Origin of the sequence: Streptomyces sp. NPDC001890, assembly GCF_042891445.1 — a bacterium.
Classification (GTDB): domain Bacteria; phylum Actinomycetota; class Actinomycetes; order Streptomycetales; family Streptomycetaceae; genus Streptomyces.
This window is the reverse complement of the sequence record NZ_JBIATE010000001.1, coordinates 57,672-169,155: the sequence shown is the minus strand read 5'-3', so window position 1 is coordinate 169,155 and position 111,484 is coordinate 57,672. Positions and strand designations below refer to the sequence as shown.

Annotated in this window: 104 protein-coding genes, 2 tRNA genes and 1 riboswitch (2 of these 107 only partly in view); of the genes, 49 read left to right on the top strand and 57 right to left on the bottom strand. The window is 69.5% G+C overall.

Going from position 1 to position 111,484, the window contains the following annotated elements:
* The 3 genes in view from ACFYY1_RS00745 to ACFYY1_RS00735 are tightly spaced (at most 55 nt apart) and all read right to left on the bottom strand, a layout consistent with a single transcriptional unit that may run on beyond the window.
* Nucleotides 1-760, bottom strand: the 5' portion of a protein-coding gene (locus ACFYY1_RS00745) for a sodium:solute symporter (protein WP_388578978.1). The gene continues 776 nt to the left of window position 1, outside the view; the window shows 760 of its 1,536 coding nt (coding positions 1-760); it begins with the start codon at nt 758-760; its stop codon lies off the left edge, out of view.
* Nucleotides 757-915 (bottom strand): DUF3311 domain-containing protein, encoded by a 159-nt coding sequence (locus tag ACFYY1_RS00740; protein WP_124723383.1) that lies wholly within the window; start codon nt 913-915, stop codon nt 757-759. The genes ACFYY1_RS00745 and ACFYY1_RS00740 overlap by 4 nt, the downstream gene beginning before the upstream one ends.
* Before the next feature lie 55 nt (nt 916-970).
* On the bottom strand, nt 971-1,768 hold the full coding sequence (locus ACFYY1_RS00735; protein WP_388578975.1) for a class E sortase: 798 nt from the start codon (nt 1,766-1,768) through the stop codon (nt 971-973).
* A gap of 86 nt (nt 1,769-1,854) precedes the next feature.
* Here ACFYY1_RS00735 and ACFYY1_RS00730 point away from each other — a divergent pair, with 86 nt between their 5' ends.
* A complete protein-coding gene (locus tag ACFYY1_RS00730; protein ID WP_388578972.1) occupies nt 1,855-2,862 on the top strand; it encodes an SEC-C metal-binding domain-containing protein in 1,008 nt (335 codons plus the stop codon).
* A 94-nt stretch (nt 2,863-2,956) separates the two neighbouring features.
* Here the strand turns inward: ACFYY1_RS00730 and ACFYY1_RS00725 are convergent, their stop codons facing one another.
* A complete protein-coding gene (locus tag ACFYY1_RS00725; RefSeq protein WP_388578969.1) occupies nt 2,957-3,334 on the bottom strand; it encodes a hypothetical protein in 378 nt (125 codons plus the stop codon).
* A gap of 11 nt (nt 3,335-3,345) precedes the next feature.
* Complete coding sequence (locus tag ACFYY1_RS00720; RefSeq protein WP_388578966.1) at nt 3,346-6,732, bottom strand: hypothetical protein; 3,387 nt, start codon at nt 6,730-6,732, stop codon at nt 3,346-3,348.
* Nucleotides 6,733-7,143: 411 nt separating this feature from the next.
* On the opposite strand from ACFYY1_RS00720, the gene ACFYY1_RS00715 reads away from it, so the two are divergent.
* The 6 genes from ACFYY1_RS00715 to ACFYY1_RS00690 all read left to right on the top strand — a co-directional run bounded on the left by ACFYY1_RS00715 (nt 7,144) and on the right by ACFYY1_RS00690 (nt 15,001).
* Nucleotides 7,144-7,638, top strand: coding sequence for a GNAT family N-acetyltransferase (locus ACFYY1_RS00715; RefSeq protein WP_388578963.1), 495 nt, complete (start codon nt 7,144-7,146; stop codon nt 7,636-7,638).
* Between the two features lie 154 nt (nt 7,639-7,792).
* The gene (locus tag ACFYY1_RS00710; protein WP_388578960.1) at nt 7,793-9,322 is read left to right on the top strand and encodes an ATP-binding protein; all 1,530 of its coding nucleotides are present in this window, start codon (nt 7,793-7,795) and stop codon (nt 9,320-9,322) included.
* Nucleotides 9,323-9,378: 56 nt separating this feature from the next.
* Nucleotides 9,379-12,288: a Z1 domain-containing protein gene (locus tag ACFYY1_RS00705; RefSeq protein ID WP_388578958.1), complete on the top strand. Its 2,910-nt coding sequence runs from the start codon at nt 9,379-9,381 to the stop codon at nt 12,286-12,288.
* A 14-nt stretch (nt 12,289-12,302) separates the two neighbouring features.
* Complete coding sequence (locus ACFYY1_RS00700; protein ID WP_388578955.1) at nt 12,303-12,755, top strand: very short patch repair endonuclease; 453 nt, start codon at nt 12,303-12,305, stop codon at nt 12,753-12,755.
* Entirely contained in the window at nt 12,752-13,708 is a 957-nt protein-coding gene (locus tag ACFYY1_RS00695) for a DNA cytosine methyltransferase (protein ID WP_388578952.1), read from the top strand. Before ACFYY1_RS00700 ends, ACFYY1_RS00695 begins: the two co-directional genes overlap by 4 nt.
* A 66-nt stretch (nt 13,709-13,774) precedes the next feature.
* Nucleotides 13,775-15,001, top strand: a complete 1,227-nt coding sequence (locus ACFYY1_RS00690; protein ID WP_388578950.1) for a DNA cytosine methyltransferase — start codon at nt 13,775-13,777, stop codon at nt 14,999-15,001.
* A 27-nt stretch (nt 15,002-15,028) separates the two neighbouring features.
* Here ACFYY1_RS00690 and ACFYY1_RS00685 read toward each other — a convergent pair whose 3' ends face one another.
* Genes ACFYY1_RS00685 through ACFYY1_RS00675 form a run of 3 tightly spaced genes read right to left on the bottom strand, consistent with a single transcriptional unit; the run spans nt 15,029 to nt 19,013 of the window.
* The gene (locus ACFYY1_RS00685) at nt 15,029-15,925 is read right to left on the bottom strand and encodes a DUF6339 family protein (protein ID WP_388578948.1); all 897 of its coding nucleotides are present in this window, start codon (nt 15,923-15,925) and stop codon (nt 15,029-15,031) included.
* Nucleotides 15,922-16,914 carry a hypothetical protein gene (locus ACFYY1_RS00680; protein ID WP_388578945.1) on the bottom strand — a complete coding sequence of 331 codons (993 nt, stop codon included), beginning with the start codon at nt 16,912-16,914 and terminating at the stop codon, nt 15,922-15,924. Before ACFYY1_RS00680 ends, ACFYY1_RS00685 begins: the two co-directional genes overlap by 4 nt.
* Nucleotides 16,911-19,013: a helix-turn-helix domain-containing protein gene (locus tag ACFYY1_RS00675; RefSeq protein ID WP_388581397.1), complete on the bottom strand. Its 2,103-nt coding sequence runs from the start codon at nt 19,011-19,013 to the stop codon at nt 16,911-16,913. The genes ACFYY1_RS00680 and ACFYY1_RS00675 overlap by 4 nt, the downstream gene beginning before the upstream one ends.
* A 612-nt stretch (nt 19,014-19,625) precedes the next feature.
* Between ACFYY1_RS00675 and ACFYY1_RS00670 the strand changes: the two genes are divergently transcribed.
* The 5 genes from ACFYY1_RS00670 (at nt 19,626) to drmB (ending at nt 31,839) form a co-directional block, all read left to right on the top strand.
* The gene (locus ACFYY1_RS00670; protein ID WP_388578942.1) at nt 19,626-19,976 is read left to right on the top strand and encodes a hypothetical protein; all 351 of its coding nucleotides are present in this window, start codon (nt 19,626-19,628) and stop codon (nt 19,974-19,976) included.
* Between the two features lie 112 nt (nt 19,977-20,088).
* Nucleotides 20,089-24,861, top strand: coding sequence for a DEAD/DEAH box helicase (locus ACFYY1_RS00665; RefSeq protein WP_388578939.1), 4,773 nt, complete (start codon nt 20,089-20,091; stop codon nt 24,859-24,861).
* Nucleotides 24,858-26,771, top strand: a complete 1,914-nt coding sequence (locus ACFYY1_RS00660; protein ID WP_388578937.1) for a UvrD-helicase domain-containing protein — start codon at nt 24,858-24,860, stop codon at nt 26,769-26,771. The genes ACFYY1_RS00665 and ACFYY1_RS00660 overlap by 4 nt, the downstream gene beginning before the upstream one ends.
* Nucleotides 26,768-30,004, top strand: coding sequence for a helicase-related protein (locus ACFYY1_RS00655; RefSeq protein ID WP_388578934.1), 3,237 nt, complete (start codon nt 26,768-26,770; stop codon nt 30,002-30,004). The genes ACFYY1_RS00660 and ACFYY1_RS00655 overlap by 4 nt, the downstream gene beginning before the upstream one ends.
* Complete coding sequence (gene drmB, locus ACFYY1_RS00650; RefSeq protein ID WP_388578932.1) at nt 30,001-31,839, top strand: DrmB family protein; 1,839 nt, start codon at nt 30,001-30,003, stop codon at nt 31,837-31,839. Before ACFYY1_RS00655 ends, drmB begins: the two co-directional genes overlap by 4 nt.
* 8 nt (nt 31,840-31,847) lie before the next feature.
* On the opposite strand, the gene ACFYY1_RS00645 is transcribed toward drmB, so the two are convergent.
* Entirely contained in the window at nt 31,848-32,507 is a 660-nt protein-coding gene (locus ACFYY1_RS00645; RefSeq protein ID WP_388578929.1) for an ATP-binding protein, read from the bottom strand.
* Nucleotides 32,508-32,710: 203 nt separating this feature from the next.
* On the opposite strand from ACFYY1_RS00645, the gene ACFYY1_RS00640 reads away from it, so the two are divergent.
* Complete coding sequence (locus ACFYY1_RS00640; RefSeq protein WP_388578927.1) at nt 32,711-33,559, top strand: helix-turn-helix domain-containing protein; 849 nt, start codon at nt 32,711-32,713, stop codon at nt 33,557-33,559.
* Nucleotides 33,556-33,738, top strand: a complete 183-nt coding sequence (locus ACFYY1_RS00635; RefSeq protein WP_388578924.1) for a DUF397 domain-containing protein — start codon at nt 33,556-33,558, stop codon at nt 33,736-33,738. The genes ACFYY1_RS00640 and ACFYY1_RS00635 overlap by 4 nt, the downstream gene beginning before the upstream one ends.
* 361 nt (nt 33,739-34,099) lie before the next feature.
* On the opposite strand, the gene ACFYY1_RS00630 is transcribed toward ACFYY1_RS00635, so the two are convergent.
* The 3 genes from ACFYY1_RS00630 to ACFYY1_RS00620 form a co-directional block, all read right to left on the bottom strand.
* Nucleotides 34,100-34,615, bottom strand: coding sequence for a hypothetical protein (locus ACFYY1_RS00630; RefSeq protein ID WP_388578922.1), 516 nt, complete (start codon nt 34,613-34,615; stop codon nt 34,100-34,102).
* A gap of 107 nt (nt 34,616-34,722) precedes the next feature.
* Nucleotides 34,723-35,757, bottom strand: a complete 1,035-nt coding sequence (locus tag ACFYY1_RS00625; RefSeq protein WP_388578919.1) for a helix-turn-helix domain-containing protein — start codon at nt 35,755-35,757, stop codon at nt 34,723-34,725.
* 255 nt (nt 35,758-36,012) lie between these two features.
* Nucleotides 36,013-36,771, bottom strand: coding sequence for an LPXTG cell wall anchor domain-containing protein (locus ACFYY1_RS00620; RefSeq protein WP_388578916.1), 759 nt, complete (start codon nt 36,769-36,771; stop codon nt 36,013-36,015).
* A gap of 242 nt (nt 36,772-37,013) precedes the next feature.
* On the opposite strand from ACFYY1_RS00620, the gene ACFYY1_RS00615 reads away from it, so the two are divergent.
* The 6 genes from ACFYY1_RS00615 (at nt 37,014) to ACFYY1_RS00590 (ending at nt 43,308) form a co-directional block, all read left to right on the top strand.
* A complete protein-coding gene (locus tag ACFYY1_RS00615) occupies nt 37,014-37,325 on the top strand; it encodes an ArsR/SmtB family transcription factor (RefSeq protein WP_388578913.1) in 312 nt (103 codons plus the stop codon).
* A gap of 208 nt (nt 37,326-37,533) precedes the next feature.
* A complete protein-coding gene (locus tag ACFYY1_RS00610) occupies nt 37,534-39,087 on the top strand; it encodes a DUF4157 domain-containing protein (RefSeq protein WP_388578912.1) in 1,554 nt (517 codons plus the stop codon).
* Nucleotides 39,088-39,294: 207 nt separating this feature from the next.
* Nucleotides 39,295-40,590 (top strand): MFS transporter, encoded by a 1,296-nt coding sequence (locus tag ACFYY1_RS00605; protein WP_388578909.1) that lies wholly within the window; start codon nt 39,295-39,297, stop codon nt 40,588-40,590.
* Nucleotides 40,591-40,691: 101 nt separating this feature from the next.
* Entirely contained in the window at nt 40,692-41,474 is a 783-nt protein-coding gene (locus tag ACFYY1_RS00600; RefSeq protein WP_388578907.1) for a peptidoglycan DD-metalloendopeptidase family protein, read from the top strand.
* Nucleotides 41,475-41,750: 276 nt separating this feature from the next.
* The gene (locus ACFYY1_RS00595) at nt 41,751-42,671 is read left to right on the top strand and encodes a hypothetical protein (protein WP_388578904.1); all 921 of its coding nucleotides are present in this window, start codon (nt 41,751-41,753) and stop codon (nt 42,669-42,671) included.
* Nucleotides 42,672-42,828: 157 nt separating this feature from the next.
* Entirely contained in the window at nt 42,829-43,308 is a 480-nt protein-coding gene (locus ACFYY1_RS00590; RefSeq protein WP_388578901.1) for a GNAT family N-acetyltransferase, read from the top strand.
* 97 nt (nt 43,309-43,405) lie between these two features.
* On the opposite strand, the gene cpt is transcribed toward ACFYY1_RS00590, so the two are convergent.
* Complete coding sequence (gene cpt / locus ACFYY1_RS00585; RefSeq protein ID WP_388578898.1) at nt 43,406-43,939, bottom strand: chloramphenicol phosphotransferase CPT; 534 nt, start codon at nt 43,937-43,939, stop codon at nt 43,406-43,408.
* Nucleotides 43,940-44,227: 288 nt separating this feature from the next.
* On the opposite strand from cpt, the gene ACFYY1_RS00580 reads away from it, so the two are divergent.
* Both ACFYY1_RS00580 and ACFYY1_RS00575 read left to right on the top strand, forming a co-directional pair.
* Complete coding sequence (locus ACFYY1_RS00580; RefSeq protein ID WP_388578896.1) at nt 44,228-44,575, top strand: hypothetical protein; 348 nt, start codon at nt 44,228-44,230, stop codon at nt 44,573-44,575.
* Nucleotides 44,576-44,712: 137 nt separating this feature from the next.
* Nucleotides 44,713-45,267: an NADPH-dependent FMN reductase gene (locus tag ACFYY1_RS00575; RefSeq protein WP_388578894.1), complete on the top strand. Its 555-nt coding sequence runs from the start codon at nt 44,713-44,715 to the stop codon at nt 45,265-45,267.
* Nucleotides 45,268-45,329: 62 nt separating this feature from the next.
* On the opposite strand, the gene ACFYY1_RS00570 is transcribed toward ACFYY1_RS00575, so the two are convergent.
* Complete coding sequence (locus ACFYY1_RS00570) at nt 45,330-46,169, bottom strand: alpha/beta fold hydrolase (RefSeq protein WP_388578892.1); 840 nt, start codon at nt 46,167-46,169, stop codon at nt 45,330-45,332.
* A 190-nt stretch (nt 46,170-46,359) separates the two neighbouring features.
* Between ACFYY1_RS00570 and ACFYY1_RS00565 the strand changes: the two genes are divergently transcribed.
* Nucleotides 46,360-46,926 carry a MepB family protein gene (locus tag ACFYY1_RS00565; protein ID WP_388578889.1) on the top strand — a complete coding sequence of 189 codons (567 nt, stop codon included), beginning with the start codon at nt 46,360-46,362 and terminating at the stop codon, nt 46,924-46,926.
* A gap of 13 nt (nt 46,927-46,939) precedes the next feature.
* On the opposite strand, the gene ACFYY1_RS00560 is transcribed toward ACFYY1_RS00565, so the two are convergent.
* The 3 genes from ACFYY1_RS00560 to ACFYY1_RS00550 form a co-directional block, all read right to left on the bottom strand.
* Nucleotides 46,940-47,578, bottom strand: coding sequence for a hypothetical protein (locus tag ACFYY1_RS00560; protein WP_388578886.1), 639 nt, complete (start codon nt 47,576-47,578; stop codon nt 46,940-46,942).
* Between the two features lie 74 nt (nt 47,579-47,652).
* The gene (locus ACFYY1_RS00555) at nt 47,653-48,264 is read right to left on the bottom strand and encodes a TetR family transcriptional regulator (RefSeq protein WP_388578883.1); all 612 of its coding nucleotides are present in this window, start codon (nt 48,262-48,264) and stop codon (nt 47,653-47,655) included.
* Complete coding sequence (locus ACFYY1_RS00550; protein WP_388578880.1) at nt 48,261-49,763, bottom strand: MFS transporter; 1,503 nt, start codon at nt 49,761-49,763, stop codon at nt 48,261-48,263. The genes ACFYY1_RS00555 and ACFYY1_RS00550 overlap by 4 nt, the downstream gene beginning before the upstream one ends.
* Nucleotides 49,764-50,005: 242 nt before the next feature.
* Here ACFYY1_RS00550 and ACFYY1_RS00545 point away from each other — a divergent pair, with 242 nt between their 5' ends.
* Entirely contained in the window at nt 50,006-50,308 is a 303-nt protein-coding gene (locus tag ACFYY1_RS00545) for a hypothetical protein (protein WP_266732658.1), read from the top strand.
* 58 nt (nt 50,309-50,366) lie between these two features.
* Here the strand turns inward: ACFYY1_RS00545 and ACFYY1_RS00540 are convergent, their stop codons facing one another.
* Entirely contained in the window at nt 50,367-51,749 is a 1,383-nt protein-coding gene (locus ACFYY1_RS00540) for a DUF445 domain-containing protein (protein WP_388578878.1), read from the bottom strand.
* Between the two features lie 146 nt (nt 51,750-51,895).
* On the opposite strand from ACFYY1_RS00540, the gene ACFYY1_RS00535 reads away from it, so the two are divergent.
* Complete coding sequence (locus ACFYY1_RS00535) at nt 51,896-53,158, top strand: GDSL-type esterase/lipase family protein (protein ID WP_388578876.1); 1,263 nt, start codon at nt 51,896-51,898, stop codon at nt 53,156-53,158.
* Nucleotides 53,159-53,281: 123 nt separating this feature from the next.
* Here the strand turns inward: ACFYY1_RS00535 and ACFYY1_RS00530 are convergent, their stop codons facing one another.
* Complete coding sequence (locus ACFYY1_RS00530) at nt 53,282-53,887, bottom strand: CGNR zinc finger domain-containing protein (RefSeq protein WP_388578873.1); 606 nt, start codon at nt 53,885-53,887, stop codon at nt 53,282-53,284.
* 160 nt (nt 53,888-54,047) lie between these two features.
* On the opposite strand from ACFYY1_RS00530, the gene ACFYY1_RS00525 reads away from it, so the two are divergent.
* Nucleotides 54,048-54,935 (top strand): DMT family transporter, encoded by an 888-nt coding sequence (locus ACFYY1_RS00525; protein WP_388578870.1) that lies wholly within the window; start codon nt 54,048-54,050, stop codon nt 54,933-54,935.
* A gap of 32 nt (nt 54,936-54,967) precedes the next feature.
* Nucleotides 54,968-55,174: a hypothetical protein gene (locus ACFYY1_RS00520; RefSeq protein WP_388578868.1), complete on the top strand. Its 207-nt coding sequence runs from the start codon at nt 54,968-54,970 to the stop codon at nt 55,172-55,174.
* Nucleotides 55,175-55,445: 271 nt separating this feature from the next.
* Here ACFYY1_RS00520 and ACFYY1_RS00515 read toward each other — a convergent pair whose 3' ends face one another.
* From ACFYY1_RS00515 to ACFYY1_RS00500, 4 genes are all read right to left on the bottom strand, one after another.
* Nucleotides 55,446-56,165 (bottom strand): DUF1707 domain-containing protein, encoded by a 720-nt coding sequence (locus ACFYY1_RS00515; protein WP_388578865.1) that lies wholly within the window; start codon nt 56,163-56,165, stop codon nt 55,446-55,448.
* A 61-nt stretch (nt 56,166-56,226) separates the two neighbouring features.
* Nucleotides 56,227-57,213: an ATP-binding cassette domain-containing protein gene (locus tag ACFYY1_RS00510; RefSeq protein WP_388578862.1), complete on the bottom strand. Its 987-nt coding sequence runs from the start codon at nt 57,211-57,213 to the stop codon at nt 56,227-56,229.
* 32 nt (nt 57,214-57,245) lie between these two features.
* Nucleotides 57,246-58,151, bottom strand: coding sequence for an ABC transporter permease (locus tag ACFYY1_RS00505; protein WP_388578859.1), 906 nt, complete (start codon nt 58,149-58,151; stop codon nt 57,246-57,248).
* The gene (locus ACFYY1_RS00500; protein WP_388578856.1) at nt 58,144-58,944 is read right to left on the bottom strand and encodes an ABC transporter permease; all 801 of its coding nucleotides are present in this window, start codon (nt 58,942-58,944) and stop codon (nt 58,144-58,146) included. The genes ACFYY1_RS00505 and ACFYY1_RS00500 overlap by 8 nt, the downstream gene beginning before the upstream one ends.
* Nucleotides 58,945-59,135: 191 nt before the next feature.
* On the opposite strand from ACFYY1_RS00500, the gene ACFYY1_RS00495 reads away from it, so the two are divergent.
* A complete protein-coding gene (locus ACFYY1_RS00495) occupies nt 59,136-61,559 on the top strand; it encodes a transglycosylase domain-containing protein (RefSeq protein ID WP_388578853.1) in 2,424 nt (807 codons plus the stop codon).
* On the opposite strand, the gene ACFYY1_RS00490 is transcribed toward ACFYY1_RS00495, so the two are convergent.
* The 3 genes from ACFYY1_RS00490 to ACFYY1_RS00480 all read right to left on the bottom strand — a co-directional run bounded on the left by ACFYY1_RS00490 (nt 61,553) and on the right by ACFYY1_RS00480 (nt 62,757).
* Nucleotides 61,553-61,873 carry a multidrug efflux SMR transporter gene (locus ACFYY1_RS00490; protein WP_326765800.1) on the bottom strand — a complete coding sequence of 107 codons (321 nt, stop codon included), beginning with the start codon at nt 61,871-61,873 and terminating at the stop codon, nt 61,553-61,555. The two genes, ACFYY1_RS00495 and ACFYY1_RS00490, sit on opposite strands and share 7 nt — an antisense overlap.
* 39 nt (nt 61,874-61,912) lie before the next feature.
* Nucleotides 61,913-61,978, bottom strand: a riboswitch (guanidine-III (ykkC-III) riboswitch).
* Nucleotides 61,979-62,037: 59 nt separating this feature from the next.
* Complete coding sequence (locus tag ACFYY1_RS00485) at nt 62,038-62,376, bottom strand: co-chaperone GroES (protein WP_030923137.1); 339 nt, start codon at nt 62,374-62,376, stop codon at nt 62,038-62,040.
* Between the two features lie 60 nt (nt 62,377-62,436).
* Nucleotides 62,437-62,757: a DUF3618 domain-containing protein gene (locus ACFYY1_RS00480; protein ID WP_388578849.1), complete on the bottom strand. Its 321-nt coding sequence runs from the start codon at nt 62,755-62,757 to the stop codon at nt 62,437-62,439.
* 140 nt (nt 62,758-62,897) lie between these two features.
* Between ACFYY1_RS00480 and bcp the strand changes: the two genes are divergently transcribed.
* Together bcp and ACFYY1_RS00470 are read left to right on the top strand one after the other, a co-directional pair.
* On the top strand, nt 62,898-63,365 hold the full coding sequence (bcp, locus tag ACFYY1_RS00475; protein WP_388578846.1) for a thioredoxin-dependent thiol peroxidase: 468 nt from the start codon (nt 62,898-62,900) through the stop codon (nt 63,363-63,365).
* A gap of 51 nt (nt 63,366-63,416) precedes the next feature.
* Nucleotides 63,417-63,500, top strand: a tRNA-Leu gene (locus tag ACFYY1_RS00470).
* Between the two features lie 54 nt (nt 63,501-63,554).
* Here ACFYY1_RS00470 and rdgB read toward each other — a convergent pair.
* The 4 genes from rdgB to ACFYY1_RS00450 form a co-directional block, all read right to left on the bottom strand.
* Complete coding sequence (gene rdgB / locus ACFYY1_RS00465; RefSeq protein ID WP_388578843.1) at nt 63,555-64,163, bottom strand: RdgB/HAM1 family non-canonical purine NTP pyrophosphatase; 609 nt, start codon at nt 64,161-64,163, stop codon at nt 63,555-63,557.
* A gap of 32 nt (nt 64,164-64,195) precedes the next feature.
* A complete protein-coding gene (locus tag ACFYY1_RS00460) occupies nt 64,196-64,588 on the bottom strand; it encodes a hypothetical protein (RefSeq protein WP_351257226.1) in 393 nt (130 codons plus the stop codon).
* 102 nt (nt 64,589-64,690) lie between these two features.
* Nucleotides 64,691-65,428 carry a ribonuclease PH gene (gene rph / locus ACFYY1_RS00455; protein ID WP_388578840.1) on the bottom strand — a complete coding sequence of 246 codons (738 nt, stop codon included), beginning with the start codon at nt 65,426-65,428 and terminating at the stop codon, nt 64,691-64,693.
* A 165-nt stretch (nt 65,429-65,593) separates the two neighbouring features.
* Entirely contained in the window at nt 65,594-65,827 is a 234-nt protein-coding gene (locus tag ACFYY1_RS00450) for a glucose PTS transporter subunit EIIB (protein WP_014156020.1), read from the bottom strand.
* 222 nt (nt 65,828-66,049) lie between these two features.
* On the opposite strand from ACFYY1_RS00450, the gene ACFYY1_RS00445 reads away from it, so the two are divergent.
* Both ACFYY1_RS00445 and ACFYY1_RS00440 read left to right on the top strand, forming a co-directional pair.
* A complete protein-coding gene (locus tag ACFYY1_RS00445) occupies nt 66,050-67,360 on the top strand; it encodes a PTS transporter subunit EIIC (protein WP_388578837.1) in 1,311 nt (436 codons plus the stop codon).
* A gap of 269 nt (nt 67,361-67,629) precedes the next feature.
* Nucleotides 67,630-68,895: a PTS transporter subunit EIIC gene (locus ACFYY1_RS00440; RefSeq protein WP_388578835.1), complete on the top strand. Its 1,266-nt coding sequence runs from the start codon at nt 67,630-67,632 to the stop codon at nt 68,893-68,895.
* 110 nt (nt 68,896-69,005) lie between these two features.
* Here the strand turns inward: ACFYY1_RS00440 and ACFYY1_RS00435 are convergent, their stop codons facing one another.
* Nucleotides 69,006-69,758, bottom strand: a complete 753-nt coding sequence (locus tag ACFYY1_RS00435; protein ID WP_388578831.1) for an MBL fold metallo-hydrolase — start codon at nt 69,756-69,758, stop codon at nt 69,006-69,008.
* A gap of 177 nt (nt 69,759-69,935) precedes the next feature.
* Here ACFYY1_RS00435 and ACFYY1_RS00430 point away from each other — a divergent pair, with 177 nt between their 5' ends.
* Entirely contained in the window at nt 69,936-70,448 is a 513-nt protein-coding gene (locus ACFYY1_RS00430; RefSeq protein WP_388578829.1) for a type II toxin-antitoxin system PemK/MazF family toxin, read from the top strand.
* Nucleotides 70,449-70,503: 55 nt separating this feature from the next.
* Here ACFYY1_RS00430 and ACFYY1_RS00425 read toward each other — a convergent pair whose 3' ends face one another.
* The 7 genes from ACFYY1_RS00425 to clpS all read right to left on the bottom strand — a co-directional run bounded on the left by ACFYY1_RS00425 (nt 70,504) and on the right by clpS (nt 75,486).
* Nucleotides 70,504-71,454, bottom strand: coding sequence for a PLP-dependent cysteine synthase family protein (locus ACFYY1_RS00425; protein ID WP_388578826.1), 951 nt, complete (start codon nt 71,452-71,454; stop codon nt 70,504-70,506).
* On the bottom strand, nt 71,454-71,732 hold the full coding sequence (locus ACFYY1_RS00420) for a MoaD/ThiS family protein (protein WP_266732627.1): 279 nt from the start codon (nt 71,730-71,732) through the stop codon (nt 71,454-71,456). The genes ACFYY1_RS00425 and ACFYY1_RS00420 overlap by 1 nt, the downstream gene beginning before the upstream one ends.
* A 105-nt stretch (nt 71,733-71,837) precedes the next feature.
* Nucleotides 71,838-71,963, bottom strand: coding sequence for a putative leader peptide (locus ACFYY1_RS00415; protein WP_388578825.1), 126 nt, complete (start codon nt 71,961-71,963; stop codon nt 71,838-71,840).
* Nucleotides 71,964-72,116: 153 nt separating this feature from the next.
* On the bottom strand, nt 72,117-72,548 hold the full coding sequence (locus ACFYY1_RS00410) for a Mov34/MPN/PAD-1 family protein (RefSeq protein ID WP_388578823.1): 432 nt from the start codon (nt 72,546-72,548) through the stop codon (nt 72,117-72,119).
* A 95-nt stretch (nt 72,549-72,643) separates the two neighbouring features.
* On the bottom strand, nt 72,644-74,083 hold the full coding sequence (locus tag ACFYY1_RS00405) for an amino acid permease (protein ID WP_388578820.1): 1,440 nt from the start codon (nt 74,081-74,083) through the stop codon (nt 72,644-72,646).
* 438 nt (nt 74,084-74,521) lie between these two features.
* Entirely contained in the window at nt 74,522-75,106 is a 585-nt protein-coding gene (locus ACFYY1_RS00400) for a DUF2017 domain-containing protein (protein WP_388578818.1), read from the bottom strand.
* A 65-nt stretch (nt 75,107-75,171) separates the two neighbouring features.
* Nucleotides 75,172-75,486 carry an ATP-dependent Clp protease adapter ClpS gene (clpS, locus tag ACFYY1_RS00395; protein WP_266732620.1) on the bottom strand — a complete coding sequence of 105 codons (315 nt, stop codon included), beginning with the start codon at nt 75,484-75,486 and terminating at the stop codon, nt 75,172-75,174.
* Between the two features lie 78 nt (nt 75,487-75,564).
* On the opposite strand from clpS, the gene ACFYY1_RS00390 reads away from it, so the two are divergent.
* Together ACFYY1_RS00390 and ACFYY1_RS00385 are read left to right on the top strand one after the other, a co-directional pair.
* Entirely contained in the window at nt 75,565-76,893 is a 1,329-nt protein-coding gene (locus ACFYY1_RS00390) for a nicotinate phosphoribosyltransferase (RefSeq protein WP_388578815.1), read from the top strand.
* 168 nt (nt 76,894-77,061) lie between these two features.
* The gene (locus ACFYY1_RS00385) at nt 77,062-77,646 is read left to right on the top strand and encodes a nicotinamidase (protein WP_351257199.1); all 585 of its coding nucleotides are present in this window, start codon (nt 77,062-77,064) and stop codon (nt 77,644-77,646) included.
* A 66-nt stretch (nt 77,647-77,712) separates the two neighbouring features.
* On the opposite strand, the gene ACFYY1_RS00380 is transcribed toward ACFYY1_RS00385, so the two are convergent.
* Complete coding sequence (locus tag ACFYY1_RS00380; protein WP_358942977.1) at nt 77,713-78,048, bottom strand: hypothetical protein; 336 nt, start codon at nt 78,046-78,048, stop codon at nt 77,713-77,715.
* A gap of 124 nt (nt 78,049-78,172) precedes the next feature.
* The gene (locus ACFYY1_RS00375) at nt 78,173-80,572 is read right to left on the bottom strand and encodes an immune inhibitor A domain-containing protein (protein ID WP_388578812.1); all 2,400 of its coding nucleotides are present in this window, start codon (nt 80,570-80,572) and stop codon (nt 78,173-78,175) included.
* Between the two features lie 371 nt (nt 80,573-80,943).
* On the opposite strand from ACFYY1_RS00375, the gene ACFYY1_RS00370 reads away from it, so the two are divergent.
* The gene (locus tag ACFYY1_RS00370) at nt 80,944-81,324 is read left to right on the top strand and encodes a hypothetical protein (protein WP_388578810.1); all 381 of its coding nucleotides are present in this window, start codon (nt 80,944-80,946) and stop codon (nt 81,322-81,324) included.
* 85 nt (nt 81,325-81,409) lie between these two features.
* On the opposite strand, the gene ACFYY1_RS00365 is transcribed toward ACFYY1_RS00370, so the two are convergent.
* The gene (locus ACFYY1_RS00365) at nt 81,410-82,078 is read right to left on the bottom strand and encodes an RDD family protein (RefSeq protein WP_388578807.1); all 669 of its coding nucleotides are present in this window, start codon (nt 82,076-82,078) and stop codon (nt 81,410-81,412) included.
* A gap of 110 nt (nt 82,079-82,188) precedes the next feature.
* Nucleotides 82,189-83,751: an RDD family protein gene (locus ACFYY1_RS00360; RefSeq protein ID WP_388578804.1), complete on the bottom strand. Its 1,563-nt coding sequence runs from the start codon at nt 83,749-83,751 to the stop codon at nt 82,189-82,191.
* Between the two features lie 212 nt (nt 83,752-83,963).
* Between ACFYY1_RS00360 and ACFYY1_RS00355 the strand changes: the two genes are divergently transcribed.
* Nucleotides 83,964-84,440 carry an SsgA family sporulation/cell division regulator gene (locus tag ACFYY1_RS00355; protein WP_356087072.1) on the top strand — a complete coding sequence of 159 codons (477 nt, stop codon included), beginning with the start codon at nt 83,964-83,966 and terminating at the stop codon, nt 84,438-84,440.
* Between the two features lie 67 nt (nt 84,441-84,507).
* Here ACFYY1_RS00355 and ACFYY1_RS00350 read toward each other — a convergent pair whose 3' ends face one another.
* On the bottom strand, nt 84,508-85,875 hold the full coding sequence (locus ACFYY1_RS00350) for an FAD-binding oxidoreductase (RefSeq protein ID WP_388578801.1): 1,368 nt from the start codon (nt 85,873-85,875) through the stop codon (nt 84,508-84,510).
* A gap of 97 nt (nt 85,876-85,972) precedes the next feature.
* On the opposite strand from ACFYY1_RS00350, the gene ACFYY1_RS00345 reads away from it, so the two are divergent.
* On the top strand, nt 85,973-87,649 hold the full coding sequence (locus ACFYY1_RS00345) for a tetratricopeptide repeat protein (protein WP_388578799.1): 1,677 nt from the start codon (nt 85,973-85,975) through the stop codon (nt 87,647-87,649).
* Between the two features lie 36 nt (nt 87,650-87,685).
* Here ACFYY1_RS00345 and hppD read toward each other — a convergent pair whose 3' ends face one another.
* Nucleotides 87,686-88,831, bottom strand: a complete 1,146-nt coding sequence (hppD, locus tag ACFYY1_RS00340) for a 4-hydroxyphenylpyruvate dioxygenase (RefSeq protein ID WP_388578796.1) — start codon at nt 88,829-88,831, stop codon at nt 87,686-87,688.
* A gap of 133 nt (nt 88,832-88,964) precedes the next feature.
* Here hppD and ACFYY1_RS00335 point away from each other — a divergent pair, with 133 nt between their 5' ends.
* The 8 genes from ACFYY1_RS00335 (at nt 88,965) to ACFYY1_RS00300 (ending at nt 95,627) form a co-directional block, all read left to right on the top strand.
* Nucleotides 88,965-89,438: an Lrp/AsnC family transcriptional regulator gene (locus ACFYY1_RS00335; RefSeq protein WP_358942993.1), complete on the top strand. Its 474-nt coding sequence runs from the start codon at nt 88,965-88,967 to the stop codon at nt 89,436-89,438.
* 15 nt (nt 89,439-89,453) lie between these two features.
* Nucleotides 89,454-90,101: an ABC transporter permease gene (locus ACFYY1_RS00330; protein WP_388578794.1), complete on the top strand. Its 648-nt coding sequence runs from the start codon at nt 89,454-89,456 to the stop codon at nt 90,099-90,101.
* The gene (locus ACFYY1_RS00325) at nt 90,094-91,365 is read left to right on the top strand and encodes an ABC transporter ATP-binding protein (protein WP_388578791.1); all 1,272 of its coding nucleotides are present in this window, start codon (nt 90,094-90,096) and stop codon (nt 91,363-91,365) included. Before ACFYY1_RS00330 ends, ACFYY1_RS00325 begins: the two co-directional genes overlap by 8 nt.
* A complete protein-coding gene (locus ACFYY1_RS00320; protein WP_388578788.1) occupies nt 91,362-92,258 on the top strand; it encodes an ABC transporter permease in 897 nt (298 codons plus the stop codon). The genes ACFYY1_RS00325 and ACFYY1_RS00320 overlap by 4 nt, the downstream gene beginning before the upstream one ends.
* Nucleotides 92,258-93,238 (top strand): glycine betaine ABC transporter substrate-binding protein, encoded by a 981-nt coding sequence (locus ACFYY1_RS00315; protein WP_388578785.1) that lies wholly within the window; start codon nt 92,258-92,260, stop codon nt 93,236-93,238. The genes ACFYY1_RS00320 and ACFYY1_RS00315 overlap by 1 nt, the downstream gene beginning before the upstream one ends.
* 119 nt (nt 93,239-93,357) lie before the next feature.
* A complete protein-coding gene (locus ACFYY1_RS00310; RefSeq protein ID WP_388578783.1) occupies nt 93,358-94,002 on the top strand; it encodes a winged helix-turn-helix domain-containing protein in 645 nt (214 codons plus the stop codon).
* Between the two features lie 30 nt (nt 94,003-94,032).
* Nucleotides 94,033-94,233, top strand: a complete 201-nt coding sequence (locus tag ACFYY1_RS00305; RefSeq protein ID WP_388578781.1) for a hypothetical protein — start codon at nt 94,033-94,035, stop codon at nt 94,231-94,233.
* Nucleotides 94,230-95,627 carry an MFS transporter gene (locus ACFYY1_RS00300; protein ID WP_388578778.1) on the top strand — a complete coding sequence of 466 codons (1,398 nt, stop codon included), beginning with the start codon at nt 94,230-94,232 and terminating at the stop codon, nt 95,625-95,627. The genes ACFYY1_RS00305 and ACFYY1_RS00300 overlap by 4 nt, the downstream gene beginning before the upstream one ends.
* Here the strand turns inward: ACFYY1_RS00300 and ACFYY1_RS00295 are convergent.
* From ACFYY1_RS00295 to ACFYY1_RS00275, 5 genes are all read right to left on the bottom strand, one after another.
* A complete protein-coding gene (locus ACFYY1_RS00295; protein ID WP_388578776.1) occupies nt 95,557-96,345 on the bottom strand; it encodes a S16 family serine protease in 789 nt (262 codons plus the stop codon). The two genes, ACFYY1_RS00300 and ACFYY1_RS00295, sit on opposite strands and share 71 nt — an antisense overlap.
* Nucleotides 96,346-96,450: 105 nt before the next feature.
* Nucleotides 96,451-96,639, bottom strand: coding sequence for a superinfection immunity protein (locus ACFYY1_RS00290; protein ID WP_388578773.1), 189 nt, complete (start codon nt 96,637-96,639; stop codon nt 96,451-96,453).
* 166 nt (nt 96,640-96,805) lie between these two features.
* The gene (locus tag ACFYY1_RS00285; protein ID WP_124723277.1) at nt 96,806-97,447 is read right to left on the bottom strand and encodes an IclR family transcriptional regulator; all 642 of its coding nucleotides are present in this window, start codon (nt 97,445-97,447) and stop codon (nt 96,806-96,808) included.
* 335 nt (nt 97,448-97,782) lie between these two features.
* Nucleotides 97,783-99,738 carry a hypothetical protein gene (locus tag ACFYY1_RS00280; RefSeq protein ID WP_388578769.1) on the bottom strand — a complete coding sequence of 652 codons (1,956 nt, stop codon included), beginning with the start codon at nt 99,736-99,738 and terminating at the stop codon, nt 97,783-97,785.
* A 274-nt stretch (nt 99,739-100,012) separates the two neighbouring features.
* Nucleotides 100,013-101,641, bottom strand: a complete 1,629-nt coding sequence (locus ACFYY1_RS00275; RefSeq protein WP_388578766.1) for a hypothetical protein — start codon at nt 101,639-101,641, stop codon at nt 100,013-100,015.
* A 284-nt stretch (nt 101,642-101,925) separates the two neighbouring features.
* Between ACFYY1_RS00275 and ACFYY1_RS00270 the strand changes: the two genes are divergently transcribed.
* Nucleotides 101,926-102,456, top strand: a complete 531-nt coding sequence (locus ACFYY1_RS00270) for a hypothetical protein (RefSeq protein WP_388578763.1) — start codon at nt 101,926-101,928, stop codon at nt 102,454-102,456.
* 168 nt (nt 102,457-102,624) lie between these two features.
* Here ACFYY1_RS00270 and ACFYY1_RS00265 read toward each other — a convergent pair whose 3' ends face one another.
* From ACFYY1_RS00265 to ACFYY1_RS00250, 4 genes are all read right to left on the bottom strand, one after another.
* The gene (locus ACFYY1_RS00265; protein ID WP_388578760.1) at nt 102,625-104,406 is read right to left on the bottom strand and encodes a DEAD/DEAH box helicase; all 1,782 of its coding nucleotides are present in this window, start codon (nt 104,404-104,406) and stop codon (nt 102,625-102,627) included.
* A 150-nt stretch (nt 104,407-104,556) separates the two neighbouring features.
* Nucleotides 104,557-104,946 carry a type II toxin-antitoxin system death-on-curing family toxin gene (locus ACFYY1_RS00260; protein WP_388578757.1) on the bottom strand — a complete coding sequence of 130 codons (390 nt, stop codon included), beginning with the start codon at nt 104,944-104,946 and terminating at the stop codon, nt 104,557-104,559.
* A complete protein-coding gene (locus ACFYY1_RS00255) occupies nt 104,943-105,143 on the bottom strand; it encodes a ribbon-helix-helix protein, CopG family (RefSeq protein WP_026290595.1) in 201 nt (66 codons plus the stop codon). The genes ACFYY1_RS00260 and ACFYY1_RS00255 overlap by 4 nt, the downstream gene beginning before the upstream one ends.
* A gap of 40 nt (nt 105,144-105,183) precedes the next feature.
* The gene (locus ACFYY1_RS00250; protein WP_388578753.1) at nt 105,184-106,674 is read right to left on the bottom strand and encodes an MFS transporter; all 1,491 of its coding nucleotides are present in this window, start codon (nt 106,672-106,674) and stop codon (nt 105,184-105,186) included.
* Nucleotides 106,675-106,859: 185 nt separating this feature from the next.
* On the opposite strand from ACFYY1_RS00250, the gene ACFYY1_RS00245 reads away from it, so the two are divergent.
* Nucleotides 106,860-106,934 (top strand) — tRNA-Cys (locus tag ACFYY1_RS00245).
* 284 nt (nt 106,935-107,218) lie between these two features.
* Here ACFYY1_RS00245 and ACFYY1_RS00240 read toward each other — a convergent pair.
* The gene (locus ACFYY1_RS00240) at nt 107,219-107,734 is read right to left on the bottom strand and encodes a DUF1269 domain-containing protein (RefSeq protein ID WP_388578751.1); all 516 of its coding nucleotides are present in this window, start codon (nt 107,732-107,734) and stop codon (nt 107,219-107,221) included.
* A gap of 283 nt (nt 107,735-108,017) precedes the next feature.
* Between ACFYY1_RS00240 and ACFYY1_RS00235 the strand changes: the two genes are divergently transcribed.
* A complete protein-coding gene (locus ACFYY1_RS00235; RefSeq protein WP_388578748.1) occupies nt 108,018-108,533 on the top strand; it encodes a hypothetical protein in 516 nt (171 codons plus the stop codon).
* An 83-nt stretch (nt 108,534-108,616) separates the two neighbouring features.
* On the opposite strand, the gene ACFYY1_RS00230 is transcribed toward ACFYY1_RS00235, so the two are convergent.
* The 3 genes from ACFYY1_RS00230 to ACFYY1_RS00220 form a co-directional block, all read right to left on the bottom strand.
* Nucleotides 108,617-109,213, bottom strand: coding sequence for an AAA family ATPase (locus ACFYY1_RS00230; protein WP_388581395.1), 597 nt, complete (start codon nt 109,211-109,213; stop codon nt 108,617-108,619).
* A gap of 167 nt (nt 109,214-109,380) precedes the next feature.
* Nucleotides 109,381-110,046 carry a hypothetical protein gene (locus ACFYY1_RS00225; protein WP_388578745.1) on the bottom strand — a complete coding sequence of 222 codons (666 nt, stop codon included), beginning with the start codon at nt 110,044-110,046 and terminating at the stop codon, nt 109,381-109,383.
* A gap of 36 nt (nt 110,047-110,082) precedes the next feature.
* Nucleotides 110,083-111,484, bottom strand: partial view of a hypothetical protein gene (locus ACFYY1_RS00220; RefSeq protein WP_388578742.1) — the 3' portion only. It continues 935 nt past the right edge of the window; the window shows 1,402 of its 2,337 coding nt (coding positions 936-2,337); its start codon lies beyond the right edge, outside the window; it ends in the stop codon at nt 110,083-110,085.

Sequence of the window (111,484 nt, the reverse complement as noted above, 5' to 3'; positions counted from 1 at the left end):
TGAGGAACGAGGTCGTGATGAACCAGGCCTGCCCGAGCCCGCTGTCCCCGTGCCCGGGGAAGGTCAGCCACTCGCTCTTCTCGGTGACGAGCCGGTCGAGGAAGGGCCCGTACCCGTCGAAGTAGTGGATCGGTACGTAGATGGCGAGGAAGCCGAGCGTGGCGATCACGAGGACGTCCTTGAGCACGGACACCCAGGCGCTGCCGCGCAGCCCGCTCACCACGACGAAGCCGGTGGTGACGGCGAAGGCGATGAAGTAGGCCTGGTTCAGGCTGATGGCACCGTAGGAGATGGTCGAGACGACCACGCCCATGCCGGTGATCTGGAGCTGGATGTACGGCAGCAGGAACACGGTCGCGAGAACGGCGACGAGCGCTCCGAGCCAGGGCCGGCCGAAGCGGTGCGCCACCATGTCGGTGATCCCGACGAGCCCGTGCTTGCGCGCGTACGCCCAGAGCATCGGCCCGACGACGTAGCCGATGGCGTACCCGCAGGACATGTACGCCACCACGTAGAGCACCGGGGCCCCGTAGTTGTAGCCCCAGCCCGCGGCGCCCAGGTAGCTGAAGCTGGTGTAGCCCTCGCCGGCCATCAGCACCCAGATGAAGACGGTCCCGAGGCTGCGCCCGCCCACGGACCACTCGGCGAGCCCGCCGCCCTCGCCGTTCCCCTTCCGCCGCCCGCGCGTGGCGAGCAGTCCGAGGGCGACGGTGGCGACCATGAAGACCGTGAAGACGGAGGTCGCGACGGTGGCGTTCACCGGCGGTCCCCCCGCCGGGTCAGCCATACGGCGACGGGGGTCAGCAGGGTCGCCCCGAGCAGCCACACGAAGAGGAACGGCAGCCCGAGAATCACCGGGTGGACCCGGTTCACGAGCGGCAGCACCCCCAGGTAGAGCACGTAGGGGACCAGCAACCACAACAACTGCGGACGTCGTCTGAGCACGTGAGGGAACCTTAGTGCGACGCCGCTACCGCGACCGGACATCCACGAGTTTTCCCCATACGACAAGCCGGTACCGGGAGGTGAATTCGGGCGTGCAGGTAGTGAGCGTCACATAGGAACCGGCCTCGGTGTACCCGGTGTACGGCTTCACGTTGCTGCGCGGGATCGTGGCGATGACGCCGCCGTCGCGTGGGCTCGTCCGCGCGAGCGTCCGGTCGACGGTGTACGTGTACACGGCGTCCCGGGTCTCGACGGCGATCCGGTCCCCGCGCCGCAGCCGGTTGATGTACCTGAAGGGTTCGCCGTGCGTGTTGCGGTGCCCGGCGAGCGCGAAGTTCCCGGGCCGGCCGGGCTGCGCGGTGCGCGGGTAGTGCCCGACGTACCCCTTGTCGAGGACGCCGCTCTTGCTGATGCCCTGGGCGACGGGCGCGACGAGCCCGATCCGGGGGATGCGGATGACGGCGTACGCCTGGTCCCACCGGGGCGCGGAACGGGCGGCACGCCCCCCGCCCGACGCCCCACCGGACCCATCGGACCCACCGGGCCCGCCCGATTCCCCGGCCCCTCCCCCGCTCCCGGAATCCCCGTCGGGCACCGCCCCGGCTTCCCCGCGCTCCTCCCCCCACTCCCGCTCAAGGGCCCGCACCTGGTGTTCGGCCCCGGAGCGGGCCTGCCGGTTGGTCCACCACAGCTGATGAACAACGAGCAACAACAGGACGACGCCGAGGGTCACCACCAGCTCGGCACCCGTCCAGAGCCCGCGCGCGGCGACCCTGCGCCCTCGCGAGTTGCGCTGCACCACCACCGGTATCCGCTGCCGCACGGCCGCACGATAGGCCCCCGGCCCGTAACTCACCAGCCCTGGAACAACTCTCCGCCCCGGAGCCGTACAGCAGTACGGTGTGGTTCATGCGCCCCGACACGCCTGCCGACCACACCACCGAAGCCGAGCGCCTGCTGCGCGCCGCGGCGCGGTACCCCGAGGACCGTGAGCCGCTGCTCCTCCAGGCCGCGGCCCATCTGGAACTCGCCGGCGACCGCGCCCGCGCCACCACCCTCTACGACGAACTTCTCGGCTCCCCCGACCTCGATCTCGACCACCCGCACCTGGTCAAGGCCCTCAATGCGGCCAACCTGTGGGAGTACGGCCACGAGGCGGAGGCCCGCGCGATCATCGAAGGCATCCGCGCCGCGGGCCCGCTCGACCCGGGCCCCTGGGAGATCGCGGCCGAGACCCTCGAAGCCCACGACGAACTCGAAGCGGCCCACGACTACTTCTCGACCGCGCTGACGCTGCTCCTGACGCCGGGCGAGGAAGTCCCGTACGCCGTCCAGTCGCTGATTTTCGGCCGCCACCGGGTACGCAGGCTGATGGGCGTCGACCACGACGCCTGGGACGAGCTGGCCGACACCCTGCACACCGTCGACGTCCCGCTGGACGAGCTCCACGACCCGAAGCGCCTGTGGTCGCTGGGCTCCTCGGACCCGGGCGAGCTCCAGGCCGAGATCACCCGCCTCCGCGCCGAGTTGGGCACGTACCGCACCGCGCTGTCCCGCCCGTTCCCGGTCGCGGTGCTGCACTGGCCGGCCGCCGAACTCACCGAACTCCTCGCCGCCTACCCGGACCTGCGCGAGGAGTACCCCTCCCACCCCGAGCACCTGGCCCGCCTGGAGTCCGCCCTCCGCGACCTCCACCAGGCCGGTACCCCGAACCTGGGCATCGTGACCGGCACGGTCCCGTCGTACGAGGCCTTCGCCGCCTCGGAGGCCGCGTCCCCGTCCACCCCGGGCCTCCTCCCCCAGTACGCCACCACCCTCGCCGCCCGCGGCCGCGCCATCCCCTGGCCCCCGGCCCGCAGCGCGGCCTGCTGGTGCGGCTCGGGGCGGGCGTACCGGGAGTGCCACGGGGCGGACTGAACGTCGGCGGTGCGGGGCTCGTTCCGGTCAGGACGCGGGCCCCGTACCGCGACAGAACCGCGTCCGCGGCCCGGGAAGACCCCGGCGCGGAGCCTCACACGGGTCCCGTGCGCACCTCATCGAGCGCGCTGCGCAGTTCAACGGCCCGCTCGGCCAGCCAGTCAAGGTAGGGCTCCGGTGTCTCCTCCGCCGGGCTGCCGAACCAGAGGTCGGCGGAGTGCTCCAGTGTGCGGGCGGCCCAATCGGGTCGGTCGGCCACGACTCTCTCCACGCAGTCGACGACATCGGAAGCCCACCAACCGGCGTTTCTGACCCGGATCTTGAAGACCTCCAGCGCTTCGTCGTCGGGTGTCGTGCGCCAGAGGTCGTCGCAGAGCTCCGCGAAGAAGAGCGCGGGATTCTGCTCACGCCACTCATGGTCCTGCTCGATCTCGTGGAGAATGCGCCAGCCCAGTTCATTGTTTTCGGTCATCGGTCCCCTGCTCAGATCGTCGGCCAAGCGCTGTGGACGAACCACCCCTGAGGTGCCGACTTGTCGAGCAGGATGCGGACTTCGGTGCCGCCCGGAGATCCTCTGTCGGCGAGGGGCGGAGATATGGACGCATTGGCGTCCTGGGGATGGAGTTTTCGATTGGTTGAACCTCCCAGCCACGTGGGAAGCTGACTCGCGGTAGCCGCGTGACTGTCCATGCGCAGAAAACAGACTCCGGAACCTACGGCAGGGACAGTGGTCTGAATTTTACCCTTTTTGAGAATTTCGACCCTGAACGCCGTCCAGTCCTGCATGATGTCCGAAACTGCGTTCTGTATGCAGGTGCTCGCATCACCGGTTCCGGCGAACGCCCCCGCCATCCCGCCGCACTTGGGAATGTTGGTGGCTGCGCGGTATGCGACCCAGTCCTCGCTGACGGTGGAACCGAGTACCGCAGGAGCCACGGCTTTCAAGTCCCGCGACTGGCCCAGAACATGCCGCCCCGCAATGTGGCCGCTCTGGTGACCTGCGGCGTCCTCTCCGGAGGCGCCCCTGGTCCGCCGCGGGTCCTTCTTGGCGAGATGGCCGACGAGATCCTTGTCCGCCGCGCCGCCTATGCGCCGAGCCAGCTCCGCTCTGGCCGCATCACGATTCGCGCGGCCTTCCGCCCCCTTCTGCCCCTTGAGCCGAATCCCCTTCTGCGCGTGTTCCCACAGCTCGACATCCGAGTACACACCGGGGTCATAGACCGGCTCGGGCGGGAGCGTGTGCGTATTGGTCTTGATGGCCTGCACGTGGACGTGCACGCCGTCGGCATTCGTGGATTCTTTGATCAGCCGGAGCGGAACTCCGTGGCTTCCCGATATGGGTGCGAGGCGGGCCGGAACGGATTCGAGGGGCGGCTTCGACGAAAGGAGGCGGTCAGCGGCCGCTATGGCCTGCCGTTTCTTGCCGTCTTCCGACTTCCCGGAATCCCCCTCACCCACCTTGTTCTTATTATTCGACTTTCCGGGGAATTTGCTCTGGAGCTTACGCCACAGCGCCTTGCCCTTCTTGGTGATGAAGTTGACGATTTTGTCGATGGCGCGGTTGACGGGTCGGGCGACGGCGTGGAAGACGGATTTGACCTTGTTGGCGAGGCTGCCGATGCCGAGGAGTGAGGCGAGGAAGCCGATCAGGAGCGGGACGCTGGTGGCGAGGGCGGCCTCGACCATCTTGGGGACGCCTGCGGAGCCGCCGTTGGCGATGGCGATGACGGCGTCGAGGACGGCGTTGACGAATTCCACGATCTGGGCGCCCTGGTTCACGATGAACGTGACGATGTCGATGATTCCCTTGACCGCGCGGACGAAGGCGGAGGCGGGGTTGAGGAGGGAGATGATCCAGGTGATCCCGGCGATGATGACGGTGGGGATCAGGTAGCTGGTGAGTTTTTCGAGGATGGTGGCCTTGAGGTCGCCGGCTTCCTCGGTGATTTCGTTGATGGCGCCCGCGGGGCCTTCCGTCGCGAGTTTCTTCGCGACGGGGACGGAGGACTCGACGACGGTCATCGCTTCGTCGGGGATGCCCTTGCGGGTGATGCGGGCGCGGATGTTGTCCCAGGTCAGGCCGAGGAGAGAGGCGATGAGCTGGATGATGCCCTTGAGGTCGAACTTCTGCGGGAGTTCGAGACCTGCCTTGACCGCGGTGCCCAGCAGCCAGGACACGACGCCGGTCTTGAGATGGGTGGCGATATTGGTGACGAAGAGCTGAAGCCCGGCACCGACCGCCTTGACGAGGTTGCCGAGGAACCCGATGGGGTCCTTGATGATCTTCATGATGGCGGAGGCGGCCTTGGCCAGGATGCCGAGCAGAAGGTTCTTCAGCTCGTTGATCGTCTTGATGACGCCGACGATCGCGTCCTTCGCCTTGTCGATCAGCCCCTTGTTGGCTTCCTGGAGCTTCTTGATCTCCTCGTCGACCTTGTTCAGCGCGGCGGTGTACTTCTGCGCGAGGTCCTGGACGAGTTGCTCGGACTTCTCGTTGACCGTGGCTTCGAGATCGTCGAACTTCCCCGCGAAGTCGTTCGCCGCGTCCTCACCGAACTGCTTCAGGTCTGCGGGGAGCTTGTCGACCTCGGCCTTCAGCTCCGCCCGCCCCTTCGCGATACGGGCCTTCGCCCTGCCGAGCTCCGCGCCGATGATGTCGGCCACCGACGAGATGACCGTCTGCATCTGCGTGACGTAGAGCTTGCGGGCCTCCTGATAGAGGTTGTTGGCCTCCTTGGGCAGGCCCGCGAACTTGTCCTTGACCCACCGGGCCTTGCCCGTCCACCCCGAATACCGCTTGTCCTTGTACGCCTTCATCCGGCGCTTGTGGTCGGCGGTGAACGCGTCCCGGGCCGCCTTCTCGCCCGAGGTGAACTTGTCGTCGACCTTCTTGTCGAGGCCGGACAGGGTCTCCTCGACGTCCTTCTTCGTCCCGTCGTAGACCTTCTGGAGCTTCGCCGTGACCTCGGCGCGCTTCTTCTCGTCCTTCGACTTCGTCTCGCCCTTGCCACCGTCGACCTGCTTGCCCGCGGAGGCACGGGTCGCGGTCAACGCGTTCATGGCCTGCGCCCCGGAGGCCGCCGCCCCGGCCTTCGCGGTACTCAGCTGCTGGGCCTCGGCCGCCTTGCCCTTGGCCGGAGCCTTCGCGGAGTCGGTCTCGGCGGTCTTCTTGGCCGAGAGCGCCTGATCGAACTCGGGCTCGTTGCCCTTGGCGAGCTGATCCTCCGTGACCTCCGCGTCCACCATCGCCTGGTCGTTGGCGGCCGGCCCCTCGGAGAAGTCCGTCACGGACGCGGGCTGCTGGGCGGGCACAGCATCGGCTGCGGACGGAGCGCCGGGGTTGCCCGGCGCCTGGTCCGGGGTCATCGGGGTGACGGGCTTGTCCTTCGCCGCGGACGTGTCCGGCGGGGCCTTCGTCGCGGTGTCGATGTCCTTGGCCGAGGACTCCTTCCCGTCCTTGACCTTCCCGTCGACCTCGCCCTTGATCTTGTCCGCCTTGCCGGACTTGGAGAACTTGTCGGCGTCGTCGAGGTTCTTCGGCGCCTGCGCGTCGATCGCCTTGTTCACCGCGTCGACGAACGCCTTCTTGTCGAACTCCCCGGGCTTCGCCGCGTTCATCTTCTCGGCGTTCGCCGCCTTGCCCTGGGCCTCCTTGTCGTCCGGCGGCGCGACAGCCGCGTCCTGCGCGGACTTCGACTCCGTAGCAGCCGGCACATGGTGGGCCAGGCGGGCCTTCTTCGCCGTCACGTCCGCCTTGACCTTGCGGAAGCCGGGAGCCTGCGCCGGTGCCGGCTTCACCGGAGCCGTGTACCGCTGCGCGACCAGCCGGGAGACAGCCGCATTGCCCGCCGCCCGTTGCAGGCGCTGCACGCTACGGGGGTCGGGAGCAGGACGGTCGGCCGGTGGACGGTGGGGTGGGGGTGCTTGCGAACGTGACACTTCGGGCTTGAGTGTCACGTTCTCGCGATGAGGGGTACCCCTGCGGCCGGACTCGGAGGCGGGGCCCTTCCCCGGAACCGCCTTCATCCGCCCTCCCGGCCCGTCGCTACCGCGTACCCCACCGTTTCGGCCAACACACCAAGGAGAAACATACGAAGACCGGAAGGCCCTACGGAAGCCCAACTCCATTACGAACAACCGGACTTGCCCAAAGAGGCACCGTCACTGCGCGAACGGGAAAACGGAAGCACACACCCCCGAGGGCCACGCGGCCACCACTCCTCCCGGAGCCCCGCCGACAAAAAAATCCACCCCACGGCCCGGAATCCATAGGGTTGCCCCATGCCCGAACTCCAGCGCCTCCGCCCCGACCACGCACCCGCCCTGCTCGCCTTCGAGCAGGAGAACCGCACGTACTTCGCCGCATCCGTACCGGACCGGGGCGACGCCTACTTCACCGACTTCGCCGCCGTCCTGACCGCCCGGCTCACCGAGCAGGCAGCCGGAATCTGCCACTTCCACCTGCTGGTCGCCCCGGAAGGCGAGGTGCTGGGCCGCTTCAACCTGGTCGACGTCACGGACGGCTCCGCCGAGCTGGGCTTCCGCATGGCCGAGAAGGCCACCCGCCGAGGCCTGGCCACGGCCACCGTCCTCCACCTCTGCACCCGGGCGGCCACGGAGTACGGTCTGACCACCCTCCACGCATCGGCCACCCTCGACAACACGGCCTCCCGCACGGTCCTGACCCGCACGGGCTTCGTCCCCACGGGCGAGAAGGTCCAGTTGAGCGGGAAGCCGGGACTCCGTTACGTACGCAGCACGGCTCCCCGGGCCTGACACGGAGCGACGACCCCGCCGGCCACCGGCAGCGCTTTTGTCAATCGGATTCCCCTGTGTCCCACCTTTGCAATATCATCACATCCCAACTACCCATCTCAGGGCCGCACCTCCCCACGCAGGTTCTCAGCCCTGCGTGCGCGAGGAAGTGTTCATGCCGCCCTACCAGCCTTCGGCCGACTGGCAGTTCGAGATCCCGACCTCAGGCAGCAAGCGGCTTCCGCCCGCCGCCCGCTATGTCGAATCGCTGACGCACCAGGGCTACGGCTTCGAGGCGGCCATCGCGGACCTCGTCGACAACTCCATCGACGCCGGCGCCCGCAACGTCGTCGTCAGCTTCCTCCGTGACGAGGACGGGCTCGCCGGCCTCCTCGTCATCGACGACGGATGCGGCATGAACGACGAGTCCCTGGACACGGCCATGACGGTCGGCGGCCGCGAGGGGTACTCCGACACGGCCCTCGGCCACTTCGGCGCGGGCCTCAAGGCCGCCTCGCTCTCCCACGCCGACTCCCTCACCGTCATCAGCCGGACCAAGCGCAGCCCGTCGACCGGCCGCCGCTGGCTGACCGCACGCGCCCAGGCCGACTTCACGTGCGACATCGTCGACCCGGGCTACTGCCAGGACCTGGTCGACCGTTACGACGGTCTGATCCAGTGGCACGGCACGATCGTCCGCTGGGACCGGGTCCGCGCCTTCGACACCATCACCACCGGTCAGGCCGACCGTTTCCTCAACGACGCGATCGAAAAGCTGGAGACCCATCTCGGGCTCCATCTCCACCGTTTCCTCGCCCGCGACGACTTCAACATCGACATCGTCGTCGAGGACGTACGGACCAAGGAGGAGCTGGACCACCGGGGCGTCGAGCCCATCGACCCCTTCGGCTACCGCGTGCCCGGCCGGGCCGGCTACCCCCGTACGTACACCGCGCCGGTCGAGGGCGTCGGCCAAGTGGCGCTGACCGCCCACATCTGGCCGCCGAAGTCACCGCTCGTCAGTTTCCGGGGCATCGGTCCGCTCGCCGAGCGCCAGGGCTTCTACATCTACCGCAACGACCGCCTCGTCCAGGCGGGCGGCTGGAACAGCACGCGCAGCGCGGAGGGCCACCTCGCCCTCGCCCGGATCGCCGTCGACCTGCCGAACGAGCCGAACGACGTCTTCAGCCTCACGGTGAAGAAGGACGGCGTGACCGTCACCCCGGCCTTCGCACGCGGACTGGAACAGGCCACGGACGAGGCCGGGCACACCTTCGCTACGTACCTCCAGGAGGCGGAGACCACCTACCGGGAGGCCGCCCGGCGCGCCACCGAGCCGCAGCGCAAGGCCGTCCTCCCGGCCGGCAAGGGCATCGACCCCAAGCTCAGGCGCACGCTGCGCGACGAGCTGCCGGAGCTCGACGGCGAGGACCCGATCACCTTCCGCTGGGACGCCCTGCCGTCGGACGTGTTCTTCGAACTCGACCGTGAGGAACGGGAGGTGAAGCTGAACAAGGAGTACCGGCAGGTCTTCAACGGCGGCCGCCGAGGCGGGCTGAACGACGCGCCGGTGGTGAAGAGCATGCTCTACCTCATGGTCAACGAGATCTTCCAGAAGGAACGGGTCAGGGCCGTCCACACCGACAACGTCGCGCTGTGGAACAGCGTCCTGGTGACGGCGGCACGCTGCGAGCTCGCACGCTGACCACCGCCCTTCGCCCTCCACCTCCGCCCACCCTCCCGAGGAAGCCCGTTCCCGCCATGACCGACCACCTGTTCAACCTGCACGGCGACGTCCTGGCCGCGATGCGGCGCGGTCCCAAGCACTTCACCAAGCTGGCCTTCGTCCTCTCCGAGGCCGACGAACCCGCCGACACCGAGCTGAGCCACTTCCGGGACCGGATCGCCGCCGCCGGTCCGGGCGACGAGCTCAGCGCGCTCTGGCACCGCACCCTGACCGCCTGGGACCTGGCGGAGCAGGCCGACTGGTCCACCGCCCCGGCCCGCACGGACGCCCGCCGCACGGACGCGTACGACCGCCTCGGCTTCGGCGCCGATCTGCGCCGGGCGCTCGACCGGGCGGTCCCGGTCTTCAAGGAGCCGGGCCCCACCGTCATCAGCAAGGAGTTCACCTCCTGGTACTCCCGCGACTCCGCGGCCGCCCGCTCCTTCTACTGGAACTCCTACGAACAGCTCCTGCGCCGCAAGGGCTGGTCGGACGCCGCGGTGGCCGGCCTGGACGAGGCCAGCCACGCCGTGGTGGAACGCCTCTCCGACCCCACCCGCACCGAGGCGTACGGCGCCCGCGGCCTGGTCGTGGGCTACGTCCAGTCCGGCAAGACCGCCAACTTCACCGGTGTCACGGCGAAGGCCATCGACGCGGGCTACCGCCTGGTCATCGTCCTCGGCGGCACCCTGAACCTGCTCCGCGACCAGACCCAGCGCCGCCTGGACATGGAGCTGATCGGCCAGGAGAACATCCTGCGCGGAGCCGACCCCTCGGACCCGGACGCACTGGTCGGCATCGACTACCAGGACGACGAGGACTGGCCGGCGAAGTTCGTCAGCCACGGTCACCGCCCGTTCAACATCGAGCGCCTCACCACCCGGGACGACGACTACCGCAGCCTCCGGCAGGGCATCGGAGCCCTGGAGATCGAGAAGCGCGAGAAGCACCTGCCGCTGTACGTCCCCGACAACCTGCACCGCGCGGCCGCCCGCGTCATGGTCGTCAAGAAGAACAAGTCCGTCCTGACGAACCTGGTGAAGGACCTCAGGAAGATCGGCCCGATCCTCCGCGAGATCCCGACCCTGATCATCGACGACGAGTCCGACCAGGCTTCCGTGAACACCTCCGACCCGAAGAAATGGGAATCGGGCCAGACACGGCGCACGGCCATCAACGGCCTGATCTCCGAGCTCCTGGGCCTGCTCCCGCGCGCACAGTACGTCGGCTACACCGCCACCCCGTTCGCGAACGTCTTCATCGACCCGAGCGACGGCGAGGACATCTTCCCGCGCGACTTCCTCATCTCCCTGCCGCGCCCCGTCGGTTACATGGGCGTGCAGGACTTCCACGACCTGGACGGCGAGGGGGCGGCCGAGGAGACCCACGTACGCGGCATCCACGACGACACGGGCGACCGTCTCCAGGAGGCGATGGACGCGTTCGTCCTCACCGGCGCCCTGAAGCTCTACCGCGCCGACCGCGGAGTGGCCGAGGGCCCGTTCCGCCACCACACGATGCTGGTGCACGAGTCGGTGAAGATGGACGACCACGCGGACCTGGCGCTGCGCATCAACACCCAGTGGCACCAGGCGGGTTACACCTCCCACGAGGGCCATGCCCGGCTGGAGAAGCTGCTCGTCGACGACTTCGCCCACCACGCGGACGACGGCCTCCCGACCCCGTCCGCCTACGCGGACCTGCGCCCGTACGTCTCCCGCGCCCGCCAGCTCATCAACGCGGGCGGCAACCCGGTCGTGGTCGTCAACGGCGACACGGACCGCTACTTCTCCCAGATCGACCTGGACTTCGACCGGACCCCGAACGTGTGGAAGATCCTGGTCGGCGGCACGAAACTCTCCCGCGGCTTCACGGTCGAGGGCCTCACCGTCACGTACTACCGCCGCACCACCCGCCAGGCCGACACCCTGATGCAGATGGGCCGCTGGTTCGGCTTCCGCCCCGGCTACCGCGACCTGGTCCGCCTCTACATAGGCCGCGAGGAACCCCTGACCAAGACGCAGACGGTCGATCTGTACGAGGCCTTCGAGGCGATCTGCCGCGACGAGGAGACCTTCCGCTCCCAGCTCTCCCGCTACGCGGAGCTGGTCGACGGCAAACCCCAGGTGACCCCCGCCCAGATCCCGCCCCTGGTCTCCCAGCACCTGCCGTGGATCAGGCCGAGCGGCCGCAACAAGATGTTCAACGCCGAACTGGTCGAGATCCGGTCACCGGGCCAGTGGGTCGAGCCGACCGCGTACCCGACGGACGGGGCGGACCTGCGGCACAACGCGGAGGTGTGGCTGCCCGTCCTGGGCTCGTTGGGGCCCGCCCCCGTCACGTTGACGTGCTCCTCCCCCGACCAGGGGCGCAGCGACAGCTACGAGGCCCTGCTCGGCACCGTCGATCACGACATGCTGTTGAAGATCCTGTGCGACCTCCGCTGGTCCGCGCCCACGCAGTTCTCGCCCCATCTGGAGTCCCTGATCACAGCCGGGGAGTCCGGCGCGGGCATCGACGACTGGTTGGTGATCGCCCCGCAGCAGACCTCGGCCCGCCGTACGGAAGCGACGATCCTCGGTTCCCGTCCGCTGTCCCTCGCGCACCGCACCCGCCGCCGCGGCGACCTCTTCGGCGCGATCAGCGAGCCGAAGCACCGCGGGGTCGCCCTCCGGGTGGCGGGCGCCATCGAGGACTCGGGAGACCCGCTCGTCGAGTCCCTCGTCCGTGAACGTCGCGGCGTACTGGTCCTGTATCCCGTGGTCGAGAGCGAGCCGCGGCCGGCCGCCGACGGCTCGGTCGACCCCCGGCACCTGGTGATGGCCTTCTCCCTGGTCGCCCCGAAGTCGTCGGCCGGCGGCGGGAGGAGCCTGGTGCGCTTCCGCACCATCGATTCGGGCCGGAGGGATTTCGCGATCATCGACCGGACGGCCGACGGGGCGTAGGAGACTGGGCAGTGATGAGTACTGCGAAGCCTTCATCCCCCGAGGTCTCCGCCCGAATGAGCCGGCAGCCGAGCCGCGACACCAAACCGGAGGTCGCGGTGCGGAAGTTGCTGCATGCCTCCGGCTACCGCTACCGGGTCAACGAACGGGTGCCGGGGATGTCCCGGCGGACCATCGACATCGCCTTCACCCGGGCGAAGGTGGCGGTGCTGATAGACGGGTGCTTCTGGCACGGGTGCCCTGTTCACGCCACGCAACCGAAGTCGAACGCCGAGTGGTGGCGTGCGAAGCTCGAACGGAACATGGCGCGGGACCGGGAGACGAGCGAGCATCTGGCCGGGGAGGGGTGGACGGTGCTGCGGTTCTGGGAGCACGAGGCCCCGGGCGGGGTGGCCGAGCAGGTGGCGGAGGTCGTCGACCGGGAGCGTTCCGCGAGGCCGGCACGACAAAAGGGTGGGGATCTGTGAGCGACCTGCGGTTCGTCGACGTGTGCGCGGGAGCGGGCGGGCTGGCGTTGGGCCTGGAGCAAGCGGGCTACAGCCCGGTTCTGCTGCTGGACGCCAAGGCGGTGGCGTGCGAGACGCTGCGCATGAACCGTCCCGGGTGGAACGTCCTGGAGATGGATCTCTTGGACTTCGTCCCCGACGAGTACCCGGAGACCTACGATGTCGACCTGCTGTCGGCGGGTCTGCCCAGGGTGAGGTCCAGCGCGACCGCCGCCCGGCCCGAGACCGAGGAGGAACAACGCCTCCTGGAGGCAGCGGTCCTCCTTGCCCACTCCGTCCAGCCGCGTGGTCTGCTCATCGAGAACGTGCCTGGGCTGGTGGATGCCCCGGAGTTCGAGCCGCTGCGCGACTTCATCCGCAAGGAGCTGGAACACCTCGGCTACCGATTGCACTGGTTCGTGCTGAACGCTGCCGACTTCGGCGTGCCGCAGGATCGTAAGCAGGGCGTGCTCGTGGCGCTCAAGGAGCGGTACTCCGACGCGTTCCGCCCACCTCGCCGGACGGTCGCGAAGTACGTTTCGGTGGGCAGGGCGCTGCGCGATTCCATGGCGGCCCGCGGGTGGCGCGATGCCGATACCTGGGCGGCGCAGGCGAACGGCGTGGCACCGACCTTGGTGGGCGGCTCCGACAACCGAGGGGGTGCCGACCTGGGCCCGACGGGAACGAAGAAGGCCTGGGCCCGCATGGGGGTCAACGGCGGCGCCTTGGCCGATGAGGTTCCGGGCCCCGAGTTCGACGGCCGCCCGGACATGATCAAGCTCACCGACGCGCAGGCCGCTCTGCTGCAGGGCTTTCCCGCCACGTGGCGATTCGCGGGCAGAAAGACAGCCCGGTACCGCCAGATCGGCCACGCTTCACCGCCGCCGGTCGGAAGAGCACTGGGCAGCGCCATCGCGGAGGCAGTGCGTGCCTGAACGCACGCGGAGGGTTGTCGCCCCGGAGGGAAGTCGATCTTGAATGGCCGGCTACACTTCAACCCCATGACCCATGCACCTCGCCAGCTGCTTCCACGTGCGCGTTTCCGCGTCGTGGACTTGTTCGCAGGCCCTGGTGGCCTCGATATCGCGGCCACGATCATGGGCGTGGAGAGCATCGGAGTCGAGTGGGACGACGCGACCCGTGCGACGCGCGACGCGGCCGGCCTCCTCACCACTGTGGAGAAGGACGTCGCCGAGCTGAGCGCGTGCGATCCGCAGGTGAAGGACGCGAATGTCCTCACCGGCGGCCCCCCCTGCCAGTCCTTCTCGGTGGCCGGGAACCGGGAGGGCCACAAGGCCCTGGACGACGTGAAGCGCCTGGCCACGGCTTTGGTCGGCCACAAGGATTTCGCTTCCTTCGAGGCCGCTTGGAAGGCGGTCAAGGGCGAGACCGACGGCATGTCCGACAAGCGCACGGGGCTCGTCCTCCAACCACTGCGCTGGATCATGGAGGCCAAGCTCAGGCGCAGAAGGCCCTACGACGTGGTCGTACTCGAACAGGTACCCACCGTGCTGCCGGTCTGGAAGCACTACGCCGAGCTGCTCCGACGAACGGGATACGCCGCCGACGCCCACGTTCTGCATTCCGAGGACTTCGGCGTACCGCAGGCGCGCCGGCGTGCTGTGCTGATCGCGCAGTACGACCCGGAGAACGTTCACCGAAAGGTCCGGTTCCCGGAAGCGACGCACCAGCGGTACAAGAAGGGTGCCGTGCGGCAGGCGCCGACGCGCGACCACCAGGACGGCTCGCTGTTCCCGGCCCCGCACGACGGCGAAACGGTCGAGCCCTGGGTCTCCATGGGGGACGCTCTGCGCGCGACACGCCCCGCCGACTTCGTCATGGTCTCCAACTACGGCTCCGGCGGAGATCCCAAGAAGCGGGGACGACGCACTTCCGACGACCCCGCACCGACGATCACGGGCAAGGTCCGGCGCAACCGCCTCTTCCTCCTGAAGGAAGGCGAATCAGGCGCGAAGGAGGACGGCGAGGAGCTGGAACGGCTGACGTTCGAAGAGGCCGGACTCCTCCAGTCGTTCCCCGCCGCGTATCCCTGGCAGTCCACCGACGTGGCCCAGCAGATCGGCAACGCCATTCCGCCACGCCTCTCCCTGCACATCCTGAGCAGCGCTCTTCTGCGTGAGCCCCCGAGGGAGGAGTGGTTCGGCTGGCTCAAGGACTGGAAGCCGGTGCTGCCCTCCGCGCAGGAGGGCATCGCCGAAGGCCCCTGAGGTACGGGGCCTTCGGATCGAGCTCCATCAGTCCCCGTCGCCGTCGTCGGCCGCCTCCCTGCCGCGCACGGGAGCGCCGGCGAAGAGGTTCGCGAAATGGTCGACGAGCGTGGCGACGGAATTCTCCGGAACCCGCTCCTCGTCCGGTCCCTCCGGAAGCGCCCTGCGCGGTACGGCCGGCGCCCATTCCGCGGCGGCGATCCATTCCTGCGACGGTCGGCCGTCCCGATCGGTGTCCGGGGCCAGGACGTCGTACATGAGAGTGGCCGCGGAGGCGTTGACGGCTCGTGCGAGCGCGTTGATCTCCCGGCCGGTGCTCACGGTGCCGCGATCGATCAGGCGCACCAGCGCCTGCGCCGTGGGCCGATGGTCGATCACATCGAGCCGCAACGCCGTGTTGAGCATGTCCTGGTGGGTGCAGACGGTCACCACCGGCCCGTAGTCGGCCCCGTTCCGGAACAGCTCGGCCGCCCACCAGAGCCGGGCGAACGCCTGGGTGTAGGCCGCGCCGCGGAATCGCGAGGCAGCGACCTTCGGGGCTTCGCCGTCCTTCTTGGGTTCCGACATATGACGCCAGACGACGTAGTCGGGCGCCACGCCCAGGGCCAGGTAGTTCCACAGCCTGCGGTCGGCGGCCTCGCGGCGGCTGAGCCTCAAGGTCGCGTGGAGTCGAGGCGCCAGCCAGGCATCGGCCGCGGTCGGCCTGCCGTCCCTGAACTCGTGCAGAGCGTCGTCGACGAGATCACGGACCGGCATCAACGCCCCCCGCGCCTCCTCCCCGGGCAGCGGCTCGACGATCTTGTCGAGCCCGATCGCCGGAACGTCCTCCTTACCGGTGAGCAGCCCTTCGGTGAGGTACTGCGCGGCGTTGAGGTCCGCGAGCAGGGCCAGGCGTTCGGGCAGGTGGATCGGCCTGTCGGTCATGCGTCGGTCCCCCGGTGGAGTCGGTCCAGGCCACGGATCGTGGCGGTGAGGGCCTTGGGTACGTCGGCCCTGCGAGTCGCGGCGTAGTGGATCCGGGGCTGTAGATCTGTCCACCCCGATGTCCCGGTCCTTCGCCGGTGGACCTCGCGCAGGGCCTCCTCCAGCGAGCGGCCGGGAACGACGTCGGGGAGCATCTCGCGAAGGACCTCGCCCCGCCAGTCGTGCGGGAAGAGGGGCGTACCGTCGTCCTCGATCTCCAGGTCCCCGATGGCGGTGTGGAACACGGCGGTCCACACGTCCGTGCACATCTGGGCGATCAGCAGATCGCGGACCAGGTTGTCGACCGGTGCGCCGTTGCCACCGACGAGGTCGGTGATGCCCTCGAAATCGGTGTTCACGTGCACGGCCGGCAGATCGCCCGAAGTGTCGACGATCCAGGGCACGTCCCTGAAGGGGCGCAGCCACTCCGGCCCCTCCCGGAAACCGACTTCGGCGACGTCGAGCTCCCGCTCGCGCAGGGGTGCATCGGCCTTCAGGTCGATGATCCAGTCCTTCTCGGAGGCGGCGATCACACGTCCCGGCACTCCGTCCACCGTGGCGACCACATGGACCGACATCGTGGCCCGGTCGAGATGGTCCACGCGCCACAGGTCGAGGCGACCGGTCCACTCACGGCCGCCTTCCGCCCCGGGCTCCAGGCAGACGGTGGTCCTGGTGTTGGTGGCTCCTTCGGCAAGGACGGCGACGACCGCGATGTCGGACCAGGGGCCGTCGGGATCGGTGGCCCTGCCCGGGACGGTGGCAGACAGCGTCAGGCGGACGCTCTCCCAGTCGTCCCGCCCCGCCGCTCCGGGAGCGACCACCTGCTCGACGGCGGAGAACGTGCTGGTGTCGAGCGGTTCCCGGATCTCGCCCGGTCCCCTCAGCTCGACGGCATTGACCCGGAGCGAGACGACTCCGGGAAGTCGCTTGTACGGATAGACCCTCACGCCTGGCCCCCCTTGTCGGTACGGAGTTCCACGACGAGGCCGCTGTACACGGCCCGCACCGGATGGGTGGACACGTCGGTGATTCCACGGAAGGTCGCGCTGCGCGCGCCGGGCACGAAGTGGATCGCGCCGTCGACCACTTCGCAGTTGTGCACGGCGACGAGCTCGGACCACGCCAGAACCGGCCGGGGACCGGAACGCACGTCCAGCTTGGCCACCGGCACGGGGCGCCAGGAATCGCCACCGGCGGGAATCCTCACCTCGGCCGTGACGCACCATGCGCCGCTGTCGTCGATCCGGGCGTCGAGCTCCTCCAGTGTCGGCGGCCCCGCCACTGTCGTGGGTCGAGCCGATTTCCGCCCTCCCACCGACAGGCTCTTGCGCAGCCGCTCCGAGCCTCCGTCGCGCTTCTTCTTGGGCAGAGCGACCAGGTCGCGCACAGCTTTGTTGGTCTGGTTGGTGAGTGCGGCGATCCGTCGGTAGGCGGACGGCGAGTACAGCATCCGCAGTTCTTCCGTCTGCCCCCACTTGTCGTGCTCGGGCGGCTCGGAGGCCCGGAGGAATGCCTCGGCCTCGCCGGCGAAGGGAGCTTCGTCGCCGGCCGCCTTGCCCGCGAGCAGCACGGCCTGGAAGGGGTTGGTGCCGACAGGCAGTCCGGGCACCCAACCGGTCTTGACCGTCATGCGGTTGCCCCGCATCGTCGTCACCCTGTTCGGCTTCCCGTCGGGATCCTCGGCCTCCGTGACCAGCAGGACCGCCTGGTGCTCACCGCCGTTTCCGCGTCCGGCGCGTCCGGGCACCACGAGCGGCACGGTCGCCATGGCCACCTGCCCGGATTCGGTCAGTCGCTCCACCGTCGTACCGTCCAGGAATGCCTGCAGCGCACGTGTGCGCGAGGGTTGGGTGACCCGCGGGTCGACCCTTGTCTCCGGAAAGATCTCCGTTCCGTTGCGGAGCGTCCGCACGGAGGCCTCCAGCAGAGGCCTCTGCGTTCCCCCGCCGGTCATGGCCGCCCAGAAGTTGCGTCCGAGGGCCTCCAGGAGGCGGTGGTGCATGCGATGGACGCTGTCGTCGTCCTCGACGTCGTCGTTGCGGTCGGTACCCTCGACGAGGCTCGCCACGTCGTGGGCGCCGACGACCAGGAACGACGTGCCCGGCTCGGCGCTCTCGCGCGCGAGGTGGAGACGCTCGACACTTTCCTCGTCGGCCCACCACGAGCGGGTGACGTTGGCGTCCTTCGCGTCCGGGTCGGGCCGACCGAACCAGGCGGGGCCGGCCCAGGGTTGTCCGTCCACTTCCCGCCAGGGCAGATCCAGTCGGCCGATGAGGCGCCTTTCGGTGCGTCCCTCGTGCGGTTCGGACAGGGTGGAGTTCATGAGTACGAGGCCGAGCCGGCTCGTCGCCCAGAGCGTCGCCTTGCCGAGCCCGTACGAACCACCGGCTCCGCTCACCGACTTGTGGCTGTCGAGCTGACGGCGGACGACCGCGGCGAACCGACCGTCCTCGTAGTCGTCACCGGTCAGCCCGGAGGCGTTGTAGTCGTCGACACGGAGGAGGACCAGTCGGTCGCGCTCGTACATGTCGCGCAACCCGGCGGCGATCACCCGTCCGACCTTCTGGTCCTGGGCCGCCGCCGCCTCGTAGTGCGGGAGGAGATCGTCCCAGCGGATCTCGTCGCGGAAGCGGGCCAGTGCCTCACCCGTCAGTTCGTGCAGCGTGTAGCGCACACGGACCGGTTGGTTGAGGTCGAGACGCTCGTCGAGGCTGTTCTGCGTCGCCTCGCGCGCCAGCACCTCGACGTCGGCCTCGAAGGCGAAGGCCGCCGCGTTGCCGAAGTCGCGGCCCCCATCCGCGTATCCGGGACGGTGGGACCAGGAGACCGGGAGGCCGGCCAAGGTGTCGGCGGTACGGGTGTGGATGGTTCCCAGGTCGGTTTCGAGAGCCTCCGCGATCTTCGCGATGGTCTCCTCGCGAGGGGTCGCACGCCCGGTGATCCAGGCCGAGACCGCAGCTCGCGTCAGCCCGACCCGCTGGGCCAGCTCGGCCTGACTCATGTGCGACTGCTTCAGCTGCCGTGCGAGCCAGGGACCGAAATCCATGCCGCTGTCCAACGTCACCACTCCTCGGCTGCCACGCTGCTCATGGGGCCCACGGTACACGCCCATTTGACGAGCCCGACCGGACGACAATTCTGATTGACATCACGCCTGGAGCCTCGGAACGGTTCCTGCCACGTCATCAAAAAGATGCCGCATAGCACCCGGAATTCGAATCACATCCGAGAATGCGCCACTTTCCCAGATTCCCCCCGATAGCCCGAATTGCCCACCTCGCGAGGCCCGTAGACCTCCGGCGAAACGTTCTTGCGGCGCTCACGAATGGTCGTGTACGGTCAAGGCGGGTAAAGCCTGGCCACTCGGAATCGGCATCGATTTCGAGTGGCCTATTCGACATGCCCGGACGTCGGAACCAGAATTTTACCCGGCACGCAGCATCGAAAAATATTCCACCGAGCCCTTGCGGAAACGGCGGGAATGGGATTCGATCTACCCACATCCAGAATTCGCCACCACCACCCCCGGAAACTTCATTCATTTCGCGGAATTCACACCCTCCACCCGTGTGTATTCAGCCATTCTGCACGTGCGCCATCTTCCGAAACCGCCCGAGCCGACAACGCGCAAATGCTTGCGAGAAGCAGGGGTACTGCCATGCCCGAATCCCCCGAGTCCGGGGACGATTTCGACATCGTCGACCAATACGACTCCATCGAGGACCCCTGGCTGCGGTCCGAGTTCCTGGATGCCATCGGCACGACTCTCCCCCGCATCGATGCCCTCCGACGCAGGCGGGACGCCGAGCGCGGGGCCGCGAAGTCCACCCCGCCACAGGACGAGCCCACCGCCTCCGCGCGGGCCGGTGAAGCGCGCCGCCGCAGCCCCCGCACGCGTCGTCGCACCCGGGCCGTCGTGACCCGCCCGCCGAACAGGGGCCAGGGACGTCGCCGGTACCCGCGTACGCGTCCTCGGGTCGTTCTCGTCGTCATCCTCGAACTGGACTGACCCGACACGTCGTCAGGTTCCACGTCTATCGTTCACTTGTCGGCCGGCCGCACCCCGCAGCGGCCGGCCCCGGCTCTCCGCGCTCAGTTCACGGCAATGGAATGGGATCACTTTGAACCACCCCGATGCGACGGGCAGTTCGGGCACCTCGCCCGTCATCCGCAAGATCGTCGAACAGTCGACGCGCGTGCTGGAGACATACCGCGTGGACCCGGGGCTGATCCTGGAGCATGCCAACGGTGAGCGGCGGATCACCCAAGGCGGGTACGGGGACCGCCAGTTGTTCGAGTTGGTGCAGAATGCCGCCGACGAGATCGCCGAATCCCCCGGCGGGAGGGTTCATGTCGTCCTCACGAGAACCCATCTCTACTGTGCCAACGAGGGAACGGCCGTCACGCCCGAGGGCGCGGAGACCATTCTCCGGATGAGTGTGTCGAAAAAACGTGGGGGGCAGATCGGGCGCTTCGGGGTCGGCGTGAAATCGATCCTGGCCGTGACGGACACCCCTCAGTTCTTCAGCACGTCCGGCTCGTTCGGATTCGACCGGGCGTGGTCGTACGAGGAGATCCGGAAGGCGCGCGGGACCGCGCCGGACGAGGTGTTCGAGGCACCCGTGCTGCGCATGGCCCGTCCGCTGGACGCCGCGAAGGAGCGCATGGAGGATTCCGTCCTCGACGCGTTGCTCGACTGGGCGACCACCGTCGTCCGGCTGCCCCTGCTGCCGGGGGCTGCGGAGCGGCTCGGTCACGACATGCACACCTCCGCGGACAGGGGCGAGGCCGGCCAGGAGTTCCCCGCACGGTTCCAGCTCTTCTCCCACCACGTCGGGACGGTGATCCTGGAGGACACCCGCGCCATGCCGCCGGTCCGCCGTGAGATCACGGTCGACCACGAGGGCTCCCGCCACACCATCAACGAGACGCGAACGGGCAAGCCGGAATCGCGCTCGACCTGGAAGGTCTTCACACACGCCCACAGCCCCACCGAGAAGGCCCGCGCGAGCGCCGGCGAGATGCACGACCGCGGGACGATCGACATCTCCTGGGCCGTTCCGGACTACACGGGCGACACCGTGCTCATCGCCCCCAAGGGCCGCGGCGAGTTCTGGTCGTTCTTCCCGACGAAGTACCCCATGACGTTGAGCGGTGCCCTCAACGGCGCGTGGAAGACGAACGAGGATCGACAGAACCTCCTGGACTCCAGTCCTTTCAACCAGGAGATCATCCAGGTTGCGGCACGGCTGGTGGTCGAGTCGTTGCCGCAGCTGGCCCCGACCCAGGACCCCGGCGCGTACCTTCCCCTGCTTCCCGGCCGGACCAGGGAATCGGAGACCCTGAACTGGGCCGACAGGTATCTGACCGAACAGATCTGGAAGTTGGCGGCACAGCTTCCGTCGCTCCCGGATCAGGACGGCGTCCTGCGGATCCCCCGGGATCTGAGGATCCACCCCGCTCCCCTGCGCAACAAGCTGCCGCTCAAACTCGAATGGCTCCGCATGTGGAACGCCTGTCCGGGGCGGCCCTCCAACTGGCTTCATCCCTCGGTGGAGGCCGCCGAGTTCCGCGCGGGCAAGGTCGGGCACATCCTCGAAGAGACCAAGCAGGGGCGTGCGACGGTACGGGAATGGCTGGAGGCACTCGTGTCGTCCGGCACGGCCGAGGCATCCGCCGTCGCGATCCGGATCCTCGCCGCGATGGTCCGGGAAGCATCCCCCTTCGCCGCCGAGGCCCGCTCGGCACGCATCGTGCTGACCGAGGAGAGCGGGTTCGTGCCCGCGGTCGTCGGCAAGGTCTTCCGTCGCACGGTTCAGGACGGCCTGCGGGACGGGACGACCTACGTCGACCGGAGACTGTCCGAGGACCAGTCCCTGATCGGCGATCTCACCGAGATCGGCATCCAGGAGGCGGACTCCCGAGGCCGCTTCATCGGCGTGCTGGAGCAGGGTTTCGGCGGCTACGGCCCGCAGGACTGGACCCGCTTCTGGGAACTGTTCCACAGCGCGGGTGGCAGCCACGTCAGCGGAGAGATCCGTGCCCGTGTCCCCGATCCCCTGACGACGCTGTTCGTGCGCACCGTGGACGGTCGCTTCCACCGCATGGAGGACTGCCTGTTGCCGGGACCGGTCGTTCCCGGCGACGGCTCCCGCGACGGTTCGGTCGCCGTGGACCTGGAGTTCCACTCCGACGACAAGATGGTCTTCCACGACTTCGGCCTGCGCCCGGTACCGACCTCCGGGCACCGCCCCTCGACGGAGCAATGGTTCGACGAATACCGCACGGCCATTTTCGACAGCTACTGCAAGACGCTGAGCAGCAGCGCGGGCCGCCCCTCCATCCAGCGGCTCAAGCTGGACGGCTCCCCCGTCGGCGGGCCGCTCCACCTCCTGGAGCTGCTGTCCGACGAGGGAAGGGCCGCCTTCGTCAAGGCGTTGCCGGACGCGAGCGTCATCGACGCCTGGACCATGCAGTTCGGCGCCCAGGTCTCCACGCGCAAGGCGATCTACTCGCCCCTGCGCTGGATGCTCGTGCGCCATGGCAGGGTTCCCACCTCGCAGGGCGTCGTCCCGCTCTCCAGCGCGGTGGGTCCACAGCTCCACGCCTACGCCGATGTCCTTCCCGTGGCCGACATCAGTGCGGAGAAGGCGCGCAAGCTGCATCTGCCGGTCCTGGTGGACGACGTCCCCAGGAACCAGTGGGACCGGCTTCTCGAACAGCTCGGGAGCAGCGACGACGACACCTTCGTCGGACGCACCTACGTGATGCTGACCCGCCTGGAGGTGGACTTCCCGGAGGGTGAGCTCACCCGTTGCAGGGTGGGGTCCGAATGGTCCGGCCGTGAGGACCACGAGATCGCGGTGGCCGCCACCGACGCGGAGTACCGGGCGCTTCGCGCCGAACAGCTTCCGGCACTGTTCGCGGGCAACGCGGAGGATGCCGCGCTGCTGGTCAAGACGTGGGGGATGCTCCGCTACACCGATGTCATCAGCAAGGAGAACCGGCACGTGGGGATCGGTGAACCCACGTCCCTGCACGACGAGTTCCCGACGCTGCGCCGGCGCAAGGGCAATTCGATCAACAACTACAGACTGCTGCGCTGCTCGGAACTGGAGGAGCTGACCCGCACACCGCAGGGAACCCGGGCCACTCCGCTCACCAGCGCGCTCCAGGGCACCACCGTCCTCGTCCTCGAACCCGAGAGCCGGCTCGCCGCGCTGATGGCCGTCGACAAGGAGCTGCGTTGGGGGCTGGGGGAGTCCGGGTGCAAGGCCGTCCTCGATGCCCAGGAACGCGAGGAGGCGGACCAGCAGTTGCAGGCCTCCCTGCGCCGGGTCCGGGATGCGCAGAGCGTCGAGGAGAAGCTTGAGCTCCTCATCGGTGCGACCGCGCTTCGTGAGGGACTGCCCCCAGGGCTGTTGGAGAGCGAACGTGCCGAGCTCGGCGGCGTCGAACCGTCCGCCCGCCGCATCGCCCGCATGGCGTACAACGCGCACGGCGACGGCGTCCTGCAGACGCATGCCAAGGATCTCCTGGCGGCGTTCCCCGGCCAGGCGCCGTCGAGTTTCACCGGCTCCTCGCCCGCGGTGAAGTTCGTCTCCGAGTTCGGCTTCCCCGACTCCTTCGCGGGTGCCAGGGCTCCCTCGCTCCCGCCGAGGGTCGAGGTCGCCGGCCCGACGGAGTTCCCCCGCCTGCACGACTACCAGGAACGCCTCGCGACGAAGGTCTTCGCGATGCTCGACCGATTCACACCGCAGCGCGGGATGCTCTCGTTGCCCACCGGCGCGGGCAAGACCCGGGTCGCCGCGGAAGCCGTCATTCGCTGGATCAAGCAGGTCGGCGAGTTGGCCGGTCCCATCCTCTGGATCGCCCAGACCGAGGAACTGTGCGAGCAGGCGGTCCAGAGCTGGAGCTTCGTCTGGTCGAAGGTGGGCGCCGAGTCTCCCCTGACGATCAGCAGACTCTGGACGACCAACGAGGCCGGGCCGGTGCGCGACCGCCCCCACCTCGTGGTCGCGACCGACGCGAAACTGCGCGTCTGTCTGGGGACGGAAGGGTACGCCTGGCTCAGGTCGGCCTGCCTCGTCATCGTGGACGAGGCGCACGTCGCCATCTCTCCCCAGTACACGGAGCTCCTGGCCCACCTGGGTCTGACCGCCCGCGAGACCCAGCGCCACCTCCTCGGACTCACCGCCACCCCCTTCCGCAACACCAACGACGAGGAGACCAGGCGCCTGGTCCAGCGCTTCGGTGCCCAGCGGCTCGACGACGGGGTCTTCCCGTCGGGGGACGCGTACGCCGAACTCCAGGATCTCGGCATGCTGGCTCGGGTGACCCACAGGGAACTGCTGGGCGGAACCATCGAGTTGACCAGCGCGGAGAAGGAGCGGGCCGATCAGATGAGCCTGCTGTCGAAGGCCGCCGAGCAGCGGCTGGCCGACGACCAGGACCGGAACAACCGCATCCTGGAGGAGATCGGCAACATGCCGGCCGACTGGCCCGTGCTGGTCTTCGCCACGTCCGTCGCCCACGCCAAGTTCCTGGCCGCCAAGCTCAAGGACCTGAACATCACGGCCGCTTCGGTGGATTCGGCCACGTCCACCGCGGAGCGCAGGAAGAGCATCGACGACTTCCGCCGGGGCCGGGTCCGGGTGCTCACGAACTACGGCGTCCTGACCCAGGGGTTCGACGCCCCGGCCACCCGGGCGGTCGTCATCACGCGTCCCACCTACAGTCCGAACGTCTACCAGCAGATGATCGGTCGCGGACTGCGCGGCCCCGGCAACGGAGGCAAGGAGACCTGCCTGATCCTCAATGTCCGGGACAACATCACCAACTACGACAAGGCGCTCGCCTTCACGCAGTTCGAGCACCTGTGGAGGGCGAAGTGAGCGACGCCTACCTCGACAGCCCGCCCCTCACGGCAGAGCAGCAGGCGGTGGTCGACCAGCCCTGGGACACCCGGCTGCTGGTCACCGCGGGCGCGGGTGCGGGCAAGACGCACACGCTCGTCCGTCGCCTCGATGCCCTCATGGGCGACGAGCAGGCGGCCCTCGAAGCCGGCGAGATACTGGTCCTCAGTTTCTCCCGGGCCGCGGTCCGTGAGTTGCGCGAGCGGATCGCGCTGCACGCGCGGCGGGCCCGTCGGGTCAGGGTCCAGACCTTCGACTCCTGGGCGTACTCCGTGCTGCGGAGCGAGCAGCCGGACCGGGACTGGAGCGGACTCCGGTTCGACGAGCGGATCAGGGAGACCACGGAAGCCATCCTTCGTGGGGCGGTCGAGGCCGGTGAGCAGGGCGCTCCCGCGCATGTGGTGATCGACGAGGTCCAGGACCTGGTGGGCGACCGCAGGGACATGGTGGAGACGCTGATCGATCGGTTCCAGGACAGCTGTGGCTTCACGGTGGTGGGCGACGGGGCGCAGGCGATCTTCGGGTTCCAGGTGTCGGACGAGGACGCCCGTGCCGCGGAGACGAACTACTTCTTCGACTGGTTGCGCGCGTCCTTCGTGGACGACCTGGTCGAGTTGCATCTCTCCACCAACTTCCGGGCCCGGACCGACGAAGCGCGTACAGCCCTGCCTCTCGGCGGGACGCTGCAGCGGCTGCCGTCCGAGTCCGCGGAGTCGGACGCGGCCGGAGAGGAATTCCACCGCAAGTTGGTCGACCTCCTGCGCTCGTGCCCGGATTTCGGCGCTCCGGAGGACCCCTTCACGATCAGCTCGCTGCGGGAGTATCCCGGTACGTGCGCGATCCTGTGCAGGGACAATCGGCAGGCGTTGGTGCTTTCGGACGCGCTGTTCTCCCTGGGGGCGGAACACCGGATGCAGCGGGCCCTCCAGGACCGCCCCGTTCCCGCGTGGGTCGCCTCCGTGCTGCGCGGGACGGGTTCCACCACCCTGACCGAGGAGCGTTTCCAGGCGCTTCTCTCCGAATGCCCGACACCGCCGGTCGGCGATCGCGCACGGATCTGGCGATCTCTGCGCGGTGCCGCACGCGGGCCACGTGGGTTCCTCGATGTCTCGGCCGTGCGCCGACTGGTGGCCGAGGGACGTTTCCCGGACGATCTCGCCGCCGTCGAACCCGCCGATCTGGTGGTCTCGACGGTGCACCGGGCCAAGGGACTCGAATTCGACCGCGTGATCGTGGTCGAGCCCGCGTCGATGGCCGAGCTGCGCAAGCAGCACAGCCACGTGGATCCGGCGGCCGAGGCCAGGGCACTCTATGTCGCGATGACCCGCTCCCGGGACGACCTGTTCCGGATCTCCGCACCGGACACGGCGCTCATCCGCAAGGACCGTTCGACCGACCGCTGGTACCTGGGGGGCTGGAAGTCCTACATCCGCGACGGCATCGCCGCCACGGGGCGCGATGTGTGCCGCGAGCACCCGCCGGGCACGGACGGGTTCTCGGACGATGCCGGAGCGGTCCAGGACTATCTGGCCTCGTCGGTCTCCCCCGGCGACGAGCTGGTTCTCCGGGCCCAGCACGAGCTGCCCGTCGCCGCCGACCAGAGCCCCCCGTACACGGTCCTCCACGAGGATCGGCCGATCGCGGTGGTGTCGGAGCAGTTCCGCAAGGACCTGTACGCGTCCTTGAAGATCAACAAGACATGGGACATCAACTGGCCCGTTTCGATCACCGGTTTCAGGGTGGACTGCCTGGAGAGCGTGGCCGGCAGCACGGCGTCGGGCGCGCGCGCCGGACTCGGTGATCACGGAATCTGGACGGTGCCGCGCCTGTCGGGACTCGGGCGCCACAGGCGAGTCAGGAAGAACTCCCAGGAGGACCACGACCGATGAAGGACGACAACGTGCATGCCGCTCACTACGCGGTGCGCGAGGGGCTCGTCGCACAGCTCCGGAAGGATCTGCTGGGTCCTGGGGCCCCCGACGAGATCCTGACGCAGGATCCACCGATCACGACCTACCCGATCGGGGTGCTGTTCCCGCGCCCCGCGGACGAAGACGCCTCGCACGCGCTCCGCGACGACGCCTCCGAGAACGACGGCTCCGACGTCAGCCCCCTCGTCCGAGGTGGCAGGGACGTGGAGGAGGCCGTCCCCGACACCGGTGCCCCGCTCGCCGGTGACCGGCGCCCCTCGTCCATGGGACTGACCTTCGCCGTCGATCCCGCCGTCTCGTCGAGCATCGTCGTGCGCACGGAGGCCGCGGTCTACGACCCGGTCGATCCGCAGGGCCGTACGATCACCGCCAAGCGGGCCGAGGCGCGCAGCACTTCCGAGCAGAACGAGCACTGGCGGCGTCGCGTGCTGGATCTCCGCCCGGTCACGATCGATGTCACAGATCCGCGCACGCACCGGCCCGATCCACTCGACACGGACGGGGGCGGGGACGTGAACATCGAGGTCCTCGTGCGCCCCGCGTCCGCGTCGACCGGGACCGTCACGGTCACCGTCACACTCATCAATTCCAAGAAGGTCGGCGAGCGGGAACTCCAGGACGCCTTCTGTCTCTACCAGCCGCGTCTCACCGTGACCACTCCTTCGGGTGCGGCCGCGTTCGTGGAACGTCCCGCGGACCGACGGGCGAACGACCCGGAAGTGGCGGCGAGCAGGCTCCTCCACCGGCACGCGCCCACTTTCGCCATGGGGCACGGGTGCGCGGCCGACTGGGACTGGACGCCGCCCCCCGTGGGGGCGCCCAACACGGAACGGGCCGAGACGTCCTGCGTATGGACCGAATTCGTCCCGGCCCGCGAAGTGCTGCTGACCGACTCCAACCCGGACATCGACGACTCCGCGCTCACGATGCACGGTCTGGCGACGCTGCCGGAGACCGAGGTGCTCGCCGCGCTGAACGGCCTGATGTCCGGCTACGCCGAGTGGATCGACCGCAAGGAGGCGGAGGCTGACGCCTTCGCCGGCACGGCTCACGAGCCGCCGGCGCGTGAGCAGATCGAGCAGTGCCGCACGGCTCTCGGTCGGATGCGCCACGGCATCAGGGTCCTCGGCACCCAGCCGGACGCGATGAGGGCGTTCAGACTCGCCAACCGCGCGATGGCCCAGCAGCGCTCCCGCAGCGAGTGGGTGCGGAACGGACGGGACGGCACCCCCGACGAGACCCTGGGCCGCTGGCGCCCCTTCCAGGTCTCCTTCATGCTGCTGTGCCTGGAAGGGATCGTCGACCCCGACCACGAGGACCGGGAGATCGCCGACCTGCTCTGGTTCCCCACCGGTGGCGGCAAGACCGAGGCGTACCTGGGGTTGATCGCCTTCACCACGTTCCTGCGCCGCATTCGGCTCGGTGAACGCGGCGCGGGCGTCACGGTGCTCATGCGCTACACCCTGCGTCTGCTGACCCTTCAGCAGTTCGAGCGGGCCGCCGCACTGATCTGCGCGATGGAACGCGTTCGCCTGGGCGACGAGCGGACCCTGGGGAGCGAGCCCATCTCCATCGGCATGTGGGTCGGCCAGTCCGCCACGCCCAACAAGCTGTCGGTGGCCGAGGAGAGCCTGAACGAGCTCCGCAAGGGCAAGCAGCTCCAGGAGAAGAACCCGGTCCAGCTCCACGCCTGCCCCTGGTGCGGCACCCGTCTCGACGCCTTCCAGTACGAGGTCGACGAGGAGGCCCGGCGGATGCACGTCCGCTGCCCCGACACCTGGTGCGACTTCCACGCGGGCCTGCCCGTCCACCTGGTCGACGAGGCCGTCTACGACGCCCGTCCGACACTGGTGATCGCCACCGTCGACAAGTTCGCCGCGATGCCGTGGCGCGAGCAGACGGCTGCCCTCTTCAACCGTGACCGCAACGACGGAACACCGCCGCCCGAGCTGATCGTCCAGGACGAGTTGCACCTCATCTCTGGCCCCCTCGGCACCCTCACCGGGCTGTACGAGACCGCCGTGGACCTGCTCGCGGACAGCCCCAAGGTGATCGCGTCGACCGCGACGATCCGCCGGGCCTCGCGGCAGGGGAAGGCACTCTTCGACCGCGACGTCTCGCAGTTCCCGCCGGCCGGCCTGGATGCCCGGGACTCCTGGTTCGCCGTGGAGACACCTCGGGAGCGGAAGGCGAGTCGGCAGTACGTCGGTCTGCTCACGCCCAGCACCAGTCAGTCGTCGTTGCTCATCCGTACCTACGCGACACTTCTCCATCAGGCGGCGCGCGCCGACACCACCGAAGAGGTGCGCGACGCCTACTGGACCCTTGTCGGGTACTTCAACAGCCTCCGACTGCTCGCCGCGGCGGAGTTGCAGGTCCACGACGACGTCGACGCCTATCTGGCGTACCTCGCGGAGCGGGACGGCGGCGAACAGCGGAAGATCCTGGAACAGACCGAGCTGACGAGCCGGGCCAACTCCAGCGAGGTGCCCACGCGCCTCAAGCAGATCGAGCAGCGGCTGCCGCACCCCGATGTCGTGGACGTCCTGCTGGCGACCAACATGATCTCCGTGGGTGTGGACGTCGACCGGCTCGGGCTGATGACCGTCATGGGTCAGCCCCAGACCACGGCGGAGTACATCCAGGCGACCAGCCGAGTGGGTCGGCGCCACCCCGGCCTGGTGGCGGTCATGCTCAACTCCGCCCGTTCCCGGGACCGTTCGCACTACGAGAGCTTCCAGCACTTCCACTCCGCCCTGTACCGCGAGGTGGAATCGACGAGTGTGACGCCGTTCTCCTCCCGCTCCCGTGAGCGCGGGTTGCACGCTGTGGTGGTCGCGCTGGCCCGGATCCTGATCCCGGCGGCACGCCCGAATGACGGCGCCGGACGGATCGACGAGTTCCGGGACGACCTGGAGCACATCGTCAGGACAGCACTGCTGGCCAGGGTGGACGAGGTCGACAAGGACGAGTACCGGGCCACGGCCGATGCCTTCGACGAGTTCGTCGACTGGTGGGCGGACGAGGCGGCGGCCCATGGCGGACTCACCTACGAACCGAAACGCGGCAGGAGGACGCCGTCCCTGCTCCGCTCGTTCGACGACGAGAAGAACGAGGAAGCCTGGCCCACCCTGTGGAGCCTGCGGGACGTCGACGCCGAGTCCGCCCTTTTCATGGAGGCAACCCGATGACCCCTCCCCCTGCCCGACGCCGTCGCGGCGGAGCACCCGAGCGCAGCTACCCCCGGCGGGGCTCCGTGCGCCGCGCCCAGATGATCACGACGTACGGTGTCGGCTCGTTGGTCGCGGTGGACAACGAGTCGTTCATGGTGAGCGGAATCGACTCGTGGAACGTCAGCGAGGCACCGACCATCCACGAGCATCGGCTCGCCCGTGTGCTCGGGGTGAAATCCTTCCGGCTCCCGCCCGCGTCCGACGACACCAGCAAGGACGGCGTCCGGGTCCGAAGGTTTCCGCTGTGGCACTCCTGCCCCAACTGCAACGCGCTGCAGCATGTCCGCGGATTCAACTCCCCTCCGGGAAAGAACGAGTGCGGGAACTGTGACGAGGAACTGGTCCCTTCGCGCTTCGTCATGGCATGCGCCCAGGGCCACATCGACGACTTCCCGTACTGGAAGTGGGCCCATCGCAGCAATCGGCAGGAGGGCGACTCGGGGTTCTGCGGCGGCGAGATGCGGTTGCGCACCAGCGGGAAGACCGCGTCCCTCCGCTCCGTCCTGATCTCCTGCACCTGCGGAATTCCCGAGGTCTCGATGGAGGGGGCGTTGCGCCGCCAGGCGCTGTCCGGGCTGAAGGTGTTCTGCAGCGGCCGACGGCCGTGGCTGAAGGACGCCCCGACGGAGCACTGTTCGGAGACTCCTCGCGGGCTCCAGCGTGGTTCGTCCGTGGCCTGGCAGCCCATCGTGAAGACCGCGTTGTCGATTCCGCCGTGGAGCGACGGCCTGGCCGCCCGTCTCGAACCGTACTGGCAGGACCTCCGCGAACTGGGGTCGGACCCCGCCGCGATCAAGATCTATCTCAAGGCATTGACCATGAAGGAGACGTACGAGTTCTCGGTCGACAAGGTCCTCGCCCTCCTCGAAGCCGAGAATCACGAGGACGTGGCACCCGAGCAGGAGCAGGGCGCGGACCACGCCTATGTGGCGCTTCGGAAGCAGGAGTACGAGCGGCTGAGCGAGGGGAAGCCCGAGAGCGGTTCGGACCACGAGGAACAGTTCATCTGTGAGCCTCCGCGCTCCTCCACGTCCCTCCTCGCCCCGTACGGTGTGACGGGCCCGATGCTGGTCAAGCGACTGCGCGAGGTTCGGGCCCTCAAGTCGTTCTCCCGGGTGGACACCCCCGACACGCATGTCGACGTGCACGAAGCGCCTCTGTCGCTGACCCCTGTGGACTGGCTGCCCGCCATGGAGGTCCAGGGCGAGGGCGTCTTCCTGCGACTCGACGAAGAGCGGCTCGACTCCTGGGCGCGGAGTGCGGCGGTCGCCGCGCGGGTCGAACGGATCAGGAACAACCACCTGCGCATGTTGCGGGAGCGCGCGCAGGACGCACAGCTGATCCCCGACTCGCCCGCGAGTCCCCGCATGGTGCTTCTGCACACCCTGTCCCACGCGCTGATCAACGAATGGAGCCTGGACGGCGGATATCCGGCCGCGTCCCTGAGGGAGCGGCTGTACACGGACGACACCATGGCGGGCATGCTCATCTGTACGGCGACCAGCGACTCCGCCGGCAGTCTCGGCGGCCTGGTCGCCCAGGGAGAGCCCGACCGCCTGGAGCCCGCGTTGCACTCGGCGCTGCGCAGGTCCCAGTGGTGTTCGGCCGACCCGCTCTGCGTCGAATCCCATGCGAGCGGGGTCGGCGGCATCAACCTCGCCGCCTGTCACGCATGCGTGCTGTTGCCCGAGACCAGTTGCGAACACAACAACGGACTGCTCGACCGCGCGTTGCTGATAGGGACCCCGGAGAATCCGTCGATCGGTTTCTTCCACGAGGCACTGCAACTCTGACCTCGCGGTCATCCGGCCGCTCCGAGTTCGGCCTCGAAGTGCGTCTGAGCGCGGTCCAGTGCCTCGTCGGGATCGTGGCCGTGCGCGCGCAGCCAGTGGAGGAGGTCGGCGATCAGACCGATCGCCGCCTCCTCGTGGACTGCGACGCCCACTCGCCCCGCCCCAGGATGCTCGCCCTCGCGGCCGCCCGCGTAGAGCGTCAGGCACGCCTCGCTCTTGGCGACCCTCGGATCATCGATGTGGCCGGCGGGCGAGATCAGGGGCGTGGCCAGGTCGCACCAGACGAGCTTGGACTCCGCGCCGGGAATCACGCCCCACCGTTCCGACACGGCATCCAGCATCGCCAGGCCACGCCCCGACTCGTCGTCCGGACCGGCGGACAGAAGAGCGGGAAGGGCGCGGGTTCCGGGATCGCGGAGCGCCACCCGCAGACGCGTGCCGTTCATCCCGACCACGAGCGTGCTCGGCGTCCCCGCACCGACATGCCTGATCACATTCGCCGCCAGCTCGCTCACACAGATCTCGGCGGCGTCGGCCACATCCGACAGACCCCACAGCCGCAGGTGCAACCGCACGGCGCGCCTCAGGGCGGCAACCTCCTCGGGCTCCGCCAGAAAGGGCAGCTCCCAGGACTTCCGCGTCATGCAGCCGTCGTTTCCGTTCGCCATGAGCACACACCTCTCACCACTCCGGAGCCATCGCACACCTCACCTTCCGTGAGGCGCCGTGACCCACAGTTGCGCAGAGTCAGAGAATGCCGACCTCACATCCCGATATGCAATGTGCACTGCGGGATTCCCTCCTTAGGGTGATTGGCGATCGCTGCCACTTCCGGTGGGATGTAACTCCCGCTACTGGAAGGGGTATCGAAGTGGCCGGTTCACCCACTGCTCGTCGTCGACGTCTGGCGATCGAGCTGAAGAAGCTGCGCGAGGAGAGTGGCCTGACCTGCAACCAGGTCGGCATGGAACTCGACTGGAGCGGCTCCAAGGTCAACAGGTTGGAGACGGGCCAAGGGCGCGTTCAACCCTCGGACGTGGATGCTCTCTGTCGCTTCTACGGAACGGGCGACGCGCTGCGCGAGCTACTGAAGTCCCTGGCCAAGGAATCGAAGACCAAGGGCTGGTGGCACGCCCACGGCGACGCGGTTCCGTCGTGGTTCTCGGTGTATGTGGGCCTGGAGCAGGCCGCCTCCGATCTCCGCAGCTACCAGGGGGAGTTCGTCCCCGGCCTGCTCCAGACCGCGGAGTACGCAACCGAGCTGAGCCGCGCCTCGGCCGACCTGTCGGACGACGAGATCCAGCGCCTGGTCGACGTACGCATGCGTCGGCAGCAGCTTCTGACCACCGAACCCCCTCCGGACCTCTGGGCAGTGATCCACGAGAGCGCCCTCAGACATGTCGTGGGAGATCGATCCGTCATGGCTGGGCAGCTCGGACGGATCCTGGAGATCGCGAGGCTCAGGAACGTGACCGTGCAGGTCCTGCCGTACGACGCCGGGGCCTATCCCGTCACCGGCCCGTTCACAGTCCTCGGCTTTCCGGAACAGGAAGATCCGGACGTCGTGTACCGGGAAGGCCTGACCGACTCGGTCTACCTCGAAGGCGCCGTGGATGTCAGCCTGTACGTGAAGGCGTTCGACCATCTCAGGGCACTGGCCCTCAGCCCCGAGCGTTCGAGCTCGCTGATTCGCAGAACACTGAAGGAGCACTCTCCGTGAACCAACCTGCCATCACCCCGAAGTGGCGGAAGAGCAGTTACAGCAACGGCACGGGCGGTGAGTGTGTCGAGACCGCCGACCTGCAATCGACGGTCAGCGTAAGGGATTCCAAGCAGCCCCACAGGCCCCACATATCCGTACGTCACAGCACATGGACGCGGTTCGTCGCTTCTCTGTGAATTCCGCCTCGGAGCGCCGGAGAACGTTGTCCGGAGACGAGTTGCCAACGTCGCGAGCGTGCGCGTGACTTGAATCCGCTCAGGCGGGCCTGCAGTTGCTCGTACACCTCAGGATAGTCGGTGGTGACGACGCACAGCCGCAGGTCTTCGAGGGATGCGGTCTGCCGGCCATTCTCCAACTCGCCGACCTCGAACTGCGCCCACCCCGGGCACTCAGTCAGTTCTGCACCGGTGAGCCGCCCGAGCCTGTTGGTAGTCCGTACTCACCGTTCAGCGCGTGCCTTTGGTCGAGCCGGTTGGCACCGGGCGTGAACATTTCGTGCGGGACTGCATGCTGCCCGCTGCGTTGCCGCCGAACGGTTCATTGCTCGTCGTCGATGCCTTGGACATCGGCGGGCTGTGTTCCGTTGAAGGTCACGAGGATTCCGTGGGGGTCTGCCAGTCGGAGCCGGCTCTCGGTGAAGCGGATTGCCCAGGTCTGGTCGGGCCACACCGTTGCTTCGGGAGCTCCCAGTGGCAGCTCTGGGAGGTCCAGCCAGCTCAGTTCCTCTGTTGTGAGTTCGAAGTGTCGTTCCCGGAAACGGGTGCGGCAGTACTCCAGGGCCTGGTTGACGAAGACGTCGAAGCGGCTCACGACGTCGCGAGCGAGTTGGAGGGTGGCCTCGTCCGGCGGGGCGGCCGGCTCGATCAGCAGGCTTGTCGCGACTGGGGCCGCGCCTGCCGGATCCAGCAAGTAGCCGGTCCAGCAGGCCAGCGACGGAGGGCTCTCCACTCGGCTCAGTGCGAGCCCTGCGACATGCAGGACTGCGGGTAGCTCCGCGTCGGCACCGGACTCTTCAACGTCCGAGCCGCTCGATGGTGCGCCGTAGTCGGACATGTGCTCAGCATAGGCCGAGCCCGGTCATGGCTATGGCTCGCAGCTGAGGCGCTGGTGATCCGCGTGGGCGCTCCTGCCCCTGCCCGTCCGGGGAGGCACACCAGGCATCAGGCTTCGCCCGGCAGGGCCGTCGGTGTTGCGTTGATGCGTGCGAAGCGTTCTCGCCATGGGAGATGGTCGGGCTCCGGTGAGGGGGCTTCGGAGTACATGGCGTTCGCTGCGGCCAGGCGGCACGGGGTGCATTCCGTCTCGTCCAGCAGGGGGCGGAAGGTGTGTTTCTCGCCCGGGGCCTGGCATTCGATGAGCTCGCGGGGGCGGGCGGGTTCGTAGGACTGGATGGGTGTGCGGGGCTCGGGGAGTTTTTGGGCGAGGCGGTAGCGGAGGAAGCCGACTGCCGAGCGCACGCCTTCTGCCGGGCGTTCGGCGAGCAGGGCGTGGCGCAGGTCGGATTCGCTCAGGCCGCGCTCCAGCCACTTGACCGCCTCGACGGCCAGCTTCGCGGCCTCGCGTACGCCCAGGTGCAGTTCGCGGCGGGAGTGGCGCAGGGAGAGCAGGACCCGTTCGGCGCGAGCTAGTTGGGCTGCTTCGGTCGTGGAGGCCGGGCGCTTCGGGTCGGAGAGTGTGGAGGGCGCGGAGAGCGCGGGGGCTTCGGAGGGCTTGGGGAGTTCGGAGGGCTTGGAGGGTGGGTGGGGAGTGGTTTTATCACTGTGGTCTTCTACCGGTTCATAGCCACCGGCCGTCCGGGGAGCCGGTGCACCGACCGCCGGAGAGTGCGTACTCGGTGGCCGGGGGGCGGGTAGCGGGAGTGGTGGGGTGCCGTTGCGTAAGCGGACCGCCTGGTCGGGCGCCAGGGGGTTGTTCGCCACCAGTTGCTCGGTGATCCAGCGGCCGCCGTCGCTCTGGCTGCGCCACTCGTGTACGTAGCCGTTCTCGACCAGCTGCTGCTTCGCCTTCTGGTACGCGCGGCCCTTGATGCCCATCTTCTGGGCCAGTTCGCTCAAGGGCCTGAAGGTGGTGTTGTCGGGGAGGCTCTGCACGTACAGGAGCAGGAGCTTCGCGTCGCTGTTCAGGCGCGGGTGGCGGATGACATCGTTCGATGCCTTCGTATAGCGCGCGGACGGCGCGATAGCATGACGCAGCATTTCCGGTGGCCTTTCTGGAGTCCACTGGTGGTGTAGGCCCTCGGGAATGGTGTTGGCGCACCGCCGGGGGCCGCTCCGTGTGCGGGTGAGCACACGGAGTGTGATGACTTCGTCACCGTACAGCACTTTCTTCATCTCCCGCCACGGGTACGGGACTTCGCTCCGGCCCATGTCATGGAGCTCCTCGCACGTGCCGCTGCCCCCGCACTCGTCGCGGAGTGCGGGGGCAGCGGGGTGGGCGGGCAGCGGTGTGGATCAGTGCTGCTGCTGGGCCTTACGGCGGCGGATCGCCAGGAAGGCGCCTGCCGCTACGAGTGCGGCGGCGGCTGCGGACAGCAGGCCGACCGGTGCTCCCGTGCCGGTCTCGGCGAGGTTGCCTTCGTCGTGCGCGGACGGCGACGACGACGCGGCAGTCGGGGCAGCCGAAGCCGGCGGGGTGGAGCCGGTGCCCGCGGGGGTGGACGAGGTGGGTGCCTCGGTCGGCTGTGCCGAGCCGGACGGGGAAGAGGGCGAGGAGGACGGCTTGGCGGGGGTCGACTCGGAGGCGGAGGGCGTCGGCTTGCCGCCGCCCGGCTTGCCGCCACCGGGCTCCTCGCCGCCGGGCTTCTCGCCGCAGTCGGTCCAGAAGACCTTGTGCTTGGCCCGGCCGTGTTCGCCGTCGAAGTTCCAGAACAGCTTGTAGTGGCCGTCGGGCAGGGACTGGTCCGGCGTACGGCCATGGCCCTCGGCGTCGAGCGTCAGCGAACCGGACTTCACGGTTTCGCCCTTGACGTGGGCGGTCGGGGCCCACGCCTCGATGCGCCAGTCGACCTTCTGGCTGCTGTCGAAGCCGAAGGCGTCGAGGTAGAAGGTGCACACGTGCGGCTCGTTCTTGCGGAGCTCTTCGCCGGTCTTGGCATCGTGAATCTTCACGGTGCCGTTGTCTCCGGGAGCAGTGGCATGGGCGGCAGGGGCGAGCAGTATCGCCGCTGCGACGGCAGCTGTGAGCGTGCCTGCGGAAGCAAGTGTGCGCATAGTTATCCAACGGTGAGAGATGGGCTTCCGTGGGGGGCGCTTCAGCCTCCTGCGACCTCATGAGTCCGTCAAGGCACATCGATACACCTATGTCGGCTAACGCATCATTCGCCCCACTGTTCTCACATAACGATTGAGGAGGGAGGGGTCGAGACATCCAGTCGGCTGTGTGATTTGACTTGGCTCTATGTATCTAGAAAGCTAGATGCATATCGTGGACAGGGCCGTGGAGAGGTGGAGTGATGGAACCGTTGGCCGTGCACAAAGCGCTCGCCAATCCCGCGCGCCTGCAGTTCATGGAGTGGCTGAGGGAGCCGGAGAAGTACTTCGACGAGGACTCCTACCGGCAGCAGGGGCTCGGCTTCCACATCGGGGTGTGCGTCGGTGACATCCAGAAACGGGCCGGGCTGGCGCAGTCGGTGGTCTCCGGGTACCTCCAGACCCTGAAGGACGCGGGGCTGCTCGTCTCGGAGCGCATCGGCAAGTGGACGTACTACCGGCGCAACGAACCGGTGATCGCCGAGTTCGCCGCGTACGTGCGCGACGAGTTGTAGGTTGCCCGACCCGCCGCGCGTGCAGCGAGAGGGCACGAAGAGTGCCCCGGGGTCTTCCCTCCCGGGTCTCTCGCCGTGACCGGGCGGGCTGACATTCTGGGCGGGGCGGTGTTGTGTCGTGTTCGTGCCATGTCTCTGCTTCTGCCTCCGTTCCTGCTTCCGCCCCTGCCCGTAACGCTGTCGACGAGTACCGCCGGAAGGAGCAAGCTTGCGAGCCCGTGTCTCGGCCTCGGACCTTGAGCGCCGGAAGAGCCAGAAGAGCGAGAGCCGGAAGTCCGAGGCGGCGGAGTCGGCGCATGTCGACGGTGCGGGAGTTCCTGCGCTGTCGCCGCTGCAGCGAACCGTCGGCAACGCGGTCGTCCTGCGCATGCTTCAGGAGGAGAAGGAACAGGGGCAGGGTGGCGAGGCGTCCGTTCAGCGTTCCTCGGTCCACGACGTCCTGCGGAGGCCCGGCAGGCCCCTGGACGGGCCGGTGCGGCGGGAGATGGAGAGCCGGCTCGGCGCCGACTTCGGCGACGTACGTGTGCACACCGACAGCGCCGCCCGCTCATCCGCCGCGGAGGTGGGCGCCCACGCGTACACCTCCGGCAGTCACATCGTGCTCGGGGACGGCGGCGGCGACCGGCACACCCTGGCCCATGAGCTGACGCACGTGATTCAGCAGCGCCAGGGGCCGGTCGCGGGTACCGACAACGGGGCCGGGCTCCGGATCTCCGACCCCGGTGACCGCTTCGAACGCGAGGCCGAGGCCAACGCCACCCGCGCACTCGCGGGGCCGGTGCCGTCCGTCGAGCACGCTTCGGAACAGCCGGCGGGCAGGGCGCACGTCGGCGGTGAAACCGAGTTGCAGCGTCGCATCGTGAAGATCAAGAAGGGCACCCCGGGCACAGCCGAAACGGCCCTGTTCGAGGGCTTCTTCCAGGCCGTCGACAGGGCGGTGGAGTGGGCCTACAACTACGTGACCACCGCCCCGCAACTGGGCCCGCTCAGTGACTACGACGGCTACACGAAGCGTTGGGTCGAGGTCTGGCAGGACTTCCATGCCAACGGCCGGAGTGGCGGCATCTCCAAGGAGTTCGGTTACGCGATCGAATCCGTCGCCCAGGCCCGCCTGGAAGGCGCCGGACGGCCCACGCTCCCCGCGGGGACGTACTTCGCCACGCAGGTGACGTTCGGCTCCACCCGGCCGGACTACGTTCTGTACTCGCAGGGGAATCCCATCGGGGCCGTGGACATCACCGCCACCGCCAGCGAGGGCCACGTCCTGAACAAAACCAGCTGGGACGCCCTGTTCCCGCAGTTCGGCGAGTCCGTCTACCTGTCGCTCGACCCCACCGTCATCGCCGGGATGAAACTGGCCAACGCCAATGCCGCGCCCCTCACACAGCAGCAGGCCGACCAGCTGAAGCAGCAGGCCGCGGCGAACCGCGCCATGTGGGAGGGGAACTGGCAGCAGATGGGCGTCTCCTTCAAGGAGGACATGCAGCGCGCGGGCATCGTGAACGCCGCGGGCCGGGTGAAGGGCGGCGGCGATGCGGTCGTCCGCGAGGAGCAGCGTCGCAACGCCGTCTTCGCCTGGATGAGGGAGAAGCTGGGCGTCGACGCCGCCACCGCGCAGAGCAATGCCACGGTCATGCTGCTCAAGTTCAACCCGAGTTGGCCCGACTCGTTCTCCTGCAACTACTCCACGGGAAGCGTGTCCCGCGGCGAGGCTTTCCTGACCTCGGTGTTCCCTAAGTGGCAACAAAGCCAAGGGAATTGACAGCGCACCGACCGACCACCCACTGATCAGGGCCTCCGCCTCGGCCCCTGTGTCGCGTCAGGCGTTCATCGATATATGACGCTCGGCCGAGGGGCGGCCCGGCCGGGCATCCCATCCCTGCGATGCAATCCATCCCTGCGATGCGATATGTCCCCATGATGCAATGCATCTACTTTTCTAGATTCATGAAAGGTTCGGATCCTTCCGATGAGAAAGACCTCCCTCACCGTCCTCGTACTCGCCCTCGGCGTGTTCGGGATCATCACCACCGAGATGGGCATAGTCGGTGTGCTCCCCCAGGTGTCGGCCGAACTCGGCGTCACACCATCTACCGCCGGGTGGCTCGTCGGGGTGTTCGCCCTGGTCATCGCGGTGTCCGGGCCGTTCACCACGCTGCTCGCCTCCGGCATCGACCGCAAGAAGGTGCTCGCCGCCGCGATCGCGGTGTTCGCCGTCTCCAACGCCGTCTACGCGCTCACCACTCAGTACGAGGTGATGCTCGCCTTCCGCATCGTCCCCGCCCTGTTCCATCCCGTGTTCTTCGCGGTCGCGCTCGCCACCGCCGCCCGGCTGGTACCGGCGAAGGACGCGACCCGGGCCACGACGACCGTGTTCGCCGGTGTCACCGTCGGCTTCGCGTTCGGCGTGCCGTTGACTTCGTACCTCGCCGAGCACCTGTCCCTGGCGTCGGCCTTCTGGTTCGGGGCGCTCGTCAACCTGATCGCCTTCCTGGGCATCCTGCGGTTCGTTCCGCCGATGCCGGTCGGGCGAGGACAACGCGTCTCCTACGGCGCCCAGCTGAGCGTCCTCAAGCGGCCCCGGATGTGGCTGACCATCGCGTCGGTCGTCCTCGTCTTCGCGGCGATGTTCTCGGTGTACGGCTACTTCGCCGAGTACCTGGGTCAGGTCACGCACATGGACGGTACGTGGGTCAGCGCCATGCTGATGGCGTTCGGCATCGTGATGATCCTCGGGAACTTCGCCTTCGGCAGCCTGCTGCGTCGCGGTCTCGTCCGCACCGTCGTCGCGTACCCGGTGCTGTGCCTGCTGGTCTACGTCCTCCTGTACGCCGCCGGGCCGCTGTTCGCCGCGATGGTTCCGGCGGTCCTGATCTGGGGTGCGGTGCATTCGGGCGGGCTCATCGTGAGCCAGAGCTGGCTCGGGCGCGACGCGAGCGATGCGCCCGAGTTCGGCAACAGCCTCTTCATCTCGTTCTCCAACCTCGGCATCACCGTCGGGACCGCGGTCGGCGGCTGGGTGCTGGCCGAGCACGGGGCGCGGCAACTCCCCTGGGCGGGGGCCGGGTTCGCGATCGCCGCGCTGGTCGTCATGGCCTTGCGACTGAGGCTGGGGCGGGGTCGGGAGCGGGGCGCGGCGAAGAGCGGCGGGTGGCCGAGGCCGGCCCGTCGGAGCTCGCGAGCGCCGGGGAGGGGCCGGCCTGAGCGGATCGGCCGGCGAGGGCCGTCAGCCGTCAGTCACCAGCCGCCAGCCGTTAGCCGATAGCCGTTAGCTGACAGCTGACAGCTGTCACAGCATTGCCGAACATGCCGCGAGCATGACAAGCTCCCGTTCCGCCCTCTCCCCCCACACACACGGAGGCGACGATGCGTCGAAGCATCCGGGCCGGACTTGCCCTCCTCTTCGCGGGACTCGCGGTCATGGTTCCCGCGGCGTCGGCACATGCCGATGCCGTGGTGACGGTGAGCGTTCCCAGCGGACTTCCGCTCCAGATACGATCCGCACCCAGCCTGGGCGCACAGGTGCTCGGCAGTCTCGCCAACGGCAGCAGAGTGACCATTCGCTGCTACGGCCGGGGCGACACCGTGGACGGCATCGGCGGTGCCACCAACATCTGGAACAAGCTCCCCAGCGGCGGCTGGGTCAGCGACGGCTTCCTGGAGACCGGGTCGAACGCTCCGGTGGTGCCCCCCTGCTCCGGCGGAGCCCCGTTCAAGCTGCCGTTCCGGGCCGGCAGCGCGTACACCGTGACCCAGACCCCGGGTGAGGGCTACTCGCACAACGACGACTACAACCGCCACGCGGTCGACTTCGCCACACCCACCGGTACGCCGATCGTCGCCTCGGCGGGCGGCACCATCCACTTCGAGGGCTGGAACGGCGCAGGGGGCATCATGGCCCTGGTCAACCACGGCAACAACCGGTGCACCCAGTACGCCCACCTGAGTTCGACGATCATCGACGTCGGGGACTCGGTGGCCCAGGGACAACAGATCGGCACCTCCGGTGCCACCGGCAACGTGACCGGGCCTCATCTGCACTGGAACGTCGTGAACTGCGACAGTCAGCTCAGCCGGGAGATCCCCAACACCGTGGAGACCGGAACCAGTTATCCCACCGGCTCCCGACCGGTGAGCCGGAACGGCTGACCGGACCACCCCACGCACACCACACGTCGTCCCCCGAACTCCCCCTGGGAGTCGGGGGACGAAAGTGCTTCCGGGCCCGGCGGTGGGTGCCGCCAAACGAGTGCCTCCTACGCCATCTCCTGGGCGCCGGGCCAGGACTTTCGGGAGACTGACGGCCAGTGCGGTGGTGCTCCTCGAACAGTTCGTATCGAGAGGCGATTTCCGGCCACAACACAACACCCCTTACCCTGCGATACATCGGTCACCAACGGTCGGCCGGGACAGAAGGGCGACACCATGACCTCCGAGGCCAGCACACTGGTCACCATCGATGCCACAACTACCCTGCTGGAGGCGGAACTTCCGCGTCTGGAGCAGCACCAGCAGAGTCTGGAGAAGGAACTCGCGACCGTCACCGAACGCCTGGAGTCGGTGCGTACCGCGCTGACCGCGCTGCGCGCCCTGTCGGGCACCCCCGTCACCGCCCCCGCGCCCACCGCGGGCGCCGACGCGGCCGAGGACATCAAGGCCGCTGACAGCGCGACCGCCGAAGCCGCAGAGGCCGCCGACACCGGTGCCGACGCCGGGACCGCGAGCATTCCCGCTGCCCGGATTCCGCAGCAGGCGCAGGATTCCGTGGACTCCGTCGTCCAGGCGGAAGCCCCGCAGGAGCAGGCGGCGGCCACCCCCGCGCGCCGCACCGCCCGCAAGGCGCCCGCCGCGCCCAAGGGCCGCAAGCAGGCCGCCGCCAAGCCGAGGGCTCAGCGCGGCCAGGCCAAGAAGGCCGCCGCCAAGCCGGTCGAGGAGGTCAAGGACGCCAAGGGCGGCAAGACCGCCGAGGACACGGAGACCGCCGCGCCCGCCAAGGCGACCAAGGCCACCAGGTCGGTCAAGAGCACCAAGTCCGCCGCGCCGGCCAAGGAAGCGAAGGCGACCAAGGCCGCCAAGCCCGCGAAGGCCCGCGCGCCGAAGAAGGCCGCGAGCGCCGCGACCTCCGCACCGGCCGCCGACGACAGCGGCAGCCTGACCGAGCTGACCATGAAGGTGCTCGCCGAGTCCGGCGACACCCCCGTCCGCGCCCGTGACGTGACGAAGGCCCTGGGGCGTGAGCTCACCCCCAACGGCATCAACACCGTTCGCAGCACCCTGGACCGGCTCGTCGCCACCTCCCGGGCCCACCGCGCCGGCCGGGGCCTCTACCAGGCCCCCGCGAACTGACCCTGACCCCAGGGGAGTTCACTGGATGCCCGGTACCGCCACCTCGGCGGTACCGGGCATCCCGGCGTTGTGAACCGCGAGGCGGCGGGAACGCGGCGAAGGCATCGGGGCGGTTATTCGTTCGATGCGGCCGGGCGTCGGCCCATAGGTTTCCCGCATGTCTTCATCACTGCGGCTGGAAAAGGTCACGGCGGACAACGTCGAGGCCGCCTGCCAACTGAAAGTACGGCCGGACCAGGACGGACTCGTGAAGCCGGTCGCCTGGTCGCTGGCTCAGGCCTACGCGACCCCCGACATCGCCTGGCCCCGGTTGATCTTCGACGGCGAGCAGCTCGTCGGCTTCGTCATGGCCTTCTTCGACGTCCGGTTCTACCCGGACGATCCGAACGACACCAGGCTGCGCTCCGGACTCTGGCGGCTGAACATCGCCGCCGACCACCAGGGCCGGGGGTACGGGCGTTTCGCCGTGGAAGCGGTGTGCGAGGAGATCCGGCGGCGCGGGCAGACACGAGCGACCGCGACCTGGGTTCCCGGTGAGCACGGCCCCGAGCAGTTCTACTTCGGGCTCGGGTTCCGGCTGACCGGGGAGAAGGCCGAGGACGAGGTCGTCGGTGAGCTGGAGCTCGGCGACGCGTAGGGCCCGCCGCGCGGCGGCGCCCATCGGGACGGGCGGCGCCGCGAGGTGTGCGGTGCTGTGGCCGGAAACGATCAGTGGGGCGGTGGGGCGAGGCCCGTCACTTGGTGTGAGCTGCGATGATCCGCGCGCACTCCATCGCCCCGCTCCTCGTCGTGTCCACCTCCAGGTCGTAGGTCACGCCCCGGTGGACCACGTCCGCCTGCAAGGCCGCCATGCCGGGTGTGCGGTCGCCCCGCGCGGCCTCACGGGCAGTGGCGACAGCGCTGTCGCACCGGACTCCGACCCAGAGCACCCGGAGTCCACCGAGCGCCTTCTGCCACTGCTGCTGGGATGCCGGGCCTCCGAGGAACACCTCGTCCACGATGATCCCGGCGCCGGACCGGGCCATCGCGGCGATCCCCTCGATCCAGCTCGCCTCCAGCGCGCGGAACTCGGGGCCCACGACCACCTCGCCGTCCGGAGCGAAGTCGATGCCCGCGTCCGACTCGCTCATGGACGCGGGCATCGCCTCGATCAGTGTGTCGACCCCGAAGGTCAGCCACGGGTCCGGCAACACCGTCTGAAGGCACCTCGCAATGCTGGACTTCCCCGAGCTGGAGCCACCGTTGAGCACGATCATCTGTGTCTTCACCGGACCACACTATGACCTGGCAGCGATACGGATTGAGGCCTCGCCACCGAACGGGCTGCTCCGGTCCGGACCGGAGCAGCCCGACGACCGACGGCCGACAACCGACGATGGTCGGCGCAGTGGTCAACACGGTGGGGCGGGCTCATGACCCGCATGGCCGTCGGCAGAACCGATTCAGCAGCTCACGTCCGGGTGACAGAACCTCTCGCTCGACCGTAATCGCAGGTCAGCGGCACAGACTTGGGCCGTCTTCGGCCACTTCTGATCACCGCACAAGGAGCTCCCCCCATGCGTCTTCGTTCCACTGTCGCTGCCGCCTTCGGCGCGCTCGCGCTCATCGTCGCCGTGCCGGCCTCGGCCGACGCTGCCACCGGAGACTTCTCGTACACGTACACCGGTCTCGACGGCTCGGCGCAGATCGGCTTCCTCCTCGACCCGCCGAGCCGGATGTGCATCACGCTTCCCGAGGTCGCCGACCCCAACTCGTCGAACCCCGCCCACACTCCGTGGAACTTCACCGACTCCAGCGCGACGGTCTTCAGCGGTCCCAACTGTGAGGGCGACTACTTCACCCTCCGGCCCAACGGCGGCCACGCCAGCAGCCGGCTGAAGCTCCGCTCGGTCGTCTTCAGCTGATCCCACCGCACCGCGAGCCGCGCCACCCGACCCCCACCCCGGTACGAGCCGCCCCGCGCCCGTGCCGGGGTGGTGTCGTGCACGGGGGCGGGGGCAGGAGCGGGAATGAGAGCCGGGCCCCCGTGAGTTGAGCGAGCATGCCCACTCCACCTGTCATCCTCCTGCTGTCCGGAAGCCTGCGCAGCGGTTCGTCCAACGAGACCGTGCTGCGCACCGCGCAGGCCGTAGCGCCTGCGGGAGTACGGACCCTTCTCTACGGCGGCCTCGCGGCGCTCCCGCACTTCAACCCCGACGACGACGTGGATCCGCTGCCGGCTCCGGTGACGGAGCTGCGCGCGGCGATCGACGACGCGGACGCCGTGCTGGTCTGTACGCCGGAGTACGCGGGAACCCTGCCGGGTACGTTCAAGAACCTGCTGGACTGGACGGTCGGCGGCACCGAGATCTGCGACAAGCCGACCGCCTGGGTCAACGCCGCGGCGCCCGGGCGCGGCCAGGGCGCGGAAGCCACACTGCGTACGGTGCTGGGCTACACCGGTGCGGACATCGTGGAGCCGGCCTGCGTACGGATCTCCGTGGACCGCGACGCGGTCGGACCGGACGGGGTCATCACCGATCCGGGCGCCCGTGAGCAGCTGGGGCAGGTGCTCCGGCTGCTGACGGGGCGGGCCGCGGAGGTCGAACGGGGATAGGCGAGGCGGTCCCGTCCCCCGGTCCCGTCCCCCGGTCCCGTCCCCCGGTCCCCGCCCGTTTGTCAGCTCGTCAGGGTCTTGCGCAGTGCCTCGGCGAAGCCCGTCGGGTCGCCCAGGAAGCCGGCGTGGTCGCCGGGGAACTCGACCGGCCGGGTGCCGAGCAGTTCCGCCAGCACCATGGACGTCCGGTACGTGATCAGCCCCTGCGAGGCCGCGCCGACCCCGACGAGGACCCGGGTCGGTGCGGCCGTCAGCGCGGCGACGTCGGGTACGTAGCGGGCGGTGCCCCGCAGGTCGTGGCCGAAGAAGCGGGCGCCGTTGGCGAGGTCCTGCGCCGTGGGCTCACCGAACGGCCCGGCGGGGGCGCTCTCGCCGCCCTCGGCGCACCCCGCTCCTTCCCCGTCCTCGTCGGCGAATCCGGCGCCGGACATGAACTTCGTCCAGGCCGCGTCCTGGCCCTCCTTGTGGAAGGTCTCGATGATGTCCTCGGTCATCGCGCGAAGTTCGGCCGCGTCGGGAAGGATCTCCATGACGGGCGGCTCGTGCGCGACCAGCGTCCGTACCCGGTCGGGGTGCCGGGCGACGAGTGCCAGCCCGGTCACCGCCCCGCCGCTGCTCCCGAACACATCGGCCGAATCGGCCCCGAGCGCGTCCAGGATCGCCGCCACGTCGTCCGCCCGCCGGTCGGGGAGGGTGTCCTCGTCGGGGTCGTCGAGAGTGCTGCCGGAGATGCCCCTCGGGTCGTGCGTGACGACGGTGTGGTCGCTCGCGAGCGCGTCGGCCAGCGGTGCGAAGGCCTCGGCCTCCATGGGTGATCCCATGACCAGTAGGAGCGGTCCCGTGCCGCGCACCTCGTAGTGCAGGTGCGCGCCGGGTACTCGGAGGGTGTGGGTGGCGGTCATGCCGGTGGTCCTTCCTCGATCGGTGCCCCGCGGTCGCGGTGCCGTTGTGGTGACAGAGGTAGGACCCCGGCCGCTGCGGAAACTCATCGCGGGCCGCCGGCCTGTCCGAGCGGGCGCCCGACCGCCCGTGGCACGGCGGTGGGACAGTCACTGACAGAGCGGTGGGACAGTCACTGACAGAATGGGGTGAATGGCAACACTCCCTGCTCCCCCGCCCGACGCCCGACCGCCCGAGCCCTGGCCGGACGGTGCGTCCCTGCACGCCGAGCTCCTCGCGGCGAAGGCACTCGTCTACGACCCGAGCGGGCTCGTGTGCACGAGGCCGGTGCCCGAGGCGGAGAGCGCCGAGTACGGGGCGCACGAGTTCACCGTGGACGGCTCCGCCGTCCGGTTCCGGGTGGCCCGGACCACCCCGACCAAGGCCGGCCAGTTCGTCACGGTGTGGCAGCGGTCCGCGCACGGTGGGCCGATCCGGCCCTACGACTCCGGGGACCCCGTCGACCTCTTCGTCATCAGCACCCGCGACACCGGTGGCTTCGGACACTTCGTGTTCCCGCGAGCCGTGCTCCGGGAGCGGGACATCGTGTCGTCGGACGGGGTCGGCGGGAAGCGCGCGTTCCGCGTCTACCCGCCGTGGGTGACGACGACCAGTCGCCAGGCCGGCCGTACGCAGAAGTGGCAGGCGGAGTACTTCCTGCCGGTGCCGGACGGCGGGGCCGCCGACCCGGACCGGTGCCGGGCGCTCTACCGGCCGTGACCGTGGACGCCGGTCAGCGGTAGTCCTCCGGGTGGCCCTGCATCCAGGTGTTGACGCGGTCGCGGGTGCCGATCAGTTCGGAACGGTGCTTCTCCAGGTTGTCCGTGGAGGTGTCGCCGTTCAATGCCTTGCGCAGGGCGGCGATCTTGGCGATCGGCTCCTTGAAGTGGCCGGGGCCCTGGGCGTCCGCCTTCATGGCCTTGTCCAGGCGGACCAGTTCGTCGTGGACCCGGCCCAGGAAGTAGGCGCAGTTCGACGATCCCGGTGTGCAGTTGTCTTTCAGCGTGGCCTGGAGGCCCGCGAAGGCGTCACGTACGGCCTCCGGCCTGTTGCGCGCCTCCTCGGCCGCTTCGGCCGCCTCCGCGTTCTCCTTCGCCTCGTCCTCGGCTTCCTTCGCCGCCGCGGCGTCGTCGGCGGCCTTGGACGCGGCTGCGGCGTTCACGGACGGCGCCACATAGGGAACGTCGCCGCCCGGCCCCTGCGAGGTCTCGGCGCCCGAGCAGCCCACCAGGAACGCTCCGAGAACCAACGCCGTGACCACGGCCGTTGCCGCGCCGCGCGCATCGGTACGGATGGATCCGGTGGAACCGGCGGAACGGCTGGAACCGGTGGAGCGGATGGAGCGGATGGAGCGGATGGAACGGACAGACATGAGGCCCCCCTCGTGCGGTGGCCCAGACCATACCTCCCCGCCCGGTTCCACGGCTGGTCCCGCCGAACTGCGGATCAACGGCCGTCGATCAAGGACTGCAGCGCGGGGGCGTACAGGTCCGCGATGTGTTCGGCGGTGGCGTCCGCGCCGGCGCCTTCGCGGTGGAGGCTGAGGGTGGCACCGAGGCCGAGGAGGTGGCCGGCGATCAGTTCGGCGCGCAGGGCGCGTTCGCGGCCGGGCAGGCGGGCGGTCAGGGCGTCGGTGACCTGTTCGTGGAAGCGGTCGCGGAGCAGGGAGCGTTCGTCGCGGTTGCCGAGCGAGAAGACGACGCGCAGCAGTGGGTCGGACTGCAGTTCGCGGCGGCGGTTCACCAGCGTCACGACCATGTGGCGGCCCAGGGCGGCGAGCGGCGCGTCGAAGAGTTCGGCGGCGGCGGGGCCGAAGTCGGCGACGGTGTTGAAGAGCTCTTCCTTGCGGCCGAAGTGCTTGACCACCAGGGACGGGCTCACGCCGGCATCGGCCGCGATCCCCCTGATGGTGACCTCGGCGTACGGGCGCTGCGTGAACGCCCGGCGGGCGGCGCGCAGGATCGCGTCCCGGCCGCTGCCCGGGTCGGCGGCGGGCCGGGCGGAAGAAGGAGCCGAAGACGGGGTCGGGGCCGGTGCGGTGGCCTGGCCGCTGGTCATGCGCCCTCCTGGATCGGCGTCGTCCGCGTACCGCCCTTCCGGTCGGCGGGGACGTCACGGTGCTCTTCGACCGTACCCGTCGCGGGTGTCCGGCCGCCCGGCAGGCACAGGGTGACCAGCAGCGCCGCCAGCGCCGCGCCCGCCGCGATCAGGAAGACCAGCTGGTACGCGTGGAGCGTCGGGGCCGTTCTGCCGCCCACCCGGAACGTGATGTTGGCCAGGACCGCCGCCACCGTCGCGCTGCAGAACGCCTGCCCGATCGACCGCATCAGTGTGTTGAGGCCGTTGGCCGCACCGGTCTCGCTCACCGGGACGCCCCGCATGACCAGCGCGGGAAGTGCCGAGTACGCGATGGCCGTGCCGGAGGCGACGACCGTCGCACCGGCGATGATCAGCCAGAGGTCGTGGCTGGTGAAGTACCGCACCACGTAACCGGTGCCGATCACCCCGGCCGCCAGCGCCAGGCTGACCTTCGGGCCGTACTTCGCCGAGATCCGCGCCGAGACCGGTGAGAGCGCCACCATCATCACGCCGCCCGGCAGCAGGCAGAGGCCACTGACGACGAGCGAGGCGCCCAGCCCGTACCCCGTCTCCTTCGGTTCCTGCACCATCTGCGCGGTGACCAGGGAGTTCGCGTAGAAGGCGAAGCCGATCAGCAGGGCCGCGACGTTGGTGAGCAGGACCGCCGGGCGGGCCGAGACCCGCAGGTCGACCATGGGCGACGCCACCCGGAGCTCGTACGCGCCCCAGATCAGCGCCACGACGACGGCCGCCACCAGCAGGCCGACCGTCCGGGCCGAGGTCCAGCCCCAGCCGGCGCCCTGGGTGACCGCGAGCAGCAGGCAGACCAGGGCCCCGGACAGCCCCAGCGCGCCGAGGGCGTCGAAGCGGCCACGGGTACGGAGCGGGGATTCCGGTACGCACCACAGCACCAGCGCGATGTCGATGACGCCGATCGCACCCGAGACCCAGAACATCGTGTGCCAGTCGAAGTTCTCGACGACGAGGGCGGCGACCGGCAGCCCGATCGCCGCGCCGATGCCGAGCGTCGAGCTCATCAGCGCCACGGCGGACAGCACCCGCTCGGGCGGGAGTTCGTCGCGCAGGATGCTCATGCCCAGCGGCAGGACGGCGAGCGCCGCACCCTGCAGGGCGCGGCCGGTGATCAGTACCCCGATGTGGGAACTGACCGCGCACAGGACCGAGCCCACCACCAGCACCAGGAGCGAGGCGACGAGCACCCGCCGCTTGCCGTACATGTCACCGACCCGGCCCAGGACCGGCGTGAAGACGGCGCCGGTGAGCAGGGTGACGGTGACCAGCCAGCTCGCGGCGGCCGGGGTCGCGCCGGTGAGGGCCGGGATGTGCGGGAGGAGCGGGACGACGATCGTCTGCATCACCGCGACCACGACACCGCAGAACGCCAGCACGGCGACGGCGAAGCGGGGGTGCGGCGCCTCATCGGTGGCGGCGGTCGGGGCGGGTATGTCCGCGGGCATGGCTCTCCGTACGTTGCTCGGCGGCGAGGGCGTCGTGCGGGGCCCGGGAGTGCGAGGGCGCATGTGCGCGACGTGGGGGTGTACACACGTTCACCCCCAGGGTAAACGCTTGTGCACCCCCTCGGCGACCGGAAACCCGGGCGCCGCGTCGGTCTCGAAGAGGTGTCGCGTTAGCCTCGGAGAACCGGGCCACACCCTCCCGGGGCCCGGATCACACGGATGAGAAGGCGAAGGTGGCAGCGATGGCGAAGGTTCCGGCAGCGGCGGTGGCGGCGAGCGGGCTGGTCGGCGGGTACGCCGTCGCGCGGTGGACCAGGAAGCGGCCGCTGGGCGGGGTCGCCCTCGCCGCCGCGGGCACGGTCGCCGCGTACGAGTGGAACCGGCAGGCCGGACCGCGCGCGGCCGCCGGGCTGACCGCGGCGTACGTCGCCGCGTTCGCCGGCTCGCACCCGCTGGCCAAGAAGGTCGGCGCCTGGCCGGCCGTCTTCGCCGTGGCGGGCAGCATGGCCGCCGCGTCGTGGGCGGTCACCCGCCGGGCCGCCTGAAGCACGCATGAGGGCGGGGGCTCCGAAGAGCCCCCGCCCTGCTGCTGTCCGGGCTCCGCTACGCGCCCAGCGCCCACGACACCGTGTAGATCAGCAGGCCTGCCAGCGCACCCACCACCGTGCCGTTGATCCGGATGAACTGGAGGTCGCGGCCGATGTGCGCCTCGATCTTCTTCGACGTCTGGTCCGCGTCCCAGCTCGCGACCGTGTCACTGATCAGCGAGGTGATCTCCGCGCGGTAGGTCGTGACGACATAGACCGCCGCGTCCTCCAGCCAGCCGTCCAGCTTCGCCTGCAGCCGGCCGTCCGTCGCCAGCCGCGCCCCCAGCGACATCAGTGAGGCCCGCGCCCGCAGCCGCAGCTCGCTCTGCTCGTCCTCCGCCGCCGCGATGATCATCGTGCGCACCGACGACCAGGCCGAGGCGATGACGTCCTGGACCTCACCGCGCCCCAGGATCTCCGACTTCAGCCGCTCCACCCGGGCCCGGGTGTCCGAGTCCGTCTGGAGGTCCGCCGCGAAGTCCGTCAGGAACGTGTCGATCGAGGCACGCGCCGGGTGCCCCGGCATGTCCCGCATCTCCGTGACGAACCGCAGCAGCTCCTTGTAGACCCGCTCCCCGACCCGCTTGTCGACGAACCGCGGCGTCCACCCCGGGGCCCCGCCCTGCACCGCGTCCATCACCGAGTCGCCGTGCAGCACCAGCCAGTCGTGGGCGCGTACGCAGATCAGGTCCACCACCCTGCGGTGGCCGCCGTCGGCGACGATCTTGTCCAGCATCTTGCCGAGGCCGGGACCGATCTCCGCCGCGTCGGCCCGCCGGGTGATCGCCTCCCCCACCACGGCCTGCACATCCGAATCCCGCAGCACCTTCAGCGCCCCGCGCAACGCGGTCGACAGCTCGGCGGTGACCCGGTCCGCATGATCCGGCTCGGCCAGCCACGCACCGACCCGGCGGCCGACACCGAGCGCGTGGATCCGGCCCCGCACGACATCGCCGGAGAGAAAATTCTCGCCGACGAAGGAACCCAGGGACGCCCCGAGCTGGTCCTTCTTGGTGGGGATAATGGCGGTGTGCGGGATCGGCAGGCCGAGCGGACGCTTGAACAGCGCCGTGACGGCGAACCAGTCGGCCAGCGCACCGACCATCCCCGCCTCGGCGGCCGCGGCGACGAAGCCCGGCCAACCGCCCACACCTGCGTTCTTCGCCCAGGTGGCCAGTACGTACACGAGCGCGACCAGCAGAAGGAGGCCCGTGGCCGTGGTCTTCATCCGGCGCACCCCGCGCCGCTTCTCCTCGTCGGCCGCCGTGTACGCGAACGAGGCGAGCGGGGCCGGACGGCCACCGGCCCCCGGGCGGGCCGCACCCGCCGCCCGTCCCCCGACACGCTCCTGCTGCCGCGCAGCCTCTTCCCCGGCTCCGGTCCGGTCGATCCGTTCCATCCGCTCCACCCGTCCGCGTACGCCTCGCCCCCGGTGTCCCGTACGCATTGTCCCTACCTGACCTACTCCCGGGCCGCACGTCGAGTTCCCGACGCCCTGCCCCATCATGGGACCAGTCCAATTGATCATGAGGAGACACACCGCCCATGCCCAGGCGCCAGGGGTACGCCCTGCTCATCGCCCTCGTGGCGGGCACCGCCGCGCTCGCCGCCGCCGTGGCGTTCACCGGCTCCCTGCTGTTCTCCGGCACCAGCACCGGCACCGGCACCCGGCCGAAGGAGGGGGCCGTACCCGACCCGCGGTCCGTGGCCCGTACGCCCGCCGCACCCGCGCACTCCACCGGCCTCTGGGCCGCCACCTGGACCGCGGCCCCCGTCACCGGGGTGCCCGACTCCTACAACAGCAGCGCCCTCAACCGCCGCACCGTCCGTAACGTCGTGCACACCAGCATCGGCGGCGACGCGGCCCGCATCACCCTCTCCAACGCCTTCGGCACCCGTCCGCTGGTGATGGACCGCGTCACCGTGAACACCCGCCCGGTGACCTTCGCCGGCGCCTCCACCGTGACCGTGGCGGCCGGCGGGCAGATCGTCAGCGACCCCGTCACCGTCCCGGTCCCCGCCGACTCCGATCTCGTCGTCACCCTGCGCACGCCCACCGCCCAGGGTCCCGTCACCGTCCACGAGCGCGGCCACCAGACCTCGTACGTGGACACCGCCTGGGGCACCCGGCGGACCGACGGCTGGCGCTACCTCACCGCCGTCGAAGTGCACACCCGGACCGCCGCCGGAACGATCGCCGTGATCGGCGACTCCCTCACCGCGGGCACCGGCTCCTCCCTCGACACGAACAGCCGCTGGCCCGACGTGCTCGCCGACCGGCTCGGCGGCCGGTACGGGGTGGCCAACGCGGGCATCGCGGGCAACCGCGTCCTGCGCGACGGACGCGGCGTACGGGCGAGCGCCCGCTTCGACCGCGACGTACTGGACGTCGCCGGAGTGAAGACCGTCGTCATCGCACTCGGCATCAACGATGTGCAGCAGTCCCCGCAGGAGACCGACCCGCAGCGCATCGCGGACGGCCTGCGCTCCCTGACCCTGCGCGCCCACGCCCGCGGACTCCGGGTCGTCGGGGCGACACTGATGCCGTACGAGGGGTACGCCACCTGGACGCCCAGGAGCAACGACGTACGGGAGCGGGTCAACGCGCTGATCCGGGCGGGCGGGATCTTCGACTCCGTCATCGACTTCGACGCGGCGGCCCGTGACCCCTACCGCCCGACGCGGCTCCTGCCGGCCTACGACAGCGGCGACCACCTCCACCTGAACGACGCGGGGTACCGGCAGCTGGGCTCGACGGTGGACCTGACGACACTGGTGCACGAGCAGCCCGCGTCCGACCAGCTCTGACCTGCCCTGACCTGCCCTGACCACCTACCCTGACCTGCTCTGACCTGCTCTGATGGCGGGCAGACCGCGGGAGCGGCGGGGGACGCCGTCCTGATCGCCAGGTGTGCCGGGCGGGCAGGTCGGCTACGAGTCGCTGCTGGAACCGGCGTGGTTGCCGAACGTGCGGTTCCCGGCCGGCTCCCGGCGGACTCGCCCTGTCCTCTGCGTAGTTGAACCCTGGTGCCGTTCGCGGTGGCGTGCCACGGCGTCGTTGTTGGCGCAGCGCACGGAGCAGTAGGCACGTCGCCCGTTGCGGGAGGTGTCGACAAATGCCAGTTCACACTCGCGGCGGGCACAACGCCCGAGCCGCTCGGCGCCGGCGGAACACACGACGTAGGCGAGCCCGGCCGCGGTGATGGCGCGGATGTGGTCGGCCGCGTCGGCGCCGATCGCGCTGTAGTGCAGGTGGGGGTTGCCGTCGTGCAGGGAGATGCGGGGACTGCTGGAGGCGTCGGCGAGAAGCGCGTTGACCGCCTGGCACCGCTCTTCCAGGTCCTGCCGCCCGAAGCATGAGGCCAGACCCCGGCTCCATGTCCAGACCGCCTCGGTTTGCGCGGCGGTGAGCGTGCGGTGCACCACGCCATGTGCGGCGAGCAGTGGTTCCAGGTGCTCGGGGCGTGGTGGTGCGGTCAGGTTGACCAGGTCCGCGGCCAGCCGGGCGGCCTCGCCTCCGTAATGGTTGAAGTGCATAGAGCTATTACACCATCGTGTGTCGTCCGAACCGTATTGGTGCGTGGCGGCAGGCCGGACGGCCGGCGCCGTTGTCACGGCGGCCCGGTCACGCCGGCCAGGGATGAGGACACCGATGAGTGCAGCAGCGAAGGTTCCCCGCCCGCCGTGGCAGGGCGCCGTGACGGCACCGGCGTTGATGCTGGCCCAAATCGTCAGCCTTCAAGCAGGTTCGGCCGTGGCCAAGGGGGCGTATGCGACAGTCGGCCCCGCGGCGCTGGCCGGAATGCGACTGGCTTTCGCGGCCGCGATCCTGTGGGCGCTGGCACGGCCGCGCCTCGGGAAGGTCACGGCTGTGCAGTGGAGGGCGGCCATCTCGCTCGGGCTGGTCCTCGCGGCCATGAACCTGGCCTACTTCCAGGCCATCAGCAAGCTGCCGATCGGGGTGGCCGCGACCCTGGAACTGCTCGGGCCTCTCACCTTGTCGATCGCCCTGTCCCGTCGGCTTGAGCACCTCGCGGTGGCCGTGCCGGCGCTCGTGGGCGTGCTCCTGCTGGCCTCCCCGGATTCCTCGCTCTCCGTCGCAGGGCTCCTGCTGGGAGGTGCCGCCGCAGTGTGCCGGGCCGGGTATGTCGTCCTGAGCCGGCGTGTGGGGCGCCTGTTCCCCGACTGGACGGGCCTGACCCTGGCGCTGGCCTGTGGCGCCTGCGTGCTGACGCCGATCGCGGTCGTCACGGACGGTGGCGGTATCCAGGCCCACCCTGCCGTCCTCGGCACCGGTCTCCTGGTGGCGCTTCTGTCGTCCCTGATCCCGTACGCACTGGACATGACGGTCCTGCGGCGCATCGACATGCGCACGTTCGGGGTGCTGCTCGCGCTGAGTCCCGCAGTGGCGGGAGCAGTCGGTTTCATCCTGCTGCACGAGCAGCTCGCAGCACGTCAACTGTGTGCCATGGCACTGATAGTTCTGGCCGGCGCCGGGGCAGTTCGCCGTGCCGCCCGGGGTGCCGGACCTGCCGATCGCCGCAGGGATCGTCCAGCTCGGGCCGACGGTCGATGTAATGGTTGAAGTGTCTTGGAGCATGACGCCATGTTGGTGGCATGACTCCCGCATCCACGGTCATACCGCCGGGCGACCGCTGCCCCGTCTGCCACGAATCGACTCCGGAGGAGACGGAGTGGTGGACGCTGAGGTCCCACCACCCCACGTCCGAAGGCGAGGTCGAGTACTGCGTCGGCAACTGCGGCTGCCTTGCCGTCCTGGTCGACGGCGAGATGGTCAAGAGCCTCGCCGCAAACCGTCGGTGATCCGGCGCCGAGGCCCCGTCGAACGGTGCCACTCACCGTCGGCACCGGACGGTGTCGCCCCATCGACGGCAGGGCTTCGGCGCAGTCGAGCGGGCCGCGATGCAAGCGCGCGCTCCGCGAGGTGCTCAAGTGCCGGCCGGGCGACCTGCTGCGCCGGGAGGCCGAAGACGCCGCGGACGGATGACGCGCCCCGGGGCGAGCGCGAGAACGTCCGGCACCATCGATCCGTGACACGGCACGTGGACGGCCGCCGAGTACCCCCAACGGCCGCTCAGTCCGACGGACCCTTCTCCAGCCGACCGCGACCGCGTCCGCTCCCGCGCTCCCCGTCCAGCTCCCGCTGCCGGTCCCGCAGCCGCTCCAGCTCCGCGTCCCGCAGCCGCTGCTTCTCCGCCTTGCTCCGCTTACGCTCCACACCGACGCCGCCCATCAGCGCGAGCCCGGTGATCCGCACCCGCGGGGAGTCCGGCGACGGGACCCCGTCGTCCTTCGAGCGCTCCCCGAAGCCGCCCATGATGCCGATCCCCCGGACCTCGACATTCAGCTCCGGCGGAACCGTCACCTGCATGCCGCCCATGAGCGCGAAACAGCGGATGACCACCTCGCGGTCCTCGAAGTTCGCCTCCCGCAGATCGATCTCACCGCCGCCCCACATCGCGAACGCGGTGAACTTCCGGCCCACCGTCCAGTTCCCCCGGCGCCCGAACCCGCCCCAGATCGCGAACGCGCCGCTCGACGTGGCGGGCTTGCCGATCCGGTCCGCCCACCGCTTCTGCGACCCGGTGGTCCGCGCCGGAGCCGCCCCCACCGGGGCCACCTCGGCGCCCGGTGCGGGAAGATCCCGCACCAGCGGCTCCAACTCCCCATGCGTACGCGCCTTGTAGGCCGCTTCGAGCCGCTGATCGAACTCAGCCATATCCAGCCGGCCCTCGGCAACCGCCTCGCGCAGGGTCTCGGCGACACGCTCACGCTCGGAATCGGAAGCACGCATTTCCGGAAGGTCACTTGTCATACCGCGAAGCCTATTGAACGTCCCCGCCCCCGTCCCAGCCCTACATGCCGGTGGCCGACTCATACATCTTCGCGATCACCGCCTCGATGTCCGGCTCCCGCACCGACAGGTCGACCAACGGGTAGTCCGCGGCGATCCGCGCGACCAGCGGAGCGGCCGACTCCGAGGCCGGGAAGGCCAGCCACTGCCGCGGACCCTCCACCTTGACCGTGCGGACCGAGGGCGCCGACTCCAGCCGGATCGGCGGCAGTTGGTGCTCCAGATCGACCACCAGTGTCCGCTCGCTCTCGCCCACCTCATGCAGACCGGCGAGCGCCCCGTCGTACATCAGCCGGCCGTGGTCGATCACCATCACACGCTTGCAGAGCTGCTCGATGTCCGTCAGATCATGGGTCGTGAGCAGCACCGTCGTACCGCGTTCGGCGTTCAGATCCCGCAGGAAACCACGGACCTTGGACTTGGAGACCACATCCAGACCGATCGTCGGCTCGTCCAGATACAACACCTCGGGATCGTGCAGCAGCGCCGCCGCGATGTCACCGCGCATCCGCTGCCCCAACGACAGCTGCCGCACCGGAACGTCCAACAGCTCGCCCAGATCGAGGAGTTCGACACAGCGCTCCAGGTTCTCCCGGTACCGCGCGTCGGGAATCCGGTACATCCGGTGCATCAGCCGGTACGAGTCGCGCAGCGGCAGATCCCACCACAACGTGGTGCGCTGGCCGAACACCACACCGATCCGGTGCGCCAGCCTCGTACGCTCCCGCGAAGGGTCGATGCCCGCCACCCGCAGCCGGCCACCGCTCGGGGTGAGGATGCCGGTCAGCATCTTGATCGTGGTCGACTTCCCGGCACCGTTGGGACCGATGTAACCGACCATCTCGCCGCGCGCGACACGGAAACTGATCGAATCGACCGCCCGCACCTGCCGGCGTTCGCTGCGCATGAATCCGGTCCTGCGACGCACGTCGAAGACCTTCTCCACCTGGTCGAGCTCGATGAAGCCGGAGGGGTTTTCCGCGTCCATGTCCGATGCCCTGTCCCGTTCGTAGTCATGGTTCAACTTCCTGTGCTGCGGTACGCACGCAGCCCCGCGCGCCAGCCCAGACCGGCCGGCAGCCAGCACAGACCCGCCACCACCGGCGGCAGGAACGCCGCCCAGACCGGCAGGTCCAGCGGATAGTCCCGGCCCAGCACATACAGCGAGGGCAGCCAGTTCACGAAGGCCAGCGGCACCACGAACGTCACCCCGCGCACCAGGTCCTTCGCGAAGACCGACGGCGGGTACTGGAGCAGTGTGTTCCCGCCGTACGTGAAGGCGTTCTGCACCTGCGAGGCGTCCTGCGCGACGAACTGGAACGCCGCTCCCGCCACGAACAGCGCCCCGAAGATCGCCGCCCCGCTCAGCAGCATCATCGGCATCATGGCCACCTTCAGCGGCGTCCACTCGATGTCCAGCGCCACCAGCGCGTACCCCAGCACCAGCACCCCCTGGATCACCCGCCCCAGCCTGCGCAGCGCGAACCGGTCCGCCGCCACCTGGGCGAGCACCGGGACCGGCCGCACCAGCAGCGTGTCCAGCGTGCCGTCGCGCACCCGCGCGCCCAGCCGGTCCATCGACCCCAGCAACAGGTCGGCGAGACCGAACGCGGTGCCCGCCACCCCGTACAGCAGGGCGATCTCGGGCAGTGTGTAGCCGCCCAGCCGGTCCACGTGCGAGAACATCAGCAGGATCGAGACGAAGTCGAAGGCGGTCGCCGCGAAGTTCCCGAACGCCGTCATGGCGAACGAGGCGCGGTACGCCATCGTCGAGCGCAGCCACATCATCACGATCAGCCCGTACGCCCTGACCCCCTCGACGAACCGGGGCCGCTCGGCGAACACCACATCGGGCCAGTCCGCGGGACGACCGCCGGGTCCGTCCGCCGCCCCGGCCACCTCCACCGCACCCGTCGTGTCAGCCACCCTGGACCACCACCCTTCGCGTCGCCACCGACTGCACCATCCGTCCCACCAGCAGCAACGCCAGCGCCCAGCCGGCCTGGAAGGCGTACGCCCCCACCAGCTCCCAGCCCGGGTACTTGCCCAGGAACACATCGGCCGGCACCTGGAGCAGCGACGACCACGGCAGCGCCCGCGCGACGTCCCCCAGCACCCCGGGGAACAGCGTCAGCGGAAGCAGCATCCCGGAGAAGAACATCCCGGCCAGCCAGGACATCTGCGCCACCCCCGCCCCGTCCAGCAGCCAGAACGCGGACAGCGCCACCAGATAGCGGATCGCGAAACTGACCACGACGCCGAGCCCCACCGAGACCAGGAAGGCCACCCAGACCCCCGGCGAGGAAGGCAGCGCCAGATCGAAAGCGAGCGCTCCCACCAGCATCGGCACGATGCCCCGCCCCAGCAGATGGAACGCGGCCCGGCCCAGATCGCCCGCCAGCCACCACAGTTGGAGATCGACCGGCCGGTAGAGATCGACCGCGACGTCGCCGGTCCTGATCCGCTCGATCAGCTCGTCCTCGAAACCGCCGCCCATCATGGAACAGGTCATCAGCAGCGCCTGCCCCAGCCAGACATAGCTGAGCGCCTGGGACATGTCGTAACCACCGAGCTGCGGCCGCTCGTCCCACAACGCCACATAGGTGTACGCGAGGATGAACCCGAAGACGGTGTTGGTGAAGACTCCGGCCGCCGTGGCGGTCCGGTAGGTGGCGAAGCGCCGGAACTGTCCCGCCGCCACCACTGCGTAGAGCCGCACCGCGCACACCCCCCATCGTCGGGTGCCCAACGGCTTTGGACACCAAAGCGCAAGACCCTAGTCCAGCGAGAACGGCCGCCGCGACCGCTTTTCGGGGGCGATCCGGGGTCGATCCAGGGTGAATCCGGCGCTTATTCCCCAGAAAAGGGCACTATGGGGGAACTGACCGCGGCCGAGGAGTCTGCACGGACATGAGCGACGACCCACAGCAGCCGAGCGGGGAGAACGAACCCCGGGGCTGGGCTCCCAGGGACCCGGCCGCCCACAACCCCGAGACACCCGGGCAACCCGAACGCCCCGAGCAGCCCAGACGTCCCAAGCGCACCGGATGGCGCCGCGCCATCCCCACCTGGCGCATGGTCCTCGGCGCCGTCCTCTTCGTCGCCCTGCTCCTGATCGGCGGCTTCATCGCCGGCTACCAACTCGTCGACATCCCGCCCGCCAACGCCAGCGCCACACTCCAGTCCAACGTCTACCTCTACAAGGACGGCAGCGTCATCGCCCGCTCCGGCGAGGTCAACCGGGAGAACATCCAGCTCGCCCAGGTCCCGCTCACCGTCCAGCGCGCCGTCCTCGCCGCCGAGGACCGCGACTTCTACTCCGAACGGGCCGTCGACCTCAAGGCCATGGCCCGCGCCGCCTTCAACACCCTCACCGGCAAGGGCAAACAGGGCGGCTCGACGATCACCCAGCAGTACGTCAAGAACTACTACCTGGGCCAGGAACAGACCCTCGTCCGCAAGGCCAAGGAGTTCTTCATCGCGGTCAAGCTCAACCGCGAGGAGTCCAAGGACCAGATCTTCGAGGGCTACCTCAACACCAGCTACTTCGGCCGCAACGCCTACGGCATCCAGGCCGCCGCCCAGGCCTACTACTCCAAGGACATCGGCGAGATCACCACCGCCGAGGGCGCCTACCTCGCCTCCCTGCTCAACGCCCCCAGCGCGTACGACATCGTCGTCCACCCCCAGAACAAGGCCGCCGCCCTCGCACGCTGGAACTACGTACTCGACGGCATGGTCAAGGAGAAATGGCTCGGCCCGGCCGAACGCGCCGCCATGAAATTCCCCGTACCCGGCAAGGTCAAGCCCTCCACCGGCCTCTCCGGACAGCGCGGCTACATCGTCCAGGCCGTCGAGGACTACCTCACCGGCAACGACGTCATCGACGAGGACACCCTCGCCACCGGCGGCTACCGGATCACCACCACCCTGGAGAAGAAGAAACAGAACGCCCTCGTCAAGGCCGTCGACGACAACGTCATGTCCCAGACCAGCCCCGACCGCGAGGCCGACCGCAACGTCCGCGTCGGCGGCGCCTCCATCGACCCCGGCACCGGCCGCGTCGTCGCCATGTACGGCGGCGTCGACTACACCAAGCAGTACGTGAACAACGCGACCCGCCGCGACTACCAGGTCGGCTCCACCTTCAAACCCTTCGTCTTCACCTCCGCCGTCGCCAACCGCTCCACCACCCAGGACGGCCGACGCATCACCCCCCGCACCATCTACGACGGCACCAACAAACGCATGGTCCAGGGCCCCGACGGCCCCACCGGCTACGCCCCCGCCAACGAGGACGACATCAGCTACGGGCCCATCACCGTCTCCGTCGCCACCGACAAGTCCGTCAACGCCGTCTACGCCCAGATGGCCGAGGACGTCGGCCCCGCCAAGGTCAAGCAGACCGCCATCGACCTCGGCCTTCCCAAGAACACCCCCGACCTCACCGCGTACCCGTCCAACGCCCTCGGCGTCGCCACCGCCAGCGTCCTCGACATGACCGAGGCGTACGCCACCCTCGCCAACCACGGCCGGCACCGGGCGTACGTCCTCGTCGACCGGATCACCAAGGACGGCGAGAACCTCGACCTCCCCGACGGCGGACACACCGAGCAGGCGGTCAGCCGCGAAGCCGCCGACACCACGACCTCGATCCTCCGGAGCGTCGTGGAGCGCGGCTCCGGCACCGCCGCCCAGGCCGCCGGCCGCCCCGCCGCCGGCAAGACCGGCACCGCCGAGGAGGACAAGGCGGCCTGGTTCGCCGGCTACACCCCCGACCTCGCCACTGTCGTCGCCGTCATGGGCCAGGACCCCGAGACCGGCGTACAGAAACCGCTGTACGGGGCACTCGGACTCGCCCGCATCAACGGCGGCGGCGCCCCCGCCCAGACCTGGGCCCAGTACACCGAGGCCGCCCTGCGGTCCACCACGGCCACGGACTTCGACCTCGAACTCGAAAGCGGCGCCGAGGAACCCGCCCCGCCCACCGACGAGGAAACCAGCCCCGAGGGCACCGGAACCCCCTCCGAGAGCACTTCCAGCACCACCCCGCCCAGCACCCCCGGCACCACCCCGCCCAGCAGCCCGACGATCCCCGGCAGCAGCGAACCGGCCACCGGAGGCACCGACACCGGCAGCCCGACCGACGGCACCACGGGCAACGGCGGCGCACAGAACGGCGGCGGCGAAAACGGCGGCCCACGCGGCGGCGACAACGGCGGCGGAGGCCCGGGCGGGTACAACGGCGGCGAGGGTCCGGGCGGCCACAACGGTGCCAGGAGCGGCAACGAACTCCTCCCCGGCCCCCGGGCCACCCCCGCCCCGAGTCAGTGACCCGAGGTCGCCTTCAGCCCCACGACGGCTACCAGCAGCAGACAGACGAAGAAGATCCGGGCGGCGGTCACCGGCTCGTTCAGCACCACCATGCCCAGCACCGCCGCACCGGCCGCACCGATCCCGACCCACACCCCGTACGCCGTACCGATCGGCAGCGTCTTGGCCGCATGGGACAGCAACACCATGCTCGCCACGATCCCGAGGCCCGTGAACACGCTCGGCCAGAGCCGGGTGAACCCCTCGGTGTACTTCATCCCGATCGACCAGGCCACTTCCAGCAGACCGGCGACAACCAGCAGAACCCAGGCCATGACGGCACCTCCGACAAGACAGAACACGCGGACAGAACGGGTGCGTCGTCTTTTCAGAACCCGGTACGGCGCGTCTCGTCGGGGGTCACCCCACCGTAGCAAAGAACATGTAAAAGGCCTGGTGACGCCGGTCACCAGGCCAAGCACACAGCTATGGACAGGGGCTACAGATAGAGCCCGGTCGAATCCACCGACCCCTCGAACCGGTCCGCCGCCACCGCGTGCAGATCCCGCTCGCGCATCAGCACGTACGCCACCCCGCGCACCTCGACCTCCGCACGGTCCTCGGGGTCGTACAGCACCCGGTCGCCCGGCTCCACCGTCCGCACGTTCTGGCCCACCGCGACCACCACGGCCCAGGCCAGCCGACGGCCGACCGCCGCCGTCGCCGGAATCAGGATGCCGCCACCGGAACGCCGCTCGCCCTCGGGCGTATCGGACCGGACCAGCACACGGTCGTGCAGCATGCGGATGGGCAGCTTGTCGTCGGTGTTCTCGCTCACGCCCCGCAACCTACCTGTCCGTCGCGCCCGCACGCCCCTCAGGGGTGCACGGACCGCGCGTCAGCCCTTCCGGCGCCGCTTCGACGCCACGACCAGACCCACGACACCCACCGCGAGCAGCGCCGCCGGGATCACCCGCTCCAGACGCGGGGCCCCGTCCTCGGACACGAACTGTGCCTTCACGTCCGACACCGCCCGGTTCACCGCGACGAACGCCCGCCCGGCCGTCCGGTCCACGGCCTCCGCGGCCTTTGCCTTCATGTCACCCATGATCGTATCCGGGTGCACCCGCACCCCGATCTCATCGAGCACCACCGCAAGCTGCTCACGCCTGCTGATGATGTCCGCCTCGATCTGCGCAGGGGTCCTGGCATCCGACACTGCGCCGCCTCCGTGGTCGTCGTCCGGTAAACCTTCATCGAAACCTTCATCGACAGTCTGTCAGCTCGACCGCCCGCGCACCCGGCGGCACCCCTATTACGCTCGGTCCCGTACACCCCACGTGCCACCCGAGGAGAACCATGAGCGAGCGACTCCAGCCCGGCGACACCGCCCCCGCCTTCACCCTGCCCGACGCCGACGGCAACGAGATCTCGCTCGCCGACCACAAGGGCCGCAAGGTCATCGTCTACTTCTACCCGGCCGCCCTCACCCCCGGCTGCACCAAGCAGGCCTGCGACTTCACCGACAACCTGGAGCTGCTCACCGGCGCCGGGTACGACGTCATCGGCGTCTCCCCCGACAAGCCCGAGAAGCTCGCCAAGTTCCGCGAGAAGGAGAACCTCAAGGTCACCCTGGTCGGCGACCCGTCCAAGGAGACCCTTGAGGCGTACGGCGCCTTCGGCGAGAAGAAGCTCTACGGCAAAACGGTGACGGGCGTCATCCGCTCCACGATCGTCGTGGACGAGGAGGGCAAGGTCGAACACGCCCTCTACAACGTCAAGGCCACCGGCCACGTCGCCAAGATCATCAGGGACCTCGGCATCTGACCCCGTACCGGCCGGCCCGCGGGAGCACCCCGGTAGCATGTCTTTCGACTGGCGGCGGTGGTGCAATGGCGACACAGCAGACTTAGGATCTGTGGCCCGTGAAACGGCTTGAGGGTTCGAATCCCTTCCGCCGCACAGTAAACGGCCTGCGAATCAAGGGACTTGATTCGCAGGCCGTTCTCATACCCGTTACGCCTGGTCCACCAGCTCCCGCACCACCGGCACCAACGCCCGGAACGCCTTGCCCCGGTGGCTGATCGCGTTCTTCTCCGCCGGGGTCAGTTCCGCGCAGGTGCGGGTGTCGCCCTCGGGCTGGAGGATCGGGTCGTAGCCGAAGCCGTTGGTGCCGGACGGGGTGTGGCGCAGGGTGCCCGGCAGGCGGCCCTCGACCACGCGTTCCGTGCCGTCGGGGAGGGCGAGGGCGGCCGCGCAGGCGAAGTGGGCGGCGCGGTGGGCCTCGTCGATGTCGGAGAGCTGGGCCAGGAGCAGGTCGAGATTGGCCTTGTCGTCGCCGTGGGTGCCGGCCCAGCGGGCGGAGAAGATGCCGGGGGCGCCGCCGAGGACGTCCACGCAGAGGCCGGAGTCGTCGGCGATGGCCGGGTGGCCGGTGGCCCTGGCCAGGGCGTGGGCCTTGAGCAGGGCGTTCTCGGCGAAGGTGACGCCGGTTTCCTTGACGTCGGGGACGTGCGGGTACGCGTCCGCGCCGACGAGCTCATGGCTGAGGCCGGCGTCGGCGAGGATCGCGTGGAGTTCGGTGATCTTCCCGGCGTTGCGGGTGGCGAGGATGAGGCGGGTCATGCCACCCAGTATCGGGGGTGGTCAGGGGGTGGTCAGGGGGTGCAGACCTTGCCGATCTCCGTGGCCGCGTCGGTGACCGGGGTGATGTCGGGGGTGGCGTCGCCCTTGTCGATGGAGTCGCGGACGTTGCCGACGCCCGCCTGGAGGTCGTCGACGGCCTTGCTGAGGTCGGCGTTGTCGGTCTTGTCGCCGAGGTTGCCGAGTTCCTTCTCGATCTCGTCGAGGGCTTCGGAGGCCTGGGTGGGGTCGCCGGCCGCGTTGGAGACGGCCTGCTGGAGGTTGTCGACGCTGGTGGCGATGGCGTCGGCGGTGCGGACGCAGTCCAGTGCCTTGTCGACGGCGCCGCAGCCGGACGCGGCGGTGAGGGCGAGGGCGGTCAGGGTCAGCGCGACGGTGATGCGGCGGTGGCGGGTGGCCTTGGCCATGGTGCGGTTCCTCCCCGGATGCGGATACGCGGACGGGCGCACGGTTCGACCCGTGCGCCCGTGTTCGTAACGACGCTCTGCGGTGCGTACTTGGTTGCTTCTTTACTCGCCCAGGGTGCGGGCGAGCGCCTCGTGCTGGATGACGGTGAGGTCCGCGCAGCCGGCCGTGGCGAGGTCGAGGAGGGCGCCGAGCTCCTTGCGGTCGAAGGGGGTGGCCTCGGCGGTGCCCTGGACCTCGACGAAGCGGCCGTCGCCGGTGCAGACGACGTTCATGTCGGTCTCGGCGCGGACGTCCTCCTCGTAGCAGAGGTCGAGGAGGGGGGTGCCGTCGACGATGCCGACGCTGATCGCGGAGACGGTGTCGGTCAGCGGCTTGCGGCCGTGCTTGACGATCTTCTTGTGCTGGGCCCAGGTGACGGCGTCGGCGAGGGCGACGTAGGCGCCGGTGATGGCGGCGGTGCGGGTGCCGCCGTCGGCCTGGAGGACGTCGCAGTCCAGGACGATGGTGTTCTCGCCGAGGGCCTTGTAGTCGATGACGGCGCGCAGGGAGCGGCCGATGAGGCGGCTGATCTCGTGGGTGCGGCCGCCGATCTTGCCGCGTACGGATTCGCGGTCGCCGCGGGTGTTGGTGGAGCGGGGCAGCATGGAGTATTCGGCGGTGACCCAGCCTTCGCCGCTGCCCTTGCGCCAGCGCGGGACGCCTTCGGTGACGGAGGCGGTGCAGAAGACCTTGGTGTCGCCGAAGGCGATGAGTACGGATCCTTCGGCGTGCTTGCTCCATCCGCGTTCGATGGTGACCGGGCGGAGCTGTTCGGGGGTGCGGCCGTCGATACGAGACATGGCGTCGACTTTATCGGGTGCGGCGGTGGCGTCCGTTCGAGTGCGTCGCGAGGTCTGTTCGGATGCGCCACAGGCCCCGTCCGGGTGGGCGGGGCCTGTACGGTGCCGGGCGGCCGGTTCGGCGGAGGGCCGGGCGGCGGGCTCAGCGGTGGGCTGGGTGGCCGGTCACATCATGTCTTCGATGTCGGCGGCGATGGGGTCGGCGTCGGTGCCGATGACGACCTGGATCGCGGTGCCCATCTTGACGACGCCGTGGGCCCCGGCGGCCTTGAGCGCGGCTTCGTCGACCTTGCTCGGGTCGTGGACCTCGGTGCGGAGGCGGGTGATGCAGCCTTCGATCTCGTCGATGTTCTCGATACCGCCGAGCCCGGCGACGATCTTCTCAGCCTTGCTGGCCATGGCCTTCTCCCTGGTTCTTCACATGCGTGCGACGGCCCACCCTGGGTCCGTTTCGTCACCGTAACGCACGTTTGGCCCAGCTTCGCGAGCGGGTGGCTGGACCGTCCCGAATGATGACGATCATCGGTGCCCTGTCTTCCAGGCGGGTTACGCACCGTACCTCAACTGGTCTACACCACTCTGCAACGACCGCCGAACATGCCCTGTTCCAGGAGGATGCCGATGAGTTCGAGCAGCGCCGCAGTGCCACAGAAGACGTGGTGGAACGGCTTCTTCCAGGGCCTCCAGAAGATGGGCCGCAGCCTCCAGCTGCCGATCGCCGTCCTGCCCGCGGCCGGCATCCTCAACCGGTTGGGCCAGCCGGACGTATTCGGCGACGAGGGTCTGGGCTGGACCAACATCGCCAAGGTGTTCGCGGCGGCGGGCGGTGCGCTGCTCGACTCGGGGCTCGGCCTTCCGCTGCTGTTCTGCGTCGGTGTCGCGATCGGCATGGCGAAGAAGTCGGACGGCTCGACCGCACTCGCCGCGGTGGCCGGTTTCCTGGTCTATTACGCGGTGCTGCACGCCTTCCCGGTGGACTGCGCCCCGGGTTCGACGTTCACCTCGGGCGGCACCTGGTTCGGTACCTGCGTGACCGGCGACGCCAAGGTCACGGCGGCCGCGTACCAGAACCCCGGGGTGTTCGGCGGCATCGTGATGGGGCTGCTGTCGGCCTGGTTCTGGCAGCGGTACCACCGGGTCAAGCTGGTGGACTGGCTGGGCTTCTTCAACGGCCGGCGGCTCGTCCCGATCATCATGGCGTTCGTCGGCCTGCTCTTCGCGGGCCTGTGCGCGTGGCTGTGGCAGCCGATCGGTGACGGTCTGACCAGCTTCTCCAAGTGGCTGGTGGACCTGGACTGGGTGGGTTCGGGCATCTTCGGTCTCGCCAACCGGGCGCTGCTGGTCATCGGCCTCCACCAGTTCCTGAACACCTTCGTCTGGTTCCAGTTCGGCGACTTCACCAAGCCGGACGGCACGGTCGTGCACGGTGACATCAACCGGTTCCTGGCGGGCGATCCGACGGCCGGCCAGTTCACCTCGGGCTTCTTCCCGATCATGATGTTCGCCCTGCCAGCGGCGGCGCTGGCGATCTACCACTGCGCCAAGCCGCATCGCCGGAAGGCGGTCGGCGGCATGATGCTCTCGGTCGGCCTGACATCGTTCGTGACGGGCATCACCGAGCCGATCGAGTACTCGTTCCTCTTCGTCGCACCGCTGCTGTACGGGATCCACGCGGTACTCACCGGCGTCTCGATGGCGGTGACATGGGCGCTCGGCGTGAAGGACGGCTTCAGCTTCTCGGCGGGTCTGATCGACTACGTCATCAACTGGAGCCTGGCGACGAAACCATGGCTGATCATTCCGATCGGGCTGGCGTTCGCCGCCGTGTATTACGCGATCTTCCGGATCGCGATCACCAAGTTCAACCTCCAGACACCGGGCCGCGAGCCCGACGAACTGGAGGCGGAGATCGAGAGGAACCTCACGAAGTAGCACGTCGGGCGGGCTTCTGGCCCGTCCGGAGCAGCCCCCGAAGGCCCTCGGACCCATGTGGTCCGGGGGTCTTCGCCATGTCACCGAGCGTTGATGATTGCTCATGCGAAGTAGTCGGAATTTGCAGGTTCCTTATCTCACGCTCACCGTGCTACAACTGGTCTACACCACTGAGTGGTCCAGACCACGCGGCGCTCTGCCGCGTTCTTCGAGTCGCCGCATCCCCCCGTCAACGACCTGGGCGGCGCCTTGTCCAATGGAGGAAGTTGATGTCCACGGCAGACACCGCACCCGCGGTCACCCGGAAGAAGGGTGCCGGCGTGATGTCGGTCATGCAGCGCATCGGCCGCAGCCTCATGCTGCCGGTCGCGGTGCTGCCCGCGGCCGCACTGCTGGTGCGCCTCGGCAACGACGACATGCTCGGCAGGGCCTCGTTCCCGGACTTCGTCACCAAGATCGCGAGCTTCATGGCCGCGGGCGGCAACGCGATCCTCGACAACATGGCGCTGCTGTTCGCCGTCGGCATCGCGATCGGCTTCGCCAAGAAGTCGGACGGTTCGACCGCGCTCGCCGCCGTCACCGGCTACCTGGTCTTCCAGAAGGTGCTCGCCACCTTCACCGACAGCAACCTTCCCCAGGTCGCGACGGTGGTCGACGGCAAGGTGGTCATGACGGACGCCCCCGTGGACGCCAAGGTCCTGGGCGGTGTGGTGATGGGCATCGTCGTCGCGCTGCTCTACCAGAAGTTCTACCGGACGAAGCTGCCCGCCTGGGCCGGCTTCTTCGGCGGCCGCCGCCTGGTCCCGATCCTCTCCGCCTTCGCGGGCCTGGTCATCGGCATCGTCTTCGGTTACATCTGGCCGGTCCTCGGCACCGGCCTGCACAACTTCGGCGAGTGGCTGGTCGGTTCCGGCGCCGTCGGCGCGGGCATCTTCGGTGTCGCCAACCGTGCGCTGATCCCGGTCGGCATGCACCACCTGCTGAACTCGTTCCCGTGGTTCCAGGCCGGTGAGTTCCACGGCAAGAGCGGCGACATCAACCGCTTCCTGGCCGGTGACCCGACGGCCGGACAGTTCATGACCGGCTTCTTCCCGATCATGATGTTCGCCCTCCCGGCCGCGTGCCTCGCGATCGTGCACTGCGCCCGCCCGGAGCGCCGCAAGGTCGTCGGCGGCATGATGTTCTCGCTCGCGCTCACCGCGTTCGTGACCGGTGTCACCGAGCCGATCGAGTTCACCTTCATGTTCATCGCCCCGGTGCTGTACGCGATCCACGCGGTGCTCACCGGTGTCTCCATGGCTCTGACCTGGGGTCTCGGCATGAAGGACGGCTTCGGCTTCTCCGCGGGCGCCGTCGACTTCTTCCTGAACCTCGGCATCGCGAGCAAGCCGTGGATGCTGGTGCTGGTCGGCCTCTGCTTCGCGGCGGTCTACTACGCGGTCTTCCGCTTCGCGATCACCAGGTTCAACCTGCCGACTCCGGGTCGTGAGTCGGACGAGGAGCTCGCCGAGCTCCTCAAGGCCGAGGCGAAGTAACCCTCGCCTCCCGCCGCACGAGCACGACGAAGCCCTCACCTCCCACGGCGGGAGGTGAGGGCTTCGTCATGTCCGCGACGCCGCACACGGGGCGGGTCCGGACGAAGGCCCTAGATCTCGTACACCGCGCCCGGCACCGCGACCTCCGCCGGTCCGTCGAAGACCACGCGGGCGTCGGCCAGGTTGCGGTCGGCGTCGGTCCACGGCGGGATGTGGGTCAGGACGAGGCGGCCCACGCCGGCGCGGGCCGCGATCTCGCCCGCCTCTCGGCCGTTGAGGTGGAGGTCCGGGATGTCCTCCTTGCCGTGGATGAACGATGCTTCACACAGGAACAGGTCGACACCCTCGGCCAGTTCGTCCAGGGCCTCGCAGGTCCCCGTGTCGCCGGAGTACGCCAGCGAGCTGCCGCCGTGCTCGATCCGGATCCCGAAGGTGTCGACGGGGTGGCAGAGCTTCTCCGTACGGACCGAGAAGGGGCCGATCTCGAACGATCCCGGCTTCAGCGTGTGGAAGTCGAAGACCTCGCTCATCGCGTGCTCGGACGGGGTGTCGGCGTGCGCGGTGGTCAGCCGCTGTTCGGTGCCTTCGGGTCCGTAGACCGGGAGGGGGGCGGGGCGTCCGCCGTCGTGCCGGTAGTAGCGGACGACGAAGTACGCGCACATGTCGATGCAGTGGTCGGAATGGAGGTGACTGAGGAAAATGGCGTCGAGGTCGTAGAGACCGACATGGCGCTGCAGCTCGCCGAGGGCGCCATTGCCCATGTCGAGGAGCAGCCTGAAGCCGTCGGCCTCCACGAGGTAGCTCGAACATGCCGATCCCGCGGACGGGAACGAGCCGGAGCAGCCGACGACGGTGAGCTTCATGGAGCGTGAACCTCCGAGACGTGGGAACGGGGAGGGTTCGTGCGGTCTGTTGAGCGGTTCGTCGAGCGTAAGGCGCGAAACAGTCGGTCGCTCCTCCACGGCCGTCCGTTGTGGGGGAACTCACCTGCTCTGTCACCGGTTCGATGGAAGCGGTGGTGACGCCGGTACGGTCGGGACATGGACATGTCCTGGTGGTGGATCGCGCTCGTTCTTGTCGTGCTGCTCGCGCTCGTCTCGGCGGTCGCCGATGGGCGGGGGCGGGGCGGTCGCCGGCCCCGTGGAGGTTCTGGCAGGTCGGCGGGGGCGGGGTCGCGTTCCGGTGGGCGTCCGGGCGGTCGGACGCGTCCGCCGGCGGGGCCCGGTCGTGGTCCGGGGCCGGAGCACCAGCCGCGGCCGGGTGAGATCTGGTGGGCGGAGGTGCCGTACGAGGACGGGCCGGGGGCGAAGGACCGGCCGTGCCTGGTGCTGTCGGTACGGGGTGACTCGGTGCTCGTCGTGAAGATCACCAGCAAGCATCACGAGGAGCGGCCCGGGGTGATCGCGCTGCCCGCGGGAACGGTGGGGGATGCGCGGGGCCGGGCGAGCTTCCTGGAGACGGACGAGCTGCGGGAGGTGGCCGTGCGCGGGTTCCGGCGGCGGGTGGGCGTCGTGGACGCGGGGGTGTGGGAGCGGGTGCGGGAGCTGGGATGAGCCGGGGTGGGGTGCGCCCTGGTTCGGGCGCACCCCGACCGGAGGCCGCCGGGGCCTATGCCCAGAGCTGGCCGTGGAGTGTCTCGATGGCCGCTTCCGTCGTCGGGGCCGTGTAGACGCCGGTCGACAGGTACTTCCAGCCGCCGTCCGCGACGACGAAGACGATGTCGGCCGGCTCCCCCGCCTTGACGGCCTTGTTTCCCACGCCGATCGCCGCGTGGAGTGCGGCGCCGGTGGAGACGCCCGCGAAGATGCCCTCCTGCTGGAGGAGTTCGCGGGTGCGGGTGACCGCGTCCGCCGAACCGACGGAGTAGCGGGTGGTGAGGACGGAGGCGTCGTAGAGCTCGGGGACGAAGCCCTCGTCAAGGTTGCGGAGCCCGTAGACCAGGTCGTCGTAGCGCGGCTCGGCGGCGACGATCTTGATGTCCGGCTTGTGTTCGCGCAGGTAGCGGCCTACGCCCATGAGCGTCCCGGTGGTGCCGAGGCCGGCCACGAAGTGGGTGACGGACGGGAGGTCGGTGAGGATCTCCGGTCCGGTGGTGGCGTAGTGGGCGCCCGCGTTGTCCGGGTTTCCGTACTGGTAGAGCATGACCCAGTCGGGGTGCTCGGCGGCCAGTTCCTTGGCGACGCGGACCGCGGTGTTGGAGCCGCCCGCCGCCGGGGAGGAGATGATCTCGGCGCCCCACATGGCGAGCAGGTCGCGTCGTTCCTGGGAGGTGTTCTCGGGCATGACGCACACGATGCGGTAGCCCTTGAGCTTGGCCGCCATGGCGAGCGAGATGCCGGTGTTGCCGCTGGTGGGCTCCAGGATGGTGCAGCCGGGGGTCAACCGGCCGTCCTTCTCCGCCTGTTCGACCATGTGGAGCGCGGGGCGGTCCTTGATCGAGCCGGTGGGGTTGCGGTCCTCCAGCTTGGCCCAGATGCGGACGTCGTCCGAGGGTGACAGCCGCGGCAGGCGGACGAGCGGGGTGTTGCCCACCGCGGCGAGCGGGCTGTCGTACCTCATCAGTTCATGCCGCCGGCGACGGCCGGGAGGATGGTGACGTTGTCGCCGTCGCTGAGCTTGGTGGAGATGCCGTCGAGGAAGCGGACGTCCTCGTCGTTGAGGTAGACGTTCACGAAGCGGCGGAGCTGGTCGCCGTCGACGATGCGTTCGCGGATGCCGTTGTGGCGGCTCTCCAGGTCCGTGAAGAGGTCGGCGAGGGTCGCTCCGTTGCCCTCGACGGCCTTGGCGCCGTCGGTGTAGGTGCGGAGGATGGTCGGGATGCGGACCTCGATGGCCATGGCGTGGGCTCCTGTCGGAAGCGGAGAGGTGGCGTGGGGCGCGCGGCTGAGCCCCCGCGCGGGGGTTGGTGCGTACGTGAGGTGTTCTCGGGCCGCGGGCCCGGCTCAGGCCTTGCGGCCGGCGGGCAGGCAGCACGTACAGATCGCGCTGGAGAGCCTGCACAGGTCGACGTGCAGGCGCGCGACGAGCAGCATGCCCGGCGTCTTGTCGCTCACGTCATGGACAACCATGCGGTCATCGTATCGATTCCCGGTCCGTAATCCCGAGTGTGATCTCACCTGGTGGATGCTTGGTGTTCGACAGGTGGACGGGACCGTGGTGAGCGCGGTCCCGTCCGGCCACCGGCCAGGGGTCGGGGAGGGGTCGGGCGAGGTCGGGCGGGGTCAGGCGGGTTCGTACGCCTCGACGACCTCGACGTCCTCCTCGGTGATCTCGCCGTCCACGATGCGGTACGAGCGGAACTGGAAGGGGCCCGCGTCGTCGGTGTCCGCGGTGGAGACGAGGACGTAGTGGGCGCCGGGCTCGTTGGCGTAGGTGACGTCGGTGCGGGAGGGGTAGGCCTCGGTCGCGGTGTGGGAGTGGTAGACGATCACCGGCTCCTCGTCGCGGTCGTCCATCTCGCGGTAGAGCTTGAGGAGGTCGGCCGAGTCGAACTCGTAGAACGTGGGTGAGCGGGCGGCGTTGAGCATCGGGATGAACCGCTCGGGGCGGCTGGTCCCGGCCGGGCCCGCGACCACGCCGCACGCCTCGTCGGGGTGGTCGGCGCGGGAGTGCGCGACGATCTGGTCGTAGAGCGCCTGGGTGATGGTCAGCATTTCGCCAGGATAGGCATGCGGGCCCCGTCGTACCGAGGCGTGGTACGACGGGGCCCGCATCGTGGACATGGCCGCTGAATCCGCAGGTCGGCGGCTCAGTTCTTCGCGAAGGCCTTGTTCTCGGGGTTGCGGGCCCTGAGAACCACGTACGAGATGCCGAGGAGCGCGGCCCAGAGCGGGGCGCAGTACAGCGAGATCCTGGTGTCCTTGTCGATGCCCATCATCACGATGACCATGGCGATGAAGGCCAGCGCGAAGAGGCTGGTGAACGGGGCGCCGGGGGCCCGGAAGGTGGACTGCGGGAGCACACCGCGGCGGGCGAGGAACCAGTAGCGGATCTGGCAGATCAGGATCATGATCCAGGCCCACATGCCGGAGATGGTGGCGAACGAGACGACGTAGGTGAAGGCGTCACCGGGCCACTGGTAGTTGATCCAGACGCCGACGAGCATCAGGGCGGCGGAGAAGGTGGTGCCGATGAGCGGGGTGCCGCTCCTGGTGAGCCGGGTGAAGAACTTCGGGCCCTGTCCGTTGAGGGCGAGGTCGCGCAGCATGCGGCCGGTGGAGTACATGCCGGAGTTGCAGGAGGAGAGCGCGGCGGTCAGGACGACGAAGTTGACGATGCCCGCGCCGAGGCCGAGGCCCATCTTGTCGAAGGCTTCGACGAACGGGGAGACGTCCGGCGAGAACTCGGTCCAGGGGACCACCGAGAGGATCATGATCAGGGCGCCGACGTAGAAGACGGCGATGCGCCACGGCACGGTGTTGATGGCCTTGGGCAGGACGGTCTTGGGGTCCTTGGACTCGCCCGCGGTGACGCCGACGAGTTCGACGGCGAGGAAGGCGAACATCACGATCTGCAGGGTCATCAGGGTGCCCGTGATGCCGTGCGGGAAGAAGCCGCCGTCGGACCAGAGGTGGGTGACGGACGCGGTGTCCCCGGCGTCGGAGAAGCCGAGGGTGAGAATTCCGGCGCAGATGAGGATCATGCCGACGATGGCGGTGACCTTGACCATCGAGAACCAGAATTCGAGTTCACCGAAGAGTTTCACCGAGATCAGGTTCACCCCGTACAGGATGAACGTGAAGACCAGTGCGGAAATCCATTGCGGGATTTCGAACCAGAACGTCATGTACTGGGCTGCGGCGGTGACTTCGGTGATTCCGGTGACGACCCAGAACAGCCAGTAGGTCCAGCCGGTGACGAATCCCGCGAAGGGGCCGATGAATTCACGGGCGTACTCGGAGAAGGAGCCCGAGACCGGCCGGTACATGAGGAGTTCGCCCAGGGCCCGCATGATGAAGAAGATCACCAGGCCCGCGACGGCATAGGCCAGGATGAGGCTGGGTCCGGCCTTGGAGATCGCCTTTCCCGCACCCAGGAAGAGTCCGGTGCCGATGGCTCCGCCGATGGCGATCATCTGGATCTGACGGGCACCGAGGGCCCGCTGGTATCCCTCGCCGGCCACTTCGGCGTCCGCGACCTCTACGGCCTGCCCGCCACTGTTTCCTTCGTCGATCTGCGCCGATTTCATGTGCTGCGCCTTTCTCCACGCCGATCCGCGCCGTTGAGGCTGCGGATCAGGTCCTGATCCCCCCGGATATGGATGGAGTGCCGCCGGTGGTGGCCGGCTCGTGGCGCCCTCGGGAACAGGGGTGGCGTCCCCGAGTGGTCGTGAAGATTTATCACGGCCACCCGGGCACGCCATCGGGCGTTATGTGGTGCACACCACAGTAAAAAGCGGACAAGAGTTTCCTGCCGCAGCAAAAAGGCCATTCGGGTGACGCGATCGTTATTCGGATTTGAGCGTCCGTTGAGCGAACACCCGACGCGTCGCCGGGGCGTCGCACGGGATCACCACGGCATCACCGCGGCATCACCACGGAACGGCTACTGCCCCCCGCAGCCACGGCTGCGGCTGCGGCTACGGCTACGGCTACGGCTACGGCTACGGCTACGGCTACGGCTACGGCTACGGCATCAGCGTTTCCACGAGCGTTTCCTGGAGCCCGCCGAGCCAGAGATAGGCCATGACCATCGGCTTGCGCGGGTCGCTGTCCGGGAGCCGGTAGAGCGAGCCGGCGTCGCCCTCGTCCTCGTCGGAGACCTCCAGGCGGGTGCCGATGGTGAGCCGGAGGTCATTGAGGGCGCCGAGCCAATTGCGGCATTCGTCGCCGGTGAGTTCGAGCACGGCGCCGCCGTCCCCGCCGATCGTGAGCGCGTCCAGGGTGCGTACGACGGCGAGGGCGTCGGTGCGCTTGCGGGCACGCAGGTCGTTCTCGGTGAAGCGGCGGAACTCGGCGGAGGCGGCGCGCAGTTCGCTGTCCTCGTCGCCGTACGCCTCGGGAAAGAGGCGGGCCAGGGCTGGATCGGTGGGCGGTTCGCTGGGCCCTTCCGCGAAGAGGGCCGCGAGCGGGTCCGCGCCCTCCTCGGGCTCGTCGCCGGGTCCGATCAGTTCCAGCAGCTGGACGGCGAGGGAGCGCAGGATCGCGATCTCCACCTCGTCGAGCGCGACGGCCGCGCCGCCGCCGGGGGTGGCCTCGAAGTGGCCGGCCATGGGTTTTCTCCGATGGTGGGTCGGGCGGGGCAGGGAGGGATCCGGCGGGGCGGAAGGGGACCGGTCTAGTTACGGTCCTGGGTGAGGGTGGCCCACAGTCCGTAGCCGTGCATGGCCTGGACGTCGCGCTCCATCTCCTCGCGGCTGCCGCTGGAGACGACCGCGCGCCCCTTCTGGTGGACGTCCAGCATCAGCTTGTGCGCCTTGTCCTTGGGATAGCCGAAGTAGGCCTGGAAGACATAGGTCACGTAGCTCATGAGATTGACCGGGTCGTTGTGGACCAGCGTCACCCAGGGGACGTCCGGCTCGGGGACGACAACGCTCTCCTCGGCCGATTCGGGACGCTCGATCTCAGTGGGTGCGACGCTCACCCACCCCATGCTGCCACTCGGGAGGGTGCATCGCACAAACGACCCGAGATCTCGTCACTCTGACGAAATAGGGGTAGCATCCGGAACATGAACTCTGCGGACCTTGGGCGTCGGGTCGGTGTGCCGTCGACCGCGCTCTTCACCGACCAGTACGAGCTCACGATGGTGCAGGCCGCGCTGAAAGCCGGCACGGCCGATCGGCGCTCGGTCTTCGAGGCGTTCACCCGCCGGCTGCCCGAGGGGCGGCGCTACGGCGTCGTCGCGGGCATCGGACGGGTGCTGGACGCGGTGGAGAACTTCCACTTCGACGACGAGATGCTGACCTTCCTGCGCGAACAGCACGTCGTGGACGCACCGACGCTCGACTGGCTGGCCGATTACCGCTTCAGCGGCGACATCTGGGGCTACCCGGAGGGCGAGGTGTACTTCCCCGGCTCCCCGATCCTGCGGGTCGAGGGCTCCTTCGCCGAGTGCGTGCTGCTGGAGACCGTGATCCTGTCGATCCTCAACCACGACTCGGCGATCGCCGCCGCGGCGTCGCGGATGTCCGCCGCGGCCGGCGGGCGTGGCCTGATCGAGATGGGTGCACGACGCACCCATGAACTGTCGGCGGTGGCCTCGGCGCGCGCCGCGTACATCGGCGGCTTCAACACCACGTCGGACCTGGCGGCGGGCTTCCGCTACAACATCCCGACCGTCGGGACGAGCGCCCACGCCTTCACGCTGCTCCACGACACCGAGCGCGACGCGTTCCGGGCCCAGGTCGACTCGCTGGGCCGGGGCACGACGCTGCTGGTCGACACGTACGACGTCGCCGAGGCGGTCCGTACGGCGGTCGAGATCGCCGGGACCGAGCTGGGCGCGGTACGGATCGACTCCGGGGACCTGCTGCTCGTCGCGCACCGGGTGCGGCAGCAGCTGGACGAGCTGGGCGCCACGGAGACGAAGATCGTGGTGACCTCGGACCTGGACGAGTACGCCATCGCCTCGCTGGCCGCGGCGCCGGTCGACGCGTACGGGGTGGGCACGCAGCTGGTGACCGGCAGCGGGCAGCCCACCTGCTCGATGGTCTACAAGCTCGTCGCCCGTGCCGGGTCCGCCGATCCCGCGGAGCCGCTGCGCCCGGTGGCCAAGAAGTCGCTCGGCGCGAAGTCGTCGGTGGGCGGTCGCAAGTGGGCCGCGCGTCGGCTGGACGCGCACGGGGTCGCCGAGGCCGAGGTGATCGGCACCGGCGCCATACCGCCGGAGCTGGCCGACCGGCAGTTGCTGGTGGAGCTGGTCAGGGACGGCGAGGCGATCGCCCGCGAGCCGCTGGACGCGGCGCGTGAGCGGCACATCGCGGCACGGGCGGGGCTGCCGATGTCGGCGGTGCAGCTGTCGCGCGGCGAGCCGGTGATTCCCACCGAGTACATGTGACGAGGGGGCGGGCGGTGCGGTGACCGGTGCACCCGGGCGGTGCAAGGGCTCCGTTCCGTCCCCTCCCTATCCGGGTCCGGAGTCTCTAGGCTCGAATACGCCCCATAAGGCTCGAACCCACCCCCACCCCCACGATCGCCGACCGTCCCCCACCTAAGGACACCCGTCATGCACCGCGCCTTGATCGTCGTCGATGTCCAGAACGACTTCTGCGAGGGCGGCAGCCTCGCCGTGACGGGCGGCGCCGATGTCGCCGCCGCCGTCACCGACCTGATCGGCGAGGCCCAGGCCGGGTACGACCATGTGGTCGCCACCCGTGACCACCACATCGACCCGGGCAGCCACTTCTCCGACCGCCCGGACTTCGAGGACTCCTGGCCCCCGCACTGCGTGGCCGGCACGGAGGGCGTCGGCTTCCACCCCAATTTCGCCCCCGCGGTCGCCTCGGGGGCGATCGACGCGGTGTTCGACAAGGGCGACTACGCGGCGGCGTACAGCGGCTTCGAGGGCCTCGACGAGAACGGCGTGGGGCTGGCCGACTGGCTGCGGGAGCACCGGATCACCGAGGTCGACGTGGTCGGCATCGCGACCGACCACTGTGTGCGGGCGACGGCGCTGGACGCGGTCCGGGCGGGCTTCACCACGCATGTGCTGCTCGACCTGACCGCCGGAGTCGCCGAGACGACCACGGAGCGGGCGCTGGAGGAGCTCCGCAGGGCGGGCGTGAAGCTGTCCGGCAAGCCGGTGGTGTAGGGCGCGCCGCCACGGCCCCTGGCCTGCGGCCCTCGGTCCGGCCCGCGCAGGGCCCCGCGCGCCCGCTCAGGCCGGCCGGCGGACAGGTATGGCCGGGCGGAGCAGGGCCCGGATCGGATGCCAGAGCTCCTGTGCCTGCTCCGGCCTCGCGCGCCAGAGCACCCCGTCGGGATGGTGCAGCACGGCGGTGATCTCGTCGGGGGTGGGCGGCTCGGCGTTGCCGCGGAGGTAGACCGCGCGCAGGCCGGCGTTGCGCAGCCGGGTCAGGGCGCGGGCCCGGTTGGGCGCGTGCACCAGGACCCGGACCGGGGTGCCCGAACCGGCTCCTTCGGCCGGACTGGGCAGGGTGATCGCCACCACCACACTGCCGTTCGGCAACTTGCAGAATCCTCCGCCTGCCATGCTCCGCGCTCCCCCGTGAGACGTCGTGTCAATAAGCATCTGAACAAGACGCACCTAAACACGATCGGCCGCCGCCCGCTAGAGGGCGACGGCCGATCATGCTTTGACCTGCGGTTATGCGGAACTACTTCTGCGAGGGACCGACCTTGACGGTGATCGTCTGGCCGCTGCGCGGCTCCTTGACGATCGAGATCCGGGTGTTCGTGTCAGGGACCTGAACACTTCCGGTCGGGTTCTCCTCGTACCAGTACGTGCCCTTGTGGTCGTCGAAGGCGGGGACGCCGCGCTGCGACTTCACCCGGACCGGCACGTCCGCGTTGTGCAGCGTGAAGGCGTCGGTCGCGTACCAGCTGAAGGGCGCGTCGAACGGCTGGATCTTGTTGCGGATGACCGTGCCGTCGGCCCACTTCAGGGGCTTGGCGTGCGCGTCGACCGGCAGGATCAGGCCCTTGCCGGGGTGCTGCGACACGTTGTTGTCCTTCTGGGACTTGTCCCAGAGCCAGACCATCAGACCGTTCTGGTACGGGTAGTGCTCGACCCAGTCCGGACGGGTCTTGGAGAAGCCGAAGTTGTACGGGCCGACCTCAAGGGTCTTGTCGTAGCTGACGTACTGACGGTTCTCCGCGATGTAGTACTGCGGGTAGTCCTTGGTGAACGACTCGCCGACGCGGGAGAAGCCCTTGGCGGTCCAGCCGTTGTCGTCGCCCTCGGCGTTGTCCGAGAAGAGCGCGGCACCGTCGGCGGTGACCGAGATGGTGTCCGCGGCGAAGCCGATGCCGCCCGCGCCGCCGTCGGTGGCGTAACGGAAGCGGATGTCGATCTTCTTGCCCGCGTAGGCGTCCAGCGAGTAGGAGAGCTTCTGGTACGCGCCGGAGACGTCGGTCAGGGCCGGCTTGTCACTGGCGTCGCGCGGGATCGCCTTGCCGTCGGCCGTGCCGTCGATCGCGGTCCAGCTGGTGCCGCCGTTGTCCGACACCTCGGTGTAGAGGTAGTCGTAGTCCTTCTCGATGTCCCACCAGCCCGAAAGGTCCAGGGAGGCCTTGGACTTGCCGGTGAGGTCGACCGAGCGGGTCAGGGTGTTGTTCAGGTCGTCGCCCATGTCGCTCCACCACTGCTTGGAGCCCTCCGCCGGCTTGGTGACGTCGGTGGTGACGGGCTTCTCGGGCAGCGTGACGACGAGCGCCTGCTTGTTCTTGGTGTTGTACTCGGAGACACCCAGCTTGTGGGTCGACTTCGTCGCGGCCTTGGCCTCGGCGTAGTCGAGCCAGCCCAGCTGGAGCTTGTCCCAGGCGGTCATGTCGCCGGGCAGGTCACCGATCGAGTCCTTGCCGGTGCCGAGCCAGGAACCGGCCGACATCAGGGACCAGAAACCGACCGAGTTCTCGGCGGTGTTGGTGGTGTCGTAGAGGTCCGGCAGGCCGAGGTCGTGGCCGTACTCGTGGGCGAAGACACCCAGGCCGCCGTTCTCGGGCTGCGCGGTGTAGTCGCCGACCCAGATGCCGGTGTCACCGATCTGGGTGCCGCCCGCCTTGTTCTCGGCCGGGCCGGTCGCGCCGGCGTCCGTGCCGTAGGCGTACCAGCGGTGGGCCCAGATGGCGTTCTTGCCCTCGACGCCGCCACCCGCGGACTCGTCCTCACCGGCGTGGACGATCTGGAAGTGGTCGATGTAGCCGTCGGGCTCGTTGAAGTTGCCGTCGGCGTCGTAGTCGTAACGGTCCCACTGGTCGTACTTGGCGAGGTCCGTCTTGATCTGCTCGGGCGTACGGCCCTGGGCCTTCTGGTCGGCGGCCCAGGCGTTCACGCCGTCCCGGATCATGTCCCAGGCGTTGGCGCAGTTGGTCGAGCCGCAGTAGTTCGAGCCGTAACGGGCCTCGTTGTACGGCACCTTGACCCAGTCGGAGACCTCGCCGTCGACCGAGTAGCGCCCGGAGGACGTCTTCTCGTAGTACGTCTTCAGCGAGTCCTTGCCGGCACCCTCACCGAAGTAGAGGTCCTGGAAGTGCGCCTGGTTGTAATCGGCCTGCCAGGCGGTGCTGTTGTCCTTCTTGGGGTCCGGCTTGGCTATCTTGTTGTGCAGCGGGCCGGGCGTGCCCCCGTACTTCGGGACGGCGGGCTTCGGGCCGTCGCCGTCCGGGTCGAACATGGTGGTGTTGTCGACCTTGTCGCCGAACTCCACCAGGATCGTGAAGATCTTGTCGGTCTTCTCGCGGCCGAGCTCGACGTACTTCTTGTCGTCGAGCTTGACGACCTGGGAGCCGCCCCGCTTCGCGACCTTCTTGTCGCCCGATATGACCTGTTCAAGGGCGGCCTGACGCTGCGCGTCCTGCTGCTCGGTGAAGGGGCCCTTCAGGTCGTGCTCGTTGCCCTTGGCCGACCCCGGGTCACGGCGGTCGACGCTGGTGCTCTTGGCTCCCGGCGCCTTGTCATCTGCCTGGGCCGTGGCGAAAGCTGACGCCGTGGCGGCAGTGGCGGCCATGGCCACGACAACCGCAGCAGCGCGAAGCGCCCGTCTGTTTGTGGTCACTTGATGCAGTCCTCCCCGGCACCCGCGGCTGCGGCCTTGAGTGGTGTGGAGGGGCCGCGCGCGAATACGCGTCACAAGTGACGACATTCGACCGGAGTTACGCGAGAAAAGACAGATCTTGACTTGAACAGGCCAAGTGCACTATGTAGGAGAACGCTTCCGTTATCCGGACGTTCAACAGACGACCAACCGGCGCGTCATCGACCACGGTTGGAGCGGCAAATGACTCCGTGCGCCCCCTGTGCACCGGCACCGTGGGTTAGGCCACGCTTACCGATGTCCCCGCTCGGGCATTCACCGTCGTAGAGTCGCTTGACAGTGCGACCGTGTTGAGAGACTGCCCATCCGATGCCCCGAGGACGGATACCGCCATGCCGCATCCCACTGCCGCACAGCTCTCCTACGGTTCGGTCACCGTCATCTTCTCGACCCTCGCCATGCTGCTGCTCTCCCGTACGGAGTCGGGGCTCGGCATCGCCGTCATCGGGACCGCGGCGCTCGCGCTCGGTCTGCTGGTGGCCGTGACCGTACCCCAGCCGTCACGCGCGAAAACCGCGAACCGGGCCGGTGCCCGCTCCGCGGTCCGCGTGAACCAGGACGCGGTCTCCGCAGCCGTCGAGGCCGAGGGCCTCGCCCGCGACGGCGCCCGGGGCACGGCCGCGCCCCGCGAGGCCGCACCGCGACCCGCGGCCCCCGCGTCCTCCACGTCCCCCGCGGACGAGCGCGTGGGCCGGCACTCCGTACGCCACTAGCCGCCCCGGACCGACTGGGCCGGTCCGGCTCGGTCGATCCGGCTCAGTCGGTCCGGCTCGGTCGATCCGGCTCAGTTGGTCCGGCTCAGTTGGTCTGGACGACCACCGTCTTCGCCGCCTTGTCCTGCAGCCCCTGCCGGTACGGCTTGTCCGTGAACATGAGCACGATGTTGATCAGCCACCACAGGCACGGGCAGCACAGCAGCGCGGGCAGCCAGAGCACCACGGCCCGCAGGAACGCGGCCCCGGTGTCCGGCACCCGGCCGTCGTTGAGCATCGCGACGCGCAGCTTCAGCAGCCGCTTGCCGATGGTCCGGCCGTCCTTGTGCGTGAAGTACGTGTCGTAGGCGACATACACGACCAGCCCGATCAGCGACCAGATCATCTGGTGCCCGCTGTACGTCTGGCTGAAGACGTCGCCGAAGTCGTTGTCGCTGCCGTTGTTCTCCGACACCTCGACCACGCCGCCCCACGGCAGCGAGATCAGGTAGAGCGGGATCGAGATGATCAGGAAGTCGATCAGCCGGGCCAGGATGCGCTTGCCCGGCTCCCCGAGCGGCGGCATGCCGGCCAGCGGATCCGGGCCGCCGTACGGCCCACCGCCGTAGGGGCCCGGATCGTACGGCGGCGGGGGCGGCGGCGGGGGCGGAGCGCTGTCGTACGGCGAACCCGACGACGGTGGCGGCTCATGCGGCTTCTTGCGGAACGGGTCGTCCTCGGGCGGCTGACCGGACGTCGGCTGATCGTTGCTCATGGGGGCAGTGCACCCCGGCCCGGAGAGGCCCGCAACGGCTCAGAGCCTGTCGGGTGAACGGCCGGGCCGACGGTCCCTCACCCGATGGGCCGTCGGCCGAGCGGGGGCGGTCAGCCCGCCACGAAGGTGTGCGCCGCCTTGTCGTGCCAGCACTGGCGCCAGGGCCGGTCGATCAGGCACCAGAGCACGTTGAACACCCCGATCACGAGGATGCCCAGCACACCGTAGACCAGCCACCGGCGCAGCGCGGCGCCGAAGGACGGGGCGCTGTGGGACTCGATGTCCCGCACTTCGAGTCCACAGATCTTCTTGCCGAGCGTGCGTCCCCACTTGGCCATCGGCAGCGCCTCCAGCAGGACACCGAGCACGAGGAACGCGCCGAGCACCGCGCCGAACAGGCCGGCCGTGGTGGAGTCCACCAGCCAGACGGTGACCGTCTCGCCGGACAGCTTCGCCGCATCGATCTTCTCGTCGATGTGGTCCAGCGCCTTCGAGACCAGCGGGAAGCCGATCGCGCCGACGAGCGCCATCAGTACGACGCTGTCGATCAGCCGGGCGGCGAACCGCTTGCCGAGCCCGGCGGGCCTGGCCGCCGCCTGGGCCTGCGCGAGCTGCTGGAAGGGGTCGTCGACCGGGGGCTTCCAGGGCACGACGGGCTGCTGCTGAAGCTGTGCCTGGGGCTGGAGCGGTGGCTGCTGGAGCTGGGGCTGAGGCTGGAGTTGGGGCTGAGGCTGGGGCTGGGGCTGGGGCTGAACTTGGGGCTGGGGCTGCTGAGCCAGCTGGGCGGGTTCATGGGCCTGCTGCGCCCAGGGGGCGGGGCTCGGCGCCTGGGCGGGGTTCTGTGCCGTGGCGGAGGGCTGTGCGCCCGTGCCGGGGGCGATCGCGCGGATCGCCATCGTCCCCTCCGATGCCGCCGGTTCGGCCGTCCGACGGTCCGACGGGCCGCCGCCCCGACCCACGGCACGGATCGTGACCGTCCCGTCGGCGGGCGGGCGTCCCGCGTCGCCCGCACCGGCATCCGTACCGCCGCCGGGGCGGCCCTGGCGGCCGACCCGGATCGCGACGGTGTGCTCCGGCGCAGGCGAGGGCGCGGGCGCGGGCGCAGAAGGCGGAGGCGAGGAGGGGGAAGGCGAGGGCGCAGAGGGCGGAGAAGAGGCGGCGGGCTGCCGCGGGTCCGGTGCGGGGGCGGGGGCGGGGACGGCGGGGGTACGGGCCCCCGGGGCACGGTCCGCAGGCGTACGCGGATCGCCCTGCTCGCCGGGTTGTCCGCCCTGCTCGCCGGGCTGCCCGGTGCCGCCGCCCCAGGAGACCCGCCGGTCGAGTTCGCCGCCGAAGCCGGTCTGCCGGGAGGCGTCGGCCTGCCAGGCGGTGGCCGGTTCGGGGCGGTTGCCCGCGTTCGGCTCGTCGTCCAGGAAGACCGGGCCGGTCTCGTCCACCGGCGCGGGGGCCGACGGCTGCGGCCGGGACTGCGGCCGCGGCTCGGGCGCCGGTGCGGAGGGCGCTGTTCCGGAGGGGGTCGCAGGCGTCGACTCACCCTGCTCAGGGGCGGGGCGGCTCGTGCCTGGCACCCACGAAGCGCCGTTCCAGTACCGGACATATCCGGGAATGGACGGGTCGGGGTAGTACCCCTCGCGGGGGCTTTCGTCACCGGGTGCCGGGGTTGGGGCGCTCATCACCGTGGTCCCGTATCTCTTCGAGGCCTGAATACAACGGGTCCACATCTACCAGACGCCCGCGCACCCCTGGGCCACTCCAGGGGTTTGGGCCACTTTCCCGTTGCCCGGAAATTTTTTCCGGAAGTCGCGTAATGGATGGCGTGGAGGGCGCTCTCTCCTTGTGCGGACCGGTCATCAGGCCGGCCCACAGGCACCGGAAGGACGCACTCATGCACACCACCGTGGAACGCGAGCTGGAACTCAAGCTGGTCCTGTCGCCCGAGCGCAGCATCCCCGTCCCCGCCCGTCTGACGTACCGCACTCAGGACCCGTACGCCGTGCACGTGGCCTTCCACATCGGCTCCGACTTCCCGGTGCACTGGACGTTCGCCCGCGATCTGCTGGTCGAGGGCGTGTTCCGGCCGTGCGGTCATGGGGACGTCCGGATCTGGCCGACCAAGGTCGACCAGCGCAACGTCATCTTCGTCGCGCTGACCTCGCCCGACGGGAACGCGCTCCTGGAGGTGCCGTCCGCCGCGGTGGCCGCCTGGGTGGAGCGGACGCTGCGGGTGGTCCCGCCCGGTACGGAGGCCGAGCGGCTCGGGATCGACGAGGGCCTCGCCGAGTTGCTCGCGCCGCTGCCGGCCGACGACCTGTGGCTGCGCGACCCGTGGCCGTCGGACGAGTCGCAGGACGGCGAGGCGTGAGCGGCCACGGTTGCGCCCGACCGCCCGGCCGTCGGAGCGTCTTCCAACGTCGGGACACCGCCCGCCGTCAGAACACCTTGCCGGGGTTGAGGAGCCCCAGCGGGTCGAACGCCTGCTTGATGCCCTGGTGCAGTTCGACGCTCACCTCACCGAGCTCGCGCGCGAGCCACTCCTTCTTCAGGAGGCCGACGCCGTGCTCGCCGGTGATCGTGCCGCCCAGCTCCAGGCCGAGCGCCATGATCTCGTCGAACGATTCGCGGGCCCGCCGGGACTCGTCGGCGTCGGTGTGGTCGAAGCAGACGACGGGGTGGGTGTTGCCGTCGCCCGCGTGGACGCAGACGCCGATGGTGAGGCCGTACTTGTCGGCGACGGCCGCGGTGCCCTCCAGCATCGCGGCGAGCTTCGAGCGGGGTACGCAGACGTCGTCGATCATCGTGGCCGACTTGACGGTCTCCAGCGCGGTGAGCGACATCCGCCGGGCCTGGAGCAGCATCTCGGACTCGGCGGCGTCCTCGGCGGGGACCACCTCGGTGGCGCCCGCGGCGGTGCACAGTTCGGCGACGGCGGCCAGATCGGCCGACGGGTCCGGGGTGTCGAAGGCGGCGAGCAGGAGCGCCTCGGTGGTGTCGGGGAGGCCCATGTTGGCCATCTTGTTGACGGCCTGGACCGTAGTACGGTCCATCAGTTCGAGGAGTGACGGAGTGTGACCACGCTCCATGATCCGGCAGATCGCGTCGCAGGCGCTCGCCGCGCTCGGGAACTCCGCGGCCAGGACCAGTTGCTGCGGCGGCCGGGGTTTCAGCGCGAGCACGGCCTTGACGACGATGCCGAGGCTGCCCTCCGAGCCGACGAAGAGCCGGGTGAGGTCGTATCCGGCGACGCCCTTCGCGGTGCGGCGGCCGGTGGTGAGCAGCCGCCCGTCGGCGAGGACGACCTCAAGACCGAGTACGTATTCGGCGGTGACCCCGTACTTCACGCAGCACAGGCCGCCGGACGCGGTGCCGATGTTGCCGCCGATGGTGCACATCTCCCAGCTGGAGGGGTCCGGCGGGTAGTACAGACCGTGTTCTTCGACCGCGCGGGACAGCACCGCGTTGATGACGCCGGGCTCGACGACGGCGATCCGGTCGACGGGGCTGATCTCCAGGATCCGGTCCATCTTCACCAGGGACAGCACGATGCAGCCGTCGGAGGCGTTGGCGGCGCCCGACAGCCCGGTGCGGGCCCCCTGCGGGACGACCGGGACTCGCAGGGCGGTGGCGGTGCGCATGACGTGCTGGACCTGCTCGACCGTGCGGGGGAGCACGACGACCGCGGGTGTGCCCGCCTCGCAGAAGCTCGCCATGTCGTGGGCGTACGAGGCGGTGACGTCGGGATCCGTGATCAGCGCCTCGGCGGGCAGACCGGTACGCAGTTGTTCGAGAAGACCGTCCATGATCCAAGAGTGGCACCCGGACCCATTGGTGTGAACCCGTCTGCGACGGCCTTCGCAAGGCATGGTGTGCTCTTATTACTGACGCAGAGTGATCGGCATGGATGTCATGCCGCAGCAGCCTCCGCAGGCCCCCGATCCGAGCAGCCGTCCTCCCCTTGACGTCTCCGATTTCTCCGGCGCCTCCGCGCTCTCCGCGCTCGCCGACCCGGCGTCGCTGGCCGAGCCCCCGCCGCTCACGCTGCGTGCGACGCTGCGCAGGGCGGCCCTGGGCGTGGTGGCGGGTGCGGTGCTGGTGACGGGTGCGGTGGTGGCCGTTCCGGAGGACGGGAAGAAGGCGTCGCGGCCGCCCGTACCCGGTCCGGTCTCGCGTGCGCTGGCGGCGACGGCGGCCGGTGCCCCGGCCTCGCTGTCCGATCTGACGGCGCTGATCGGGGACCGGCAGCAGTGGGTGGGCGCGCATCCGTCCGACGCGGGGGCCTGGGCGACGCTGGGGGCGGCCTACGTGGAGTGGGGGCGGCGTTCCGCGGACACGGCGTACTACGGCCGGGCCGAGCAGGCGCTGAAGCGCTCGCTGGACATCCGGCCGGGTGAGCACGGGAACTCGGCGGCCTGGGTGGGGCTCGCGGAGCTCGCCGGTGCCCGGCGCGACTTCGTGACGGCGAAGAAGTGGGGCGAGAAGGTGCGGGGGCGGCAGCCGAAGCAGTGGGCCGTGTATCCGGCGCTGATCGACGCGTACAGCGGTCTCGGGGACCGCAAGGGCGTAAGCAAGGCGGTGGAGCGGTTCACGGCGCTGCGCGCGGGGGTTCCGGCGCTCATGCGGACGGCGCGGATGCACCTGGACCGGGGCCGGCGCGAGGACGCGCTGGCCAACGCGCAGGACGCGGCGGACCGGGCGGCCACGCCCGCGCAGAAGGCGGAGTGCCTGGCCCTGCTGGGCGAACTGGCCTGGGAGCGGGGCGAGCCGGCGGAGGCGCTCGCGCAGTACGGCGCGGCGCTGCGGACCGACCGCGCCCACCATCCGTCGCTCGCGGGCCGGGCCAGGGCGCTGGTGGCGCTCGGCCGCACGGACGAGGCCCGGCGCGACTACCGGGCGGCGCTGGCAGATCTCCCCCGGCCCGAATACATGCTGGAGCTGGGTGAGTTGTACGAGTCGTTGGGGCTGGGCGAGGAGGCCGGCGACCAGTACGCGCGGCTGCGCGAGGCGCTCGACCGGGACGAGGCCCAGGGCGTGGACGAGGCGCTGCTGCGTGGCCGTTTCGAGGCCGATCACGGGGACCCGGACGCGGCGGTCGAGCTGCTGGACGCCGAGTGGGCGCGCTCGCACCGCGGCGCCGCGGTGGCGGACGCGCTGGGCTGGGCCCTGCACCGCTCCGGCCACTCGTCCGCCGCCCTGGAGTACGCGGCCCGTGCGGTCGGGACGGGCGGGCAGAACGCCTCGTACGCGTACCACCTGGGCGTGATCCAGAAGGCGCTGCGGGACTACGGCCCGGCACGCCGGAACCTGGCGGAGGCCCTGCGCACCAACCCCCGGTTCTCCCCGCTGGCCGGACCCGCCGCCCAGGAGGCCCTGGACGACCTGCCCCCTCCCCCGCCGGACGGCTCGCAGGACCTGCGGCCGCCCCCGGACCCCGAGCCGCAGGCGCCCGCGCCGCCCGCCGCTCCGACGGCACGGCGCGCGGCGCCGGAACCGCAGTCGAAACCGCGGCCGACGCAGCAGGAGCCCGCGGAGCCGGAGAGGCCCGTGACGACGCGACCGGCCCCGTTCACCCCCTGACGGGGCGCGGAGCCGGTCGCGCGCAGCACTCGGTGATCAGAGGTTGCCGCGCTTCTCCTGCTCGCGCTCGATCGCCTCGAACAGGGCCTTGAAGTTGCCCTTGCCGAAGCCCATCGAGCCATGGCGTTCGATCATCTCGAAGAAGACGGTCGGGCGGTCCTGGACCGGCTTGGTGAAGATCTGCAGCAGGTAGCCGTCCTCGTCACGGTCGACGAGGATCTTCAGCTCGCGCAGGATCTCCACGGGCACGCGGGTCTCGCCCGCCCACTCGCCGAGGGTGTCGTAGTAGGAGTCGGGTGTGTCCAGGAACTGGACGCCCGCCGCCCGCATCGCCCGTACCGAGGCGACGATGTCGTTCGTGGCGAGCGCGATGTGCTGGACGCCCGCGCCGCCGTAGAACTCCAGGTACTCGTCGATCTGGGACTTCTTCTTGGCGATCGCCGGTTCGTTGATCGGGAACTTGACCTTGAGGGTGCCGTCGGCGACGACCTTCGACATGAGCGCGGAGTACTCGGTGGCGATGTCGTCGCCCACGAACTCCTTCATGTTGGTGAAGCCCATGACCTTGTTGTAGAAGCCGACCCACTCGTTCATCCGGCCGAGCTCCACGTTGCCGACGCAGTGGTCGACGGCCTGGAAGGTGCGCTTGGCGGGCGGCTCGACGATCGGCGCGGCGGCGACGTAACCGGGCAGGTAGGGGCCCTCGTAGCCGGTGCGCTCGACGAGGGTGTGGCGGGTCTTGCCGTACGTGGCGATCGCGGCGAGGACGACGGTGCCGTTCTCGTCCTTGACCTCGTGCGGCTCAGTGAGGCCGAGGGCGCCGTGCTCGACCGCGTACGCGTAGGCGGCACGGGCGTCCGGGACCTCGATGGCCAGGTCGACCACGCCGTCACCGTGCTCGGCCACATGGTCGGCGAGGAAGCGGCCGTGGTCGGTGGCGGCTTTGATGACGGAGGTGAAGACGAAACGGGCCGATCCGTTGGTCAGTACGTAACTCGCCGTCTCGCGGCTGCCGTTCTCCGGTCCGGAGTAGGCGACCAGCTTCATGCCGAACGCCGTCGAGTAGTAGTGCGCGGCCTGCTTGGCGTTGCCGACGGCGAAGACGACCGCGTCCATTCCCTTGACCGGGAAGGGGTCGGCCTGCCGGGCTGTTTCGGGGGTGGTGTGCAGAGTCTCAGTCATGTCCGAAGGCTCTCCCCGCTTCGCAAGGTGCGCAATAGTTCATGTATTCGCTGGGCAATCTGTACAGCTAATAGGGATGATGGGCAGGCTATCTGTACATGATGACCATCACGTCGACCCTGCGGAGCTGACCATGGCGATCGATCATCTGGACGGGCGGCTGATCGTGCTGCTGGCCCGCGAGCCCCGCATCGGCGTACTGGAGGCGTCGCGCAGGCTGGGCGTGGCGCGCGGGACGGTGCAGGCCCGGCTCGACCGGCTTCAGTCGAATGGCGTCATCCGCGGATTCGGTCCGGCGGTCGATCCGGCGGCGCTCGGCTACCCCGTCACCGCGTTCGCCACGCTGGAGATCAAGCAGGGCCAAGGAGCCGACGTACGGGCCCACTTGGCCGGCGTACCGGAGGTGCTGGAGCTGCACACCACCACCGGCCACGGCGACATGCTCTGCCGTCTCGTCGCGCGTTCCAACGCCGATCTTCAACGGGTGATCGACCGGGTTGTCGGTTTTGATGGCATCGTCCGGGCCTCCACGGCCATCGTCATGGAGAACCCGGTCCCGCTGCGGATCATCCCGCTCGTCGAGCAGGCCGCGGAGGACACCGACTGAGCCGAGGAGTGGCGTGTGAGCTTCTGGGAGTACCTGGGCAACCGGCACCAACAGCTGCTCACCGACGCCTACCAGCACGTCAGCGCCGTGTTCCAGTGCATGGTCATCGCCACCGCACTGGGCATCCTGATCGGGGTCGTCACCTACCGCAGCGGCTGGGCGGGGTCACTGGCCATCACCTCGACGGCGACGATCCTCACCATCCCCTCCCTCGCCGCGATCGGTCTGCTCATCCCGCTCGTCGGCCTCGGGGTCGCGCCCACCGTGATCACCCTGACGCTGTACGGGCTGCTGCCCGTCGTCCGCAACTCCATCGTGGGGCTGCGCGGCGTCGATCCGGCGCTGGTGGACGCGGCGAAGGGCATCGGGATGTCGCGGCTGGCCCGGCTGTGCCGGGTGGAACTGCCGCTCGCCTGGCCGCCCATCCTCACCGGCATCCGGGTCTCCACCCAGATGCTGATGGGCATCGCCGCCATCGCCGCGTACGCCTCGGGTCCGGGCCTCGGCAACGAGATCTTCCGCGGCATCGCCTCGCTGGGCAGCGCCAACGCGCTCAATCAGGTGCTCGCGGGCACGCTCGGCATCGTCATCCTCGCCCTGCTCTTCGACGCCGCGTACGTACTGCTGGGGCGGCTCACCATCCCGAGGGGGATCCGTGCCTGAGACCGCCGCCGGGAGTACGGACGCAGAGGGCGCCGGGACGAAGAAGACCACGTCCGGCGCCACCATCCAGCTGGAGGACCTGACCAAACGCTATCCGGGCAATCCCAACCCGGCGGTGGACAGCGTCTCGATGGAGATCAAGGCCGGCGAGACGGTGATCTTCGTCGGCCCGTCCGGCTGCGGGAAATCCACCACCCTGAAGATGATCAACCGGCTGATCGAGCCGTCGTCCGGGCGTATCAGGATCGACGACGAGGACGTCACCGACATCGACCCGGTGAAGCTGCGCCGCAAGATCGGCTACGCGATCCAGTCGTCCGGTCTCTTCCCGCACATGACGGTCGCCGAGAACATCGCCCTCGTACCGAGGATGACCGGCTGGTCGAAGTCGAAGGTGAAGGACCGGGTCGAGGAGATGCTCGATCTGGTGGGGCTGGATCCGCGGGAGTTCCACGGGCGCTATCCCCGCGCGCTCTCCGGAGGCCAGCAGCAACGGGTGGGCGTGGCACGGGCGTTGGCCGCCGATCCGCCAGTGCTGCTGATGGACGAGCCGTTCGGCGCGGTCGACCCGATCACCCGCGACCACCTCCAGGACGAGCTGATCCGGCTCCAGCACGAGCTGCACAAGACGATCGTCTTCGTCACCCATGACTTCGACGAGGCGATCAAGCTGGGCGACCGGATCGCGGTGCTGCGGGAGCGTTCGCACATCGCGCAGTTCGACACCCCGGAGGCCATCCTCACCAACCCGACGGACGACTTCGTCTCGGGTTTCGTCGGGGCCGGTGCGGCGCTGAAGCGGCTCAACCTCACCCGTGTACGGGATGTGGAGATGGCCGCGTTCCCGACGGTGACGGTCGACGACCCGCTCCAGTCGATCTTCAACAAGCTGCGCAGCGGCCCGCACAACGAGCTGTTGATGCTGGACCGCAGGAACCGCCCGTACAAGTGGCTGCGGCGCGGTGACCTGATGCGGGCCCGGGGTTCGCTGGCGCGGGCCGGGCAGCTGGTCCACGACACGGTGACGCGTGACGCGACGCTGCACGACGCGCTGGAGGCGGTGCTGACCGACAGCGGCGGGCGGGCTGCGGTGACCGGGCGGCGCGGCGAGTTCATCGGGGTCGTCGACATGCAGACCCTGATGAACTCGGTCCATGAGCTGCTGGAGGCCGACCGGCTCGCCGCCATCGAGCACCAGCACGACCTGGAGGAGTTGCGCAGCCACCAGACGGAGACGGAGCTGGAGGGCGGTCCGGGCGCATGAGTCGCAATCCACCGCTGAACCACGAACCCCGCCGGCCGCGCCCCGAGCGGCCCGTGCCCTCCTCCGACAAGGACCGCCCACCCGGTGAGCACGACGTCAAGGGCCATGCCTTCCGGGACGAGGAGGAGGAGCCGGCCCCGCCGCCGGCCGGTCCGCCGCGCCGGTTCACCTGGCGCAAGCTGGTCCTGATGCCGCTCGTGCTGGCGGTCGTGCTGGCCATCACGTACGTGTGGATCACCAATGTCCATCTCGACTCGATCGCGCGGAACTCGCTGACCGGCGGCAATGTGCGGCTGCGCTGGTGGCAGCATGTGCGGCTGACCGTGATCTCGACGTTCTGGGTGCTGATCATCGCCATTCCGCTGGGGATCGCGCTGACCCGTCGCCGGCTGCGCAAGGGCGCCCCGGTGGTCACGGCGGTCGCCAACATCGGGCAGGCGACACCGGCGATCGGTCTGCTGGCGCTGCTGGTGATCTGGCTGGGCATCGGTCCTTCGACGGCGATCATCGGCATGGTGATCTACGCGGTGCTGCCGGTCTTCTCCAACACGGTGGCCGGCCTCAGGGCGATCGAGCCGAACCTGATCGAGGCCTCGCGCGGCATCGGCATGTCGGCGACGGGGACGCTCACCAAGGTCGAACTGCCGCTCGCCGTCCCGCTGATCCTGGCGGGTGTGCGTACGGCGCTGGTGCTCAACGTGGGTACGGCGACGCTGGCCACCTTCGTCGGCGGCGGCGGCCTCGGGGACCTGATCACCTCGGGCATCCAGACCCAGCGGATGCCGGTGCTGGTGCTCGGTTCGGTACTGACGGTGGTACTGGCGCTGCTGGTGGACTGGCTGGCCTCACTGGTCGAGGTGGCACTGACGCCGCGCGGACTGGAGGTGGGGTGATGGGTCCGCGGAAGGTGCGCATGGGCCTGGCGGTGGCTGTGGCGGTGGCGCTGCTGCTCTCCGGGTGCGGGCTGAAGAGCGGTTCGCCGATGGTGGACGAGGTGGAGCCGGGCTCGGTCGGCCAGGGGCAGCCGCTGGACGGCGCCTCGCTGACCGTCACCTCGAAGAACTTCAGCGAGAACATCATCCTGGGCCAGATGATCGGCCTGGTCTTCAAGGCCGCCGGCGCGGAGGTCCTGGACCGGACGAACCTGCCCGGCTCGATCAGTGCGCGCGAGGCGATCGTCAAGGGCGACGCGGACGCGATGTACGAGTACACGGGCACCGGCTGGATCACGTACCTCGGCCACGCGAAGCCGATCCCCGATCCGGTGAAGCAGTGGGAGGCGGTCCGGGACGAGGATCGCCGGACGGGGGTGACCTGGCTGACGCCGTCCACGCTCAACAACACCTACGCGCTCGCGATCAGCCGGAAGAACAACGCGAAGTACCACCTCAGGACGCTCTCCGACGTCGCGGCGCTGGCGAAGAAGGACCCGTCGGCGGTGACGATCTGCGTGGAGAACGAGTTCGCCTCGCGCGACGACGGGCTGCCGGGCATGGAGAAGGCGTACGGGATGTCGCTGCCGGCCGCCAACATCAAGAAGATGGACGCCGGGATCATCTACACCCAGGTCTCCAAGTCCAACTCCTGCCTGCTGGGCGAGGTGTTCACCACGGACGGCCGGATCAAGGCGATGGACCTCGAAGTGCTCGTCGACGACAAGCACTTCTTCCCCAACTACAACGCGGCGCCGGTGATCCACACCAAGACCTTCGAGAAGTACCCGCAGATCGCCGGGCTGCTCGACCCGGTCAGCAAGAAGCTGACCACCGAGGTCGCCCAGGTGCTCAACGCCAGGGTGGACGTGGACGGGCAGGACCCGCACGAGGTGGCGAAGGACTGGCTGATCCAGGAGGGGTTCATCAAGCAGGGCTGAGCCGGAGAGCCTCCCCGCGAGGGCTTTGTCGCGAAGAACCCGACGCAGTGAACCCGATGCAAAGAATCTGTTGCAAAGAACCTGTTGCAAAGAGAGCTTTGCAACTCTACGATTTACCCATGCCCGCACCAGAGGACGACGCCGAGACCCCCGCCGAAGCCGGGAACGCCCACGACACCGAGGACGTCCACGACGCCGAGAACATCCACAAGGTCGATGCCCGCACCCTGCGCGGACTGGCCCATCCCCTGCGACTGCGCCTGCTGGCCGCACTGCGCGAGTACGGCCCCGCCACCGCCTCCGGTCTCGCCGACCGGCTCGGCGAGTCCAGCGGCGCCACCAGCTACCACCTGCGGCAACTGGCGGCGTACGGCTTCGTCGAGGACGACCCGGAGCGCGGCAAGGGCCGCGAGCGCTGGTGGCGGGCCGCACACCGCGGCACCGTCTTCGACAGCGGCCGGTTCCTGACCCACCCGGACCCCGAGGTGCGCGGCGCGGTCGACGTCGTGCTCCACGAGATCGCCACCACGCACTCCCAGGAGCTGAACACCTGGATCGGCACCATGCGCGAATGGCCCGAGGAATGGCGCGAGGGCTGGGACATCAGCGACTTCCAGGTGCGCCTCACCCCCGATCTCGCCGAGGAGCTGATCGGGAAGATCCACGAACTCATCGAGGGCTACCGGGGCCGGGTCCCGGAGGGCACCGAGGGATCGGCCAACGTCCGCAGCCATGTGCACCTCTTCCCGCGCCCCGCGGAGTAACCAGCCCCTGCTGACCGGAAGGACACCGTCATGCACTCCGACACCCATCTACTGCTGCACGACCTGCGCTCCGCCGAACTGCGGGGGCGGGCCGCGCGGTCCGGTCCCGCACCGGCCTCGCCGGGCACCGGTCTGCGTACCCGGCTGGGCTGGGCCCTCGTCGATCTGGGGCTGCGCGTCCTGCCCCGCCACTCCGGCCGCCCCTGCTCCGTCTCAGCCGGTCCGGCATGAGCGGCCGGGGGGACCGCAGCCGCATACCGCTCGCCGCCGTACTGTCCGCCAACTCCATATCCAGGGCCGGTAGTTCGCTCACACTGATCGGCGTCCCGTGGTTCGTGCTGGAGACCACGGGAAGCGCCGGCCGGGCCGGTGTCGTGGCCTTCTGCGCGACCCTGCCGATCATCGTCTCCGCCCTGATCGGCGGACCCGTCATCGACCGGATCGGCCGACGCCGGGTCTCCGTCGCCTCCGACCTGGTGTGCGGCCTCTCCGTCGCCGCCATCCCGCTGCTGCACTTCGCGGACGCCCTGGACTTCTGGATGCTGTGCGCGCTGATGGCGGTCGGCGGGCTCATGCACACCCCGGGCGACACCGCGCGCTACGTCCTGGTGCCGGATCTCGCCGAGCACGCCGGCACCACCCTCGCCCGCGCCGCCAGCCTCTTCGACGCCGTCTCGCGCGGCGCCCGGATGGTCGGGGCGGCGGTGGCCGGCGTGCTGATCGCGCTCGTCGGCGCGGAGACCGTACTGCTGCTGGACGCGGCGACGTTCCTGACGTCCGCGCTGCTGATCGCGGCCGGCGTACGGGGGGTGCGTGCGGCCGAGCCCCGCAAGGCCGCGGCGCCGGTCTCGCTGCGGGCGTACCGCACCGAGATGCGCGAGGGCTTCGCCTACTTGCTGGGCACCCCGCTGCTGCTGGCGGTCGTGGTGATGGTCCTGTTCATGAACGGCACCGACCAGGGCTGGTACGCCGTCCTGCTCCCGGTGCACGCCTCCGCCGAACTGGGCGGGGCCGGGGACATCGGACTGCTCACCGCGCTGTTCGGCGCGGGCGGGCTGGCCGGGGCGCTGTTGTACGGGGCGATCGGGCACCGCTTCTCGCGGTGGTCCGTGTTCACGGTGTGCGTGCTGCTGTGCGGTGCGCCCAGGTACGTGGTCGCGGCGCTGACCGGGACGACGCTGCCGCTCGCCGTGACCATGGCACTGAGCGGCCTCGCGGGCGGGGTGCTGAACCCGATCCTGACGACGGTGATCTACGGAACGATCCCCGACGAGCTGCGCAGCCGGGTCTCCGGGGTCATCACGGCGGGCTGCGAGCTGGCCATGCCGGTGGGCGGGCTCGCGGCCGGTCTGCTGGTGGAGAGCGCGGGCGTGAAGGGGGCGCTGCTGGCGATGGGCGGGGTCTACCTGCTGGCGACGCTGAGCCCGCTGGTGTTCCCGGTGTGGCGCACGATGGACGACGCGGGGGCGGACGGCACGGGCGGGGACGGCGCGGAAGCGGATGCGGGCGGGGACACCCCCGTACCGGCGCCTGCACCTTCACCGGTCGGCGAGGTCAGCAGCTCGGGACCTTGTGCCTCTGCTCCAGTGCCTGGAGCGAGGACACCGCGCCCTTCAGAGTCGTGACCGGAATCAGCTGCAACCCTTTGGGCAGCTCGGCCTTTGCCTCCCGGCACTCCGCCTTCGGCACGAGGAACACGGTCGCCCCGTCGCGGCTCGCGGCCTGAGTCTTCAGCGACACCCCGCCGACCGCCCCGACCTCGCCGTTCGCCTCGATCGTGCCGGTGCCCGCGATGGTGCGGCCACCGGTGAGATCGCCGCCGGACCCGTCCCCGTCGAGCTTGTCGACGATGCCGAGGGCGAAGAACAGGCCGGCGCTGGGGCCGCCCACGTCGGCGAGATGCAGGGTCACGTCGACCGAGCCGGGCTTCTTCCCGAGGTAGTTCAGGGCGGCGTCGACCGCTGAGTCCTGCGACTTCCGCATGTCTTCGAGGTTGTGCTTCTCGATCTCCTTCTCGGAGCCACCGCTCGGGTAGACGGACTCGCGGGGCAGCACCGCCCGGTCCGTACGGAACCAGCTGTCGATCACATCACCGACGCCGACATCGGCGGTGGGCCCGGTCGCGAGGATCGTCGTCATCCGCAGCTGGCCCTTGGTGGGCCGGGTCGGCGCGCCCTTGATGCTGATCACCGGCGTGCCGTGATCGTTCCCGAGCACGTTCGCGGTCGAGCCGGGCTGCGCCAGGGTGAACGGCAGCGGCGCGAAGGCGGCCACACCGAACAGGGCGAGGACGGGCAGGGTGCACAGGGCGAGGGCACGGGGGCGCGAGAGACGAGGGAGCACCCGCCCAATCTAACCGCCGGGCCCCGGACGCGCGGGCAGGGAGCCCCGGAGGCACGGGCCAGGAGCCCCCGTGCGCGGCCGGGGGAACAACCCCTGCAGGCGTTCCTACGGGGTCCGCCGGGTTCCCATCGACATGGCCAGGGCGACCACCCAGCCGATGAACGTCCAGCCGAGGAACAGATTGATCACGAACACCGAGCCGGTGTTCACCCCGCGCCCCGCGGCGATGAAGAAGGGCAGGAAGTACACCGCGATACCCACGATGGCGAGAAGCGGAAATACGGAACCATCCATCAGAACCCCCCGGAACGGCCACGCGCATCAGTCAGGCGTGAGCCCCGAAACCATACGGTTCGACCGGGCACCCGCGAAGACCTGAACCGGCCAGAAATCCGCCCCGGGGCCCGTCCCGCAGGCCCCTCACGCCCCGCACGCCCCACGCGTCCTGCCGGAGCGCGTCCTACCGGAGCGCGTCCGCCACTTCCCGGGCCGCGTCCACCACGCGGGGTCCCACGCGCTCGGGCACGGAGTCCGCGAGCATCACCACGCCCACGCTGCCCTCGACCCCGGTCACCCCGACCAGCGCCGCCGCCGCCCCGCTCGCCCCGGCCTCCAGCTCGCCGTGGGTGAGGGTGAAGGCGGTCTCGCCGACCGGTTTCTGACGGGCAGCGAGGATCGCCCGGCCCGCGGCACCCCGGTCCAGCGGGTGGCGGAAGCCGGCCCGGTAGGCCACGTGGTAGTCGGTCCAGGTCGGCTCGACGACCGCGACGGCCAGCGCGTCGCTGCCGTCGACCAGTGTCAGATGGGCGGTGGCCCCGATGTCCTCGGCAAGCGACCGCAGCGCGGGCAGTGCGGCCTCGCGCACGAGCGGATGCACCTGGCGGCCCAGGCGCAGCACGCCCAGGCCCACTCTGGCCCGGCCGCCCAAGTCGCGGCGTACCAGGGCGTGTTGTTCCAGGGTGGCGAGCAGACGGTAGACCACGGTCCGGTTGACCCCGAGTTTGTTGGACAACTCGGTGACGGTCAGACCGTGGTCGGTGTCGGCAAGCAGTTTGAGGACCCTCAGTCCCCTGTCGAGCGTCTGGGAGGTTTCCGCTGTCACGACGCCCTCTCCTCTTTGATGAGCGGCAGCGGCTGATTCCCACGGAATGTGCGCCGCCGGTCCCAGCGGCGACGCACGGAGAGGCCGCCGGCCTGGCCAGGCACCGGCTGCGCCCCGCGGCGGCTCTGCCACGGGGCGTTCATTTTTGGGGACAGTAGCGAGCGAGTCCGCTCAGCGGAAGACCTCGTCCAGAATCCGGGCGTGGCCGGAACGCGAGTTGGCTTGAATCAGCATAAGCGCCGGTCAGCGCGGCGTCGGCCGGATCCTGGAGGTCTACGCGCGTCCAGGTCGGCCGACGCCTTGACGGCACTTCACGCACCAGAAGTGAACTGCCGTTAACTCACGGTGAATGACTGCTGCACAATTTTTCCGTTCACCAGCACTTCACAGGCCCGGATCGACTTCGTCGCCGGGTCCCGGACGGTGAAGACGAGGGCGAAAGTGCCGTCGAGTCCGATGACCCGGGTGACGTACGGGTCGGCTGTCTGCTTTCCGTCGGCGGTGCGGCCGGTCACCGAGACCGTGGCGACGGGGGCAAATCCCCGTCCGGTCACCTGGACCGCCGTGCCGACGGGCCCCTCGGGCGGCGAGAGCGCGAAGGACGGTCCGGCGGGCACGGTTCCGTCCTGGACGGTGAACGCCGCCGTCTCGGTACGCGGGTTGACGAGGACCTCCCGTACCCGGATGGCGACGGTGTCGGCGGCGTTGACCTTGAAGGACTGCGAGAACGCCCCGTCCAGCCCCACCACCTTGGTCTTCGCCGGGTCGGAGGTCTGCGATCCGTCGGCCCGCAGCCCGACGATGGACACGGTCGCGACCTTCGCGAAGCCCTGCCCGATGACGGTGACGGTGGTGCCCTTCGGACCGGCCGAGGGGGTGAGGACCACGAAGGACGGGGAGACGGTCAGCGGGGTGAGGGCCTGCGCTCCCCCGGCGGCGACCTGGAGCGCGTACACGGCACGCGGGGTGGATCCGGCCACGGTGACCGTGCCGGCGAGGGTGCCGTCGGCGCCGATCCGGAGGGTGGAGCCGCTGATCCGGGCGCTGTCGCAGGAGCTGCCGTCGGCGTTGCAGAGCGCGACGGTGGGCGTGGCGCCGGACGGCCAGTCACCACCGGTCAGGGCGATCGTTCCGCCCGGCTTGACCTTCGCCGCGCCCGCGGAGAGCGTCGCGGAGGCATCGGTCACGGTGAACGGCGTGGTGAGCACAGTGGCTGGATCGTTGCCCTCGTCGACCTGGATGGCGGCGATGGCGGGGTCGGAGACGGTGAACTCGGCGCTGAACGTGCCGTCGGGGGTGCTCTTCACATAGACGGCGGTGTCGTCGAGCGTCGCCCCGCTCGCGTCCAGGCCGACGGTGTTGATCCACCGGTCCTGGAGGTAGTTGCTGCCGGTGACGGAGATGACGCTGCCGACCGGTGCGCCGGAGCGGGAGAGCGCGATGGCCCGCGGCCCGGTGGGGGTGAAGGCCTTGACCGTCAGGGGCGCGGTCGCCTCCTTCGTGCCGTCGCCGACCTTCACCAGGTACGAGCCGTCGGGCACGGCGCCCGCGGCGGCGAGCACCGCGTTTCCGGTCAGTTCCCCCGAGGCGCTGATCGCGAGGGTGCTGGAGGCGAACTTCCCGGTGTCGCAGCCGCCGCCGTCCGCCGAGCAGAGCGACGGTACGGGAGTGGCGCCCGCGGTCCAGAGGCTGCCGGACAGGGCGACGGCGGTGGACGGCCGGACGGCGGTGGTGGGTGCGGTCAGGGTGGGCGGATGGCCCGCGGTGCCCTCGGCGGTCACCGTGCCGATGGAGCCGCCGCCGCTCACCACGTCGCACGGGGTCTCGTAGGTGGAACCGAGCACCTTCGTACGCGTCAGATTGCGTATCGGGGTGAAGGTGATCGGGCCGCTCGCATTGGCGGGGATGAGGAAGTCCCCTTCGTACGGCGGGATTTCGATGGGCTTGCCGGACGGGATGTCGAGGTTGACCTGGGGGCCGGTGACGGTGACCGTGCCGGTGGCGCCGCCGGACATCGCGAAGTCGATGCTGGGGGTGGTGGGTACGTCGCTCAGGCTGAGGCCGCTGGTGGCGGGGGACGGGCCGAGGGTGACCTTGGCGTGGACCTTGCCGCCCGGGTCGACGATCGACGGCGACAGGTCGACGCTCATCTGCTGCGGCCCGGTCGCCTCGCCCTGCCCCGCGGGCAGCGAACAGTGCACGGTCGGGGTGACGGTGCCGGCCTCGGCGACGGGTGCGAGCGCGACGGTGCCACCGGTCCAGACGAGCACGGCCCCGGCGGTGAGGGCCACGGCACGGCGTAACCCGGAACCCGGACCGTGGGCCCTGCTCGGCCGGCCTGTTCTTCTTCTCGGTCTGACGGACACGGACATGTGTCTCCTCCATGGCTGAGGTGTCGACTGCGGCAATTTCCCGGATGCGGACCGGACTCGGGCCGAAATCCGGCCGAAGTCGAACCGGATTCGGAATGTCGGACCGGATCCGGAATGAAGGCGCCCGCCCGCTCCGATGCGATACGGAGCGGACGGGCGCCTCCGGAATATCCCCTTACGGTTCCCGGAGAATTCAGAGAAGGGTGAGGGTGAGCGTGGCGCTGTAATCTCCCGGCTGAGTGAATCCGGGAACGGTGAGGACGAGATCGGCGTCGGCGTCGAACCGGCCGCCGGTGAACGGACGGGAGCCGTCCGGGTCCATCCGGCACAGGCTCGCCGCCTCGCTCCCGAGCGCGGCGGGCGAACCGGCCACCGGCACCCCCACGCTGCCGGTCTGCGCCGTGCACCTGGGCGTCCACCGGACGGCGTCGGCCGGGATGGTGCCGCCGCCGGCACTGGCGAAGCCGGAGAGCGTGGCGGTCAGCGACCAGCCGCTGTCGACACCGCGGCCGTCCTCCACCTCGACCCGGTTGAGCCGGGAGCGCTGCACACCGCTGCCGGTGCCCAGGACCGTCGTACCGAAGTCGACGGTGTCACCGTCCTGGACCATGGACAGCGTCCCGGCCCTGACCGAGGTGCTCAGCCGCTGGTCGGCGCTGCCGCCGCCCCCTCCCCCGCCGTCGGAGACGGTGAACGGCGCGGTCCGTACGGTCGCCGGGTCGTTGCCCTCGTCTGCCTGGACCGCGACGACGGCGTCGGAGATCACGGTGAACTCGACGGCGAACGTGCCGTCCGAACCGCTCTTGACGTACACCGCGCTGTCGTCGAGCCCGGTGCCCGAGGCGTCGAGTCCGATGACGTTGATCCAGCGGTCCGGGTTGTAGTTCTTGCCGCTGACCGTGATCACGCTGCCGACCGGTCCGCTGCTCCGCGACAGCGAGATCTCGCGGTCGCCGGCCGCGACGGCCTTGACGGTGAGGGGGGCCGTGGCCTCCTTCGTACCGTCGTTGACCTTCACCTCGTACGCACCGTCCGGCACCGCACCGGCCTCGGCGAGGGTGGCCGTGCCGGTCAGTGTCCCGTCGCCGCCGATGGCGAGCGTGTGGCTCTTGAACTTCAGCGGATCGCAGCCGCCACCGCCCACCGCACAGAGCGAGGGCACGGGCGCCCCGCCCGGCGTCCACCCCGAACCGCCCAGTGCCACCTCGGTGTTGGGGCGGACCGGATCGGCGGGAGCGGTCAGCGTGGCGGGCTCGGAGCCGGTGCCCTCCACCGTGACGCTGCCGACGCTGCCGCCGCCGTCGACGACATCGCAGGGCGTCTCGAAGACCGAGCCGAGCACCTTGGTCTGCGTCAGCGTACGGACCGGGGCGAACGAGACGTCCCCGGAGGCGTCCGCCGGGACCAGGAAGTCCCCTTCGTACGGCGGGAGTTCGATGGGCGTCCCGGACGGGATGTCCATCGTGAACTCGGCACCCCGCACCGTGACGGTGCCGGTGGCCCCGCCGGACATGGCGAGGTCGAGGCTGGGAATGGTCGGCACGTCCTCCAGCGGCAGCGCACTGGTGGCGGGGGACGGCCCCAACGTGACCTTGGCGTGCACCTTCCCGCCCGGGGCGACGACCGCGGGCGACAGCTCGACGGTCATCTCCTGCGGCCCGGTCGCCTCCCCCTGCCCCGCGGGCAGGGTGCAGTGCACGGTCGGGGTGACCGTGCCGGCGGCCCGCGATCCGGCCGCCGGCGCGTCCTGCGGCACGGCCTGGGCGGTGGCCCCGGCGCAGCTCAGGGACAGTACGAAGCAGGCAGCGAGCAGACCGGTCACGCCGGGTCTTCGTCGTCGTATCACCAGACACCCCTCCATCGCCCATTGATTGCGCACATTGAGGAGGTCGGGTGCCAAGAAGTCAAGAGAGACTTGATTGATCCTTATCTGAAATGCCCGAAAAGCATTTCCATGGGAATTTCAAGTGCCTCTGTGGACATCTATTGACTTCTCTGAAGATCACAGTTTCACTGCTGCCGACATGCCGGGCCCGGCACGCAGATCCACTTCTCAGCTCTTCGGTGAATCTGCGGAATTCAGAACCGGAAGGAGTTCCCCCCGTCATGTCGTCGAATCGAAGACACATCCCGCTGGTACTGGCCGCGGCCTGTTCGGTGGCCGGCGCGCTCGCGCTGGCTCCGACGGCCCAGGCCGTGGCTCCGCTCACCGCGACGGCCACGTACAACTGCGGCGCCTGGGGCACCGGTCTCGCCACTCTGACCGCCGCCGACTCGGGCACGTCCAAGACCATCAAGATCACGTCCACCGCGATCACGATGCCGCCCGGCACCAGTGCCGACCCGAACAGCATCACGACGACGCTCAAGCTCACCAAGACCTCGGGCGGCGTCACCAGTCAGGTGCAGTTCTCCGGAAAGGTCAACCCCGGCATGAGCGGCGGCAGCCCGATCACCCTGGGCCCGCTGAAGCTCACCTCCGGCACCCTGGCGGCGGGTGACAGCACGAACTCCGTGGTACTGCCCGCCCCGCCGAGCACCACCAACTGGTCACTGCAGATCGTGGCCTCGTCCCCGACATCGGCCACGGTTCCGTGTGTGGCCACGTCGAACCAGTCGGCACCGTTCGTCTGGTAGCCGGGCCGTCCGTCCGGTAAGCGGTCCGTCCGTCCGGTGGCCGGGCCGTCCGTCCAGTAGCCGCGCCACCTCATCCGCACCCGCACCGCCATCCGCACGCACGACGCCGGCCCGGGGCGAGGACCGCTGTCCCCGCCCCGGGCCGGCACCACGAACACCCCCGTGGGCTCATGTCATACGGGTGGCCCACTCCTGGACCTTCTGGATCCGCTGCTGGATCTGCCCGGCCGTGGCCTCCGCGCTCGGCGGCCCGCCGCACACCCGCCGCAGCTCGGTGTGGATCACCCCGTGCGGCTTGCCGCTCTGGTGCGTGTAGGCCGAAACCATCGTGTTGAGCTGCTTGCGCAGCCCGAGCAGCTGCTTGTGCGTGACCACCGGCCGCGCCTCGGCCGGCTTCTCCAGCAGGTCGGCCTCCGCGGCCGGCCGCTGGCGGCTGTGCGCGATCTGCCGGGACTGCCGCTTCTGGAGCAGCAGCTGTACCTGGTCGGGCTCCAGCAGCCCCGGAATCCCCAGGTAGTCCTGCTCCTCCTCGCTGCCGGGATGCGCCTGCATGCCGAATTCGGCACCGTCGTACAGCACCCGGTCGAAGACCGCGTCAGATTCGAGGGCCTCGAAGGGCAGCTGCTCCTCGGTCTCCTCGTCCTCCAGCTTCTCGGCGTCGGCGAGGAGCTTGTCCTCCTCCGCGAACGGGTTCTCCTCGTCGCTGCCCTTCTTGGGCTTGTCGAGGACGTGGTCCCGTTCGACCTCCATCTCGTTGGCGAAGTCGAGCAGCATCGGGATGGTCGGTACGAAGACCGAGGCGGTCTCGCCGCGCCTGCGCGAACGCACGAAGCGGCCGACGGCCTGCGCGAAGAACAGCGGCGTGGAGATGGTGGTGGCGTACACGCCGACGGCCAGGCGCGGCACGTCGACGCCCTCCGACACCATGCGCACCGCGACCATCCAGCGTGAGTCGTCCCCGCTGAACTGGTCGATCTTCTTCGAGGCGGCCTTCTCGTCGGAGAGGACCACGGTGGCCTTCTCGCCGGTGACTCGCTTGAGGATCTTGGCGTACTCGCGCGCCGATTCCTGATCGGTGGCGATGACCAGCCCGCCCGCGTCCGGGATGCCCTTGCGGACCTCGGTCAGCCGCTTGTCGGCGGCGCTCAGCACATTGGGGATCCACTCGCCGGTGGGCGCGAGGGCGGTGCGCCAGGCCTGCCCGATGGCGTCCTTGGTCATCGGCTCGCCGAGCCGGGCGGCGATCTCGTCACCGGCCTTGGTGCGCCAGCGCATGTTGCCGCTGTAGCTGAGGAAGATCACGGGCCGGACGACGCCGTCGGCGAGCGCGTTGCCGTAGCCGTAGGTGTAGTCGGCCGAGGAGCGCCGGATACCGTCGTTGCCCTCCTCGTAGACGACGAAGGGGATCGGGTTGGTGTCCGACCGGAACGGCGTACCGGTGAGCGCGAGCCGCCGGGTGGCCGGGTCGAACGCCTCCTGGCACGCCTCGCCCCACGACTTCGAGTCACCGGCATGGTGGATCTCGTCGAGGATGACGAGGGTCTTGCGCTGCTCGCAGCGGTTGCGGTGCAGCATCGGCCGCACGCCGACGCCCGCGTAGGTGACCGCAACGCCGTCGTACTCCTTGCTGAGCGGGCCCGCGCTGTAGTCGGGGTCGAGCTTGATCCCTATCCGGGCCGCTGCCTCGGCCCACTGCTTCTTCAGGTGCTCGGTCGGCGCGACGACGGTGACCTGCTGGACCACGTGGTGGTGCAGCAGCCATGACGCGAGGGTCAGCGCGAAGGTGGTCTTCCCCGCGCCGGGGGTGGCGACCGCGAGGAAGTCGCGCGGCTGCTCCTGGATGTACTTCTCCATGGCGCCCTGCTGCCAGGCTCGCAGCTTGCCGGCCGTGCCCCAGGGGGCGCGGCCGGGGAAGGCGGGTGAGAGGTGGTGGGAGGCGGTAGTAGTCACGGTCTCCGGTTCGGGTCTCTCGGGTACGTGGGGTGCTGTCCGCACGGCCGGGACGGACCCGCACGCGATACGACAACCGGGCCACCTTACCGGGGGGCGGCGCGTGAACCGCCTCGAACTACGCTGCCCCGCACCGAATTGCGATGGCTCTCACACGTCGTCGACGACCAGCGCGCGCAGCCCCTGGGAGATGGTCTTCACCTCGTCCATTTCCCCGGTGGCAACCGCGATGACCAGGCGTTCCGCGGCATCGATGTCCGGACGCAGATCCACCCCGTTCATCGCCAGAAAGGTCACGCACGACAGCCAGGCCGTGCGCTTGTTGCCGTCGAAGAGCGGGTGATTGATCGCCAGGGACTGCAGGAGCGCCGCAGCCTTGTCGATCACGTCCGGGTACGCCTCCTCGCCGAACATGGCCGCGGACGGACGGTGCGCGGCCGATTCGAGGAGCCCGGCATCGCGCACGACGATGTGCATGTCCGAGCAGGCGTGTTCGGCGATGACGAGGATGTCCTCGGAGCTCAGGTAGACACAGGTCACTTGAGCCGCTCCATGAGCTCGCTCCACTTGGCCGCCTGCTCCTTCGCCGTCTTGCGGACGATGGCCTGCTGAGCGGTCCTGGCGAGGTAGTCGTCCACGGCCTGGAGCAGTATGGCGTGCATGCTGGTGCCCTCCTGCTCCGCGCGCTGCTTGAGGGCTTCGGTCTGGTCGTCGCGAAGACGCAGGTTCATGGCCATACCAAAACGGTACCACTGGGTGGGGTCAAATTGGTACCGCCTACCGGGTTCGCACCCGTGCCGCCACCCACGCCCCCACCAGTGCCACCCCCGCCATCGGCAGGAAGACCGCCGCGAACGCCCCCGGATGGGACCCCGCGGCCCCCGCCCCCGCCGCGTCGTGCACGGCCCCGACGGCCCCGACGGCCCCGCCGCCGAGCGCCGCGAAGGCCGCTCCGCCCGCGGCGAGCAGCAGTACGTTCGAGAGCGCGTCGGAGATCTGGAGGGCGGCCGAGTTCGCCCCCGCCTCCTCCGGCGCCGACAGCTTCAGCAGCAGTACGCTCGTCGACGCGAGCACCATGCCCATGCCGAAGCACCCGAAGGCCCAGGCCACGGCCACGGTCCAGACCGGCACCGCCTCGATCAGCACGGACGGCGCGGCCGCTATCGCCGCGGCGACCAGCACCATGCCGCCCACCATCAGGCGCTCCCGGTAGGGCTCCAGGCGCGGCCGGGACTGCACGTACGAACCGAGCGCCCAGGTCCCGCCGCCGGCCGCGAGCGAGAACCCGGCCATCGTGGGGCTGAGGCCACGCTGGGTCACCAGCATCAGCGGTACGAAGGACTCGGCGGCGATGAACGACCCGGCCGCCACCCCGCGCAGCAGCACCACCGAGGGCAGCCCGCGCGCGGCCCGGCCGGTCCCCGGGGGCAGCAGCCCCCGCACGGCGGGCACGAGCAGCGCGACGCCCACGGCGGCCGGGAGCAGCGCGAACCAGTTCAGCTCCTGCCCGGCGTACTGGAGCAGCGCCGCGCCCAGCGAGATCCCGAGCGCGAGCAGGATGCGCCGCCGGTCGTACGGCTCGACGGGCGCCGTGGGATCGGCCGGCCCCGACGCCCGCCGCCGGATCGCGGGCAGCGCGAGCGCCAGCGGGAACACCACGAGGACGGGGATGCCCATGAAGACCCAGCGCCACCCCAGGTGCTCGGTCACACTCCCGGAGGCGAGCGGTCCGACGACCGACGGGATCACCCAGCTCGCGGCGAACGCGGCCAGGATCGACGGCTGCAGCCGCTTCGGGTAGGCCCGGCTGATCACCACGTACAGCGCGACGATCACCAGCCCGCCGCCGAGCCCCTGGACGGCCCGCCCGGCGACGAAGATCCACATGCTCCCGGCGGTCCCGCAGAGCAGCAGCCCCGCGGCGAACGCGCTGATCCCGGTGGCGAGCGGCCCCAGCGGCCCGCGCCGGTCCGCCCACTGCCCGGAGAGCACCATGGCGAAGAGGCTGGTCGTGAAGTACGCGGAGAACGCGAACGCGTACAGCGGAATGCCGTGCAGCTCACGCGCGGCGACCGGCATCGCGGTCCCCACGGCGGTCGCCTCGAAGGCGATCAGGAAGACGACGGAGACGATGCCGACGCTGAGCGCCCGGTAGGTCCGTCCGAGCACCCCTCCGGGTTCGACGGCCGACTCGGTCCCGCCGCGCACCTCCGCGTCGCCGGCGGTGCCGGTCTCGACGCCGGCGTCTCGTGGTTCCAGGGCACTCATGAGCCCAAGAGTAAGGGGCAAGATCTCATTTGAACCCTGTCGTGGGACGGTCCTGCGGTCCGCCGTTGGTCGTAGGACCACGACGCCGAACGTGAACGCGGTATGGCAGTCGCATTGCACCCCGCCCGATGTTCTTGAGCGGCCGGGGCCCCGGCTCTACGGTCGAACCACAACGAAGAAAACACGGCCGTGTGCCCGAGTGGTTCAGGGGCTCGACTGCAACTCGAGTTACACCGGTTCGAATCCGGTCACGGCCTCCACGCAGTACGCCCGCCCAGCACGCGTCATACGCCACGCCGGGCGGGCCTCGGCATTTTCGGGAACACCCCTGGGCCCTGAGCGCGGACGGTGCGAACCCGTTGATGATTCCTTCAGCGCTTTGCGGCGATCGGCGACGTCCTCGGGTATCGGCTCGAATTCGCCGAGTTCGACAAGGACGGCGTCCTTCCGCGAGGAACCCCGATCTGCACCGGGTCCCCGCGTACGAAAGGCGACCACCCTACGCGCGGCGCGGGCAGTCGCCTTCTCTCGTATGGTCCGGAGATCAGGAGGCGATCGCCGTCTCTTCCTTGAGCGCTTCCTTCACCATCTCCCGCAGGTGCGCCTCGTCCTCCTTGCTGAGCGAGGTCTGCACGAGCTGACCACCGAACTTGGCGATCTCGGGGATGACCTTGTCGCGGGCGGACTTCCTGACGAGCACGAAGACGGCGGCGGCGCCGGGCCGGAGATTGGTGCTCAGCTCCTTCATGAAGTCGTCGTTGACACCGGTGTCGACGACGGACCCTCCGGCGGCGCCGGCCGCTGCGCCCACCGCGGCACCGAGGAACGGCACGAGGAAGAGCAGCCCGATGACGCTTCCCCACAGCGCGCCGCCCGCGGCACCGGTACCCACGTGGTTGACGGCCTGATGCAGCTTGATCTTGCCGTCCTTCTCACGCCGTTCGACGACGACGACGTCCTCCAGCTCGACGAGGTGCTCGCGGTTCATGGACAGCAGCTTGTCCCGGACCTGGTCGGCGGTGGCGAGATCGTCGTAGGCGATGACGAACAGATTGCTCATGCGGCTGACTCCTCCTCGTGGTGCGTTACCGCACCAACCATAGAGGAAACGTTGTTAAATAAGACATTAGGTCCGAATGCATCGGCCCTCCAAGCGCTTCAGCGGTCCGTTCCGGCCCACGTCTCTCCTCCCATACGGAACGCGAGCAACCCCGAGGCAATGTCCCCGTCGGGCTCTGCGAACTTCCCGTAGAGCAGCTGGATTTCAGGAGCGACGTGCCAACTGGCCTGACAGGACGGACAGTTCTCTTCCACTGCCCGAGAGGCTGTCTACAGTGGGCGGCATGGCTGATCGCACAGACCACGGCGTCGACCCGCAGACCCGCCCCGACCTGGCGGCGTGGCTGACCGAACGCGCCCAGAGCTTCGGGCACTGGGCCGAGGCCACCAGAACCCCCGGGGCATGGGACTTCTCCCCCCAGTCCCTGGACACGCTGGAAGACCTCATCCGCAGCCGGTACGACAGCGGCGCGAGGAGCCTCGCAGCGCGACGCGACGCATTCCTTCAAGGGGCATGCTGGTACATCGGGGAAGTGGTGTGCCGCGCCCGAGGGGCGGTGTGGAAGTTCGAGCCGTTCGCCGTGAAGGGCGCCGAACTGCCGTCCCTGTTCGGGGAGGCGGATCCGTCAGGGGCCATTGACGACCCCTGCGTGGGGGTGCCCGGAGAGGACGCGAACGAGGCCATCCATCCGATGGGCGCCGTGCACGGACTGTTCTCCACCGAAGACGAGCTGGGCAACCTCATCGAGCAGCACCTCTCCGACGTGCTGGGCGACTTCGACGAGGACGACGAGGAGTAGCCGGGGTGCCGCCGCGATCGTGGCCGGTGGGGTCGATGCGCGCGTCGGCGCAGGCGAAGCGGGTGGTCGAACCTCCTGCCGCCTCAGCCCTCCACCCCTCCCACTACTCGCGCCCGCTCAAGACCCGCAAGGACCGCGTCGACCGTCTGCTCCACGGTCTGCCCGGTCGTGTCCAGCCAGAGCCCGATCCGCGGCGTCTCCTCCCGCAGCACCCGGTCCAGCGACTCCACGGTCCACCCGGCCCCGTAACCGCTCTTCCCTCGCCCGGCCTCCCGCTCGGCGACAGCCCGTGGCTCCGGGGCGAGCACGACGACGTACAGCGGCCGTGTCCGTACGAGCTCGACGTACCGGGACAGCTCCTCGCCCAGCACCACGTCCTGGACGACGGCGGTCCAGCCCTCGTCCGCGTACGCGTCGGCCGTCATCGCGGACAGCCGGTACCGGAGCCGCAGTTGAGCCGCAGCCTCCTCGTACGCCCCCGGCACCATCTCGGCCCGCCCGGACACCACCATCCGCCGGAACACGTCTCCCCGCACATGCACGGCCCGCGGCAACCGCTCGGCGAAAGCCTGCGCCACGGTGGACTTCCCGGAGGCCATCACCCCGGTGATGAGAATGACGGCGGGCCCCGGCCCGCCCCCGTCCGGCTCCCGCTCTCCGTCTCCGCCCGCAGTCACCATCACGTCGTCGCCCATCCTTCTCTCGATTCCCGCTGCCGCAGCGGGCCACTGGAGGACCAGAAGTCGGAACGCTCCCGCGGCCCGAACTCCGCCGTCTTCGGCCCGAGCGGAAACGGCCGCCGCCACCGTGCGGGGGCAGCGGCCGTTTCACTGCTCCGAGGGCCGGTTCACACCGGGTCCAGGGAGGGTTTCGCCTTCAGCCCCCCGTCGTTCTCGCAGCCCAGCTCCTTGGCCATGGCCAGGGAGAAGGAATGGGCGACGGTCGCATAGGCATCCTTCAGTGCCTCGGCATCGCCCTCGGGATCCGTGGGCATGCCCCCACGCTCGACGCCGATGTCGACATGGGCCGGGCCGGCACCGGGCGCCTTTCCGCTGCGGCAGGCGAACCGGAGGAACGCGCTGTCCGGCGCCGCCAGCGCCCGCTCCCCCATGTCCAGCACGCTGAACTTCGCCGCCGGATCGTCCACGGGTGCGCTGCCGGACAGCTGCCAGGTGACACGGAGCTCGTCCTGGGCCGTGTACACGCGGCAGACCTCCCCGTCACCGGTGGCGGAGGACTTGAACTTCTCAGTCAGCTCCTTCGCGGCACGGGTGACCGTGGACGTCTCGCCCGATGCCTCGAACCGCGAGGAACCGGTGATCGTCTTCAGCGCCTCGGCCGCGTCGGGCGACACGGCGGAACCACCGCAGAGCGCGCCGGCTGCCACCGTCGCGTCCGGCTTCTTCACGGCCTCGTCGCCCCCTCCCGAGCAGCCTGCGGCCCCGAGGAGCAGGGAGCCGATCAGGGCCGCCCCGAGGAGGTCCGCACGCCGGGTCCTACGACTGATCACCATCTGCTTCCTTCTGCATCATCGGCCCTCCCACCGGGCTCAGCCGGTCTCCGGGTCGTTGCCCTGCTGGTTCTCGCGGTCGTTGCCCGTCGCGTAGCCGATCCTCATGGACTCCTTCAGATCCTGTCCGAAATCGCTGTCGGAGGTCACGCCGTGCTGCCGCATGAACTCCTCCATCGGCGACTCGGCCAGGCTCTCGCCCGCAGAGTAGACCTTGGTCTTCTCCTCCCGGGTGAGTTCCTCGATCTTCTCCTTGTGCTCGTCCACGGAGTTGTCGGAGATGTCACCGACCACCTGGCCGATGACCTGTTCGAGACCACCGGCGGCCGTGTCGGTGGCCAGCGGGATGAGGATCGCCGCCGTGCCCACGGCCGCGGTCGCGGGAAGGAAGGCGACGCCCGCCGCCACACCGGCCGCAGCGCCGAATTCGATCCACCCCGCCCGCTTGGCCACCGCCTTCTCGTAGTCCTCGTGGGTCTTGAGGTTCGTGGCCTCGACCTGGTCGGCCCGGGACTGGTCGAGCATGCCCTGCACCTCGGAACCCGTGTGCACGGTCGCCCTGGCCGCACCGGTGTCGATCTTCCCGTCGGCGCCCACCTGGCCTTCCAGCACGCTGCGGGTATAGACCTGCTCCGCCGTCGACACCGTCGCGTAGGCGTCCGGGTGCTGGCCCAGGGCGCTGAGGAAGCCCCGGGCGACGCTCCGGCCGTTCCCGTCCTGGGTGTCCGCGAAGTCGAGGTGGCCGTCCGGGTTCTTGCCCGGCGCGAAGGGGCTGTTCGCGTCGTTCTTGTCCAGCGCCCAGTTGATGTCGTCGATGTAGCCGGCACCCATGGCGCCCAGGCTGTCGGCCATCGCCTCCTGCTTCTTGAGCAGGCCGGCGTCCGCTCCGTACTTCTCCATGACCTGCTGCATGACGTCGGCGTTGTCCGCGTCCCGCACCACGCCCGCGTCCGGGTCCCCGGCCGGGTAGCCGAGGGTCGCGGCCTCCAGGGCGTGACCCAGGGCGTCGGGCATCTGGTTGAGCGACGCCTTGTTCTCGTCCGGGTCGAGGGAGTTGACGTCCGGGAAGGACTCCCACTTCTCGTTCCCGAAGAAGTCGAGGTAGTTGTCGATCCCCTTGCCGAGGTCGGCCTTGACACCGTGGTTGACCGTGCCGTCCTCGTTGTACGCGGTCGGCTCGTCGGTGAAGAACTTCTTCGCCGCCTCCGGGCTGTTGCCGAGCGCCTCCAGCATGGCGGTGGCCGGGTCGTAGCCCGCCCCGTTCACACCAGACGGGTTGAACGGGTTCTTGAACGGGCTGTTCACCACCTTGCTGTCGGCGAACATGTACGGGTCCTTCTGGTGCAGCTGCGCCACGTGCTCGGCGATCGGGTTGAGGAACTTTGCGTCGTAGTTCCCGTACCGCATGATCCCGCCGAGCAGCTGGTAGCCGTACGGCCCG

What these genes read in the sequence shown, in the direction of transcription:
- ACFYY1_RS00730 (WP_388578972.1), top strand. Translation starts at nt 1,855, where the DNA reads ATGCGCCCCGACACGCCTGCCGACCACACCACCGAAGCCGAGCGCCTG.
- ACFYY1_RS00725 (WP_388578969.1), bottom strand. Translation starts at nt 3,334, where the DNA reads ATGACCGAAAACAATGAACTGGGCTGGCGCATTCTCCACGAGATCGAG.
- ACFYY1_RS00715 (WP_388578963.1), top strand. Translation starts at nt 7,144, where the DNA reads ATGCCCGAACTCCAGCGCCTCCGCCCCGACCACGCACCCGCCCTGCTC.
- ACFYY1_RS00710 (WP_388578960.1), top strand. Translation starts at nt 7,793, where the DNA reads ATGCCGCCCTACCAGCCTTCGGCCGACTGGCAGTTCGAGATCCCGACC.
- ACFYY1_RS00705 (WP_388578958.1), top strand. Translation starts at nt 9,379, where the DNA reads ATGACCGACCACCTGTTCAACCTGCACGGCGACGTCCTGGCCGCGATG.
- ACFYY1_RS00700 (WP_388578955.1), top strand. Translation starts at nt 12,303, where the DNA reads ATGAGTACTGCGAAGCCTTCATCCCCCGAGGTCTCCGCCCGAATGAGC.
- ACFYY1_RS00690 (WP_388578950.1), top strand. Translation starts at nt 13,775, where the DNA reads ATGACCCATGCACCTCGCCAGCTGCTTCCACGTGCGCGTTTCCGCGTC.
- ACFYY1_RS00685 (WP_388578948.1), bottom strand. Translation starts at nt 15,925, where the DNA reads ATGACCGACAGGCCGATCCACCTGCCCGAACGCCTGGCCCTGCTCGCG.
- ACFYY1_RS00675 (WP_388581397.1), bottom strand. Translation starts at nt 19,013, where the DNA reads ATGGATTTCGGTCCCTGGCTCGCACGGCAGCTGAAGCAGTCGCACATG.
- ACFYY1_RS00670 (WP_388578942.1), top strand. Translation starts at nt 19,626, where the DNA reads ATGCCCGAATCCCCCGAGTCCGGGGACGATTTCGACATCGTCGACCAA.
- ACFYY1_RS00655 (WP_388578934.1), top strand. Translation starts at nt 26,768, where the DNA reads ATGAAGGACGACAACGTGCATGCCGCTCACTACGCGGTGCGCGAGGGG.
- drmB (WP_388578932.1), top strand. Translation starts at nt 30,001, where the DNA reads ATGACCCCTCCCCCTGCCCGACGCCGTCGCGGCGGAGCACCCGAGCGC.
- ACFYY1_RS00645 (WP_388578929.1), bottom strand. Translation starts at nt 32,507, where the DNA reads ATGGCGAACGGAAACGACGGCTGCATGACGCGGAAGTCCTGGGAGCTG.
- ACFYY1_RS00630 (WP_388578922.1), bottom strand. Translation starts at nt 34,615, where the DNA reads ATGTCCGACTACGGCGCACCATCGAGCGGCTCGGACGTTGAAGAGTCC.
- ACFYY1_RS00625 (WP_388578919.1), bottom strand. Translation starts at nt 35,757, where the DNA reads ATGCTGCGTCATGCTATCGCGCCGTCCGCGCGCTATACGAAGGCATCG.
- ACFYY1_RS00620 (WP_388578916.1), bottom strand. Translation starts at nt 36,771, where the DNA reads ATGCGCACACTTGCTTCCGCAGGCACGCTCACAGCTGCCGTCGCAGCG.
- ACFYY1_RS00615 (WP_388578913.1), top strand. Translation starts at nt 37,014, where the DNA reads ATGGAACCGTTGGCCGTGCACAAAGCGCTCGCCAATCCCGCGCGCCTG.
- ACFYY1_RS00605 (WP_388578909.1), top strand. Translation starts at nt 39,295, where the DNA reads ATGAGAAAGACCTCCCTCACCGTCCTCGTACTCGCCCTCGGCGTGTTC.
- ACFYY1_RS00600 (WP_388578907.1), top strand. Translation starts at nt 40,692, where the DNA reads ATGCGTCGAAGCATCCGGGCCGGACTTGCCCTCCTCTTCGCGGGACTC.
- ACFYY1_RS00595 (WP_388578904.1), top strand. Translation starts at nt 41,751, where the DNA reads ATGACCTCCGAGGCCAGCACACTGGTCACCATCGATGCCACAACTACC.
- ACFYY1_RS00590 (WP_388578901.1), top strand. Translation starts at nt 42,829, where the DNA reads ATGTCTTCATCACTGCGGCTGGAAAAGGTCACGGCGGACAACGTCGAG.
- ACFYY1_RS00580 (WP_388578896.1), top strand. Translation starts at nt 44,228, where the DNA reads ATGCGTCTTCGTTCCACTGTCGCTGCCGCCTTCGGCGCGCTCGCGCTC.
- ACFYY1_RS00575 (WP_388578894.1), top strand. Translation starts at nt 44,713, where the DNA reads ATGCCCACTCCACCTGTCATCCTCCTGCTGTCCGGAAGCCTGCGCAGC.
- ACFYY1_RS00570 (WP_388578892.1), bottom strand. Translation starts at nt 46,169, where the DNA reads ATGACCGCCACCCACACCCTCCGAGTACCCGGCGCGCACCTGCACTAC.
- ACFYY1_RS00565 (WP_388578889.1), top strand. Translation starts at nt 46,360, where the DNA reads ATGGCAACACTCCCTGCTCCCCCGCCCGACGCCCGACCGCCCGAGCCC.
- ACFYY1_RS00560 (WP_388578886.1), bottom strand. Translation starts at nt 47,578, where the DNA reads ATGTCTGTCCGTTCCATCCGCTCCATCCGCTCCATCCGCTCCACCGGT.
- ACFYY1_RS00555 (WP_388578883.1), bottom strand. Translation starts at nt 48,264, where the DNA reads ATGACCAGCGGCCAGGCCACCGCACCGGCCCCGACCCCGTCTTCGGCT.
- ACFYY1_RS00550 (WP_388578880.1), bottom strand. Translation starts at nt 49,763, where the DNA reads ATGCCCGCGGACATACCCGCCCCGACCGCCGCCACCGATGAGGCGCCG.
- ACFYY1_RS00545 (WP_266732658.1), top strand. Translation starts at nt 50,006, where the DNA reads ATGGCGAAGGTTCCGGCAGCGGCGGTGGCGGCGAGCGGGCTGGTCGGC.
- ACFYY1_RS00540 (WP_388578878.1), bottom strand. Translation starts at nt 51,749, where the DNA reads ATGGAACGGATCGACCGGACCGGAGCCGGGGAAGAGGCTGCGCGGCAG.
- ACFYY1_RS00535 (WP_388578876.1), top strand. Translation starts at nt 51,896, where the DNA reads ATGCCCAGGCGCCAGGGGTACGCCCTGCTCATCGCCCTCGTGGCGGGC.
- ACFYY1_RS00530 (WP_388578873.1), bottom strand. Translation starts at nt 53,887, where the DNA reads ATGCACTTCAACCATTACGGAGGCGAGGCCGCCCGGCTGGCCGCGGAC.
- ACFYY1_RS00520 (WP_388578868.1), top strand. Translation starts at nt 54,968, where the DNA reads ATGACTCCCGCATCCACGGTCATACCGCCGGGCGACCGCTGCCCCGTC.
- ACFYY1_RS00515 (WP_388578865.1), bottom strand. Translation starts at nt 56,165, where the DNA reads ATGCGTGCTTCCGATTCCGAGCGTGAGCGTGTCGCCGAGACCCTGCGC.
- ACFYY1_RS00510 (WP_388578862.1), bottom strand. Translation starts at nt 57,213, where the DNA reads ATGGACGCGGAAAACCCCTCCGGCTTCATCGAGCTCGACCAGGTGGAG.
- ACFYY1_RS00495 (WP_388578853.1), top strand. Translation starts at nt 59,136, where the DNA reads ATGAGCGACGACCCACAGCAGCCGAGCGGGGAGAACGAACCCCGGGGC.
- ACFYY1_RS00490 (WP_326765800.1), bottom strand. Translation starts at nt 61,873, where the DNA reads ATGGCCTGGGTTCTGCTGGTTGTCGCCGGTCTGCTGGAAGTGGCCTGG.
- bcp (WP_388578846.1), top strand. Translation starts at nt 62,898, where the DNA reads ATGAGCGAGCGACTCCAGCCCGGCGACACCGCCCCCGCCTTCACCCTG.
- rdgB (WP_388578843.1), bottom strand. Translation starts at nt 64,163, where the DNA reads ATGACCCGCCTCATCCTCGCCACCCGCAACGCCGGGAAGATCACCGAA.
- ACFYY1_RS00460 (WP_351257226.1), bottom strand. Translation starts at nt 64,588, where the DNA reads ATGGCCAAGGCCACCCGCCACCGCCGCATCACCGTCGCGCTGACCCTG.
- rph (WP_388578840.1), bottom strand. Translation starts at nt 65,428, where the DNA reads ATGTCTCGTATCGACGGCCGCACCCCCGAACAGCTCCGCCCGGTCACC.
- ACFYY1_RS00450 (WP_014156020.1), bottom strand. Translation starts at nt 65,827, where the DNA reads ATGGCCAGCAAGGCTGAGAAGATCGTCGCCGGGCTCGGCGGTATCGAG.
- ACFYY1_RS00445 (WP_388578837.1), top strand. Translation starts at nt 66,050, where the DNA reads ATGAGTTCGAGCAGCGCCGCAGTGCCACAGAAGACGTGGTGGAACGGC.
- ACFYY1_RS00440 (WP_388578835.1), top strand. Translation starts at nt 67,630, where the DNA reads ATGTCCACGGCAGACACCGCACCCGCGGTCACCCGGAAGAAGGGTGCC.
- ACFYY1_RS00435 (WP_388578831.1), bottom strand. Translation starts at nt 69,758, where the DNA reads ATGAAGCTCACCGTCGTCGGCTGCTCCGGCTCGTTCCCGTCCGCGGGA.
- ACFYY1_RS00430 (WP_388578829.1), top strand. Translation starts at nt 69,936, where the DNA reads ATGGACATGTCCTGGTGGTGGATCGCGCTCGTTCTTGTCGTGCTGCTC.
- ACFYY1_RS00425 (WP_388578826.1), bottom strand. Translation starts at nt 71,454, where the DNA reads ATGAGGTACGACAGCCCGCTCGCCGCGGTGGGCAACACCCCGCTCGTC.
- ACFYY1_RS00420 (WP_266732627.1), bottom strand. Translation starts at nt 71,732, where the DNA reads ATGGCCATCGAGGTCCGCATCCCGACCATCCTCCGCACCTACACCGAC.
- ACFYY1_RS00415 (WP_388578825.1), bottom strand. Translation starts at nt 71,963, where the DNA reads ATGGTTGTCCATGACGTGAGCGACAAGACGCCGGGCATGCTGCTCGTC.
- ACFYY1_RS00410 (WP_388578823.1), bottom strand. Translation starts at nt 72,548, where the DNA reads ATGCTGACCATCACCCAGGCGCTCTACGACCAGATCGTCGCGCACTCC.
- ACFYY1_RS00405 (WP_388578820.1), bottom strand. Translation starts at nt 74,083, where the DNA reads ATGAAATCGGCGCAGATCGACGAAGGAAACAGTGGCGGGCAGGCCGTA.
- ACFYY1_RS00400 (WP_388578818.1), bottom strand. Translation starts at nt 75,106, where the DNA reads ATGGCCGGCCACTTCGAGGCCACCCCCGGCGGCGGCGCGGCCGTCGCG.
- clpS (WP_266732620.1), bottom strand. Translation starts at nt 75,486, where the DNA reads ATGGGGTGGGTGAGCGTCGCACCCACTGAGATCGAGCGTCCCGAATCG.
- ACFYY1_RS00390 (WP_388578815.1), top strand. Translation starts at nt 75,565, where the DNA reads ATGAACTCTGCGGACCTTGGGCGTCGGGTCGGTGTGCCGTCGACCGCG.
- ACFYY1_RS00385 (WP_351257199.1), top strand. Translation starts at nt 77,062, where the DNA reads ATGCACCGCGCCTTGATCGTCGTCGATGTCCAGAACGACTTCTGCGAG.
- ACFYY1_RS00380 (WP_358942977.1), bottom strand. Translation starts at nt 78,048, where the DNA reads ATGGCAGGCGGAGGATTCTGCAAGTTGCCGAACGGCAGTGTGGTGGTG.
- ACFYY1_RS00370 (WP_388578810.1), top strand. Translation starts at nt 80,944, where the DNA reads ATGCCGCATCCCACTGCCGCACAGCTCTCCTACGGTTCGGTCACCGTC.
- ACFYY1_RS00365 (WP_388578807.1), bottom strand. Translation starts at nt 82,078, where the DNA reads ATGAGCAACGATCAGCCGACGTCCGGTCAGCCGCCCGAGGACGACCCG.
- ACFYY1_RS00360 (WP_388578804.1), bottom strand. Translation starts at nt 83,751, where the DNA reads ATGAGCGCCCCAACCCCGGCACCCGGTGACGAAAGCCCCCGCGAGGGG.
- ACFYY1_RS00355 (WP_356087072.1), top strand. Translation starts at nt 83,964, where the DNA reads ATGCACACCACCGTGGAACGCGAGCTGGAACTCAAGCTGGTCCTGTCG.
- ACFYY1_RS00350 (WP_388578801.1), bottom strand. Translation starts at nt 85,875, where the DNA reads ATGGACGGTCTTCTCGAACAACTGCGTACCGGTCTGCCCGCCGAGGCG.
- ACFYY1_RS00345 (WP_388578799.1), top strand. Translation starts at nt 85,973, where the DNA reads ATGGATGTCATGCCGCAGCAGCCTCCGCAGGCCCCCGATCCGAGCAGC.
- hppD (WP_388578796.1), bottom strand. Translation starts at nt 88,831, where the DNA reads ATGACTGAGACTCTGCACACCACCCCCGAAACAGCCCGGCAGGCCGAC.
- ACFYY1_RS00335 (WP_358942993.1), top strand. Translation starts at nt 88,965, where the DNA reads ATGGCGATCGATCATCTGGACGGGCGGCTGATCGTGCTGCTGGCCCGC.
- ACFYY1_RS00320 (WP_388578788.1), top strand. Translation starts at nt 91,362, where the DNA reads ATGAGTCGCAATCCACCGCTGAACCACGAACCCCGCCGGCCGCGCCCC.
- ACFYY1_RS00315 (WP_388578785.1), top strand. Translation starts at nt 92,258, where the DNA reads ATGGGTCCGCGGAAGGTGCGCATGGGCCTGGCGGTGGCTGTGGCGGTG.
- ACFYY1_RS00310 (WP_388578783.1), top strand. Translation starts at nt 93,358, where the DNA reads ATGCCCGCACCAGAGGACGACGCCGAGACCCCCGCCGAAGCCGGGAAC.
- ACFYY1_RS00305 (WP_388578781.1), top strand. Translation starts at nt 94,033, where the DNA reads ATGCACTCCGACACCCATCTACTGCTGCACGACCTGCGCTCCGCCGAA.
- ACFYY1_RS00300 (WP_388578778.1), top strand. Translation starts at nt 94,230, where the DNA reads ATGAGCGGCCGGGGGGACCGCAGCCGCATACCGCTCGCCGCCGTACTG.
- ACFYY1_RS00290 (WP_388578773.1), bottom strand. Translation starts at nt 96,639, where the DNA reads ATGGATGGTTCCGTATTTCCGCTTCTCGCCATCGTGGGTATCGCGGTG.
- ACFYY1_RS00270 (WP_388578763.1), top strand. Translation starts at nt 101,926, where the DNA reads ATGTCGTCGAATCGAAGACACATCCCGCTGGTACTGGCCGCGGCCTGT.
- ACFYY1_RS00255 (WP_026290595.1), bottom strand. Translation starts at nt 105,143, where the DNA reads ATGGCCATGAACCTGCGTCTTCGCGACGACCAGACCGAAGCCCTCAAG.
- ACFYY1_RS00250 (WP_388578753.1), bottom strand. Translation starts at nt 106,674, where the DNA reads ATGAGTGCCCTGGAACCACGAGACGCCGGCGTCGAGACCGGCACCGCC.
- ACFYY1_RS00240 (WP_388578751.1), bottom strand. Translation starts at nt 107,734, where the DNA reads ATGAGCAATCTGTTCGTCATCGCCTACGACGATCTCGCCACCGCCGAC.
- ACFYY1_RS00235 (WP_388578748.1), top strand. Translation starts at nt 108,018, where the DNA reads ATGGCTGATCGCACAGACCACGGCGTCGACCCGCAGACCCGCCCCGAC.
- ACFYY1_RS00230 (WP_388581395.1), bottom strand. Translation starts at nt 109,213, where the DNA reads ATGGTGACTGCGGGCGGAGACGGAGAGCGGGAGCCGGACGGGGGCGGG.
- ACFYY1_RS00225 (WP_388578745.1), bottom strand. Translation starts at nt 110,046, where the DNA reads ATGGTGATCAGTCGTAGGACCCGGCGTGCGGACCTCCTCGGGGCGGCC.